104 protein-coding genes, 2 pseudogenes and 2 riboswitches (1 of these 108 running past the window's edge) are annotated in these 111,710 nt (G+C 66.9%); of the genes and pseudogenes, 67 read left to right on the top strand and 39 right to left on the bottom strand.

Translation table 11 applies throughout. The annotated features are described in order from the left end of the window. The 3 genes from FVQ98_RS09465 to FVQ98_RS09455 form a co-directional block, all read left to right on the top strand. On the top strand, window positions 1-92 hold the 3' end of the coding sequence (locus FVQ98_RS09465; protein WP_147913185.1) for a ParB/RepB/Spo0J family partition protein. The gene continues 901 nt to the left of window position 1, outside the view; only the last 92 of its 993 coding nucleotides appear in the window; the start codon falls outside the window, past its left edge; it ends in the stop codon at window positions 90-92. A 96-nt stretch (window positions 93-188) separates the two neighbouring features. Then, on the top strand, window positions 189-947 hold the full coding sequence (locus tag FVQ98_RS09460; RefSeq protein ID WP_255507716.1) for a class I SAM-dependent methyltransferase: 759 nt from the start codon (window positions 189-191) through the stop codon (window positions 945-947). Window positions 948-1,358: 411 nt separating this feature from the next. Continuing rightward, window positions 1,359-3,890: a peptidoglycan-binding domain-containing protein gene (locus FVQ98_RS09455; RefSeq protein WP_147913184.1), complete on the top strand. Its 2,532-nt coding sequence runs from the start codon at window positions 1,359-1,361 to the stop codon at window positions 3,888-3,890. 290 nt (window positions 3,891-4,180) lie between these two features. Here FVQ98_RS09455 and FVQ98_RS09450 read toward each other — a convergent pair whose 3' ends face one another. From FVQ98_RS09450 to FVQ98_RS09420, 7 genes are all read right to left on the bottom strand, one after another. Beyond that, window positions 4,181-5,128 (bottom strand): DMT family transporter, encoded by a 948-nt coding sequence (locus tag FVQ98_RS09450; protein ID WP_147913183.1) that lies wholly within the window; start codon window positions 5,126-5,128, stop codon window positions 4,181-4,183. An 11-nt stretch (window positions 5,129-5,139) separates the two neighbouring features. After that, window positions 5,140-5,661, bottom strand: a complete 522-nt coding sequence (locus tag FVQ98_RS09445; protein WP_147913182.1) for a methylated-DNA--[protein]-cysteine S-methyltransferase — start codon at window positions 5,659-5,661, stop codon at window positions 5,140-5,142. Further along, window positions 5,658-7,187, bottom strand: coding sequence for a DNA-3-methyladenine glycosylase 2 family protein (locus FVQ98_RS09440; protein WP_147913181.1), 1,530 nt, complete (start codon window positions 7,185-7,187; stop codon window positions 5,658-5,660). The genes FVQ98_RS09445 and FVQ98_RS09440 overlap by 4 nt, the downstream gene beginning before the upstream one ends. Before the next feature lie 303 nt (window positions 7,188-7,490). Beyond that, window positions 7,491-8,165 (bottom strand): 7-cyano-7-deazaguanine/7-aminomethyl-7-deazaguanine transporter, encoded by a 675-nt coding sequence (locus FVQ98_RS09435; protein ID WP_147913180.1) that lies wholly within the window; start codon window positions 8,163-8,165, stop codon window positions 7,491-7,493. A gap of 134 nt (window positions 8,166-8,299) precedes the next feature. Beyond that, on the bottom strand, window positions 8,300-8,725 hold the full coding sequence (locus FVQ98_RS09430) for a DUF1801 domain-containing protein (RefSeq protein ID WP_147913179.1): 426 nt from the start codon (window positions 8,723-8,725) through the stop codon (window positions 8,300-8,302). A 27-nt stretch (window positions 8,726-8,752) separates the two neighbouring features. Beyond that, on the bottom strand, window positions 8,753-9,955 hold the full coding sequence (locus FVQ98_RS09425) for a hypothetical protein (RefSeq protein WP_147913178.1): 1,203 nt from the start codon (window positions 9,953-9,955) through the stop codon (window positions 8,753-8,755). Between the two features lie 156 nt (window positions 9,956-10,111). After that, window positions 10,112-11,539: an FAD-binding oxidoreductase gene (locus FVQ98_RS09420; protein WP_147913177.1), complete on the bottom strand. Its 1,428-nt coding sequence runs from the start codon at window positions 11,537-11,539 to the stop codon at window positions 10,112-10,114. A gap of 288 nt (window positions 11,540-11,827) precedes the next feature. Between FVQ98_RS09420 and aroE the strand changes: the two genes are divergently transcribed. The 5 genes from aroE to FVQ98_RS19640 all read left to right on the top strand — a co-directional run bounded on the left by aroE (window position 11,828) and on the right by FVQ98_RS19640 (window position 14,372). Continuing rightward, window positions 11,828-12,667: a shikimate dehydrogenase gene (gene aroE / locus FVQ98_RS09415; protein ID WP_147913176.1), complete on the top strand. Its 840-nt coding sequence runs from the start codon at window positions 11,828-11,830 to the stop codon at window positions 12,665-12,667. Between the two features lie 102 nt (window positions 12,668-12,769). Next, the gene (locus FVQ98_RS09410; RefSeq protein WP_147913175.1) at window positions 12,770-13,042 is read left to right on the top strand and encodes a hypothetical protein; all 273 of its coding nucleotides are present in this window, start codon (window positions 12,770-12,772) and stop codon (window positions 13,040-13,042) included. 90 nt (window positions 13,043-13,132) lie between these two features. Continuing rightward, window positions 13,133-13,576 (top strand): type II 3-dehydroquinate dehydratase, encoded by a 444-nt coding sequence (gene aroQ / locus FVQ98_RS09405; protein ID WP_147913174.1) that lies wholly within the window; start codon window positions 13,133-13,135, stop codon window positions 13,574-13,576. A 15-nt stretch (window positions 13,577-13,591) separates the two neighbouring features. Then, window positions 13,592-14,179, top strand: a complete 588-nt coding sequence (locus FVQ98_RS09400) for a cob(I)yrinic acid a,c-diamide adenosyltransferase (protein WP_147913173.1) — start codon at window positions 13,592-13,594, stop codon at window positions 14,177-14,179. Between the two features lie 43 nt (window positions 14,180-14,222). After that, window positions 14,223-14,372, top strand: a complete 150-nt coding sequence (locus FVQ98_RS19640; protein WP_187265685.1) for a hypothetical protein — start codon at window positions 14,223-14,225, stop codon at window positions 14,370-14,372. A gap of 463 nt (window positions 14,373-14,835) precedes the next feature. Here the strand turns inward: FVQ98_RS19640 and metH are convergent, their stop codons facing one another. From metH to FVQ98_RS20090, 5 genes are all read right to left on the bottom strand, one after another. Next, the gene (metH, locus tag FVQ98_RS09395) at window positions 14,836-17,586 is read right to left on the bottom strand and encodes a methionine synthase (RefSeq protein WP_255507715.1); all 2,751 of its coding nucleotides are present in this window, start codon (window positions 17,584-17,586) and stop codon (window positions 14,836-14,838) included. A 23-nt stretch (window positions 17,587-17,609) separates the two neighbouring features. Beyond that, window positions 17,610-17,691: riboswitch (S-adenosyl-L-homocysteine riboswitch) on the bottom strand. Between the two features lie 83 nt (window positions 17,692-17,774). Beyond that, window positions 17,775-18,716 (bottom strand): metal ABC transporter solute-binding protein, Zn/Mn family, encoded by a 942-nt coding sequence (locus FVQ98_RS09390; RefSeq protein WP_147913172.1) that lies wholly within the window; start codon window positions 18,714-18,716, stop codon window positions 17,775-17,777. Window positions 18,717-18,782: 66 nt separating this feature from the next. Continuing rightward, the gene (locus FVQ98_RS09385) at window positions 18,783-19,679 is read right to left on the bottom strand and encodes a metal ABC transporter permease (protein ID WP_147913171.1); all 897 of its coding nucleotides are present in this window, start codon (window positions 19,677-19,679) and stop codon (window positions 18,783-18,785) included. Continuing rightward, window positions 19,676-20,521, bottom strand: a complete 846-nt coding sequence (gene aztA, locus FVQ98_RS09380) for a zinc ABC transporter ATP-binding protein AztA (protein ID WP_147913170.1) — start codon at window positions 20,519-20,521, stop codon at window positions 19,676-19,678. Before aztA ends, FVQ98_RS09385 begins: the two co-directional genes overlap by 4 nt. Window positions 20,522-20,523: 2 nt before the next feature. Then, window positions 20,524-20,658, bottom strand: coding sequence for a hypothetical protein (locus FVQ98_RS20090; protein WP_255507714.1), 135 nt, complete (start codon window positions 20,656-20,658; stop codon window positions 20,524-20,526). Window positions 20,659-20,776: 118 nt separating this feature from the next. Here FVQ98_RS20090 and FVQ98_RS09375 point away from each other — a divergent pair, with 118 nt between their 5' ends. Further along, a complete protein-coding gene (locus FVQ98_RS09375) occupies window positions 20,777-21,262 on the top strand; it encodes a Fur family transcriptional regulator (RefSeq protein ID WP_147913169.1) in 486 nt (161 codons plus the stop codon). A gap of 497 nt (window positions 21,263-21,759) precedes the next feature. Next, window positions 21,760-22,854 carry an ABC transporter substrate-binding protein gene (locus tag FVQ98_RS09370; protein ID WP_255507713.1) on the top strand — a complete coding sequence of 365 codons (1,095 nt, stop codon included), beginning with the start codon at window positions 21,760-21,762 and terminating at the stop codon, window positions 22,852-22,854. A gap of 10 nt (window positions 22,855-22,864) precedes the next feature. On the opposite strand, the gene FVQ98_RS09365 is transcribed toward FVQ98_RS09370, so the two are convergent. From FVQ98_RS09365 to FVQ98_RS09340, 6 genes are all read right to left on the bottom strand, one after another. Then, on the bottom strand, window positions 22,865-23,593 hold the full coding sequence (locus tag FVQ98_RS09365; protein ID WP_147913168.1) for a Crp/Fnr family transcriptional regulator: 729 nt from the start codon (window positions 23,591-23,593) through the stop codon (window positions 22,865-22,867). Window positions 23,594-23,615: 22 nt separating this feature from the next. Further along, the gene (locus FVQ98_RS09360) at window positions 23,616-25,148 is read right to left on the bottom strand and encodes a glycosyltransferase family 2 protein (RefSeq protein ID WP_147913167.1); all 1,533 of its coding nucleotides are present in this window, start codon (window positions 25,146-25,148) and stop codon (window positions 23,616-23,618) included. Beyond that, the gene (locus FVQ98_RS09355; RefSeq protein WP_187265684.1) at window positions 25,145-26,182 is read right to left on the bottom strand and encodes a HEAT repeat domain-containing protein; all 1,038 of its coding nucleotides are present in this window, start codon (window positions 26,180-26,182) and stop codon (window positions 25,145-25,147) included. Before FVQ98_RS09355 ends, FVQ98_RS09360 begins: the two co-directional genes overlap by 4 nt. A 10-nt stretch (window positions 26,183-26,192) precedes the next feature. Further along, entirely contained in the window at window positions 26,193-27,356 is a 1,164-nt protein-coding gene (locus FVQ98_RS09350; protein WP_147913165.1) for a YaiO family outer membrane beta-barrel protein, read from the bottom strand. Beyond that, the gene (locus FVQ98_RS09345) at window positions 27,353-27,742 is read right to left on the bottom strand and encodes a response regulator (protein ID WP_147913164.1); all 390 of its coding nucleotides are present in this window, start codon (window positions 27,740-27,742) and stop codon (window positions 27,353-27,355) included. The genes FVQ98_RS09350 and FVQ98_RS09345 overlap by 4 nt, the downstream gene beginning before the upstream one ends. 84 nt (window positions 27,743-27,826) lie before the next feature. Further along, a complete protein-coding gene (locus FVQ98_RS09340) occupies window positions 27,827-29,533 on the bottom strand; it encodes a hypothetical protein (RefSeq protein WP_147913163.1) in 1,707 nt (568 codons plus the stop codon). Window positions 29,534-29,800: 267 nt separating this feature from the next. Here FVQ98_RS09340 and FVQ98_RS09335 point away from each other — a divergent pair, with 267 nt between their 5' ends. The 9 genes from FVQ98_RS09335 (at window position 29,801) to FVQ98_RS09295 (ending at window position 40,346) form a co-directional block, all read left to right on the top strand. After that, a complete protein-coding gene (locus FVQ98_RS09335; protein ID WP_147913162.1) occupies window positions 29,801-31,735 on the top strand; it encodes an AMP-dependent synthetase/ligase in 1,935 nt (644 codons plus the stop codon). 17 nt (window positions 31,736-31,752) lie between these two features. Next, on the top strand, window positions 31,753-32,580 hold the full coding sequence (locus FVQ98_RS09330) for an ABC transporter ATP-binding protein (RefSeq protein WP_147913245.1): 828 nt from the start codon (window positions 31,753-31,755) through the stop codon (window positions 32,578-32,580). Window positions 32,581-32,794: 214 nt separating this feature from the next. Beyond that, a complete protein-coding gene (locus FVQ98_RS09325; protein ID WP_147913161.1) occupies window positions 32,795-33,724 on the top strand; it encodes a branched-chain amino acid ABC transporter permease in 930 nt (309 codons plus the stop codon). Between the two features lie 68 nt (window positions 33,725-33,792). Continuing rightward, window positions 33,793-34,857: a branched-chain amino acid ABC transporter permease gene (locus tag FVQ98_RS09320; protein WP_147913160.1), complete on the top strand. Its 1,065-nt coding sequence runs from the start codon at window positions 33,793-33,795 to the stop codon at window positions 34,855-34,857. A 97-nt stretch (window positions 34,858-34,954) separates the two neighbouring features. Next, a complete protein-coding gene (locus tag FVQ98_RS09315) occupies window positions 34,955-36,253 on the top strand; it encodes an ABC transporter substrate-binding protein (protein WP_147913159.1) in 1,299 nt (432 codons plus the stop codon). Between the two features lie 118 nt (window positions 36,254-36,371). Further along, entirely contained in the window at window positions 36,372-37,220 is an 849-nt protein-coding gene (locus FVQ98_RS09310) for an ABC transporter ATP-binding protein (RefSeq protein ID WP_147913158.1), read from the top strand. 231 nt (window positions 37,221-37,451) lie between these two features. Continuing rightward, a complete protein-coding gene (locus FVQ98_RS09305; protein ID WP_147913157.1) occupies window positions 37,452-38,705 on the top strand; it encodes a phenylacetate--CoA ligase family protein in 1,254 nt (417 codons plus the stop codon). A 181-nt stretch (window positions 38,706-38,886) separates the two neighbouring features. Beyond that, complete coding sequence (locus FVQ98_RS09300; protein WP_147913156.1) at window positions 38,887-39,876, top strand: tripartite tricarboxylate transporter substrate-binding protein; 990 nt, start codon at window positions 38,887-38,889, stop codon at window positions 39,874-39,876. 77 nt (window positions 39,877-39,953) lie between these two features. Beyond that, on the top strand, window positions 39,954-40,346 hold the full coding sequence (locus FVQ98_RS09295; RefSeq protein ID WP_187265683.1) for a hypothetical protein: 393 nt from the start codon (window positions 39,954-39,956) through the stop codon (window positions 40,344-40,346). A gap of 140 nt (window positions 40,347-40,486) precedes the next feature. Here the strand turns inward: FVQ98_RS09295 and FVQ98_RS09290 are convergent, their stop codons facing one another. Together FVQ98_RS09290 and FVQ98_RS09285 are read right to left on the bottom strand one after the other, a co-directional pair. Continuing rightward, window positions 40,487-40,828, bottom strand: a complete 342-nt coding sequence (locus FVQ98_RS09290) for a DUF1840 domain-containing protein (protein ID WP_147913155.1) — start codon at window positions 40,826-40,828, stop codon at window positions 40,487-40,489. A gap of 93 nt (window positions 40,829-40,921) precedes the next feature. Then, window positions 40,922-41,434: a MarR family winged helix-turn-helix transcriptional regulator gene (locus tag FVQ98_RS09285; protein WP_147913154.1), complete on the bottom strand. Its 513-nt coding sequence runs from the start codon at window positions 41,432-41,434 to the stop codon at window positions 40,922-40,924. Between the two features lie 309 nt (window positions 41,435-41,743). Between FVQ98_RS09285 and FVQ98_RS09280 the strand changes: the two genes are divergently transcribed. From FVQ98_RS09280 to FVQ98_RS09210, 15 genes are all read left to right on the top strand, one after another. Next, window positions 41,744-42,706 (top strand): PDR/VanB family oxidoreductase, encoded by a 963-nt coding sequence (locus FVQ98_RS09280; RefSeq protein WP_147913153.1) that lies wholly within the window; start codon window positions 41,744-41,746, stop codon window positions 42,704-42,706. Window positions 42,707-42,723: 17 nt separating this feature from the next. Further along, window positions 42,724-44,043, top strand: a complete 1,320-nt coding sequence (locus FVQ98_RS09275; RefSeq protein WP_147913152.1) for an aromatic ring-hydroxylating dioxygenase subunit alpha — start codon at window positions 42,724-42,726, stop codon at window positions 44,041-44,043. Next, a complete protein-coding gene (locus FVQ98_RS09270) occupies window positions 44,040-44,543 on the top strand; it encodes an aromatic-ring-hydroxylating dioxygenase subunit beta (RefSeq protein ID WP_147913151.1) in 504 nt (167 codons plus the stop codon). Before FVQ98_RS09275 ends, FVQ98_RS09270 begins: the two co-directional genes overlap by 4 nt. Before the next feature lie 3 nt (window positions 44,544-44,546). Next, window positions 44,547-46,169 (top strand): ATP-dependent acyl-CoA ligase, encoded by a 1,623-nt coding sequence (locus FVQ98_RS09265; RefSeq protein WP_147913150.1) that lies wholly within the window; start codon window positions 44,547-44,549, stop codon window positions 46,167-46,169. Between the two features lie 54 nt (window positions 46,170-46,223). After that, window positions 46,224-47,399, top strand: coding sequence for a thiolase family protein (locus FVQ98_RS09260; protein ID WP_147913149.1), 1,176 nt, complete (start codon window positions 46,224-46,226; stop codon window positions 47,397-47,399). After that, window positions 47,396-48,649 (top strand): SDR family NAD(P)-dependent oxidoreductase, encoded by a 1,254-nt coding sequence (locus FVQ98_RS09255; RefSeq protein ID WP_147913148.1) that lies wholly within the window; start codon window positions 47,396-47,398, stop codon window positions 48,647-48,649. The genes FVQ98_RS09260 and FVQ98_RS09255 overlap by 4 nt, the downstream gene beginning before the upstream one ends. A gap of 3 nt (window positions 48,650-48,652) precedes the next feature. Then, window positions 48,653-49,450: a cyclase family protein gene (locus tag FVQ98_RS09250; RefSeq protein WP_147913147.1), complete on the top strand. Its 798-nt coding sequence runs from the start codon at window positions 48,653-48,655 to the stop codon at window positions 49,448-49,450. A gap of 33 nt (window positions 49,451-49,483) precedes the next feature. Next, on the top strand, window positions 49,484-50,215 hold the full coding sequence (locus tag FVQ98_RS09245; protein ID WP_147913146.1) for an SDR family NAD(P)-dependent oxidoreductase: 732 nt from the start codon (window positions 49,484-49,486) through the stop codon (window positions 50,213-50,215). Window positions 50,216-50,290: 75 nt separating this feature from the next. Beyond that, a complete protein-coding gene (locus tag FVQ98_RS09240) occupies window positions 50,291-51,418 on the top strand; it encodes an ABC transporter substrate-binding protein (RefSeq protein WP_147913244.1) in 1,128 nt (375 codons plus the stop codon). Between the two features lie 175 nt (window positions 51,419-51,593). Continuing rightward, the gene (locus FVQ98_RS09235) at window positions 51,594-53,978 is read left to right on the top strand and encodes a bifunctional salicylyl-CoA 5-hydroxylase/oxidoreductase (RefSeq protein ID WP_147913145.1); all 2,385 of its coding nucleotides are present in this window, start codon (window positions 51,594-51,596) and stop codon (window positions 53,976-53,978) included. 1 nt (window position 53,979) lies between these two features. Continuing rightward, window positions 53,980-54,444, top strand: coding sequence for a MarR family winged helix-turn-helix transcriptional regulator (locus FVQ98_RS09230; RefSeq protein ID WP_147913144.1), 465 nt, complete (start codon window positions 53,980-53,982; stop codon window positions 54,442-54,444). Further along, a complete protein-coding gene (locus tag FVQ98_RS09225) occupies window positions 54,441-55,298 on the top strand; it encodes an enoyl-CoA hydratase family protein (RefSeq protein WP_147913143.1) in 858 nt (285 codons plus the stop codon). Before FVQ98_RS09230 ends, FVQ98_RS09225 begins: the two co-directional genes overlap by 4 nt. A 14-nt stretch (window positions 55,299-55,312) precedes the next feature. Beyond that, complete coding sequence (locus FVQ98_RS09220; protein WP_147913142.1) at window positions 55,313-56,524, top strand: acyl-CoA dehydrogenase family protein; 1,212 nt, start codon at window positions 55,313-55,315, stop codon at window positions 56,522-56,524. A 150-nt stretch (window positions 56,525-56,674) separates the two neighbouring features. Next, window positions 56,675-58,300 (top strand): AMP-binding protein, encoded by a 1,626-nt coding sequence (locus tag FVQ98_RS09215; RefSeq protein ID WP_147913141.1) that lies wholly within the window; start codon window positions 56,675-56,677, stop codon window positions 58,298-58,300. Further along, window positions 58,297-58,698 carry a RidA family protein gene (locus tag FVQ98_RS09210; protein ID WP_147913140.1) on the top strand — a complete coding sequence of 134 codons (402 nt, stop codon included), beginning with the start codon at window positions 58,297-58,299 and terminating at the stop codon, window positions 58,696-58,698. The genes FVQ98_RS09215 and FVQ98_RS09210 overlap by 4 nt, the downstream gene beginning before the upstream one ends. A gap of 29 nt (window positions 58,699-58,727) precedes the next feature. Here FVQ98_RS09210 and FVQ98_RS09205 read toward each other — a convergent pair whose 3' ends face one another. Beyond that, window positions 58,728-59,588, bottom strand: a complete 861-nt coding sequence (locus FVQ98_RS09205) for a DMT family transporter (RefSeq protein WP_147913139.1) — start codon at window positions 59,586-59,588, stop codon at window positions 58,728-58,730. After that, complete coding sequence (locus tag FVQ98_RS09200; RefSeq protein ID WP_147913243.1) at window positions 59,585-61,057, bottom strand: aminotransferase-like domain-containing protein; 1,473 nt, start codon at window positions 61,055-61,057, stop codon at window positions 59,585-59,587. The genes FVQ98_RS09205 and FVQ98_RS09200 overlap by 4 nt, the downstream gene beginning before the upstream one ends. Window positions 61,058-61,157: 100 nt before the next feature. Between FVQ98_RS09200 and FVQ98_RS09195 the strand changes: the two genes are divergently transcribed. From FVQ98_RS09195 to FVQ98_RS09150, 10 genes are all read left to right on the top strand, one after another. Then, window positions 61,158-61,766: a LysE family translocator gene (locus tag FVQ98_RS09195; RefSeq protein ID WP_147913138.1), complete on the top strand. Its 609-nt coding sequence runs from the start codon at window positions 61,158-61,160 to the stop codon at window positions 61,764-61,766. After that, window positions 61,763-62,680, top strand: coding sequence for a DMT family transporter (locus FVQ98_RS09190; protein ID WP_147913137.1), 918 nt, complete (start codon window positions 61,763-61,765; stop codon window positions 62,678-62,680). The genes FVQ98_RS09195 and FVQ98_RS09190 overlap by 4 nt, the downstream gene beginning before the upstream one ends. Before the next feature lie 15 nt (window positions 62,681-62,695). Continuing rightward, window positions 62,696-63,025, top strand: a complete 330-nt coding sequence (locus tag FVQ98_RS09185; protein WP_147913136.1) for a DHCW motif cupin fold protein — start codon at window positions 62,696-62,698, stop codon at window positions 63,023-63,025. Window positions 63,026-63,051: 26 nt separating this feature from the next. Beyond that, entirely contained in the window at window positions 63,052-64,266 is a 1,215-nt protein-coding gene (locus tag FVQ98_RS09180) for an aminotransferase-like domain-containing protein (RefSeq protein ID WP_147913135.1), read from the top strand. Between the two features lie 13 nt (window positions 64,267-64,279). Then, window positions 64,280-64,702 (top strand): VOC family protein, encoded by a 423-nt coding sequence (locus FVQ98_RS09175; protein WP_147913134.1) that lies wholly within the window; start codon window positions 64,280-64,282, stop codon window positions 64,700-64,702. 31 nt (window positions 64,703-64,733) lie between these two features. Continuing rightward, window positions 64,734-65,648, top strand: a complete 915-nt coding sequence (locus FVQ98_RS09170) for a PhzF family phenazine biosynthesis protein (RefSeq protein ID WP_147913133.1) — start codon at window positions 64,734-64,736, stop codon at window positions 65,646-65,648. Beyond that, complete coding sequence (locus FVQ98_RS09165; RefSeq protein ID WP_255507712.1) at window positions 65,645-66,409, top strand: VOC family protein; 765 nt, start codon at window positions 65,645-65,647, stop codon at window positions 66,407-66,409. The genes FVQ98_RS09170 and FVQ98_RS09165 overlap by 4 nt, the downstream gene beginning before the upstream one ends. Then, a complete protein-coding gene (locus FVQ98_RS09160) occupies window positions 66,406-67,047 on the top strand; it encodes a LysE family translocator (RefSeq protein ID WP_147913132.1) in 642 nt (213 codons plus the stop codon). Before FVQ98_RS09165 ends, FVQ98_RS09160 begins: the two co-directional genes overlap by 4 nt. Continuing rightward, window positions 67,044-68,045, top strand: coding sequence for a threonine dehydratase (locus FVQ98_RS09155; protein ID WP_147913131.1), 1,002 nt, complete (start codon window positions 67,044-67,046; stop codon window positions 68,043-68,045). The genes FVQ98_RS09160 and FVQ98_RS09155 overlap by 4 nt, the downstream gene beginning before the upstream one ends. Before the next feature lie 144 nt (window positions 68,046-68,189). Further along, a complete protein-coding gene (locus tag FVQ98_RS09150; RefSeq protein ID WP_147913130.1) occupies window positions 68,190-68,873 on the top strand; it encodes a histidine phosphatase family protein in 684 nt (227 codons plus the stop codon). A gap of 255 nt (window positions 68,874-69,128) precedes the next feature. Here the strand turns inward: FVQ98_RS09150 and FVQ98_RS09145 are convergent, their stop codons facing one another. Beyond that, window positions 69,129-70,115: a Bug family tripartite tricarboxylate transporter substrate binding protein gene (locus tag FVQ98_RS09145; protein WP_147913129.1), complete on the bottom strand. Its 987-nt coding sequence runs from the start codon at window positions 70,113-70,115 to the stop codon at window positions 69,129-69,131. A 137-nt stretch (window positions 70,116-70,252) separates the two neighbouring features. Beyond that, a complete protein-coding gene (locus tag FVQ98_RS09140) occupies window positions 70,253-71,098 on the bottom strand; it encodes a creatininase family protein (RefSeq protein WP_147913128.1) in 846 nt (281 codons plus the stop codon). A 47-nt stretch (window positions 71,099-71,145) separates the two neighbouring features. Here FVQ98_RS09140 and FVQ98_RS09135 point away from each other — a divergent pair, with 47 nt between their 5' ends. Further along, a complete protein-coding gene (locus FVQ98_RS09135) occupies window positions 71,146-71,901 on the top strand; it encodes an alanyl-tRNA editing protein (RefSeq protein ID WP_147913127.1) in 756 nt (251 codons plus the stop codon). A gap of 74 nt (window positions 71,902-71,975) precedes the next feature. Here FVQ98_RS09135 and FVQ98_RS09130 read toward each other — a convergent pair whose 3' ends face one another. Both FVQ98_RS09130 and FVQ98_RS09125 read right to left on the bottom strand, forming a co-directional pair. Next, complete coding sequence (locus FVQ98_RS09130) at window positions 71,976-73,403, bottom strand: heavy metal sensor histidine kinase (protein ID WP_147913126.1); 1,428 nt, start codon at window positions 73,401-73,403, stop codon at window positions 71,976-71,978. Next, window positions 73,400-74,101, bottom strand: a complete 702-nt coding sequence (locus FVQ98_RS09125; RefSeq protein WP_147913125.1) for a heavy metal response regulator transcription factor — start codon at window positions 74,099-74,101, stop codon at window positions 73,400-73,402. The genes FVQ98_RS09130 and FVQ98_RS09125 overlap by 4 nt, the downstream gene beginning before the upstream one ends. Before the next feature lie 102 nt (window positions 74,102-74,203). Here FVQ98_RS09125 and FVQ98_RS09120 point away from each other — a divergent pair, with 102 nt between their 5' ends. The 5 genes from FVQ98_RS09120 to FVQ98_RS09100 all read left to right on the top strand — a co-directional run bounded on the left by FVQ98_RS09120 (window position 74,204) and on the right by FVQ98_RS09100 (window position 81,094). Further along, the gene (locus tag FVQ98_RS09120) at window positions 74,204-76,048 is read left to right on the top strand and encodes a copper resistance system multicopper oxidase (RefSeq protein WP_147913124.1); all 1,845 of its coding nucleotides are present in this window, start codon (window positions 74,204-74,206) and stop codon (window positions 76,046-76,048) included. 287 nt (window positions 76,049-76,335) lie between these two features. Continuing rightward, the gene (locus FVQ98_RS09115) at window positions 76,336-77,358 is read left to right on the top strand and encodes a copper resistance protein B (protein WP_255507711.1); all 1,023 of its coding nucleotides are present in this window, start codon (window positions 76,336-76,338) and stop codon (window positions 77,356-77,358) included. Between the two features lie 109 nt (window positions 77,359-77,467). Continuing rightward, window positions 77,468-77,968 carry a DUF411 domain-containing protein gene (locus FVQ98_RS09110; protein ID WP_370512937.1) on the top strand — a complete coding sequence of 167 codons (501 nt, stop codon included), beginning with the start codon at window positions 77,468-77,470 and terminating at the stop codon, window positions 77,966-77,968. Between the two features lie 121 nt (window positions 77,969-78,089). After that, window positions 78,090-78,635 (top strand): c-type cytochrome, encoded by a 546-nt coding sequence (locus FVQ98_RS09105; protein WP_147913123.1) that lies wholly within the window; start codon window positions 78,090-78,092, stop codon window positions 78,633-78,635. 101 nt (window positions 78,636-78,736) lie between these two features. Beyond that, on the top strand, window positions 78,737-81,094 hold the full coding sequence (locus tag FVQ98_RS09100) for a cytochrome P450/oxidoreductase (RefSeq protein ID WP_147913122.1): 2,358 nt from the start codon (window positions 78,737-78,739) through the stop codon (window positions 81,092-81,094). A 906-nt stretch (window positions 81,095-82,000) separates the two neighbouring features. Here FVQ98_RS09100 and FVQ98_RS09095 read toward each other — a convergent pair. Continuing rightward, a complete protein-coding gene (locus FVQ98_RS09095; RefSeq protein ID WP_147913121.1) occupies window positions 82,001-82,813 on the bottom strand; it encodes an IclR family transcriptional regulator in 813 nt (270 codons plus the stop codon). Between the two features lie 87 nt (window positions 82,814-82,900). Between FVQ98_RS09095 and FVQ98_RS09090 the strand changes: the two genes are divergently transcribed. Further along, on the top strand, window positions 82,901-83,872 hold the full coding sequence (locus tag FVQ98_RS09090; RefSeq protein WP_147913120.1) for a Bug family tripartite tricarboxylate transporter substrate binding protein: 972 nt from the start codon (window positions 82,901-82,903) through the stop codon (window positions 83,870-83,872). Window positions 83,873-84,058: 186 nt separating this feature from the next. Here the strand turns inward: FVQ98_RS09090 and FVQ98_RS09085 are convergent, their stop codons facing one another. The 3 genes from FVQ98_RS09085 to FVQ98_RS09075 all read right to left on the bottom strand — a co-directional run bounded on the left by FVQ98_RS09085 (window position 84,059) and on the right by FVQ98_RS09075 (window position 87,617). After that, complete coding sequence (locus tag FVQ98_RS09085; RefSeq protein WP_147913119.1) at window positions 84,059-84,616, bottom strand: dihydrofolate reductase family protein; 558 nt, start codon at window positions 84,614-84,616, stop codon at window positions 84,059-84,061. Window positions 84,617-84,747: 131 nt separating this feature from the next. After that, complete coding sequence (locus tag FVQ98_RS09080) at window positions 84,748-86,013, bottom strand: D-amino acid dehydrogenase (protein WP_147913118.1); 1,266 nt, start codon at window positions 86,011-86,013, stop codon at window positions 84,748-84,750. A 155-nt stretch (window positions 86,014-86,168) separates the two neighbouring features. After that, window positions 86,169-86,264, bottom strand: a riboswitch (glycine riboswitch). Window positions 86,265-86,336: 72 nt separating this feature from the next. After that, window positions 86,337-87,617, bottom strand: coding sequence for a class I SAM-dependent methyltransferase (locus FVQ98_RS09075; RefSeq protein ID WP_147913117.1), 1,281 nt, complete (start codon window positions 87,615-87,617; stop codon window positions 86,337-86,339). A gap of 203 nt (window positions 87,618-87,820) precedes the next feature. Between FVQ98_RS09075 and FVQ98_RS09070 the strand changes: the two genes are divergently transcribed. Beyond that, the gene (locus FVQ98_RS09070) at window positions 87,821-90,091 is read left to right on the top strand and encodes a protein-disulfide reductase DsbD family protein (RefSeq protein ID WP_147913116.1); all 2,271 of its coding nucleotides are present in this window, start codon (window positions 87,821-87,823) and stop codon (window positions 90,089-90,091) included. 15 nt (window positions 90,092-90,106) lie between these two features. Here the strand turns inward: FVQ98_RS09070 and FVQ98_RS09065 are convergent, their stop codons facing one another. The 4 genes from FVQ98_RS09065 to FVQ98_RS09050 all read right to left on the bottom strand — a co-directional run bounded on the left by FVQ98_RS09065 (window position 90,107) and on the right by FVQ98_RS09050 (window position 93,040). Then, a complete protein-coding gene (locus FVQ98_RS09065) occupies window positions 90,107-90,526 on the bottom strand; it encodes an organic hydroperoxide resistance protein (RefSeq protein ID WP_147913115.1) in 420 nt (139 codons plus the stop codon). 153 nt (window positions 90,527-90,679) lie between these two features. Continuing rightward, complete coding sequence (locus FVQ98_RS09060; protein ID WP_147913114.1) at window positions 90,680-91,537, bottom strand: 3-hydroxybutyryl-CoA dehydrogenase; 858 nt, start codon at window positions 91,535-91,537, stop codon at window positions 90,680-90,682. A gap of 137 nt (window positions 91,538-91,674) precedes the next feature. Beyond that, a complete protein-coding gene (locus tag FVQ98_RS09055; RefSeq protein WP_255507710.1) occupies window positions 91,675-92,421 on the bottom strand; it encodes a hypothetical protein in 747 nt (248 codons plus the stop codon). A 55-nt stretch (window positions 92,422-92,476) separates the two neighbouring features. After that, window positions 92,477-93,040: a bactofilin family protein gene (locus FVQ98_RS09050; protein ID WP_147913239.1), complete on the bottom strand. Its 564-nt coding sequence runs from the start codon at window positions 93,038-93,040 to the stop codon at window positions 92,477-92,479. A 355-nt stretch (window positions 93,041-93,395) separates the two neighbouring features. On the opposite strand from FVQ98_RS09050, the gene FVQ98_RS09045 reads away from it, so the two are divergent. The 4 genes from FVQ98_RS09045 to FVQ98_RS09030 all read left to right on the top strand — a co-directional run bounded on the left by FVQ98_RS09045 (window position 93,396) and on the right by FVQ98_RS09030 (window position 97,062). Beyond that, window positions 93,396-94,517 (top strand): MlaE family ABC transporter permease, encoded by a 1,122-nt coding sequence (locus FVQ98_RS09045; protein WP_147913112.1) that lies wholly within the window; start codon window positions 93,396-93,398, stop codon window positions 94,515-94,517. A 12-nt stretch (window positions 94,518-94,529) separates the two neighbouring features. Continuing rightward, a complete protein-coding gene (locus FVQ98_RS09040; RefSeq protein ID WP_187265682.1) occupies window positions 94,530-95,423 on the top strand; it encodes an ABC transporter ATP-binding protein in 894 nt (297 codons plus the stop codon). A 6-nt stretch (window positions 95,424-95,429) separates the two neighbouring features. After that, window positions 95,430-96,398, top strand: coding sequence for an MlaD family protein (locus FVQ98_RS09035; RefSeq protein ID WP_147913111.1), 969 nt, complete (start codon window positions 95,430-95,432; stop codon window positions 96,396-96,398). 64 nt (window positions 96,399-96,462) lie between these two features. Continuing rightward, window positions 96,463-97,062: an ABC-type transport auxiliary lipoprotein family protein gene (locus FVQ98_RS09030; RefSeq protein WP_147913110.1), complete on the top strand. Its 600-nt coding sequence runs from the start codon at window positions 96,463-96,465 to the stop codon at window positions 97,060-97,062. 294 nt (window positions 97,063-97,356) lie between these two features. Here FVQ98_RS09030 and FVQ98_RS09025 read toward each other — a convergent pair whose 3' ends face one another. Further along, window positions 97,357-97,854, bottom strand: a complete 498-nt coding sequence (locus tag FVQ98_RS09025) for a MaoC family dehydratase (protein WP_147913109.1) — start codon at window positions 97,852-97,854, stop codon at window positions 97,357-97,359. Window positions 97,855-97,950: 96 nt separating this feature from the next. After that, window positions 97,951-98,700, bottom strand: coding sequence for an SDR family oxidoreductase (locus tag FVQ98_RS09020; RefSeq protein WP_147913108.1), 750 nt, complete (start codon window positions 98,698-98,700; stop codon window positions 97,951-97,953). Between the two features lie 74 nt (window positions 98,701-98,774). Here FVQ98_RS09020 and FVQ98_RS09015 point away from each other — a divergent pair, with 74 nt between their 5' ends. Beyond that, the gene (locus tag FVQ98_RS09015) at window positions 98,775-99,374 is read left to right on the top strand and encodes a 2-hydroxychromene-2-carboxylate isomerase (RefSeq protein WP_147913107.1); all 600 of its coding nucleotides are present in this window, start codon (window positions 98,775-98,777) and stop codon (window positions 99,372-99,374) included. A gap of 59 nt (window positions 99,375-99,433) precedes the next feature. Beyond that, window positions 99,434-100,123, top strand: a complete 690-nt coding sequence (locus FVQ98_RS09010; protein WP_147913106.1) for a dienelactone hydrolase family protein — start codon at window positions 99,434-99,436, stop codon at window positions 100,121-100,123. A 159-nt stretch (window positions 100,124-100,282) separates the two neighbouring features. Here FVQ98_RS09010 and FVQ98_RS09005 read toward each other — a convergent pair whose 3' ends face one another. Genes FVQ98_RS09005 through hemB form a run of 3 tightly spaced genes read right to left on the bottom strand, consistent with a single transcriptional unit; the run spans window position 100,283 to window position 103,525 of the window. After that, entirely contained in the window at window positions 100,283-101,248 is a 966-nt protein-coding gene (locus FVQ98_RS09005) for a LysR family transcriptional regulator (protein WP_147913105.1), read from the bottom strand. Window positions 101,249-101,284: 36 nt separating this feature from the next. Continuing rightward, window positions 101,285-102,457, bottom strand: coding sequence for a magnesium transporter CorA family protein (locus tag FVQ98_RS09000; protein ID WP_147913104.1), 1,173 nt, complete (start codon window positions 102,455-102,457; stop codon window positions 101,285-101,287). Window positions 102,458-102,517: 60 nt separating this feature from the next. Continuing rightward, window positions 102,518-103,525 (bottom strand): porphobilinogen synthase, encoded by a 1,008-nt coding sequence (gene hemB / locus FVQ98_RS08995; protein ID WP_147913103.1) that lies wholly within the window; start codon window positions 103,523-103,525, stop codon window positions 102,518-102,520. 305 nt (window positions 103,526-103,830) lie between these two features. Between hemB and FVQ98_RS08990 the strand changes: the two genes are divergently transcribed. The 9 genes and pseudogenes from FVQ98_RS08990 to FVQ98_RS20400 all read left to right on the top strand — a co-directional run. Next, window positions 103,831-104,259 (top strand): CopD family protein, encoded by a 429-nt coding sequence (locus FVQ98_RS08990; protein ID WP_147913102.1) that lies wholly within the window; start codon window positions 103,831-103,833, stop codon window positions 104,257-104,259. A gap of 19 nt (window positions 104,260-104,278) precedes the next feature. Beyond that, window positions 104,279-105,370: pseudogene (locus tag FVQ98_RS08985) on the top strand (VanZ family protein); the annotation flags it as partial. A gap of 323 nt (window positions 105,371-105,693) precedes the next feature. Further along, a complete protein-coding gene (locus FVQ98_RS08980) occupies window positions 105,694-106,035 on the top strand; it encodes a (2Fe-2S) ferredoxin domain-containing protein (RefSeq protein WP_147913100.1) in 342 nt (113 codons plus the stop codon). An 87-nt stretch (window positions 106,036-106,122) separates the two neighbouring features. Beyond that, window positions 106,123-106,764, top strand: coding sequence for an alpha/beta hydrolase (locus FVQ98_RS08975; RefSeq protein WP_147913099.1), 642 nt, complete (start codon window positions 106,123-106,125; stop codon window positions 106,762-106,764). A 75-nt stretch (window positions 106,765-106,839) separates the two neighbouring features. Then, entirely contained in the window at window positions 106,840-108,012 is a 1,173-nt protein-coding gene (locus FVQ98_RS08970; RefSeq protein WP_147913098.1) for a D-alanyl-D-alanine carboxypeptidase family protein, read from the top strand. 167 nt (window positions 108,013-108,179) lie between these two features. Then, entirely contained in the window at window positions 108,180-108,557 is a 378-nt protein-coding gene (rpsL, locus tag FVQ98_RS08965) for a 30S ribosomal protein S12 (protein WP_147913097.1), read from the top strand. Window positions 108,558-108,717: 160 nt separating this feature from the next. Beyond that, a complete protein-coding gene (rpsG, locus tag FVQ98_RS08960; RefSeq protein WP_147913096.1) occupies window positions 108,718-109,188 on the top strand; it encodes a 30S ribosomal protein S7 in 471 nt (156 codons plus the stop codon). 156 nt (window positions 109,189-109,344) lie between these two features. Continuing rightward, on the top strand, window positions 109,345-111,453 hold the full coding sequence (fusA, locus tag FVQ98_RS08955) for an elongation factor G (RefSeq protein ID WP_147913095.1): 2,109 nt from the start codon (window positions 109,345-109,347) through the stop codon (window positions 111,451-111,453). A 187-nt stretch (window positions 111,454-111,640) separates the two neighbouring features. Then, window positions 111,641-111,710: pseudogene (locus tag FVQ98_RS20400) on the top strand (GTP-binding protein); the annotation flags it as partial.

Here is a 111,710-nt window from a genome sequence, read left to right as displayed (position 1 = left end):
CGGGCGAGGTGGCGATCCATTTCGCGTCGCTGGACGAGCTGAACGGCCTGATCGAGCGCCTGCGCCGCAGCGGCGGGGGCGACGCGGCCTGAACGCGCGCGGCGGAAGCCGCGCGGTCGTTACATTTCGACCGGCACCCCGGGCCGGAAGCGTTTAAGCTGCACGACCTTCGCACTCCGAACCTTTTCATGCGTCTGCAAAGCAACCGTGTCGTCCGCGCCCCTGGCGTGCGTGCCCTGGCCCGTCTGGCCCGGCGTGACGGCACGGGCGCGGCGGGCACGGCGCTGGCCGCGCGCGCTGCACGGGTCGGCGTTGACCGCATGCGTCGCGCAGTCGATCTGGCCGTCGCGCGTTCGCCGCAATCGCTGTTCCTGCGCGAGTTGGTGGCCCAGCCCGGCACCGTCGGCGCCATTTGCGCCAGCTCGCCCCGCCTGGCCGCGCGCATGGCGGCGCTGGTCGACGCGCAACAGCCCGGCCTGGTGGTTGAACTGGGCGGCGGCACCGGCGTGATCACCGCCGCGCTGCTGGCGCACGGCATCGCGCCGGCGCGCCTGGTCGTCGTGGAACAGTCGGCTGCGCTGGCCGACCACCTGCGCCGCCGCTTTCCCGGCGTCTGCGTGCTGCAGGGCGACGCCGCCGACATCGGCCACTGGCACGCCAGCGGCCACATGCCGGCCGGCGCCGACGGCTTGCCGCTGCCGGTCGACACCATCGTCTCCGGCCTGCCGCTGCTCTCCATCCCGCAGCCGGCGCGCCAGCGCATTCTGCGCGCGGGTGCGCATGTGCTGGCCCCGCACGGGCGGCTGCTGCAGTTCACCTACGCGCTGCGCGGCGCTTCGCCCTGGCAGACGGCCGGCCTGCACCGCCAGCACAGCGAACGCGTGCTGGCCAACCTGCCGCCGGCGCGCATCGACCAGCTGGGGCACCCGGGCGCGGTTGCGCGCTGAACGGGGATAGCGGTTGGCGTGTGATGTCGCTGTTGCTTGCCAACGCAGCTGTTCGCTCCTGAATGGATAGCTGCTTGCGCAGGTGGATGTAGGCCTGGAGGCTGAATTGTTTAGCAATTCTGTTTCAAGACTTGGCGCTGCGCGATCAGATGGGCGCGATCAGCCGCCGCAATGCGTGCGGGTCTGCGTTGCCCAGTCGCCAGCGCACTGCGCCAACCGCGCCCGCCGAGTACCGGTCACCACAGCGGCACCCGCAATTCATGCAGTTTGTTGCGTTTGACGCGCAAGTGATTGCCAACTCAGACACATTTTGTCGCCCTGCGGTTACTATTTGACGCTGAATGGCTGCGCCCGTGGCGGGCGTCGCTTCACAGTGCACAAGACGAGTCAAGTCGCGCGAGGGAAGTCCACATGAAGTCTCCACGAACCACCTCCAAAGCCGCCATGTGGGCGGCATTGCGCCGGGGCGGCGTGCTGGGCGGCAGCGCCCTGGCGCTGGCCACCGCCGCGCAGGCAGGCATGGTGACCGACCAGCACGGCAACGTGGGCTACGACAGCGCGGCCGAATGCGACGCCGCCGTCCAGGCCGGCAATGCGCGCTATTACCGCCCCGTCACCAACCGCCCGCCGGCGCGCCAGAAGGGCGAAGCCGCGGTGCGGACCATCCGCCTGAGCGAGCTGGCCACGGCCACGGCACAGGCCGCCGGTTTGCGTTACAGCGCGGCCGACTACACGCGCGGGGCGTGCGACCTGGGCATCCGCCACGTCAAGGGCCGCCCGGACATCACGCCCGAATTGGTTGGCAAATGGGTGCCCTTCAGCCCCGACATGCCGCTCAACCTGTACAGCGACGCCCAAGGCCAGCCGGTGCGGGTGACCATGGCGCAGTGCGACAACGGTTTTTCCGGCAACCTGCCGCGCCCGGTGCCGCCGGTGCCCGCGCCCGTCGTGGCGCAGCAGGTGCCGCCGCGCATCGAATCGCTGCCCAACCAGTGTTTTGCCCAGATCCTGACGCCTGCGCGTTTTGAAACGCGCAGCGAACGGGTGCTGATCGCCCCCGCCACCAAGCGCGAAGAGGTCATCCCCGCCACCTACAAGACGGTGACCGAGCAGGTGCTGGTCCAGCCCGAAACGCGCCAGCAGGTGGCCGAGCCGGCCCAGCTGCGCACCGTGACCGAAAACGTGGTCGTGCGCCCCGCCGGCGTGCGCGACGAGCCGGTGGCGCCCACCTTCAAGACCACGACCGAGCAGGTCGAAACCCGCGCAGCGACCACGCGGTACGAGGTGACGCCGCCGGTCTACAAACACGCGTTTGAACGCGTAGTGGACGTGCCCGAGCACACCATCCAGCGCGTGATCCCCGCTAAATTCAAGGAAGTGGAAGAGCGCGTGCTGGTCAACGCCGCCACCACGCGCACTGAAACCGTGCCGACGCGCTACCGCAGCGAGGTCGAACGCATCCTGGTGCGCCCCGAAGTGCTGCAGTACGTGCCGGTGGTCCTGCCGACCAAGCAGGTGCCCGAGCAGCGCCTGCGCAGCGCCGCCACCACCAAGGTGATTCCGGTGCCGGCCGCCGTGGAAACGGCCGTGGTGCCGGTGGAAGTGCGTCCGGCCAGCGTGCGCCGCGAAGCGATTCCCGCCGCGTACGACGTCGTGACCGAGCAGGTCAAGGTCAGCGAACCTTACCGCGAATGGCGCCGCGGCCGGGCCTGGGTGGGCCAGGCGCATGAGGTGGTGCCAATGCGCGGCTTCGTGGTCGACCCCACGGGCCAGTTCAAGGGCTACCCGGTGGCCGGCCGCACGCTGGTGCCGGCCGCCACGGGCGGCGTGTCGCGCGGCGTGGTCGACGCGGGCATGACCCCCGCCGACAACGCGGACCTGGAAGACGATGTCTGGTGCCTGGTCGAAGTGCCGGCGCAGTACCAGACGGTGACGCGCCAGGTCTTGCGCGCGCCCGCTACCTTCACCGACGTGGCCGTGCCCGCCGAATACAAGAACGTGACGCGCCAGGCCATCGTGCGCGAAGCTACGGTGCGCACCGAACACGTGCCCGCCGTCTACCAGAGCGTGTACCGCACCGAGATCGACTACGACCGCGCCCGTGCGCTGGGCTACCAGTTCGACCCGAGCGGCGAGCTGGTTGCCACCGCCAACGGCCAGCGCGTGACCCGCGTGGCCAGCGTGCGCCAAGGCGCCGGTGTGCAGATCGACCGGGCCCTGGCGCCCGACAGCTGGGTGCGCGAAGTGCGCATCCCGGCCGAGTACCGCAACGTGACGCGCTACGTGCCGGTTGAAGCCGCGACCGTGCGCGTGACGGAGGTGCCCGAGGCCTACCGCACGATCAAGCGCCGCGTCGAAGTGGAGCCCGCCCGCACCGAAGCCGTGGTGGTGCCCGCCACCTACAAGAGCGTGCCCAAGCAGGTGCTGGTGCGCGCCGAAAGCACGCGCGAAGTGAACGTGCCGGCCGAAACCGCCGCCGTCACCCGCTACGAAGTGGACCAGCCCGCCAGCCTGCGCCAGGTCGCCGTGCCGGCGCTGGTGCAGCCAATGGACCGTATCGAAGTGGCCAAGGCCGCCAGCGTGCGCGACGAAGTCGTGCCCGCCGTCTACCGTACCGAAAGCCGCCAGGTCATCGACCAGCCGGCCAGCACCCGCACCGTCGACGTGCCCGCCGTGTACGAGACGATCAGCTGGCTGGTCAAGGTGGGCGAGGCGCACGAAGACAAGCGCGAAGTCATGTGCGAGACCAACACCGCGCCGCAGAAGATTCAGGAAGTGCAGCGCGCGCTGCAGTCGGCCGGCTTCAGCCCCGGCCCGGTCAACGGTGTGCTGGCCCCGGAAACGCTCGCCGCCGTCGGCCGCTACCAGCGGGCGCGCGGCTTGCCGGTGCACGGCTATTTGGACGTGGAGACCGTGCGCGCCTTGGGTGTGGCGCCGAACTGATCGCATCAGATACTTCTATTTTCATAGCTGGCCGCGCAAGTCCTTGTAGGGCTTGCGCGGTTTTTTCGTTGCCTATCTATGGCGTTGCCATGACTTTTGGCATCGGTCATTTGGTGGATAGGCAAGCGCTGGTTTTGCCCCTATCCTTTGGCTGACGACGCGGTGGTCGTGGCAGCGCACGGCGCCCGGTTCTGCGCTCTGGAGTGACGGCTGGAGGCGGACCGGGCGCAGGATGCGTTGGCGGTCACGGTCAGGGGCGGACGAACGGCTGATCCGTCTGTGCGGTCCCGTTACCCGTTCGCCTTGCTCCTGGCGACCCGTTCATCTTCACGCCGCCGCCGCGCACCCACCAAGCCCGTCGCCAGCGCCGTGCCCAGCACGATCACCGCGCCACATAGCAGCATGCGCGGCGTGATCGGTTCGCTGAGCAGCAGCGCGCCATAACCCACCGCAAACACCGGAGACAAGAAGGTGACGGCGATCGCCCGCGCCGGCCCCGCCCGCGCAATCAGCCGGAAGTACAGCACGTAGGCCAGCGCGGTGCACAGCACCGCCGCGCCGACCAGCGCGCCCCAGGCATGGGCGCTGAGCGGGTGCGACGGCCACAGCACGGCCGTGGGCACGGCCAGCAGCAGGGCTGCGGCAATCTGGCTGCTGGTGGCAATCGCCAGCGGGGGCACGCCGGGCAGCTTTTCGCGCGTGTAGCAGGCGGCCACGCCGTAGCTGAGCGACGCGCCCAGGCAGGCCAGCACGGCCCAGCCGGTGCCGCCGGGTTTGAATTCGGCCTGCCCACCGGCCAGCGCCACCACGCCCGCCATGCCCAGCGCCAGGCCGGCGATGCGCGTGGCCGTCAGCCGCTCACCCACCCACCAGCGCGCCACCATGGCGCCGAACAGGGGCGAGCTGGCATTCAAAATCGCCGCCAGCCCGGTGTTGATCGACTGCACCGCCCACGCGTACAGCGCGAACGGCAGCGCCGAATTCAGCAGGCCCACCACCAGCATGCCGCGCCAGTGCTGGCGCGACACGCCCCACAGCTTGCGCAGCCACATCAGCGGCAACAAGCTAAGCGCCGCCAGCGCCACGCGCGCCCCGGCCGTCGGGATGGCGCCCACCTCGGCACCGAGCACGCGCATGAACAAGAAGGACGCGCCCCACACCGCGGCCAACAGGACGAACTCGCCCAACCAGGGCGGCGTGGCCTCGGTGGCAGCAGCTGTGGCGGATGCGCCGGTCATGGCCATCGCGTTCAGAACAGTTTGGCCGTGGCAGCGGCCACGTCCGCGCCTTCCAGCGCCAGCAGGTGGCGCTTGCGGTCCAGCCCGCCGGCGTAGCCGGTCAGCGCGCCGCTGGCGCCCAGCACGCGGTGGCAGGGCACGATGACGCTGACCGGGTTGCGGCCCACGGCCGCGCCCACGGCGCGCATGGCGTCGGGCCGCTGCAGGTCGCGCGCGATGCGCCCATACGTCAGCGTTTGCCCGCGCGGGATGCGCAGCAGCGCCTGCCACACCGCTTGCTGAAACGGCGTGCCGCTGCCCAGGTCCAGCGGCACGTCAAACGTGTCGCGCGTGCCGGCAAAGTACGCCCCCAGCTGCGCCGCCGTGTCGCGCAGCAGCGGGTGGTCGTCTTGCACGGGCCAGGCCGACGCGTCGGGCAAATGGCGCTGGCCGTCGAACCAGGTGCCGACCAGGCCGGCCGGCGACGCGGCCAGGATCATCGGCCCCAGCGGGCTGGCCCAGCGCGTCTGCACGGTGGTGGTGGGGAATTTCATGGGGACGCTTTCTCGGGTGGGGTGAGCGCCGTGGTGCCCGCCGTCCAGGCGCGGATCATGGCGTAGGCGCGCCAGGGGCGCCAGGCTTGCGATGCGGCTTCGGCCGCGCGCGCGGGCTGGCGTTCGCCGCGCACGCCCAGCGCGTTGTGCAAGGCCACGTCGCCGGCCGGGAAGGCATCCGCCCAGCGCAGCGCGCGCAGGGCGATGTAGTGCGCCGTCCACGCGCCGATGCCCGGCAGCGCTTGCAGCGCGGCCAGGGTGCTGGGCACGTCGGCGCCGGGTTGCAGGTTCAGCTGGCCGGCCTCCACCGCCCGCGCCAGCGCGGTAATGGCGGCCTGCCGCTGGCGCACGATGCCCAAGGCCCCCAGCGCATCCCCGTCGGCCTGCGCCAGCGCGGCGGGCGTGGGGAAGGCGCGCGTCACCTCCGGCCACGGCGTGTCGACCGACGCGCCAAAGTGCGTCACCAGCCGCGTCGCAAAAGTGCGCGCCGCCGCCACGCTGACCTGCTGACCCAGCACGGCGCGCACCGCCAGTTCAAACCCGTCCAGCCCGCCCGGCACGCGCAGGCCGTCGCCGTCCGGGAAGTGCGCGTGCAGCACGGCGTTGATGGCGACCGGGTCTGCGTCCAGGTCCAGCCAGGCGCGCACGCGGTGGATCAGCGCTGGCAGCACGGCGCGCAGCGTGTCGCCCACCTGCAGGCTGACGCGGTGGCGCTCGGGCTCAAAGGCAAAGCTCAGCCAGCCGTGGCGCCACTGCCCGTCGGCGCCGCGCAGCGACAGGCTGCGGCCCACGCGCATCGCCGCCACGTCGACCCATTCCATGCCCGGCACCGCGCGCTGCGCCAGAAACCGCAGCATCGCCCCTTCGTCGTACGGCGGGCGGTAACCCAGGCGCGTGACGGGGCCGGTGGCGCTTGTCTGGCGGGTGCGGCGTTCGGCCCCGTCGCGCCGCAGCGCGCTGGGCGCCATGCCGTAGTGCTGCGCAAACGCCGCGTTGAAGCGGCGCAGGCTGGCAAAGCCGCTCATCAGGCCGACCTGCGTCACCGGCAAATCGGTGTCGGTCAGCAGCTGCTTGGCCGTCAGCAGGCGGCGCGTTTGCAAGTACTGCAGCGGCGTGACGCCAAAGCGCGCCTCAAAAATGCGGCGCAGGTGCCGGTCGCTCACGCCCAGGCGGTCGGCCAGCGTCTGCACGCTGACGGCGCCGGTAAATGCCTCGGGGTTGTCCAGCAGGCGAGCGGCCTGTTGCGCCAGCGTGGCGCTGGCGTCCTGGATCGACCAGGCCTGCGCCTGCGGCGCCAGCTCGGGCCGACAGCGCAGGCAGGGGCGAAAGCCGGCCGCCTCGGCCTGCGCGGCGAAGTCAAAAAAGCGGCAGTTCTGCCGCAGCGGTGTGCGCACGCGGCACACCGGGCGGCAGTACACGCCGGTCGACGTCACCCCGGTGAAAAAGCGCCCGTCAAAACGCGCGTCGTGCGTCTGCAGCGCGCGGTAGCAGGCGTCGGCTTGGGCGGCGGAAAGCGGCTGGTCCATGGCGCCATGGTAGTGGCGCGGCGGGCAGATACTCGCCGTTTTCGGACATGCCCTTTTGGGCAGATCAGGCGCCTGCGGGGGCGTTTGCAGGTGTAGTGCGGGACGCTGTGGGCGGCTGCTTGGCGCGGCCAACGCTTGCGCGGCAGCGCTGTGTTTAGAAGACGGGTTTCTTGGTCAAATCGGCCTCTGGCCCAAGAGCAGATTGCGCAGCAAGCTTCTGCTTTGATAGCAAATTCACTTGCCCCGCGCCGCGCCCGACCGGGCGCCTGGCCCGTCTGCTGCTGAACCCCAGCGCACAGCCGCCTACGCCGCCGTCCCCACCTGCGGCGCGCGCCCGTCCTTCATCACCCGGACAATCGCCGCCAGCGCCACGCCGTACGCGGGCACGAACAGCAGCAGGCTCACCAGCAGCTTGATCACGTAGTCCACCCAGGCAATTTCGACCCAATGGGCAGCCATGAAGGCGTCGCTGCTGCGCCAGAACGCGATGCTGAAAAACGCCACCGTGTCCAGCGCCTGCCCCACCACCGACGCCGCCGCCGGCGCCAGCCACCACGCGCGGCTGGCCTGCCGCATGCGGTCGAACACTTGGATGTCCAGCAGCTGCCCCAGCGCGTACGCCGCAAAGCTGGCAAACGCGATGCGGAACACGAAGTTGTTGAAATCGCCCAGAGCGCCCCAGCCGTTGAAATACCCGTCGTGAAACAGCACGCCCACGACGTACGACGCCACCAGCGCCGGCACCATCGCCCACGCAATCACCCGCCGCGCAGGCGTCTTGCCCACCAGCCGCACCGTCAGATCGGTCGCCAAAAAGATGAACGGAAAGCTGAACGCCCCCCACGTGCTGTGAAAGCCCAGCAGCGTGATCGGCAGTTGCACCAGGTAGTTGCTGGCAATGACGATGGCGATATGGAACGCCACCAGCAGCGAGAGAAAGAGCGGTACGCGCGACGGCGCCGCCAAAGGGGACGACATGAGGGAGACCTTTTTGATGAATGGGGGTGAGGGAACCCATGGGGCGCGGGGTGCGCAGGAGGGGGATTGTAGGCGGGCAGCAGCCCGACAGGTCATGTAGGTCACTGGAAACGAGGCCTGACGGCCGCCGCGAATCACCGCCCCAGCGCGCGCTTTTTCCTTGAGTGGTAGGTCAGCGCAGCCTGGATGCAAAACGCCAAGGCATCGGTGGGCACTTTGTCCGACAGGTCGAAAACCAGTGCGCGGTTCCCCTCGAACTTGAAGTCACGCGGGAACAAGGTCCTGAAGGTATCCACCAACCCGGTCTGGCAATGGAAGTACATGGCGTAGCGCTCAGGCGACTTGGCCTTCCAATCGATGCGCACGGTGCTGCCGCTCTTGGTCTGCGCGGTGACGTACGCCGGCTCTCCCCACTTCAGTGTTTCCTGCAGCGGACCCACTTCTTTCAACTGCTCGGCTGCGGTGAAGATGAGCTCTCGCAAGGCCAGCAACTTCTTGCGTACTGCAGGCGGGTACGCGTCGAAGTGCGCAGCCACTGCTGGGTCGGTGAAGGGTCTCATGAATGAATCTGTGTTGGAGTTGCACAATCACCAATCCATGTTGGCCGCCCTGTCAAACTGATGATGCATATGTTTCACGAGGTCATTCATTGTCTGCTCAGAGGCCATGGCACGCGAATATGTGCCGTCCATCGTATGCGTAAGAATCGATGGCAAGTGACTGAAAATATATATTTTTGCTGGCGTTCTCGAGCCTGACCAAAGATGAGCTAAAAACCTCTCAAGCAATTCCATGGCGCTAGACTCTTCGAATGCGGGCTTCCCCGTAAGGCTGAACCGGTTTCGCTGTCCGCGTGTCAAAAGAACAGGTACTGCACCGGCGCCAGAGTGAAATCTAAAGGCCTCGCCCTGTTTCCCAAAATCTCCATGAGCTATAAAATTTCTGACTTGCGCACGTAAATCGAGAAGGGCGTCGTAGTGATTCTTGGTTTCGTGATCTGCTAAATCGAGTGCTGACTTGAATTTGCTTTTCCAATCTGCTGCGGCCAGAGCACCAACATCTGCCCCGGTTTTTATGCGATCCTGAATTATCGCGAGGTGGATAAAGGCGTGCTCGGTCCAACCAAAAAATGCCTCGATTGCGGCTTGGGCGTACCATTTCGCTTGTTCACGAAGTTGACGGGATTGATTGCTCCATGTGGTAAATGAGGTACCGTCTGATAGGTCAGTCTTTTGGACGTACCATTCGGCTTTGCATTGCTCCGCCTCGACTGTTAGATCCAGATACTTGTCTCGAAAAAAGCAGTAGCGAGCAAAAAGGTTTTCGTTTTTATTTACAACGTTGAGACTTGACGTTAACGCTGCCTGTTCAGCGCGCCATTCAAAGTACGGTGCTGCGATAGAGATGGCATTGTTAATCGCGGTGGCGATCTCGCTAGCATCCGACTCGTCTTCTGGAGAGGGCGTCACGCTCCTGCTAGCTGCGGGGTCATGGTTTGGAGCGAAGATTCCGACGCCAAATTTTCGATGCTCTATCGAGTAAAGACGGCCCCGGTAGCGTACGGGAATTATCCAGGCAACCTTTTCCCATTGACCGATATTTTCATAGCCAAGAAGGTCGACTAGTAAAAAATAGACAAGATAGTACTCAGGCAAGCTTTGGCCGCCATTTGTTCGTGAGGAGAGCATGAGCGCCTTGCTCTCATTGGAGCGGGGCTTTCCTGCGGGTTGAACATCAATCAAGGCAATTCGGGCCTTCTCCCGGATCGGCTCGAGTGTAGATGGCAGCATTATCCTAGCGGATGCGACAACAATAAATCTGATGCGTTGAAGCTGAAAAAGTTGCGCGTTTCACAAAACTGAAGGGGCGTGAAAAGTGATTTTCACGATGCCTTCTGCAATCCTTCTTCAACTCGTGCAAACGTTTATTTGATCGAATTGGGAGCCTCACCCCGCAAACACCTTCCCCGGATTCATGATGTTGTCCGGGTCCAGCGCCTGCTTGATGCTGCGCATCATCGCGATGGCCCCCGCGCCGGTCTCTTCGACCAGAAAGCCCATCTTGTGCAGGCCGACGCCGTGTTCGCCTGAGCAGGTGCCGCCCAGCTTCAGGGCGCGTTGGACGACCTGGTGGTTCAGGGCTTCGGCGCGGTCGCGTTCGGCGGCGTCGTCGGGGTCGATCAAATAGCCCATGTGGAAGTTGCCGTCGCCGACGTGGCCGACCAGAAAGTAGGGGATGCCGCTGGCGTCGGCTTCGGCCACGGTGTCCAGCAGGGCGTCGGACAGGCGCGAGATGGGCACGCACACGTCGGTGGTGATGCAGCGGCAGCCGGGGCGGCTTTGCACGGCGGCGAAGTAGGCGTTGTGCCGCGCGGTCCACAGGCGCGTGCGCTCTTCGGGCGTGTCGGCCCATTCGAAGTCGGCGCCGTGGTGTTCGCTTGCGATGTCCTGCACGGTTTCGGCCTGCTCTTTCACGCTGGCGGGCGAGCCGTGGAATTCCATCAGCAGCATGTGCGCTTCACGCAGGCTCAGTTTGCTGTGCTGGTTGACCAGGCGCACGCTGCCGGCGTCCAGCAGCTCGACGCGGGCGATGGGCACGCCCAGCTGGATGATCTGGATGACGGTGTTGACCGCGTCGGCAATGGTGGGGAAGCTGCAGATGGCGGCGGACACGGCCTCGGGCAGCGGGTAGAGCTTGACGGTCACTTCGGTGATCACGCCCAGCGTGCCTTCGCTGCCGACGAACAGGCGCGTCAGGTCATAGCCGGCGCTGCTTTTCTTGGCGCGGGTGCCGGTGCGGATGACTTCGCCCTTCGGGGTAACGACTTCCAGCGCCAGCACGTTTTCACGCATGGTGCCGTAGCGCACGGCGTTGGTGCCACTGGCGCGGGTGGCGCTCATGCCGCCGATGGACGCGTCGGCACCCGGGTCGATGGGGAAGAACAGGCCAGTGCTTTTGACTTCTTCGTTCAGCTGCTTGCGGGTGACGCCGGGCTGCACGGTGACGGTGAGGTCTTCGGCGTTGACGCTCAGCACCTTGTTCATGCGGCTGACGTCCAGGCTGATGCCGCCTTGCACCGCCAGCAGGTGCCCTTCCAGCGACGAGCCGACGCCGTAGGGGATCACCGGCGCCTTGTACTGCGCGCACAGTTGGATGGCGTCTTGCACGTCGGCCGTGCTTTCGGCAAACACCACGGCGGCGGGCGGCGGCACGGTGGTAAAGGCGGATTCGTCACGCCCGTGCTGCACGCGCACGACCATGGCTTCGGAAAACTGGGCGCCAAAGCGGGCTTTGAGCGCGTCGGTCAGCGCAGCCGGCACCTCGCGCGGCTTGATCTCAGGGGCGACGTGGGCGAGTTCGGTCGGGGCGTTCATGGCGCAGATCCTGTGGGCGTGGGAGATGGCCTCAGTTTACGGCGTTGGGCGCGGCGGCGCGCTGGGTGGGTGGCGTCAGCAAGGTGGGCAAGAATGCTTCAAAAACAGGAGCTGGTTGCGCAGGTGGTTGTAGGGCTGAAGGCCAATTCCTCTTGAAATCAGTGCGTGGCGTGCTGGCCCGGTTCGCGCGAGGCCCCCAGAGCGAGCGCGTCCGCGGGCGCGCCTGCGGTGCCCTGCGCAGCGCCGTTCTACACTGCGCCAGCTTTCCCGCCAGAACCCCAACCGCCCATGCCCGACCGTTACGCCGTCATCGGCCACCCCATCGCCCACAGCAAATCGCCCCTGATCCACGGCCTGTTCGCCCAGGCGACGGGGCAGGACATGACCTATGGGCTGATCGATGGCGGTGCCGACGAAGGCGGCTTTGCGCGCGCGCTGGCCGACTTTCGCGCCAGCGGCGGGCGCGGGCTGAACGTGACGCTGCCCTTCAAGGTGCAGGCGTTGGCCGCGGCGGACGAGGCCAGCGAAGACGCGCGCCTGGCCGGTGCCGCCAACGCGCTGCGTTTTGACGGCGGCCGCATCGAAGCGCGCAACTTCGACGGCATCGGCCTGGTGCGCGACATCACACACAACCTGGGCGCGGCGCTGGCCGGGCGGCGCGTGCTGGTACTGGGCGCGGGCGGCGCCACCCGCGGCGCACTGCGCCCGCTGGCGCTGGCCGGCGCGGCCGAGATCCTGGTCGCCAACCGCACGGCCGACAAGGCGCGTGCGCTGGCCGAGGAACTGGCGCCGCACGCCGGGGCCTGCGTTCTGCGCGGCGGCGGCTTTGACGCGCTGCCCGGCGCCGCGCCGTTTGACGTGGTGATCAACGCCACCTCCGCCAGCCTCAGCGGCGACGCCCCGCCCGTGCCCGCCAGCGCCTTCGCGCCCGGCGCGCTGGCCTACGACATGGTCTACGGCAAGGGCCTGACGCCTTTCCTGCGCGCTGCCCAGGCCGCCGGTGTGACGCGCGTGGCCGATGGCGTGGGCATGCTGGTCGAACAGGCCGCCGAGGCCTTTGCGTGGTGGCGCGGCGTGCGGCCGGACACGCGCGAGGCGCTGGCGCGGCTGACGGTGCCGCTGGAATAGTTTGAGCCAGTCGCGCCTAAGTCCTGCATGTCGCTAGAGACTTGCGTCGGGTAAAAGTAACACGATAGCATTCAGTTTCTTCCAAATCAATCGGAGAACAGAATGCGTATTACCGGGCTAACAATCTTGTCTTTGATGGTGGTGGGGTGCGCAACCAACTCAGGAATCGTTGACTTGGGTGGCGGGCAATACGTGTACGCGAAGGAAGACGCCATGGCGTACAACGGCAACGCGACCAAGGTTGAGATCCTCAAAGAAGCGTCGGCTTTTTGTGCGAAGCAGGGGAAGCAGATGGTGGTGCAAAGTTCCGAGGCGAAACCGTACACACCGTTCTCGTCCTTTGCAGGGGCGGAAGTTCAATTCAGATGTAAATAGCGCGCTGCCGCAAGCAGCTGACGTGGGCGCAATCGCATTTTTAGATGATGTAATTGGCCTGCCCGTTCGCTACGGGTCAACGGAATAGCCATGAACATCCTCGTCCTGCACGGTATCAACCTCAACATGTTCGGCCAGCGCGACCCGGCCCAGTACGGCACGGCCACGCTGGCGGACATCGACGCGGCCTTGCAAAGCCTGGCGGCCGAGCTGGGCGTGCGCGCCGAGTCCTTCCAGACCAACCACGAAGGCGCGATGTGCGAGCGCATCCACCAGGCGCACCGCGATGCGGTGGATGCGGTGGTCATCAACGCCGGCGCGTGGACGCACACCAGCGTGGCGATCCGCGACGCGCTGGCGATCCTGAAGTGCCCCATCGTCGAGGTGCACATGAGCAACATCCACGCGCGCGAGGCCTTCCGCCACCAGTCCTTCATCAGCGACATCGCGCGCGGGCAGATCTGCGGCTTTGGCGTGGATTCTTACCTTTTGGGGCTGCGGGCCGCCGTCAATACTGCGCGGTCAGCTACTTAAAACGGAGCAAACACCATGGGCAAACGCCTCACCCAAATCGCCACCCGCACCGGCGACGACGGCACCACCGGCCTGGGCGACAACACGCGCGTGTCCAAGGCCAGCGGGCGCCCCCACGCCATGGGCGACGTGGACGAATTGAACAGCCACATCGGCCTGCTGCTGTGCGAAGACCTGCCGGCCAGCGTGCGCGAGCTGCTGATCGACATCCAGCACCAGCTGTTCAACCTGGGCGGCGAGCTGTCGATCCCCAGCTTTGAGTTGCTGAAGGACGATGCGCTGGCGCAGCTGGACGCGGCGCTGGCCGAGTACAACGCCACGCTGCCCAAGCTGCAAGAGTTCATCCTGCCCGCCGGTACCCGCGCCGCCGCGCAGGCCCACGTGTGCCGCACCGTGGCGCGCCGGGCCGAGCGCGCCGTGGTCGCGCTGGGCGAGCAGGACGCGGCCGTGCGCCCCGCGCCGCGCCGTTACCTGAACCGGCTGAGCGACCTGATGTTCGTGCTGGCGCGCGTGCTCAACCGCCACCGGCCCGACGGCAGCGTGGGCGACGACGTGTACTGGCTGAGCGAGCGTCTGGCGCGCGCGCAGAACGAGCCGGACTGACCCTGCGGCCGCGAGGAAAAAAGAACAGAGGGAGGGGAGCGACATGACCGTCGAGACCATGAACATCGTGGGTGGCGCCGTCTGGCTGCCGACCAGGCTGGGCACCGCCGATTTCGACCCGCAGCGCGGCTTCACCCTGAGCCGCACCAACGAAAACCCGCGCGGCTACCCCTTGGCCCTGGGCTGGACGTGAATTTGGGCTGACCACCTGGCGAACAGCCTGGCGCGTGGCCGGTTAGCCTGATGGGTATGCGGCGGTACAGATTTTCCCGATGCGCGCATCGCGTGCTGGCGCTTGGGATGGGCGCCCTGTGCTTTGCGGCGGCGTTGGCGCAGACCGCGCCACATGGCGAAGCGCCTGGTGCGGCGGACCTGTCCGCGGCGTGTCGGCATGATGCCGCGCCCAGTTGTTTGCACCGCGTGGCCCTGCCGGGCGCCGCCGGCACGCTGGCGTACTACGCGTCGGCCAGCCCTGGCGGAGCAACGGCGGCGCCGACCGAGGCGCTGGATGCGCTGGTGGCCGCGCCCGCGCGTTGAGGCGCGTCGCAGGGCACGTTGACGGCTTGATTTGGATCGCCGGCGTTTTGGCGGATTTCAAGCCAAATCCGCCTGCAGCCCTAGTGCCACCAGCGCGACCAGCTATCTAAAACAGAGCGTTAAAGATTCGGTGCCAGCGCGCGGCGCAGCACGTTCAGGTCCATGCCGCGGCGCTCGGCCATGTCTTCCAGCTGGTCTTCACCAATCTGGCCGACGTTGAAGTACGTGGCGTCGGGGTGGCCGAGGTAAAAGCCGCTGACGCTGGAGGCGGGGAACATGGCCAGGCTTTCGGTCAGGTGCATGCCGATCTCTTCGGCGTTCAGCACCTGGAACAGCGCGGTCTTGGCCGTGTGGTCGGGGCAGGCGGGGTAGCCCGGCGCGGGGCGGATGCCTTGGTACTGCTCTTTGATCAACTGCTCGTTGGTCAGCGCCTCGTCGGCCGCGTAGCCCCACAGGTCGGTGCGCACGCGCTGGTGCAGGCATTCGGCAAAGGCTTCGGCCAGGCGGTCGGCCAGGGCCTTGAACATGATGCCGCTGTAGTCGTCCAGCGCGGCTTCAAACTGCTTGTCCTTCTTGTCGGCGCCGATGCCGGCGGTGACGGCGAACAGGCCGGCGTAGTCGGCCACGCCGCTGTCCTTGGGCGCGACGAAGTCGGCCAGACAGCGGCTCGGCCGCATCACGTCCTGGGCGTCGGTCTGCTTTTCGGTCTGCTGGCGCATGCCGTACCAGGTCATCAGCACCTGGCTGCGCGTGTCGTCGGTGTAGAACTCGATGTCGTCGCCCACGCGGTTGGCGGGGAACAGGCCGACCACGCCGTTGGCCTGCAGCCAGCGGCCTTCGATGATCTGCTTGAGCATGTGCTGGGCATCGGCGAACACGCGCGTGGCCTCTGCGCCCACCACCTCGTCCTGCAGGATGGCGGGGTACGGGCCCGCCAGGTCCCAGGTCTGGAAGAACGGGCCCCAGTCGATGTAGCTGGCCAGCTCGCCCAGGTCGAAGTTGCGGAACACGCGCCGGCCCATGGCGCGCGGCGGCGCGGGCTTGAAGTGGTCGAAGTCGACCTGGGTCGCGTTGGCGCGCGCCTTGGCCAGCGGCCACAGCGGCGTCTTCTTGCGGTTGGCGTGCTGGGTGCGGACCTTGTCGTAGTCGGCCAGCACCTCGGCCACGTAGTTGTCCTTCTGCTCGCCCAGCAGGCTCTGCGCCACGCTCACGCTGCGCGAGGCGTCGGGCACGTAGACCACGGGGCCGTCGTAGTGGGGCGCGATCTTCACGGCCGTGTGCACGCGCGAGCAGGTGGCGCCACCGATCAAGAGCGGGATCTTCTTGATGCGGAAGTAGTCGTCCTTGTTCATCTCACCGGCGACGTACTGCATCTCTTCCAGGCTGGGCGTGATCAGGCCCGACAGGCCGACGATGTCCGCGCCTTCGACCTTGGCCTTGGCCAGGATCTCGTGGCAGGGCACCATCACACCCATGTTCACCACTTCAAAGTTGTTGCACTGCAGGACCACGGTGACGATGTTCTTGCCGATGTCGTGCACGTCGCCCTTCACCGTGGCGATGACGATCTTGCCCTTGCTCGACACGTCCAGCCCAGCGGCTTCCTGCGCCTTCTTCTCTTCTTCGATGTAGGGGATGAGGTGGGCCACGGCCTGCTTCATCACACGGGCCGACTTCACCACCTGCGGCAGGAACATCTTGCCGGCGCCAAACAGGTCGCCCACGATATTCATGCCGTCCATCAGCGGCCCTTCGATCACGTGCAGCGGGCGGCCACCGCCTTGCACCACGATCTGCTGGTACGCCTCTTCCGTGTCCTCGGTGATGAAGTCGGTGATTCCGTGCACCAGCGCGTGGCTCAGGCGTTCGTTCACGCTCCGGGGCGCGTCCGGGGTGCCGCGCCATTCGAGCTTCTTGCTGTCGTCCTTGGCCGCGCCCTTGGCGCTTTCGGCGATCTCCAGCAGGCGCTCGGCCGCGTCGGTGCGACGGTTGAGCACCACGTCTTCCACGCGCTCGCGCAGCTCGGGCTCGAGGTCGTCGTACACGCCGACCATGCCGGCGTTGACGATGCCCATGTCCATGCCCGCCCGGATGGCGTGGTAGAGGAACACTGTGTGGATCGCCTCGCGCACCGGGTCGTTGCCGCGGAAGCTGAACGACACGTTGGACACGCCGCCCGACACCTTGGCCCCCGGCAGGTTCTGCTTGATCCAGCGCGTGGCTTCGATGAACTCGACCGCGTAGTTGGCGTGCTCTTCGATGCCGGTCGCCACGGCGAAGATGTTGGGGTCGAAGATGATGTCTTCGGGCGGGAAGCCCACCTCGTCGACCAGCACGCGGTAGGCGCGTTCGCAGATTTCGATCTTGCGCGCGTACGTATCCGCCTGGCCTTGCTCGTCGAAGGCCATCACCACGGCCGCCGCGCCATAGCGCTTGACCAGCTTGGCGTGGTGCTTGAAGGGCTCGACGCCCTCCTTCATGCTGATCGAGTTGACGATGCCCTTGCCCTGCAGGCAGCGCAGGCCGGCTTCGATCACGCTCCATTTGGAGCTGTCGACCATCACCGGCACGCGCGCGATGTCGGGCTCGCTGGCCATCAGGTTCAGAAAGCGCACCATCGCCGCTTCCGAATCCAGCATGGCCTCGTCCATGTTGACGTCGACCACCTGTGCGCCGTTCTCGACCTGCTGGCGCGCCACGGCCAGGGCGTCTTCAAACTGGCCGTTCAGGATCATCCGCGCGAAGGCCTTCGAGCCGGTGACGTTGGTGCGCTCGCCCACGTTGACGAACAGCGTGTCGGCGTCGATCTGCACAGGCTCCAGGCCGGACAGGCGCATGGGCGGTGGGGGCGTGGAGGGGGGGGTGTTCATGGGCTCACCTGTGGGATGTGGTCATCAGGTGAGCGTCGTTGCACGGAAAGTCTGGACGCCAAGCCTGACGGGCGCCAATGGCCCGCTGCAACGCTCCTTGGCGCGGAACCCGTAATTTTAGTCCGCTCAAGCCTTTCCGTCCGGCGCGCAGGGCGAAGACCGGACGCGCTGCTCGCTCGTGCCGGCGGTCAGCGCGCCGTGCGCACCGCGCCCACCAGGCGCCGCGTGTTCTCGCGCATCATCGCGACGTAGGTGGTGGCGTCGCCGCCAGCCGGGGTCAGCGCGTCGGAGTACAGCGTGCCGGACGGGCGCAGGCCGGTTTCGCGCGCCAGCTGTTCGATCAGGCGCGGGTCGCTCACGTTTTCGACGAACAGGGCGCGAATGCCCTCGCTGCGGATCTGGCGCACCAGCTGGGCCACAACTTTCGCGGACGGCTCGCTGTCGGTGCTGAGGCCGCGCGCCGCGAAGAAGCGCACGCCGTAGGCGCGCCCGTAGTAGGCGTAGGCGGCGTGCGAGGTGATGACCTTGCGCTGCGCCGCGGGCACGGGCGCCCAGGCGGCGCGGATGTCGGCGTCCAGCTGGCTCAGCTCGGCCGTGTAGCGCTCGGCGCGCGTGCGGTAGCCGGCGCAGCCAGCGGCGTCGGCCGCGCACAGGCCGGTGACGATGTTCTGCACGTAGATCTTGGCGTTGGCCACGTCTTGCCAGGCGTGCGGGTCGGTCGGGCCGTGGTCATGGTCGTGATCGCCATGCCCGTGGTCGTGGTCATGGTTGGCGCTGGGCGCGGCGTCGAGGGTGCGCACGCCGCGTGCGGCTTCCACCTGCGGGCCCTTGTAGCCGGCGCTTTGCAGCAGGCGCGCCATCCAGCCTTCGTAGCCCAGGCCGTTGGTGACCAGCAGCTGCGCCTGGCCGACCTGGCGGGCGTGCGAGGGCGACGGCTGGAACACGTGCGCGTCCTCACCGGGGCCGACCAGGGCCTGCACGGCCACGCGGTCACCGCCGACCTGGCGGACCATGTCGGCCAGGATGCTGAAGCTGGCGACCACGCGCAGCGGCTCGGCAGCTTGGGCGGGCAGCGCCAACGCGCCGGCCAAAGCGCTGGTGATGGCGATCAGAAATGCTCGTTTTTTCATAGCTGTTAGCGCAGATGGTTGTACGGCCAGAGGCCAATTCTGTTTAAAAATCGGGCGTACCGAGCTTCAGCGTTGCAGATGCCGCCGCGCGGCGCGCGAACCGCCGCGCCACAGGCCCTGGCGCCCCAGCACCAGCGAGCCCAGGTAGGTCGCGCCCAGGCACAGCACGATGGCCGGGCTGGTCGGCCATTCGACGTGGTAGGACAGCAGCAGCCCCACCACCGAGGCCGCCAGCGCCAGCAGCGTGGCCAGCACCATCATGGCCGGCACGCTGCGCACCCACAGCCGCGCCGACGCGGCCGGCAGCACCATGATGCCCACCGCCATCAGCGTGCCCAGCGCGTGAAAGCCGGCCACCAGGTTGATCACCAGCAGGCACAGAAAGCCGTAGTGCGCCAGCGCGCTGAAGCGGCTGACGCTGCGCAGAAACTGCGGGTCCAGGCATTCCAGCACCAGCGGGCGGTACAGCAGCGCCAGCGCCAGCAGCGTGACGATGGACGTGCCCACCAGCAGCGCCAGCGCGGCGTCGTCCAGCGCGAGCACGGTGCCGAACAGCACGTGCAGCAGGTCGACGCTGCTGCCGCGCGTGGACACGATCAGCACGCCCAGCGCGAGGGAAATCAAATAAAACGCCGCCAGGCTGGCGTCTTCCCGCAGCACGGTGGAGCGCGCCACCAAGCCTGAGCCGACGGCCACCAGCAGCCCGGCGACTACGCCGCCCAGCGTCATGGCGGGCAGCGACAGGCCGGCGATCAGGTAGCCGATGGCCGCGCCCGGCAGCACGGCGTGGGCCATGGCGTCGCCGGTCAGGCTCATGCGCCGCAGCAGCAGGAATACGCCGACCGGCGCGCAGCTGAGCGACAGCGCAATGCAGCCCACCAGCGCGCGCCGCATGAAGCCGAATTCGACCAGCGGACCGATCAGCAGGCCCCACAGGCCGGCGTCCAGCGCGGGCGCGCTCATGGCTGGCGCCCTTCGGGGCTCATCGCGTGCGCGTGAACGTGATCGTGCGAATGGGCGTGGCCATGGGCGTGGTCGTGGTGGCCGTGCGCCACGTCGCCAGCGGACGGCGCCACCTCACACACCGGCGCGTGTTCGTCAAATGCTTCGGGCATGACGTGCATGCGGCGCAGGTTCTCCGGCGTCAGCACCTCGTCGGTGTCGCCCCAGGCCACCAGCTCGCGTGCCAGCATCAGCGTGCGCGGAAAGGCCGTGCGCACCTGCTGCAGGTCGTGCAGCACCGCCAGCACGGTCTTGCCCTGGCGGTTCCACTGGTGCAGCAGCGCCAGCAGATCGGCCGTGGTGCGCTGATCGATGGCGGAAAAAGGCTCATCCAGCAGCAAGATGTCGGCATCTTGGAGCATCAGGCGCGCAAACAGCGCGCGTTGCAGCTGGCCGCCCGACAGCGTGTCGATCGGCTGGCGGGCGTAGCCGTCCAGGCCCACGGCGGCCAGCGCGTCACGCACGCGCTGGCGCTGGGCGCCCCTGAAGCCACCGAACGCACCGGTTTCCTGCCACAAGCCCATGGCGGCGAATTCGCCCACGCGGATCGGAAAGCCGCGCTCCAGCGAAGCTTGTTGCGGCAAATACGCCACGCGCCGGCCGGCCAGGCCGTCGATGCGCCCGCCAATCGGTTGCAGCAACCCGGCCAGCGCCTTGACCAGCGTGGACTTGCCCGCGCCGTTGGGGCCGACCACCGCCATCAGCGTGCCGGGCGCGATGGCGCAGCTGAGGTGGTGCACGGCGGGGTGCCCGTCGTAGCCGAGCGTCACATCGTGCAAATCGATAGCAGGGGCGTGGGTCATGCTCAGGCCCCGCCGCCCTGCAGCGCCCAGTGCCACAGCATCACCAGCAGCGCCGACAGCGCGAGGGCCACACCCACGCGCCAAAGCGCCGAGCGCAAGAGCAGCGGCGTGCGGGGCAGCGGATCAGGGGCAGCCATGGGCGTGGGGCGAGAAAGCAGATGAAGGGCGGGCCAATCGACTTGCATAGGCGCCCGCGGCCGGGCATCATAACGCAAGTGAGTTGCGATAATGATGTTGCGCCTCACCCATGACAGCATGACCACCGATACCCCTCCCGAGCTCTTGCCCGAACGGGCCTTGCGCCTGCGCATGGCGGGTTTGCGCCGCACCCGCGCATTGCAGGCAGTGCTGGCGCTGTTCGATGGTGCGCCGGGCTGGTCGCCAACGCACGCGCAGTTGGCAGAGCGGCTGCAAGCCTTGGGTGAACCGGTCAACGCCGTCACGCTGTACCGCCTGCTCGAGCGGTTGGTCGGCGCGGGTCTGCTGGCGCGCCGCACGTCGGGGGCTGAGCGCGTCTGGCGTTTTTGCATGCCAGCGCTGGCTGAGGCGCAGTCTCCCCACGGGCCGCTGTTCGAGTGCGACGCCTGCCAACGCCAGATTCCGCTGCCCGAGGATGACCCCGCGGCGCGCGCCGTGGCAGAGGCGTTGCGCCAGACGCTGGCGCGTCAGGGCCATCAGGCCGCGCGGGTTGATCTGGCCGTGCACGGGACTTGCGCTGACTGCCGCGAGGCTGATGCTTGAGCTCAGCGCTGAATCGTGTGGACTATCAAAATAAGAGCTGGTGTCGCACAACGGGTCAAGCGCGCGGAAGATTTGACCTGAGACTGTGACTCGCTTGAAGCTCGCGCGATGAACACCCGCCAACCGGCAGGTGCGCGACTGGGCGCGGACGGCTTAGTTGAGGGCCGTTTGAACGAAACCCCGGGTTAACGCCGCGGCGGTTTCTGGTGCGCACGAGCGATCTCGTCGCAGCTAGGGAAAAACCTGAACAAATCGCGCGAAAACTGTCGTCATTAAGACAATTTCACGTCAATGCGTCATCGTAACATTTGCTCACTTGTCGGCGGTACTAGGTAGGTTATTGCCGGCGGGGCCACGACGCCAGGCTGGAGTTCCCCGGTCTGGCGGCAACCAACGACCATGACCCAGAGGTGATCCGCGTGCCAGCCCGATATTCGACCATTCCGTTCCGTCAGGACGCCCGGCGGCCCGGACGCCGTACTTTCGTGCTGGGCAGCATGGCATTGATCGCCTCGCCATTGGCGGTGCGGGCCCAGTCGTCTGAGCCGATTCGAATCGGGCAATCGACTGCGCTGAGCGGCGCACTGGGCGACTTGGGGCGCGCTACCCGCGATGGCGCTCAGGCTGCCTTCGAGGCCGTCAACGCCGCGGGTGGGATTCATGGGCGCCGTGTAGAACCAGTGGTAATGGACGACGGCTACGATGCCGGCAAGGCCGTGGCAAACATCGACACGCTGCTGGCCGACCGCAGCATCTTCCTGCTCAGCACCTGCTTCGGCACACCGGCCATCGAGGCCATGCTCCCCAAGGTGTTGAGCAGCGGCATTCCATTCTTCGCGCCCTACACCGGAGCCACCAGTGCGCGGGCGAAGGCGCGCAACGTGATCAACGTGCGCGCCAGCTACCCTGAGGAAGCCGAGCAGGTGGTGCGCCACCTGAGCACGATTGGCCTCAAGCGGGTGGCCATCGCCTGGCAGAACAACGCCTTTGGCAAGGAAGTAGAAGGCGGCGCCGCGCGCGCCATTCAGAAGCACGGTCTGACGCAGGTGGCGTCGGTCAGTGTGGAGGGCGACAGTAGCAACGTGGCGGAGGCGGTGGCCAAGCTGGTGGCCGCCGAGCCCCAGGCGGTGGTGCTGGGCCTGGCGGGCAAACCTGCGCTGGATACCGTAAAGGGATTGCGCGCACAGCGGCGCGGGCTGAGCCTGTACGGCCTGTCGGTGCTGGGCGCGGCGACCACGCTGAAGGCCATGGGCGCCGATGGCGTGGGTGTGACGATCTCCCAGGTCGTGCCGTCGCCCGTCAGCCAGTCGGTTCCGCTCAGCCGCGACTTTCAGCGCGACTGGAAGGCTGCTCGCATAGCCGAAGAACCATCGTACGTGGCCATGGAGGGTTACCTCAACGCCCGCCTGCTGGCTGAAATGCTCCGCCGCGCAGGGCCGGCGGCGACCCGGCAGACCTTTCTGGATACCGTGTGGGGCACGCGCCAGCTTGATCTGGGCGGATTCCCGGTCGGCTTCAGCGAGCCCGGACGGAGCGCCTCGACCCTGGTCGAGCTGACCATGATCGGGCGCGACGGTCGCTTTCTGCGTTGATGCGGCGCGCTCAGCGCTTCAGCGGGTGGGTTTCACCCAGCGAGCGGCGCCGCAGCGTCGGAAGATCGAGGATGCGCAAACCGCCGTACTCGATGCGAAGCACCCCTTCGGCGGACAGCTCCTGCAGCGCCTCGTTCACGCGCTGGCGTGACAGGCCAACCAGATAGGCCAGCTCCTGCTGCGTGATGCGCAGCACCTCGCCCACGCCGGGAAACAGCACCGGGTTGACCATGGACGCCAGATTGCGCGCGACCCGTGCCTCAGGACTCGGGGTGCGGTCGGCTTCGATGGTGCCGATGAACTGCGCGAGGCGCTCGTTGAACTGGTTCATCAGGAAGCGGTTGAAGCCGATCGAGTGGTCGACCAGCCAGTGGAAGGTGTCCACCGGCAAGCCCGCCACCAGGCTGTTGCGCAGGGCCTGGATGTTGTAGCGGTAGGGCTCCCGCTTGAGCACCGTGCCTTCGCCAAACCAGCCGCCGCGCGTGAGCCCGGAATAGGTGATGGTGTGGCCCTGCGCGGTGTCGGTGCTCATCTTGAGCAGGCCATCGACCACACCGAACCAGTAGGTGGCGGGCCCACCGATGCGGCACACCACATCTCCTGGCGCGGCATCGGAGATGCGCAACTCGTACACCGCCCGCTCACGGTCAGCGGCCGACACCTGTGCCAGCCAGGGAATACCCGCCAACTCTTCTTCCGTGGGCCGGCGGCGGCGTTGGTGGAGGCTCAGTTCGGTCATGGCGGAGTCGGGTGCTGCGGACTTAAATGCGCCGGGTCCGCGCGATGGCGGCCTGCACTCGCCGCAGGCTTTCAGCGTCGAACTCCTCCGGATCGTACAGCGCGTGCAGATCGGCGGGCCGCGTCACGTCGCCCAGGGCGGCCTGGCGTGTCATCGTGCCCCATTGATGCTGAGCACCGCGGGCCCAGTGCCACAGACCCTGAATGCGCCAGACAACCACCAACTGCCGGTAGCCGAGGTTCTCAAGCCAGCTATAGGCGGCCAGCAGGAGGATCTGCCGCGGGCGCGGGTAGAGCGCCGTGGCGGTGGTTTCCAGCAGCAGTGCCAGCGCCGTGATCATGGCACCAGCGCTCATGGCAAAGAACACGGTGGCAAAAAAAGCCGGCCAGTGCACCCAGCCGAGCACGGCGCCGATCAGCAGCAGCCCCGATCCGCCCAGCTCGATGACCGGCCCCACCAACTCGAACGCCACGTAGTGTGGCAGTGCGGCCCACCCCACCGCGCCAGAGCGCGGGGCCAGCACCAAAGAACGGTGCAGCGCCAGGCTTTCGGCCAGGCCGCGCTGCCAGCGCGTGCGCTGACTGCGCAGCACCGACAGGATCTCGGGCGCCTCGGTCCAACACAAGGGCTCGGGCACGCTGGCGATGCGGTAGGGCGTGCGGCCACGGCGAAAGTCGTGGTGAAGCCGCACGATGAGTTCCATGTCCTCGCCGATAGTGCGCGTTCGGTAGCCGCCGGCACGCACCACTACCTCCTTGTTGAACACCCCAAACGCGCCGGAAACGATGAGGATGGCGTTGAGTGGGGACCAGCCCATGCGCGCTAGCAAAAAGCCCCGCAGGTACTCCAACACCTGCATGCGTGCGAAGAAGCTGGTGCCGATGTCCACCGCCTCCAGTTGGCCGCCGCTGATGCGGCAACCGTTGGCGATGCCAATCGACGCGCCCGCAACGATGGTGCGTGAGTCTTCCAGGAACGGCTTAACGGCGCGCGTCAGTGCGTCGCGCCGCAGGATCGAGTCGCCATCGACCGCGCAGACGAGAGGGTAATTTGCGCAATTGATACCCGCGTTCAGCGCATCCGCCTTGCCGCCGTTGCGCTTGTCTATCACTCGCAGGTTGGGGTATCGGCGCGAGCGGTACACGGCGTGAATGGTGGCGCATGGGATGCGCAGGTGGTTGACCTCGGGGAATGGAACGAGGTCGAAATGTTCAATGAGTTCGGGTAGCGTGCCATCGGTCGAACCATCGTTGATCACCAGGATCTCGTAGCGTGGATACTCCAGCAACAGAAGCGAGCGGACGGAGGCCGCGATGCCGGCCACCTCGTTGAAGGCGGGCACCAGCAGGCTCACCGGCAGGTTGAACTCGCCGTGCGCTTGCGGCAGAAGGTTCCACTCGAGCGTGTCGCGATGACGCCGCACCGCGCGCCAGGCGAAGGCCGCCAGTGTCAGGTTGGCCAACAACAGGGCCATCACGTAGGCGATGAACAGCCACTGCACCACGTTGAAGAGGTGGTGCCATGCCGGGTGGGTCGCCCATTCCCACATGCTCATGTCGTCCGGAAGCGTCGCAGCGCGTCGCGTTCGGCCAGCGCCTGATTGATGATCGCGGTGGCTTGCGTGTTCACCAGGGCGGACAGAAGCAAGCGGAGGTGGCTGCGGGCCAGATTGGGCAAGCGCGTCAGGGCGACCGCCGCCTGGTAGCGCACAGCCCACGACTCATCGGACAGCATGAGTGCAAGGCGCAGCGCATCGTCGCGCGTGCCGATGCGCGCCAGCGCTATCGCAACGTGCGTGCGAACTTCCGCGTTCGGGTGCCCGATCAGGCCCCGTACCGCGCGCACCAGTTGGGGCGACCGGGTCGCCTTGAGTGCGGCCACCAGCACTTCGGCCGGCTGGATCAGCAAGAGAAAGCGCTCCAGGGTGGGTTTGTCCCCTTCAATCCGTGCGGTTTGCAGAAGTTGAAGCAGGCGCACTGAACCCTTGCTACGGTGGTCCTGCAAGGCCTTGCGAAACAGTGGATGAACCACTTCAGATGGCAGTTCGGCCAGCACCGCGGCCACCCGGATCAGCGGCCAGTCCTCACGCATCGCGATATCGGGCAAGCAGTGCCGCAGGTGTGCTGCGGCGTCGATCAACAGCAGGCTGCGCATGGCGAGCACGGACAGCACCGGGTCCGGGTCGCGCACCATCCGCGCCAGCGGCGCGATGCCTGCGTGGGAACGCATGAGGCCCAGCACCGCCACACCCAGCATGCGACGACGCAGGGCGCGGGATGAAAGCCAGCGCAGGGCCGCGTGCTCGAACCCGAGGTCGTGAGCGAACGCCGCCAGCCGTGCTTGCGCGGTACCACGGATCAGCTCCGCGAGCTGGAGCCAAAGCTGCACCACGACCACAGAGCGCTGCGCCTTGCCCCGGGGTAACTCGGACCGCTCGCCCTCGATGGCGTGCAGGAAGATCGGTCGCCACTGGGCATGGATTTCCGCGACGCGCAACATCTGGCGGCGTTTCCGGATCTGGACCAGCCCGCACAGCAGCAGCAGTACCAAGCTTGCCAGCGTGGTCACGATCGCGATCGTGAAGACCAACGATGTGCTGTCAGAAGGTATATCTAAGCCCCACATGCGCGCCACGGCGAAGGTAGCCGGGTTGGTATTGGAGCCAGCCGAGCGTCCAGGTGGCAGCCCACGCATCGGTCAGCCGATGGTGGCCGGAGAGAGAAGCGGACCGAACCTGGGTGCGCGACAGCCGCGCGCCTTCCGCTTCAATCTCATGTCCATGGCTCAGGGAAATGCCGATGCGGTCGTGGTCGCTCAGATGGTAGGTCCACATGAGTTTGTGTGACACCGCGTTGGCTCCGCGCGCGCTACCCAGATAGACCGTGTAGCCCCATTGGTGCGATCCCCAATACCTGTCGGCGCTCAGTTGCCAAAGGCGAGCGGTGGCAGTGTCGTACCGGGAAAGTCGCCAGCCGACACCGAGATCCCAACCGCTGCCAGGTTGGACCTGCCATTGCACGCCGAGCCGCTGCTTCGGCGCGATATGGTGGGTCGAACTGCCGCCTAGCTCCAGTTGCAAGGTGCTGCCGGGACCCCAAGGGAGAGTAGTACCAGCGTAGAAGTAACGGTCAAGTGTTCCCAATTGCTGGGTCCGGATGACGCCTCCAAAGACGTTGGTGCGAGGGCGCCACTGGTGCACAACGTGTAGCACCTGTTCGCGCCGGTCTCCACGGGCGCCCGACAGTCGAGCGAACTCGGTGTCCACCGAGACCGTCGTGGCCGGACGCATTGAGGTGGGTGGCGCAGCCGCCCAGGCGGCGTCTGGAAAGCGCTGGTGCGCCAGCTCTTTCAATTTGCGCGCCTGCTCAGGCTGGCCAGACGCCGAAAGGGCCTGAATCTCGCTCTGCCACACGTCCTGATAGTCGGGCGCCAGCGCTCGGGCGCGCCGAAGCAGTGGCAGCGCCCGATCCGGGTGCCCCCGGCCTTTCCAGATCTGCGCCAGCCCGAGCAGATGGTCGGCATCGTCGGGCGTCGCTCTCAGCAGCCGCTCGTACAGAGCCTGAGCCTCGTCCCAGCGCTCCTGCCAGGCGAGGGCGCGTGCCAGATCGGCCAAGGCCGCTGGATCGTCGGCCTGTCGCGCGAGCCGGGCGCGCGCCTGAAACTCCAGCTCCGTTGCAGTGCCCTCGGTCGATGGCGCCGCATAGCCATGGCTACCCAGCGCGAGCAGGCTGAAGGTCAAGACGGAAGTGGCCAGCGCTTTCATCGTCCGCGACGCAGTAGAAGCCGCACCCGTGCTTTCAGCACCTCAATCTGAAATGGCTTGACCACGAAGTCATCGGCGCCTTCGTCAAGCGCGCGGGCGATGTCGCGTTCAGAATTCTGGGACGAAATCATGAGGATCGGCAGGTGACGCCAAGCGGGCTGCACCCGGATCGCCTGGATCAACTCATAGCCATCGTGGTAAGGCAAGTCGATGTCGATCACAGCCAAGCGCGGTGGCACCTGGGTCTCGATCGCGCGGCGTGCGGCCCGACCGTCCGACACATGCGCTACCCGGTAGCCGTCGCGCTCCAGCACGAATTTCAGCAGATCCGCGGCCAAGGAGTCGTCTTCGACGATCAGAATGTCCGGAGCCACCAAATCAGTCATTGATTTTCAAAAAGAGAAGTACTGAAAATGAATTAATAAAAATTATGACATGGGCAGTAGCAATAGGGGGGGTTTGCGCTGAGTTCACTTTGGTGTCACGTCCAGACCATGAATGGCGATGCCCCGAAACCCCTCCCATGCCGCCCATGTGGGCAGCAGATGCTCGACACTTTGCTGCAGTTGAGCCGGTTTCCGTTCGAAAGTCACATGCGTTCCAGAGAAATTTCGGCTGTTCCGGTATTGCCACGCAGACCCCTTTAAGCCTTCCACAGGTCGGTTGAACAGGATCAGCGCAGTGTGTTGTCCCAAGGCCAATGCCCACAGCTCACCCTGGCCTTGACCGCGGGCAAACGCCCGTCGGGTTTCGTCGGGGATGGGGCCTAACTCCAACGCCATGGTCACCGGCCGGCGGTAACGCGTTCCCCAGTCCAGAAACGGGGCGGCACCCTTTATCAGGGCAGCCTCGTTGGTTCGATAGTTCATGACAGTGAGGCTGACGCCGGATGAAACCAAGGCGTCGAGCCAGCCAGGCCCCCAATGTCTGTCTGTCCCCCACCAGACGGGCACCACCATGTCCAAAGGGATCGCCGCGCCCAACTCCTCACGGGCAGCCTGAACGGTTCCCAGGTAAGCGTCGCGCCAGGCACGGGGATTCAGTCGGTAGCCTGGCAGAAGGTAAGGCTCGATGTCCAACTGCACGCCCGCGAGCCGGGCACTCGCGGCCGCTGTCTGGTTGTAGTCGCGGTACGCCGCCAAGCGTGCGCGCAATGCCACATGGCTGGATGGCAGGACATCACGCGGGTCGCCTGCCACTGCCCAGACTGCTACGTTCCGTCGTGTGGCCTCGATCAGGAAGCGCTGTAGTACATCTGCGTTGGCCACCCGTTCCTGCTGAACTGGCACCGTGATCATCACCGTGTTGAGGCGATGGGCCGTGACCCACGTCCAAATTTGGTCTGGCGAGCTTTGCCACAGTGCCGGTGACCACATCCACGCAGCCCGTTGCTGGCGACCGGCGTGCAGTGCCAGTGAGCGCACCTCCAGTTCCGCTTCGACGTTGGGGCAGGCGATGGAAACGGCGGTCCATTCCGCCTGGGGCGCCAGGGGCGTAAGTTCGTGCACGCGCCAATCCTTGTTCGCGGACAGCGTTCCCAGCGCGAGGGGTGATTCGCGCGCCAGCCGGTCAGGATCGGACATGCCTATCTGAAACTGACCACGTCCGCGAGCCACGACCTGCAAGACGGGCTGACCGCCTGGAGACGACGCAGGCGGCAGTCGGGCGAAAAAACCCGCCGGTGCCTGACCGGCAGCACACACCAGCCGGCCATCTGATTGGACGCGCGCACGCTCTTCGCGGCCGAAGGCTTGCCATGCCGGTACAGGCCCTGTTGATGGTGCTGAACTGCTGTCGGCTGGTTCAGGGGGCTCGTCGCCGCTGGTGAAAACCTCGCTGACGTCAAATGCTGCGCCTCTGGCGGTGCCCTGCAGGGTCAGTGTGTGAGCCGTGAGCAGGGGGTCGTCCGACGCGAGCAGGGTGCTCCACTGTACGGCGCTGGCATCCACAGGCAGTTGGAGGCTGGCGCAGGCGGTTTCACCAGGTTGTTGTGCACCATCGTGCAGGTTCAATGCCCAGTTTTGCATAGGCGATTCCGCCAGCAGTTGCGTCCGCCTGTTGGGCTCATCGGTGGCACCCTTCAGCGGGCAGACGGAAAGCACGGCGCTCCGAACCCCGAAGGGGACGACCAAGGCCAACATGACAGGAAGAGCGTGCAGGCGCAGCTGACGGAGCATGGAGGGTGGGCACCTGAATCTTGGCGTGCGGTGCATCGGGTGCACTGCATTTCAGCGTCAAAAGTTGCCGCATTCTAGGGGGGCGAACGCACAGGAATGTTCCATCTGAAACGCCGGACAGGGCGGACAGTGCGAGGGAAAACCCCCGTCAAACGGACCGCAAATTGTCGTTGAAATGACAACCTGACGTCAAAGTAGAGTCGTAACATCCGGTTCAATTCGTAGGTGCGGCTGTGCCAGCACCTCGCCACAGGAGACACATCGCCCATGGCGACCACCTTTCCCCGCCTGCTGCAAAAGCACGCCAGCGAACGGCCGAACGACCCGGCGCTGCGCGAAAAGGAATACGGCATCTGGCAGACCTGGAGCTGGCAGCGCGCGCTCGACGAAGTGCGCTGGATGGCTGGCGGCCTGCGCGCGCTGGGCTTCGCCGCCGGTGACAATCTGGCCATCGTGGGCGACAACCGTCCGCACCTGTATTTGATGTTCCCGGCCGTGCAGGCACTGCGCGGCGTGCCGGTGCCGATGTACCAGGACGCGGTCGCGACCGAGATGGCTTTCGTGCTGCAGGACGCGGAAGTGCACTTCGTGTTCGCCGAAAACCAGGAACAGGTCGACAAGATGCTGGAGCTGCGCGCCGAGGCGCCCGGCCTCACGCACATCGTCTATGACGACCCGCGCGGCCTGCGCAACTACACGCAGCCCGGCCTGATCAGCGTGCAGGAGCTGATGGACCTGGGCCAGGCGCACGAGAAGCAGCACCCGCAGTTCTTCGTCGAGGCGCTGGCCGCGGGCGAGCCGGACGACGTGTCCGTCATCCTCTACACCTCGGGCACCACTGGGCGCCCCAAGGGTGTCTGCCAGACGCACCGCAGCTTCATCGGCTCGGCCGAAGGCGGCGTGCAGACCGACGGGCTGAACAGCCGCGACGACGTGCTCTCCTACCTGCCGCCAGCCTGGGTGGGCGACCATCTGTTTTCGCTGGCGCAGTGGCTGGTGGCGGGCTTCACCATCAACTGCCCGGAGTCGAGCGAGACGATCAACATCGACATGCGCGAAATCGGGCCAACGTACTACTTCGCCCCGCCGCGCGTGTTTGAAGGCATGCTGACCTCGGTGTCGATCCGCATGGAAGACGCCGCCAAGAGCAAGCAGTGGCTGCACCGCAAGTTCATGGATGTGGCGCGCCGCGTGGGCTCCGACATCCTGGACGGCAAGTCGGTGGGCATTGGCGACCGGCTGATGTATGGCCTGGGCAACGTGCTGATCTACGGCCCGCTGAAGAACGCCATGGGCTTGTCGCGCATCCGCGTGGCCTACACGGCAGGCGCGGCCATCGGGCCGGATTTGTTCCGCTTCTTCCGCTCAATCGGCGTGAACCTGAAGCAGCTGTATGGCCAGACCGAAACCTGCGCCTACGTCTGCATCCAGCAGAACGGCCACGTCAAGCTCAACAGCGTTGGCCAGGCCGCGCCCGGCATCGAACTGAAGATCGCCGACAACGGCGAAGTTCTGGTCAAGGGCGTGTCGGTGCTCAAGGAGTACTACAAGCGCCCCGACGCCACGGCCGAGGTGATCGACGAGAACGGCTATTTCAAGACCGGTGACGCCGGCGTTCTGGACGCCGATGGCCACCTGCGCATCATCGACCGCGCCAAGGACGTGGGCAAGCTGGCCGGCGGCGCCATGTTCGCGCCCAACTACATCGAGAACAAGCTCAAGTTCTTCCCGCAGATCAAGGAAGCGGTGTGCTTCGGGCACGGCAAGGACAACGTCTGCGCCTTCCTCAACATCGATTTTGAAGCCGTCGGCAACTGGGCGGAACGCCAGGGCCTGCCCTACGCCGGTTACGTCGATCTGGCCGCCAAGCCCGAAGTGCTGAAGATGATGACCGAATGCGTCGAGCAGGTGAACGCCGACCTGGCCAGCGAAGACGGCATGGCCGACACGCAGATCAAGCGCTTTTTGGTGCTGCACAAGGAGCTGGACCCGGACGACGATGAACTGACCCGCACGCGCAAGGTGCGCCGCGGCTTCGTGGCCGAGAAATACGGCGTGCTGGTCGATGCGCTGTACGGCGGGCGGCCTGAGCAGTTCATCGAAACCGCGGTCAAGTTCGAAGACGGGCGCACCGGCAAGGTGAGCGCCACGCTGAAGATGCTGGACGCCAAGACCTACCCGGCGGTGAGGAGCGCGGCATGAATACGGTTGCTCCTGAAATGGTAGCTGATAGCGCTGATGGTTCTAGCGCCGAAGCCGAATCTGGCATCAAGAAAATCGGCGACGTGATTCTGGACATCCAGAACATCAGCCTGCGCTTCGGCGGCGTGAAGGCGCTGACCGACATCAGCTTCAACGTGCGCGAGCACGAGATCCGCGCCATCATCGGCCCCAACGGCGCGGGCAAGTCGTCGATGCTCAACTGCATCAACGGCGTGTATGTGCCCAGCGAAGGCAGCATCACGTTCCGCGGCCAAACCTTCAGCCACATGAACAGCCGCCAGGTGGCCGAAATGGGCGTGGCGCGCACCTTCCAGAACCTGGCCTTGTTCAAGGGCATGAGCGTGCTGGACAACATCATGTCCGGGCGCAACCTGAAGATCAAAAGCAACCTGCTGCTGCAGGCGCTGCGCATCGGCCCGGCCGAGCGCGAAGAGATCCGCCACCGCGAGTTTGTCGAACGCATCATCGACTTTCTCGAAATCCAGGCGCACCGCAAGACGCCCGTGGGCCAGCTGCCCTACGGCCTGCAAAAGCGCGTTGACCTGGGCCGCGCGCTGGCGATGGAGCCGCAGGTGCTGCTGCTCGACGAGCCGATGGCCGGCATGAACGTCGAGGAAAAGCAGGACATGAGCCGCTTCATCCTCGACGTGAACGACGAATTCGGCACCACCATCGTGCTGATCGAGCACGACATGGGCGTGGTCATGGACATCAGCGACCGCGTCGTGGTGCTGGACTACGGCAAGAAGATCGGTGACGGCACGCCGCACGAGGTGCGCAACAACGAAGACGTGATCCGGGCGTACCTGGGCACGGAGCACTGATGAACACCCCCCTGTGGCGCTGCGCGCCTTCTCCCCTCTCTCTGCGCGCTGCGCGCTTCGGGAGGGGGGACAACGCCGGTGTGCGGCGCAGGTCCGCACACGGCGTTCGCTGGGGTGGCCGGCTGGCGCGGCCACGGGTTGCGGGACATGCAGACGTGTGGGGGCTTTCACGGCGCTTCGCGCGCGCCTGGAACAACAAGAGCAGGTGATCTGAATGGGATTTTTTCTGGAAACCCTGCTGGGTGGGCTGATGACCGGGATGCTCTACGCGCTGGTGGCGCTGGGCTTCGTGCTGATCTTCAAGGCCTCGGGGGTGTTCAACTTTGCGCAGGGTGCGATGGTGCTGTTCGCGGCGCTGGCGATGGCGCGCTTTTCGGAATGGATTCCGGGCTGGCTGAATATGGAGCCCGGCGCGGTGACGGTGGCGCTGGCCATCGCCGTCAGCATCGCCATCATGGTCGGCGTGGCTTGGTTGATCGAGCGGCTGGCGTTGCGCCATCTGGTGAATCAGGAGCCGATCACGCTGCTGATGGCCACGCTGGGCATCGCGTATTTGCTGGACGGCTTTGGTCCGCTGGTGTTCGGCAGCGCGGTCTACAAGATCGACGTGGGCATGCCCAAGGACCCGATCTTCATCCTGAACAACCTGTTCGACGGCGGTGTGCTGGTCAGCCAGGAAGACCTGTACGCGGCCGGCATTGCGGCGGCGCTGGTCGCCGCGCTGACGGCGTTCTTCCAGTTCACCCGCACCGGCCGCGCGCTGCGCGCGGTGGCCGACGACCACCAGGCGGCGCAGTCGATCGGCATTCCGCTGTCGCGCATGTGGGTCATCGTGTGGTCGGTGGCCGGTGTGGTGGCGCTGGTGGTCGGCATCATCTGGGGCAGCAAGCTCGGCGTGCAGTTCTCGCTGTCGCTGGTCGCGCTCAAGGCGCTGCCGGTGGTGATTTTGGGCGGGCTGACATCGCTGCCCGGCGCCATCATCGGCGGCCTGATCATCGGCGTGGGCGAGAAGCTGTCCGAGGTCTACCTTGGCCCCTTGGTCGGTGGCGGCATCGAGACCTGGTTCGCCTACGGCCTGGCGCTGTGTCTGCTGCTGGTGCGTCCGCAGGGTTTGTTCGGTGAAAAGATCATCGACCGCGTTTGAGCTATTGATTTCATAGCTGCCTGCGATTGCCCAGCACCGACCAACCCTTGATTTTTAGCTGAAACGACATGTTCTACCGCGAAAACGGCCAGTTCAAGACGAGCTACCGCGCCGACCAGCAGATCTTCGCCATCGCGCAGGACCGGGTGGCCGTGCTGCTGATCATCGCGGCGGCGTTTCTGGTTGTGCCGCTGTTCGCCAGCGACTACACCTACCAGGCGGTGCTGATCCCGTTTCTGATCATGTCGCTGGGCGCGCTGGGGCTGAACATCCTGGTCGGCTACTGCGGCCAGATCTCGCTGGGCACGGGCGCCTTCATGGCCGTGGGCGCCTACGCCGCCTACAACCTGCAGGTGCGCTTTGAAGGCATGCCGCTGCTGGTGTCGCTGCTGGGCGGCGGTCTGGTGGCCATGGTGTTCGGCATGGTGTTCGGGCTGCCCAGCCTGCGCATCCGCGGCTTGTACCTGGCGGTGGCCACGCTGGCGGCGCAGTTCTTCATGGACTGGCTGACCAGCCGTGCCAAGTGGGTCACCAACGACTCGTCGTCCGGTTCGGTCAGCGCCGGCCCCCTGTCGATCGCCGGGTGGCAGATCGACACGCCGATGGAAAAGTACCTGCTGTGCCTGTCGATCCTGTGCGTGATCGGCCTGGGTGCGAAAAACCTGGTGCGCAGCGCCATCGGCCGCGAATGGATGGCCATCCGCGACATGGACGTGGCGGCCGCGGTCATCGGCATCCGCCCGATGTACGCCAAGCTCAGCGCCTTCGGGGTCAGCAGCTTCATCGTCGGCGTCGCTGGCGCGCTGTGGGCCTTCGTGCACCTGGGCGCGTGGGAGCCGGCGGCGTTCAGCATCGACCGCTCGTTCCAGCTGCTGTTCATGATCATCATCGGCGGCCTGGGCTCCATCGTCGGCAGCATCTTTGGTGCCGCCTTCTTCGTGCTGCTGCCACTGCTGCTGAACTACGTGCCGCACTGGCTGGGCCTGCCGCTGTCCACGGCGACGGCCACCTACCTGGAACACATGATCTTCGGTGCGCTGATCGTGTTCTTCCTGATCGTCGAGCCGCATGGCCTGGCGCGGCTGTGGTCCACCGCGCGCCAGAAGCTGCGCATGTGGCCTTTCCCGCACTGAACACCGCACTAACCCTGACGCCCGCGCCCTCGCTCGTCACGTTGAATCCTTTCCTTCCCTGTCATTCACCACCCGTCGAAACCCAAGGAGACAAACCATGAAACTCAAGTGCATTGCCCTGGCTACCGCGGCCTTCGCGGGTGCGTTCGCGCCGATGGCGCAGGCGCAGGAACAGTTTGTGCCGCTGCTGGTGTACCGCACCGGTCAATTTGCCCCGCTGGGCATCCCATGGGCCGACGGCAAGCAGGACTACCTGAAGCTGGTCAACGCCAAGGGCGGCGTCAACGGCGTGAAGATTTCGTACGAAGAATGCGAGACGGCGTACGACACCGCCAAGGGTGTCGAATGCTACGAGCGCTTGAAGGGCAAGGGCGGCGGTGCTGCCGGCTTTGACCCGCAATCGACCGGCATCACCTTCGCCGTGACCGACAAGGCGCCTGGCGACAAGATGCCGCTGGTGACCATGGGCTACGGCCTGTCGCAGTCGGCCGATGGCCGCGTGTTCGAGTGGAACTTCCCCATGCTGGGCAACTACTGGACCGCCGCCGATTCGATGATTCAGGACATCCTGAAGAAGGAAAAAGGCAACCTCAAGGGAAAGAAAATCGCGCTGGTCTACCACGACTCGCCCTACGGCAAGGAGCCCATCCCGCTGCTGGAAAAGCGCGCCGCCAAAGACGGTTTTGAGCTGATCAAGCTGCCCGTGACCGCGCCCGGCGTGGAACAAAAGTCCACCTGGCTGCAGATTCGCCAGAACCGCCCCGACTACGTGCTGCTGTGGTCGGCCGGCGTGATGACGCCCGCCGCCGTGCGCGAGGCGCAGGCCACCAACTACCCGCGCGAGAAGATCTACGCCGTGTGGTGGGCCGGCTCCGACCACGACGTCAAGGACATTGGCGCGGGTGCCAAGGGCTACAACACCGTCACCATCCACAACTCCGCCGACCGCGACAAGGTGCACGACGAAGTCAAGGCCCAGGTCTACGACAAGGGCCAGGGCACGGCCAAGGACGCCAAGGAGCTGGGCCAGATCGCGCACACGCGCGGCATGATGATCTCGATGCTGCAGGTCGAAGCCATCCGCACCGCGCAGGAGAAGTACGGCAAGGGCAAGGTCATGACGCCCGAGCAGGTGCGCTGGGGCCTGGAGAACCTGAACCTGACGCAGGAGCGCCTGAACGAGCTGGGCTTCGGCAAGATCATCCGCCCCATCAAGACCAGCTGCGACAACCACCTGGGCACCGATTGGGCGCGCATCGCGCAGTGGGACGGCAGCAAGTTCAAGGTGGTCTCCGACTGGTACCAGGCCGACAAGTCCATGGTCGACCCGCTGGTCAAGGAGTACGGTGACAAGTACGCCAAAGAGAAGAACGTGAAGGTGCGCACCTGCAACTGATGCAGGTGACCGGCGCGGGTGGCCTAGTGGTCCCCGCGCCGCACGACGTGGCGTCGCATTGGCGCCACGTCGCCCCCGCGCCAGATTCGAGATTTACGCCCGGCCCCACGGAGCCCGCATGACGACCGACGAACCCGCCCTCGCTGCCCCTTCAACGCCCGCCGCCGGTGCGCCGCTGCTCGTGGTCAACGGCATCGAGGTGATCTACAACCACGTCATCCTGGTGCTCAAGGGCGTCTCGCTTAGCGTGCCCGAAGGCGGCATCGTCGCCATCCTGGGCGGCAACGGCGCCGGCAAGACGACCACGCTGCGCGCGGTGTCTAACCTGCTCAAGGGCGAGCGCGGCGAAGTCACCAAAGGCACCATCGAGTACAAGGGCGAGCGCATCGAAAACCTGAGTCCCGCCGACCTGGTCAAACGCGGCGTGGTGCAGGTGATGGAGGGGCGCCACTGCTTTGCGCACCTGACCATCGAGGAAAACCTGATGACCGGCGCCTACACGCGCAGCGACCGCGGCGAGATCGCGGCGAACCTGGAAAAGGTCTACAACTATTTCCCCCGCCTGAAGACGCGCCGCACCAGCCAGGCGGCCTACACCTCGGGCGGCGAGCAGCAGATGTGCGCCATTGGCCGGGCGATCATGACCAACCCGAACATGGTGCTGCTGGACGAGCCCTCGATGGGCCTGGCGCCGCAGATCGTGGAAGAGGTGTTCAACATCGTCAAGGACCTGAACCAAAAGGAAAAGGTCACCTTCCTGCTGGCCGAGCAGAACACCAACATGGCGCTGAAGTACGCCGACTATGGCTACATCATGGAAAGCGGCCGCATCGTGATGGACGGGCGCGCCAGCGATCTGGCCAGCAACGAGGATGTCAAGGAGTTCTATCTGGGCGTAGGCGGCGGCGAGCGCAAGAGCTTCAAGGACGTCAAGAGCTACAAGCGCCGCAAGCGCTGGTTGGCGTGATTCGGTCCACCTCCCTGAGGCGCCTGCGGCGCCTTCCCTCCTCTCTCTTCGCGCTGCGCGCTTCGGGAGGAGGGACAGCGCCAGTGCGCGGCGCAGGTCCGCGCACGGCGTTTGCTGGCGGGGTGGGTGCGTCGGGCGGTAGCCTGATTTGAAGTCTTTTATTGTTCTGGCCCTAGTGCAATAAGCGCGGACAGCTATCAAATCAAGAGTAATCGACAAGGTGCATGTGTCATGAGTGCAGAGTTTTTTGACGCCCTTGAAACGCGCGCGCCCGCCGAACGCGACGCTGCGCTGCTGGCGGCGCTGCCCGCCCACATTGCGCGCGCCCAGCAGCACAGCCCGGCGTTCGCGCAGATCCTGCAGGGCGTGGATGCGGGCGCCGTGACCACGGGCGCCGCGCTGGCGCGGCTGCCGGTCACGCGCAAGAGCGAATTGCTGGCGCGCCAGCAGGCCAGCCGCGCCGCGGGCAAAGATGCGTTCGGCGGCTTCGCCACGACCACCTACGGCGCGCTGATGCAGCGCGTGTTCGCCAGCCCCGGCCCGATCTACGAACCCGAAGGCGTCGCCGCCGACTACTGGCGCACCGGGCGCGCGCTGTTTGCGGCCGGCTTTCGCGCGGGCGAGCTGGCGCACAACGCCTTCAGCTACCACATGACGCCCGGCGCCTTCATCATGGAAAGCGGCGCGCGCGCCGTCGGCTGCACCGTGTTCCCGGCCGGCACCGGCCAGACCGAACAGCAGTTGCAGGCCATCGCCGAACTGCGTCCCGCGGGCTACATGGGCACGCCCAGCTTCCTGCGCATCCTGCTGGAAAAAGCCGCTGAGGCCGGCGCCGATGTGCGCAGCCTGAGCAAGGCCATGGTGAGTGGTGAAGCCTGCCCGCCCTCGCTGCGCGACTGGTTCGCCGAGCGCGGCGTGGCCGCCTTCCAGAGCTACGCCACCGCCGACGTCGGCCTGATCGCCTACGAAACCGCTGCGCGCGAAGGCCTGGTGCTGGACGAAGGCGTGCTGGTCGAGATCGTGCGCCCCGGTACCGGCGACGTGCTGCCCGAGGGCGAGGTAGGCGAGGTGGTCGTCACCGTGTTCAACCCCGACTACCCGCTGATCCGCTTCGGCACCGGCGACCTGTCGGCCATTCTGCCGGGCGCCTGCCCCACGGGCCGCACCAATACCCGCATCAAGGGTTGGATGGGACGTGCCGACCAGACCACCAAGATCCGGGGCATGTTCGTGCACCCGGGCCAAGTGGCCGAAATCGTCAAGCGCTTCCCGGAGATCGCGCGTGCGCGCCTGGTGGTGAGCGGCGCCATGGCGGACGATAGGATGACCCTGCGCGTCGAATCGGCCGCGGCAGAGGGCCTGGCCCAGCGTGTGGGCGACGCCATTCGCGACGTCACCAAGCTGCGCGGCGATGTCGAAGTGGTCTCCCTCGGCAGCCTGCCGAACGACGGCAAGGTGATCGAGGACGCGCGCAGTTACGAATGACGGCGCCGCAATGCGGCGCGGTCGGTACCGGCGCAGACTTGTTTTGCGTCAACAAAGCCATTGAAGATGGCGAATCCGCCGAAAAATCGGTGTTTTCCCCGTAGATGCCCGGATGGTCAGCGCGTTGTGACTGGGTAGGATCGACCGTTTTTCCGATTTCAACGCTTCACAGGAGTATTCGATGTCCGCACTGTTCAAGCTATCCATGGCCGCCGGCGCCGCCGTTCTGGCGCTGGGCGCCCAGGCCCAGTCGTTCCCGGCAGCTGGCAAGACCATCACCATCATCGTGCCGTTCGCCGCTGGCGGCCCCACCGACAAGGTCGCGCGCGACCTGGCCGAGGCGCTGCGCAAGCCGCTGAATGGCGCGACCATCGTGGTCGACAACGCTGCCGGCGCCGGCAGCTCCATCGGCACCGCCAAGGCCTTCCGCGCCCAGCCCGACGGCTACACCCTGCTGGTGACGCACGTCGGCATGGCCACCACGCCGGCCCTGTACCGCAAGCTGCCTTACGTGGTGGACGAATTCGAGTTCGCTGGCCTGATCAACGAGGTGCCGATGGTGGTGGTGGGCAAGCCGACCCTGCCCGCCAACAACTACAAGGAACTGGCCGACTGGATCGCCCAGAACAAGGGCAAGATCAACCTGGCCAACGCGGGCCTGGGTTCGGCCTCGCACCTGTGCGGCCTGATGTTCCAGCAGGCGCTCAAGACCGAAATGACGACCGTGCCGTACAAGGGCACGGCGCCCGCCATGACCGACCTGATGGGCGGCCAGGTCGACATCATGTGCGACCAGACCACCAACACCACCAGCCAGGTCGAGGCCAAGAAGATCAAGGCTTACGCCGTCACCACGCCCAAGCGCCTGACGCAGCCCGCCGTCTACAAAGACCTGCCGACGCTGGACGAAGCCGGTCTGAAGGGCTTCAACGTGTCGATCTGGCACGGCCTGTACGCGCCCAAGGGCACGCCGGCCGCCGTGGTCAAGACGATCAACGACGCGCTGAAGGTCGCCCTGAAGGACCCGCAGTTCGTCAAGAGCGAGGAAAGCCTGGGCGCGATCGTGGTCAACGATGCGCGGGCCAACTCGGCAGAGCACAAGAAATTCGTGCTGTCGGAAGTGGCCAAGTGGGGCCCGGTGATCAAGTCCGCCGGCCAGTACGCCGACTGATCGACCGCGTCGCTCACCCGATCGCCGCGCGAGTGCGTCCGCCTCGCGCGGCTTTCTTTTTGCTATCGTCACGCGCCATGAGGCCCACCCTGCGCGTCGTCGATTCCATCACCGAGCTCCAGCCCGGCGCCGACGCGGGCTGTGTGGCGGTCAGCGGCTCGCATGGCGGCATCAGTTCGGCGCAGTACGCGCTGGCGGCCCGCCCGCTGCTGGCGATCTTCAACGATGCGGGCATCGGCCTGGATGCGGCCGGTCTGGCGGCGTTGCCGTTCCTGCAGGGCCACGGCATCGCTGCCTGCGCGGTGCTCCACACGAGCGCACGCATTGGCGAAGCGCGCAGCACCTTGGCCGATGGCGTGGTCGGTCACGCCAACGCCTTGGCCGAGGCCCTGGGTGTCCGCGAGGGAGAGGCCTGTCAGGCCGTCGTCGATCAGCTGATGGGTGGGCCGCCCTCGATAGGCAAAATTTAGAGAAAAAGTGCCTGCAGCCCTACAGTCGATTGCGCGAGCAGCTACTCAAAGCATAGCAGTTGCAGCGTTGAAAACGGTCGATGGGCGAGCAGGCGGCCCGCTCCGACCGGCCTCCCAGCCAGTCGGCCCTCAAGGGTCGATCAGACGCCCCAGACCACGTCTTTGCCGTCGGCGGCGCTGCGCTCCAGCATCTCGATGAAAGGCGCCGCGCGGCGGCGCAGCGAGATCGGCTCGTCAGACGCCTGTTCGGGCGCGTCGCCACTGACCTGCTGGGCCACATCGTCGGGCGCATGCTGGCCGGGCGCTGCGGTTTCGCGCCGCTGAATCTCGGCGCGCAAGGCGGCCACGGCGCCTGGGATCTGGGCCACGGTGATGATGCCGGTCGGGCCGGCGTCCTTGCCCACGATGCGCAGGATTTCTTCGGCGCTGTCGCGCAGCATGATTACGTCGGCGGTGGCCTGGGACTTGAATTTGTAGAGCACGGTGGTTCTCCTCGACTTCCGGGAAGCGCCCCTCGCCGGGTGGCGCGGCTTGCGCGGTGCCCTATCGTAACCAGAGTGCGTGGCGTGTGCGCGTCAGCGAAGCGCCCGTCGACCGCGCCCGGGGGGCGCTGCGCGCAGCGCGGACGACAAGGTCCCGGGGGCGTGTTCGGACACCAGCTGCCGCAGCGCGTCCTTCAGGTCGGCCGCGCGCTGCGGACCCATGGGGGCCAGCACCCGTGCCTCGTGTTCACGTGCCAAGGCAGCGAGGCGCTTGACGATGCGCGCACCCGCCGGGGTGATTTGCACCAACGTCAGCCGTCGGTCGCTGTCATCGTCGACGCGGCGCACTTCGCCGCGTGCCGCCAGCCGGTCGATCACCCGGGTGACGGTGGGCTGGGTGGTGAGCGAGACCCGCGCCAGCTCGCCAGTGGACATGAGATTGCCATCGGCCAGACAGGCCAGCACGCGCCATTCGTTCACCGTCAGGTCCTGCGCAAGCACGACACGGTGGAACTCGTCCGAAATGAAATGGCTGGCCAGCGCCAGCAGCGCAGGCAGGTAGTCGTCCACGAAGGACGAAACGGGAGATCTTTCGGAGCTTGGCATGTGCAAATGAACCGCCCAGACATGGGCCAACGGACTGGGGTAAGTCCTAGGGTTCCCGATGGAATCGAAGGAGCTTACACTGAGTCAACTCCATCCATTTGAATCAATTTAAACCTGATTGATTCGCTCAATGAAGAACTCGATGCTGACAGCGCGGTTTCTCGGATCAGGCGGTTTTTGGCCATCTCGGCGCTTGGCGTGGCGTGCCCGGGGGACCATGGATGGCGGTGGCTGGGGTGCATCCGCTGCTGGGTCGGCTTTCCATGGCGCCGCCAGCGATCAGCGCCCTCTTTCTGGCAAGAGGTTCTGATGGATACGTTGCGCGTCACCGTCTCGAATGTTCGGGTGCTGCACCCCGAAATCCGTGAGTTCACGTTGGTGCCTGCCGAAGGTCTGGCACTGCCTGCTTTTGAAGCGGGTGCACACGTGCGGGTGCGCGTGAAGGATCAGGACGAGTGGCGCGAGTATTCGCTGATCGACACGGACGACGGGGCCCCCAAGGCGCCTGTCTCCTACCGCATCGCCGTACGCCGCGACCCTGCCGGACGCGGGGGTTCGGCGTTCATGCACGAGCTGCGGCCAGGCGCCACGCTGGACATCCAGCCGCCACGCAACGACTTTGCGATCCACGCGCACGATGGCGCGGCTGTCCTGATCGCCGGAGGCATTGGTGTTACCCCGCTCGTCAGCATGGCGACGCGCTTGCACGCGCAGCGCCGCCCCGTGCGCATGCACTACGCCGTGCGATCGCGCGATCTGGCTGCGTTTGCAGACGAACTGCGGCAGATGCTGGGCGAGCATCTTCAATTGCACGTGGACGCCGAAGCGGGCGCGCCGCTCTCGGCCGTCACCGTCCTGGCGCAGGGTGGGCCGCACGACCATCTGTACGTCTGTGGCCCACAGCCCATGCTGGACGCGGTGCTGGCCGAAGCGGCTCAGCGCGGCTGGCCCCGCGAGCGCATTCATTTCGAACTGTTCTCGGCACCGGCCGCACCGTCGGGGGACCATGCCTTCGAATTGGTGCTGGCGCAGAGCGGACGCACGTTCACCGTGCCTGCCGACAAGAGCGTGCTGGACGTGCTGATCGCCAACGGACTTGACCCCATGTTCGATTGCCAGCGCGGCGAATGCGGCGTCTGCGCCGTCGCCGTGCTGGAAGGGGAGATCGATCACCGGGACTACGTGCTCACGGCGCGCGAGCGTGCCGAGGGCAACGTCATGCAGGCATGTGTGTCGCGCGCCAAGGGCGCGCGACTGGTGCTCGATCTGTAGAACGGAAGGAGCCGAGGATGAGCAAATATCGCGAGAATGCGGCGGCCATCAGGGCCTTGGTCAGACCCGGTGAGGTGCACAAGGATCTGTATATCGACGACGAGCTGTTTGAGCTTGAGATGGAACAGCTCTTCGTCAACGCCTGGATCTACGTGGGCCACGCCAGCCAGGTGCCGCAACCGGGCGACTACTTCACTACAACCGTAGGCACCGAGCCCGTGGTCATGGTGCGTCACAGCGACCAGAGCGTGCGTGTGCTGGTGAACCGCTGTCCTCACAAGGGCGTGAAAGTCGCGGGCGGCGCTTGTGGCAACACCGGCAAATTCTTCCGATGCCCCTACCACGCCTGGACCTTCAAGACGGACGGCGCGCTGCTCTCGCTGCCGCTGCGCAAGGGTTACGAAGACACCGGCTTTGAGGATTGCGAAGCCAAGAGCGGCATGGCTACGGCCGGCGCTGTGCACGTCTACCGCGACTTCGTGTTCTGTCGGCTCGCCACCGAGGGCATTTCGTTCGAGGACTACTTTGGCGGCTCACTGTCCACCATCGACAACATGGTGGACCGTTCGCCCGAAGGCCGCCTGGAGGTCGCTGGCGGGGTGCTGCGCTACATGCACCAGTGCAACTGGAAGATGCTGGTCGACAACCAGACCGACACCTGCCATCCCATGGTGGCGCACGAGTCATCGGCGGGCACGGCGGTCGCCGTCTGGAACCGCGCGCCTGAAGGCACGCCCAAGCCCATGGCGGTGGAGCAGTTCGCGCCCTTCATGAGCCCTTACGAGTTCTTCGAGAAGATGGGCATTCGCGTCTGGGACAACGGCCATGGGCACACCGGCGTCTCGGATTCCATCCATGCCGCCTATTCGCCCGTGCCCGGCTACTGGGAGCAGATGGTGGCCGCGTACGGCGAAGACCGGGCGCAGGCGATCATGGGTGATGTGCGCCACAACACGGTGTACTTCCCGAATATCATGGTGAAAGGGCCTATCCAGACCTTGCGGATCTTCAAGCCGATGGCTGCAGACCGGACCCTGGTCGAATCGTGGACCTTTCGGCTGGTCGGTGCGCCCGACGAACTGCTGGCGCGCACCTGCATGTACAACCGGCTGATCAACGCACCGACCTCCGTCGTAGGCCACGATGACCTCGAAATGTACGAACGCGCCCAGCAGGCCTTGCATGCCAAGGGTCGCGACTGGATCAACGTGGCGCGTCTCGCGGAAGCCAATGAGGCCGACACGCCGGAAGCCGTGGTCAACGGCACAAGCGAGCGCCAGATGCGCAACCAGTTTCGCGCCTGGGTTCGCTTCATGACGCCGGAGGTGCACGCATGACCGCCGCCGCCATGGCCGTTGCGCCGGTCAACGAACAGGTGCTGGCCAAGTTTGTGTACGCCGAAGCACGGCTGTTGGATGAAGCGCGCTTCGACGAGTGGCTTGACCTGTTTGCCGAGGATGGCGTGTACTGGATGCCACTCGTGCCCGGTCAGACAGACGCCAGGCTGCACACCTCCTTGATGCACGAGGACAAGCTGCTGCTGCGCATCCGGGTGGAGCGCCTCGCCGGCGCGCGTACCTACTCGCAACAGCCGCCGAGCCGCTGTCATCACCTGTTGCAGCAACCCGACGTGGTGGAAATGTCGCCCGACTCCGGTCGCTACCAGGTGCGCACCGCGTTCCACTACGTTGAAACGAGGCAGGACGCTCAGACGTTGTTGGCAGGATGGGCCACGCACGAGCTGGTGAGCACGCCGGATGGGCTGCGCATCGCGATGAAGCGAGTCGACCTGGTCAACAGCGATGCGGCCTTCGGCAACATCTGCCTTTTTCCCTGAGCCATGCATCAGACGTCCCCCTCTCACGCGGCGCCGGACGGCGACCTCGTCGCACTTTTTTCAGCCGCCGACCGCACGCTGCCCACGATGTTGCAGCGTCAGGCAGAGCGCCATGGCGATCGCGCGCTGCTGGTGCTTGGTGATCAGCGCTGGAGCTACCGCGACGCGGTGCGCATGGCGGCTGCGTATGGCGAGAAATTGCGCGCAGCCGGAATTGCCGCAGGAGATCGTGTTGCACTGATCTGCACCAACCGGGCGGAATTCATGCAGACCCTGCTGGGTTGCGCTTGGATCGGCGCCGTCACAGTGCCGATCAATGTCGCGGCGCGCGGCGTACAGCTGCGTCACGTCCTCACCAACTCTGGGGCGCGGCTGCTGGTGTCTGAGCCGGAGGGTTGGGCGGCGGTCAACCAGTTGGAAGGTGAGCCGTTGCCCCTGGAGCGCGTCTGGCTGATTGGCGCAAGCTCTGAACCAGCGCGAAGCCACGTACAACCCTTTCCTCACGCGGACGGTGTCGGCGCGGACGCCGCGCCGGTGCGACCTGGCGACATGCTCGCCATCCTGTATACGTCGGGCACCACCGGTTTGTCCAAGGGCGTCTGCTGTCCGCATGCGCAGTACTTCTGGTGGGGCGTGCACAGTGCGCGCCTGCTTGGACTGGGCGAAAAGGAAGTTCTGCACACCACGCTGCCGCTCTTTCACACCAACGCACTCAACGCATTTTTCCAGGCGTTGCTGACCGGCTCGACGCTGGTGGTGGAAAAGCGCTTCTCGGCTTCGGCTTTTTGGGAGGCGCTGGCGAATCACCACGCAACGGTGACGTACGTATTGGGCGCCATGGTGCCGATTCTTCTGGCGCGGCAGCCCGGACCCCAGGATCGCGCGCACGGCGTACGCATCGCGCTGGCACCCGGTGTGCCCGAGCAATTCCAGGCCGAGTTTGTGGCCCGCTTCGGTTTGCATCTTCTTGAGGGCTACGGATCAACCGAGACCAACTTCGTGATCGGTGCCACGCTTGACGAGCAGGTGTTGGGCACGATGGGAAAGGTCCGCGACGGGTTCGAGGCCCGCGTCGTGGACGATCAGGACAATGAAGTGCCTGCTGGCGAGCAGGGCGAGTTGATCCTGCGCGCCAAGGAACCCTTCTCTTTCGCAACCGGCTATTTCGGCATGGCCGACAAGACAGTGGAAGCGTGGCGCAACCTTTGGTTCCACACCGGCGACCGCGTCAGTTGTGACGAGCGCGGCTATTTCCGCTTCATCGACCGGCTGAAGGACGCCATACGGCGACGAGGCGAGAACATTTCGTCTTACGAGGTGGAGCAGGTGCTGTTGAGTCACCCGCAGATCGAAGTAGCTGCGGTGTTTCCAGTGCGCAGCGAACTGGCCGAGGACGAGGTCATGGCCGCGATCGTCCTGCGCGAGGGCGTGGCATTGGACGAGATCGAGCTGATGCGCTTTTGCGAGACGCGGATGGCGTACTTCGCGGTGCCGCGCTATGTTGAATACATGGTGCGCCTGCCTGCCACTGAGAGCGGCAAGATCCAGAAGTTCAAGTTGCGCGAACGCGGTATCTCTCCCGACACCTGGGACCGCGAAGCGGTGGGCTACAAGGTGGCGCGATGAGATCTTGGGCTTGCATTGCATGCCTGATCTCAGCGGGCTGAGAGGCGCAATTCCATGGCAGCATTCCGACGCCAGGGCTACGAAGGTGTGGCTGTTGCGGTGCCAGTGACGGTGCCTTACCGCCGCTATGCCACAGAAGGGGCGCATTGGTTCCTGGGTCAAGCCTTGCGTCAGCTGGTCGAAGCCAGCGGTATCGACCAGCGTCAGATCGACGGGCTAACAGTGAGCAGCTTTTCGCTGGGGCCCGACACCGCGGTGGGTGTGACACAGCACCTCGGCCTGAGCACGCGGTGGCTGGATCACATTCCTACAGGCGGAGCTTCTGGTGTGATGGCCTTGCGCCGTGCGGCACGCGCTGTGCAGGCTGGGGACGCGAATGTCGTGGCCTGCGTGGCAGCCGACACCAATCACGTGGACTCCTTTCGACAGACGCTCGGGGGCTTCAGCCACTTCGCGCGCGATGCGACGTACCCGTATGGGGCGGGTGGCCCCAACTCGGTGTTCGCAATGATCACGGCGAACTACATGCGGACCTACGGGGCCGTGCGCGAGGACTTTGGGCGCATCGCTGTCAGTCAGCGGACCAACGCTTTGCGCAACCCCAATGCACTGTTCAAGAAGGCGCTGACACTGGACGAGTACATGGGGGCCAAGGCAGTCTCCGATCCTCTCCATCTTTTTGACTGCGTCATGCCCTGCGCGGGCGCTGACGCGTTCCTGGTGATGAGTGAATCGCGCGCACGCGACTTGGGTTTGCGCTTCGTTCAGGTGCGCGGCGCCATCGAGCGACACAACGCCTATGCCGATGACCCGATCATGGTCCGTGGCGGCTGGCGCATGGACCGGGACGACCTGTACGCCATGGCGGCCGCCCAACCCGGCGACGTGGATTTCATCCAGACCTACGACGACTATCCGGTCGTCGTGATGATGCACTTCGAAGACCTGGGGTTCTGTGAAAAAGGCGAAGGACCGGCATTCGTGCGTGAACGTACCCTGACCTGGGACGGCGACTTTCCCAACAACACCAGTGGTGGACAGCTTTCGGTCGGACAGGCCGGCGCTGCGGGCGGCTTCATCGGCATGGTCGAGGCCATCCGTCAGCTGACGGGAGAAGCCGGGGCGCGCAGCGTGCCGGATGCCCGCCTCGGCATGGTCTGCGGCTTCGGCATGGTGACTTACGACCGTTGCTTGTGCACGGGCGCGGCCATTCTGGAGGCAGCCGAATGACCATGCCCTTGATGCGTCCGCCGCGCAAGAACCCGGTGCTGCGTACGCCCCAGATCAACCTACCACCAAGCGCCCGTGGTCGTGTCGCCCTGGCGCTGACCGCGGCGGCGGCCGAAGGGCGCTTCGTGCTGCAAACCTGCGCAGACTGTAGTGCGGTGCAGTACCCGCCGCGCGAGGCTTGTTATCGGTGCCTGTCGTCGCGACTGCCTTGGCGCGAACAGGCTGGTCGAGGTCGCCTGTTGGCCGATACCACGCTGCACCACAGCAACGACCTGTACTTCCGCGAGCGACTCCCGTGGCGCCTTGGCATGGTTCAGCTTGAAGCCGGGCCGAGTCTGATGGTGCATTTGCATGCCGCGGTTGGCCATGCGCCGTGCGCGGTTCGCCTGGGGGCGCGTCTGGACCGATCGGGCCAGGCGGTTCTGATCGCATTTCCTGAACATGACGAGGCACACATGGCAGACGACCGCATGCTGCGCGAGATGACATCCGACCCCCATCACCGCAAGGTGCTCGTGACCGATGGAAAGACGCCGGTTGGCCAGGCGCTGGTGCGCGCGCTTGTCAAGGCGGGGGCCGAACTGGTATGGGTCGGCCGCGCCGAAGCCTGGAAGAAGATGCCGAGCAGCGACGAGTTGACGGCATTGCCTCAGGTCAGCTGGGTACCGCTGGATGTGACCGACGGTCGCTCGGTAGCGGAGCTTGCGGGCGAGATCGGTGGCAAGGTGGATATCGTCATCAATAACGCCGAAGTGCATCGGAGCTTTGGCATCTCGGCGCGGCGTGGCACCGATGTGGCCAGGGCCGAGATGGAGGTGAACTACCTGGGGCTGCTGCGCCTGGCTCAAGAGTTCGGCCCGGCGCTGAAAGGACGCTCCGCGGACGGAGCCGCCCATGCGACGGCCTGGGTCAACCTGCTGTCCATCTACGCACTGTCCAACTTTCCGGCACATGGGACGTTCTCGGCGTCGAAGGCAGCGGCCTTCTCATTGGCGCAGTGTCTGCGCGCGGAGATGCGACCGGCAGGCATCCGTGTCGTCAACGTTTTTCCTGGTCCTGTTGACGACGAGTGGAATCAGCAGATGCCACCGCCCAAACTGGCGCCCGAGGCGCTGGCCAAGGCGGTCGTCTCGGCGCTGCGTGACGGGGTGGAGGACGTGTACCCCGGCGACGTGGCGCAAGAGTGGTTGGAGCGTTGGCGGAGCAATCCCAAGGTGCTCGAGCGCGAGCTCTCTTTGAGCGGAGGTTGAACGATGGAAGCTTTGACGACGTGTCCGTTGACCGCATTGGTTGGTGCACTGGCCGCGGGCCAATTGCGTGTGGTCGACCTTACCCAAGCGCTCACGCCCGAGTTTCCGCAAATCGCACTCCCGCCGGAAATGGGTCAATGCTGGCCGTTTCGGATCGAGGAGGTTTCACGCTATGACGATCGCGGCCCGGGCTGGTACTGGAACAATTTCTCTTGCGGAGAGCACACGGGAACGCATTTCGACGCGCCGATCCACTGGATTTCCGGGCGCGATCTGCCCAACAATTCGGTCGACACCATTCCGCCGGAGCATTTCGTGGCGCCGGCTTGCGTCATCGACTGCAGCCAGCAGGCAAATGAGGATCCGGACTATCTCCTCAGCGTGCAAGACATTCTTGACTTCGAGGCGCTGCACGGGCGCATTCCCCGGGGTGCGTGGGTGCTGATGCGCACCGATTGGTCACAGCGAAGTGATCCCGTCGCTTACCAGAACTTCGATGAAACGGGTCAACACACGCCAGGCCCCAGCACCGAAGCGGTGCGGTTTCTGGTGGAAGAGCGTGATGTGCTGGGCTTCGGTTCAGAGGCCATCGGCACCGACGCGGGCCAAGGCTATCACCTGCGGCCACCGTATCCCTGCCACTACTACATGCACGGTGCGGGCAAGTATGGCCTGCAGTGCCTGACCAATCTTCACCTTCTGCCGCCGGTCGGTGCCGTGCTGATCTGTCCTCCGCTCAAGATTCGCCATGGCAGCGGCAGTCCCTTGCGCGTGCTGGCCATGGTCATGGCTTCGTCCTGAGCTTGCCGCAGACTGGAGCAAAGGAACAACCCTATGGACGAACCTTCCAAGGTTGCAGTGGTCACGGGTGGCAGCGCAGGCATTGGCAGAACGATCTGCGAACACCTGCTGCGGGACGGCTATGAGGTCATCTCGATGGCGCGGCGTGCAGGCGAGCTGGTGCATCCGCGCTTGATCCACATGCAGGTCGACCTGAGCGATCGCGCGGCCACCACCGCAGCGGCCAGCGCCATCGCCCAACGGGGTGATGTCACCACCGTTGTTCACAACGCCGGTGTGATCCGCGCCGCATTGCTGCCGGAAGTCCAGTTGGCGGACGTCGATGCACTGGTCAATTTGCACCTGGCGTGCGCGATCCAACTCGTGCAGGCGGCGTTGCCCGCCATGCGAGCACAGCGGTTCGGGCGAATCGTGTTGCTGTCGTCAAGGGCCGCCCAGGGCTTGGCGACACGCACCGCGTATTCGGCGACCAAGTCCGGCATGCTGGGCATGGCCCGCACCTGGGCGCTGGAGCTGGCGCCGGAAGGCATCACGGTCAACGTGGTCGCACCGGGCCCAATCCGCACCGACATGTTCTACGACGTGGTTGAAGCCGGCAGCGAGCGCGAACGTGCGCTCGCTGCGGCGCTGCCGGTCAAGCGCCTGGGCGAACCGGCGGACGTCGCGCGCGCAGTGGACTTTTTCATCGATCCTGACAACGGATTCATTACCGGCCAGACCTTGTTCGTTTGCGGCGGCTCCAGTGTGGGTTCGCTCACGATCTGAAGGCCAACGGATTTCCCCAACCCCTGACTTGCACCGAAGGAGCATCCCATGAAGTTAGCGCATCGAATTCGTTCCATGGCCACCGTGGCCATGGCTCTTGGCCTGGCTTCAGTCGCGTCGGCCCAGGTCAAGGTGGGCGTCGTATCGTCTGCCACCGGTCCGACGGCCCTCGTGGGCATTCCGCAGAAGAACACCGTTCCGTTGCTGCCCAAGCAGATCGATGGCTTGAGCGTCGAATACATCGCGCTCGACGATGCCAGTGATCCAACCACGTCCGTGACTTCGGTGCGCAAGTTGATCGCCGAAAACAACGTGGACGCGATCATCGGCCCATCGGGTTCGCCGAATGCCATGGGCGTCATCCAGTTCATTGCCGATGCCGGTGTGCCGCTGCTGGCGCCGGTGGGCACCGCTGCCGTTGTGCTGCCCATGGACGACAAGAAGAAGTGGGTCTTCAAGACCACGCAGAACGACGACATCATTGCCGAGGCGCTGGTGGACCACATGGTCAAGACTGGCGTCAAGACGTTGGGCTTCATCGGCTTGTCAGACCCCTACGGCGAGAACTGGTACAAGGTCGTCAGCGGCCTCGTCGCCAAGCACAACATTCGGATCGTGGCGAACGAGCGCTTCCAGCGCTCGGACACGTCGGTGACCGGGCAAGGTTTGAAGCTGGTAGGTGCCAAGCCAGACGCCGTCTTGATTGCAGCACCCGGCGGACCATCGGTGCTGCCGCAGATCACCATGGCTGATCAAGGCTACGCCGGCAAGGTGTACCAGACCCATGGTGCTGCGCTACCGGATTTCCTGAAGCTGGGTGGCAAGAAGGTCGAGGGCACGATCCTCGCAGCCAGCTTGATGCTGGTGCTGCCAGAAATCGCCGACAGCAACCCGTCTAAGAAAATGGCGTCCGACTACATTGCGGCCTATGAGAAGCTGAACGGCAATAAGCCTGCCACGTTTGGCGCCAACGTGTACGACGCGGGCTTGTTGCTGCAGCGCGCCATTCCGCTCGCCGCCAAAGCTGGCAAGCCCGGGACGAAAGAGTTTCGATCGGCACTGCGAGACGCGCTTGAGCAGACTAGGGAGCTGGTGGCCACGCAGGGCGTCTACAACATGACGCCGCAGGACCACAGCGGTTTTGACCAGCGTGGTCGCGAACTGATCACTGTCAAGAACGGCAAGTTCGTCCTGCTGAAGTAGGCAGGCCATCATGGACGGCGCGCCCCCGCGCTGTCCAATCCGTCGAGCCGCGCTCGCTGCGCTTGCCTAGGAGGCATGAAGCGGGCCAGCGGCTTCTTTTCGCTGGAAACGGCGCTTGCGGCGCCTCGTAAAAACACGGTTGACAGCGAATCGTTCATATCTAAAATATCCAATCATGAACATTGTCTGCATCGGCGGTGGGCCCGCCGGCCTGTACTTCGCACTGCTGATGAAGCAGCACAACCCCGCGCACGACATCACCGTCGTCGAGCGCAACAAGCCCTACGACACGTTCGGCTGGGGGGTGGTCTTTTCGGACGCCACCATGGACAACATGCGCGCCTGGGATCCGGTGACCGCGGCCGAGATCGAGCAGGCGTTCAACCACTGGGACGACATCGAGCTGCACTTCAAGGGCGAAGTGATCCGCTCAGGTGGCCACGGCTTTGTCGGCATCGGCCGCAAGAAGCTGCTCAATATCTTGCAGGCGCGTTGCGAGCAGTTGGGCGTCAAGCTGGTGTTCGAGACCGACGCGGATTCGGACGCGCAGTACCCCGATGCCGACCTGATCATTGCCAGCGACGGCATCAACTCCAAGATCCGGACCCTGCACCAGGACGTGTTCAAGCCCGAGTTGGTGGTTCGCCCCAACCGTTACATCTGGCTGGGCACGCACAAGCTGTACGACGCCTTCACCTTCCTGTTCGAGCAGACCGAGCACGGCTGGTTTCAGGCCCACATCTACAAGTTCGACGAGAACACCACCACCTTCATCGTCGAATGCCCGGAGCATGTCTGGCTGGCCCACGGTCTGGACAAGGCCACGCAGGACGAATCCATCGCCTTCTGCGAAAAGCTTTTCGCCAACAACCTGCAGGGCGCCCAGCTGATGACCAACGCGCGCCACCTGCGCGGCTCGGCCTGGCTCAACTTCACGCGCGTCAAGTGCGACCAATGGTGGCTGCGCAACGACCACGGCAGCCACGTCGTGCTGATGGGCGACGCGGTGCACACAGCGCACTTCGCCATCGGCTCGGGCACCAAGCTGGCGATCGAAGACGCCATCGAACTCACCCGCCTTTTCAAGGAAATGGGCGACGCGCCGGCACACATCGGCGAAGTGCTCACGCGCTACCAGGCGCTGCGCAGCGTCGAGGCGCTGAAGCTGCAAAACGCCGCCTGGAACGCCATGGAATGGTTTGAAGTGTGTGGCGAACGCTACTGCAACACCATGGAGCCGCCGCAATTCATGTACAGCATGCTGACACGCAGCCAGCGCATCAGCCACGAGAACCTGCGCCTGCGCGATGCCGGGTGGCTGGAAGGCTACGAACGCTGGATTGCCGAGCGCGATGGCTTGACGGTAGACGCCGTTAGCCACCCGCCGCCGCCGATGCTCACGCCGTTCACGGTGCGCGGCCTCACGCTCAAGAACCGCATCGTCGTCTCGCCCATGGCCCAGTACAAGTCGGTCGACGGCGTCGTGGGCGACTGGCACATGGTGCACCTGGGCGCGCGCGCCGTCGGCGGCGCGGCCATGGTGATGGTGGAGATGACTTCGCCCACCATGGCGCTGGGCTACGACGGCCGCATCACCCCCGGCTGCCCGGCGCTCGAGAACGACGCGCAACAAGCCGCGTTCAAGCGCATCGTCGACTTCGTGCACGCGCAGAGCGACGCCAAGATCGGCCTGCAGCTGGGCCACAGCGGGCCCAAGGGCTCGACCCAATTGGGCTGGCAAGAAATGGACGAGCCCCTGCCCAGCGGCAACTGGCCGCTGGCCGCTGCCAGCGCGGTGCCGTACGGTGAGCAGAACCAGGTGCCGGCCGAACTTTCCCGCGCCGAAATGGATGCGCTGCGCGACGCCTTCGTGGCCGCCACGCGCCGTGCGGATGCGGCCGGCTTCGACTGGCTCGAACTGCACTGCGCGCACGGCTACCTGCTGGCGTCTTTCATCAGTCCGTTGACCAACCAGCGCACCGACGAGTACGGTGGCTCGCTGGAGAACCGCTGCCGCTACCCGCTGGAAGTCTTCCGCGCCATGCGCGCCGCGTGGCCCGCCGACAAGCCGATGAGCGTGCGCATCTCCGCGCACGATTGGGCGCCCGGCGGCAACACGCCGGCCGACGCGCTGGAAATCGCGCGCCTGTTCAAAGCCGCCGGCTGCGACGTCATCGACGTGTCATCGGGTCAGACCACGCGCGATGCGCGCCCGGTCTATGGCCGCATGTACCAGACGCCGTTTGCCGACCGGATCCGCAACGAAGCCGGCATCGCCACCATGGCTGTAGGGGCGATTTCCGAGGCCGACCACGCCAACAGCATCATCGCCGCCGGCCGTGCCGACCTGTGCGCCGTCGGCCGCCCGCACCTGGCGGACCCGGCCTGGACGCTGCATGAAACCGCCAAGCTGCAGTCGCAGGCCATCCACTGGCCGCAGCCCTACCTGAGCGGGCGCGACCAGATGTACCGCGAGCTGGCCCGCCACAAGGCGATCGCCGACGCGGCCGACAAGGAGCTGAACGACTTCAAGGCCGAAGCGCGGCGTGTGGTGGCCTGACATGGACCTGGAAGCCCGCGCCCATTCAGAACACCCGGAGGAGCTGCGCCTCTGGCTGCGCCTGCTGACCTGCACCCAGCTGATCGAAAAGCAGATCCGCAGCGATCTGCGCGACCAGTTCGATACCTCGCTGCCGCGCTTCGACCTGATGGCCCAACTGGAGCGTGCACCCGAGGGGCTGCGCATGAACGAGCTGTCGCGCCGCATGATGGTGACGGGCGGCAACGTGACCGGGATCACCGACCAGCTGGAAGGCGAAGGCCTGGTGGAGCGCCTGGTGGTCGAAGGCGACCGGCGCGCCTACCGCGTGCGCCTGACACCCAAGGGTCGGCGCCAGTTCAGCGCCATGGCGCAGGCGCACGAAGAGTGGATCGTCCACGCCTTCGCCGCGCTGTCACCGCAGGACATCGATGCCATGCACCAGCTGCTCGGCAAGGTCAAGGAACACTTTCAGGAAACCGCATGAAACACTACATCGGCAGCAGCAACCCCATGCGCCCGCAGTTCGACGCGCGCGCACCGTACAAGGCCCAGCACTTCAGCTGGTCGTGCAGCGAAGATGGCGTCGGCACCGTCATGCTCAACCGGCCGGAGCGCAAGAACCCGCTGACCTTCGACAGCTACGGCGAGATGCGCGACCTGTTCAACGGCCTGCGCTACGCCACCGACGTCAAGACCATCGTGGTCACCGGCGCGGGCGGCAATTTCTCGTCCGGCGGTGACGTGCACGACATCATTGGCCCACTGACCAAGATGACCATGCCCGAGCTGCTGGAGTTCACCCGCATGACGGGCGACCTGGTCAAGGCCATGCGCAACTGCCCGCAGCCCATCATTGGCGCCATCGACGGGATCTGCGCCGGCGCCGGCGCCATGATGGCGCTGGCTTGCGACATCCGCTACGGCACCGAAGGCACGAAGACCGCCTTCCTGTTCACCCGCGTGGGCCTGGCCGGCGCCGACATGGGCGCCTGCGCGCTGCTGCCGCGGGTGATCGGCCAGGGCCGCGCCAGCGAGCTGCTGTTCACGGGACGCGCCATGACGGCCAGCGAAGGCCTGGCTTGGGGCTTCTTTAATGCGCTGCACGCGCCCGGCGAGCTGGTCGAAAAAGCCCAGGCCATGGCGCGCGAGCTGGCCGCCGGCCCGACCTTTGCGCACGGCATGACCAAGACCATGCTGAGCCAGGAATGGGCGATGACCATCGACCAGGCGATCGAGGCCGAAGCGCAGGCTCAGGCCATCTGCATGCAGACGCAGGATTTCCGCCGCGCCTACGAAGCCTTCGTGGCCAAGCAAAAGCCGGTGTTCGGGGGCGATTGATGAGCGCCGGCGTCATGCAAGCCACGGCCCTGGTGCCGTCCAGCGCGCATCTTGCGTTGCCGTTTTTTGACGCGGCCCACCGCGACATCGCCGCGCGCCTGCCCGACTGGGCCAATGCGCAGCGCGTGGATGAAGCCGACGACCGCGCCGCCTGCCGCGACTGGGTCAAGCGCCTGGGCGACGGCGGTTGGTTGCGCTATGGCGTGGCGGCGGCGCACGGCGGGGCGCTTGCGCAGCTTGATTCGCGCGCGCTGGTGGTGCTGCGCGAGACGTTGGCCTTCTATTCGCCCTTGGCCGATTTCGCCTTCGCCATGCAGGGCCTGGGCAGCGGCGCCATCTCGCTCGGCGGCACGCCGGCGCAGCAGGCCGCGTACCTGCCGGCGGTGGCCAGCGGGCAGAAGATCGCGGCCTTTGCGTTGTCGGAGCCGGACGCAGGGTCCGATGTGGCTGCTATGCAAACGGTAGCTGCTTGCGCAGATGACAGTAGGCCTGCAGGCCAGAATCATTCAAATTCTTCGCTCTGGCGCCTGAACGGCACCAAGACCTGGATCAGCAACGGCGGCATCGCCGATTTCTACTGCGTGTTCGCCAAGACCGACCCGCAGGCCGGCGCGCGCGGTATCACCGCCTTCATCGTCGACAAGGGCGCGCCGGGCCTGGACGACAGCGCCCACATCCACGTGATGGCGCCGCACCCGCTGGCCACGCTGCGCCTGACGGACTGCCAGGTGTCGGGCGACGCGCCACTGGGCGAGGTCAACGGCGGCTTCAAGCTGGCGATGCAGACGCTGGACATCTTCCGCGCCAGCGTCGCCGGCGCCGCGCTGGGCATGGCGCGCCGCGCGCTGGCCGAGGCGATCGACCACGCGCGCCAACGCAAGATGTTCGGCCAGACGCTGGCCGACTTTCAGTTGACGCAGGCCAAGCTGGGCGAGATGGCCGCGCTGATCGACGCCGGCGCGCTGCTGACCTACCGCGCCGCCTGGATGCGCGACACCGGCCACGGCACCATGAAGGAGCGCAGCGTGGCCGCCGCCATGGCCAAGATGACCGCCACCGAAAACGCGCAGCGCGTGATCGACATGGCGCTGCAGATGCACGGTGGCCTGGGTGTGCAGGTGGGCACCAAGGTCGAATCGCTGTACCGCGACATCCGCTCGCTGCGCATTTACGAAGGCGCGACCGAAGTGCAGCAGCTGATCATCGGCAAAGCGAGTCTGACATGACCCCCCTGAGCCGCTGCGCGTCTTCCCCCCAAGGGGGGACAGCGCCAGACGCCGGCGCGGGTCCGGCGTCGGCGCTTGCTGAACCCGGCCGCGTACCGCTCGCCCATTGCACCGCCACGCGTCCACGCGATTGACCGCTTCGGAGTTGACATGACCACGCCCAGCGCCCAGACCGACCGCTTCGTGCACGACCGCCTGCCGCCGCGAGCGCAGTGGCCTGAGTTTCGCTACGACCTGCCCGAGCTGCAGATTCCCGACCAGGTCAACCTGGTGCAGCGCCTGCTGGATGACGCGGCAGACAAGGGCTGGGCCGACCGGCCGATGCTGCGTTCGCCCCAGGTCACTTTCACCTACGCCCAGGCGCGCGAGCGGGTCGACCGCATCGCGCACTACCTCGTGAACGAATTGAAGCTGGTGCCGGGCAACCGCGTGCTGCTGCGCGGGGGCAACTCGATCGGCATGGCGCTGGCGTGGCTGGCCGTGGTCAAGGCCGGCCTGATCGCCGTGGCCACCATGCCGCTGCTGCGCGCGCCAGAACTGGCCAAGGTCATCGCTAAGGGCGAGCCGGTGGCGGCGATCTGCGACGCCAAGCTGTTGGACGAACTGCTGGCCGCGCAAAAGCAGCACCCGGACACCCTGCGCCACGTGCTGAAGTTCAACGCGCCGGGCGACGACCAGGACCTGGGCGCGCTGGTCGCCAGCCAGCCGGCCGAATTCAGCGCTTGCCCCACCGCCGCGGACGACATCGCGTTGCTGGCCTTCACCAGCGGCACCACCGGCAGCCCCAAGGCGGCGGTACACAGCCACCGCGATGTGCTGGCCGCGTGTGAGGCGTGGCCGCGCCATGTGCTCAAGGCCACGCCGGACGACATCGTCACCGGCTCGCCGCCCCTGGCCTTCACCTTTGGCTTGGGAGGGCTGCTGCTGTTCCCGATGTGGGCGGGCGCCAGCATCTACTACCCCGACGTGCCGTACAACCCCGAAACCATGGTGCGCCAGATGGGCGAGCACGGCGTCACCATCTGCTACACCTCGCCCACCTTCTACCGCCAGCTGGCGCCGCACGCCAAGGCCATCGGCATCCCCAGCCTGCGCATCTGCGCCAGCGCGGGTGAAGCCCTGCCCGACGCCACGCGCCAGCTGTGGAAGGAAGCCAGCGGCATCGAGATGCTGGACGGCATCGGCGCCACCGAGATGTTCCACATCTTCATCTCGTCTGCCGGTGCCGAGGTCAGGCGCGGCGCCATCGGAAAGGTGGTGCCCGGCTATCTGGCCAAGGTGGTGGGCGAGGACGGCGCCGAGCTGCCGCGCGGGCAGATCGGCAAGCTGGCCGTGATCGGCCCGACCGGTTGCCGCTACATGCAGGACGAGCGCCAGACCACCTATGTGCAGCATGGCTGGAACCGCCCGGGCGACGCCTTCACGCAGGACGAGGATGGCTATTTCCATTACCAGGCGCGCGACGACGACATGATCATCACGTCGGGCTACAACGTTGGCGGCCCCGAGGTCGAGGATTGCCTGATGGCGCACCCAGCCGTGGCCGAGTGCGGCGTGGTCGGCAAACCCGACGACGAGCGCGGCATGATCATCAAGGCGGTGGTCGTGCTCAAACCCGGCCACCACGGCGACGCCGCCATGGCCAAGGCGCTGCAGGACTACGTCAAGCAGACCATCGCCCCATACAAGTACCCACGTGAAGTGGAGTTCGTCACCGCGCTGCCGCGCACCGAAACCGGCAAGCTGCAGCGCTTCAAGCTGAGGCAGAACGCATGAACCAATCCCTCCAACCCGAAGGCTGGACCGCGCCGAAGGGCTACGCCAACGGCGTTGCCGCGCGCGGCACGCAGATCTACGTCGGTGGCCAGATCGGCTGGAACGCCCAGCAACAGTTCGAGACCGACGACTTCATCGAGCAGTGCCGTCAGACGCTGCAGAACGTGGTGGCCGTGCTCAAGGCCGGTGGCGCCGGGCCCGAGCACATGGTTCGCATGACCTGGTACGTGATCGACCGCGTGGAATACAACGCCCGCCTGAAGGAGCTGGGCCCGGTCTACCGCGACGTCATCGGCCGCCACTTCCCCGCCATGACGTGCGTGCAGGTCGCGGCGCTGATGGAAGATCGGGCCAAGGTGGAGATCGAAGTGACGGCGGTGGTGCCCGACGCGGCCTGACTTACCGTGCGACGGGCTGCGGCCAGCGCTCAGTGCGCCAAGCGCAGCAGCCCCAGGCCCAGCAGCACGCACACCGCCGCGAGCCAAGTCCGCGGGCCGATCGGTTCGCGTAGGAACCAGCCGCCGATCAGCACGGCGAACAGGACCGATGTTTCGCGCGCGGCCGCCACCAGCGGGACAGGCGCTTGGGTCATCGCCCACAGCGCAATGCCGTAGCTCGCCAGTGAGGCCGCCGCGCCGCCGAGCGCCCACGGCCAGCGCTGCCGGGCCATGGCGCGCAAGTCCGGACCCTGGCCGCGGCGCCGCCACAGCACCCACAGCGAAAACGGCAGCGCTTCCAGCAGCGCCAGGCTCATCACGTAGGCGAGCGCGTTGCCGCTGGCGCGCACGCCTTGCGCGTCGGCCAGCGTGTAGGCGGCGATGACGCCAGCGTTCAACAGCGCCCAGCCGACACCGCTCCCGTGCGTGCCGGACGAAGCCGGTGCGCGCCCGATCAGACCCAGCCACAGCACGCCGCCGGCCACGGCCGCCACGCCGGCTGCGGCCCAGGGTGAAAACGCTTCACCCAGCCAGGTCCAGCCCAGCAGCGCCACCAGCACCGGCGCCACGCCGCGCATCACGGGATAGACCACGCTCAGGTGACCGCGTTCGTACGCCGTGGCCAGCAGCCAGTAGTACGCGAAGTGAATCGTGCCCGACAACAAAAGCCATGGCCAGGCAGCTGAGTTGGGCCAACCGGTCCAGGCCAGCACCGGCAGGGCCAGCACCAGCCCGGCCACCCGCATCAGCGCCATCTCGACGGCCTTGTCGGCGCCGGCCTTGATGGCCGAATTCCAGCCCGCGTGCAGCAGGGCGCCGAGCAGCACCAGCGCCAGGACGGAGCCGCTCATGCGCTTTTCGCCATCGCGTCACGTGCTTGCTGAAACTGGCGCCAGAACTCGCCGTCCTGCGCCGACGCGAAGTTGATGCGCATCAGCGTGCTGGGGGCGCGCGTGGCGTGGAACAGCGCGCCCGGCGCCAGCAGGTAACCGACGTCCAGCAGGCGCAGCGCCAACGCGTCCGTGTCCACGCCGGTGTCGACCCAGCCGAACAGACCGGCCGGGTCGGTGACGAAGCGGCAGCCGGCGGCGCGCGCGTGGTGCACACTGCGCGCGCGCGCCAGCGCCAGGCGCGTGCGCACCCGCTCGGCGTGGTGCTGCAGCTGCTCGCTTTCGATGCACTGGGCCAGCGCACGCTCCAGCAGCGCGGGCGTGGTCAGTGTGGTCAGCAGCTTGGTGTCCAGCAGCGGCTCCACCAGGGCCGGCGGGGCCGCCAAAAAGCCGATGCGCCACGCCGGCGCCAGGATCTTGGCGAAGCCGCTGACATAAATGGTGCGCTGCAGTCCGTCCAGCTGCGACACGCGCGTGGCGTGGTCGGGCACCAGGTGGTGGTAGGTGTCGTCTTCCACCACGTAAAAGTCGTGCCGCTGCGCCAGCTTCAGCAGCTGGTGCGCGCTGGCCGGGCTCAGGCTGTAGCCGGTCGGGTTGTGCAGCACGCTGACGCTGACGAACAGGCGCGGCGCGTCGCGCGTGCCGGCGTGGGCTTCGCAATAGCGGGCCATCACCGCCAGGTCGGGCCCGTCGGGGCCGCGTGGGACCGGCAGCAGGCGCATGCCCAAGGCCGAGAGGCGGGCGAACTCCACCGACCAACCAGGCTCTTCCACCATCACCGTGTCGCCAGGCTTGAGCAGCGTGCGGCTGACAATGTCCAGCGCCTGCGTGGCACCCACGGTGGTGACGATCTGCGCCGGCACGGCGGCGATGCCTTGCTCGGCCAGGCGGTCGGCCAGCGCGCGGCGCAGCGCCGGGTCGCCCTGCGGGTCGCCGTAGCGCACGGTGGCGTCGCGCAAGCCGTGGCCGCTGCTGACGCGCTGCAGCGCCGCGGCCATGAAGTCGTTGTCCAGCCATTCGGGCGGCAACACGCCCATGCCGGGCTGCGGCCGGTCGCTGCCGCCGCTGTGGAACATGCCGCGCATCAGCGTGGCCGCGCTGATGGGCGCGTTCAACCGGCGCGCTTCCGCCGGGTCGGTGGATGCTATGGAAAGAGAATCTGCTTGCGCAGATCCAGCGCCGGCTGGATGCAGTTTCTTTGCCCAGTCGCGCACGTAGAAGCCGCGGTTGCGCCGCGCTTCGACCAGGCCTTGCGCCAGCAGGTGGTCGTAAGCGGCCACCACGGTGGACGGGCTGACCGCGTGCAGCGCGGCGCACTGGCGCACGCTGGGCAGGCGGCTGCCGGGCGCCATCAGCCGGTCGCGGATGCGCATGGCAAAGCGCGCTGCCAGCTGCTCCGTCAGCGTTTGCGTGGCGGCGCGCTGCAGCATGGGCGCCGGGTCGATCGGGTGCTCCGAAACCATACAGTTCTTGATCTGATTCGGTTAACTGTATTGGTAGTGTATGGCTGTTCGGCGCTAGAGTGCCACCATGCCCCTGACGGAATTCACCGCCCTGCTGCTGATGGCCACCGCCGCCAGCTTCACGCCCGGGCCGAACACCACCTTGTCCACCGCCATCGCCGCCAACCGGGGCCTGCGCGGCGCGATGCGCTTCGTCTGCGCGGTGCCGGTGGGTTGGGGGCTGCTGTTCTTGGCCTGTGCGCTGGGCGTGGGCGCGCTGATCGTCGCTGTGCCGGCGCTGCGTTGGGCCGTGCTGACGGTGGGCCTGGGCTACATGCTGTGGCTGGCCTCCAAGCTGGCGCGCAGCGGCACGCTGTCGCAAGCGGATGAACGCAAGCTCGACGTCACCTTCTGGCAGGGCGTGCTGCTGCAGTTTCTGAACATCAAGGCCTGGATGCTGGCCCTGTCGGTGGTGGCCGGGTGGATCGCTGGTCGCCCCGATGCAGGGGGCCGCCTCTTGCTGGTCGTGCCCGTGATGGTCGTCTTCGGCTTTGCCAGCAACTTCACCTACGCCATGGTCGGCTCGCTGCTGCGCGACTGGCTGGCGCAGGGCAGCCGCTTGCTCTGGTTCAACCGACTGATGGCCCTGGCCCTGGTCATAACGGCAGGCTGGATGGCCTGGACGGCGCTGCGATGAGCACCGCCACCGTTTCTCCCCACGACGACGCGCGCCGCCTGGCCGGCTTCTGGCTGGGCGTGCTGGGCACGGCCTGCTTTGCCGTCACCCTGCCTGCGACGCGCCTGGCCACCGGCACGGTGGACGACCCCCAACTGGCGCCCGCCTTCGTCACCTTCGGCCGCGCCGCCATGGCGGGCCTGCTGTCGGCGTTATTCCTGCTGGTGGTGCGCTCACCTTGGCCGACGGCGCGGCAATGGCGCATGCTGTCGATGTCGATGCTGGGCAACGCGGTGGGCTTTCCCTTGCTGTTGGCCTGGGCGCTGCGCAGCGTGACGGCCACGCACGCCGCCGTGATCACTGCGCTGCTCCCGTTGACGACGGCGATGGTCGCCGCGTGGGTGCTGCACCAGCGCGCGCGCCCGGCCTTCTGGGTCTGCGCCGTGCTGGGCAGCGGTCTGGTCGTGCTGTTCGCGTGGCTGCGCGCGGGTGGGCACGGCGGCTTTGGCTTCGAGCCGGCCGACCTGCTGCTGGTCGGCGCCATGGTGGCGGCATCGGTCGGCTACGTTTACGGCGCCAAGGTCACGCCCGAGCTGGGCGCCGAGCAGGTCATCTGCTGGGTCTGCCTGGGCGCGCTGCCGGTCACACTGCCGCTGGCGTGGTGGCTGTGGCCGGCCAACGCGGCCGACATCCGGCCGTCCGCCTGGGCAGGCTTCGTCTACGTCGGCTCGGTGTCGATGTGGGCCGGCTTTTTCGCTTGGTACCGCGGTCTGGATTGGGGCGGCGCGCTGCGCGTCAGCCAGACGCAGCTGCTGCAGCCGTTCCTTGCCATGCTGTTCGCCTGGCCGCTGCTGGGCGAGCGGCCCGATCTTCTGTCGATCGCCTTCGCGCTGGCGGTGGTCGCCACGGTGTTCTTGAGCCGCAAGCTGCGCTGAACCCGAGCCGAACGCATGAAAATGACCGACATTCCCTTCAACGTCACCGACTGGCCGACCGTCGAGCGCGTCGAACATTCGGCCGAAGCCGGGCAGGCCTTCTGGCGCACCCAGCAGCAGGGCGACGTGCGCGTGCGCATGGTCGAATACACGCCCGGCTACGTGTCCGACCACTGGTGCGAAAAGGGCCACATCCTGTACTGTCTGGCGGGCGAGCTGCACACCGAATTGAAGGATGGGCGCCAGTTCGTGCTGCGCCCCCGCAGGAGCTACCAGGTGGCCGACGGTGCCGAGCCGCACCGCTCGCGCGCGCCCCAGGGCGCCCTGTTGTTTGTGGTTGACTGACCGAGAGATTGACAAGGAACTTCCAGATGAACACCCGCGAAACGCTTTCCCCCTGGCAACTGGCCGAGCGCGCCCACGCCATGAACCCCTCCGCCATCCGCGAAATCCTGAAGGTGACTGAGCGCCCCGGCATCCTCAACTTCGCCGGTGGCCTGCCTTCGCCCGAGACCTTTCCCGTCGAGGCCATGCACGCCGCCTGCGCCGCCGTGCTGGGCGAAGACCTGAACGTCGCGCGCGCCTCGCTGCAGTACGCGTCCAGCGAAGGCCTGCCAGAGCTGCGCCAATGGGTCGCCGCCCAAATGGCCAAGCAGGGCGCGCACATTTCGCCCGACCAGGTGCTGATCACCACCGGCAGCCAGCAGGGCCTGGATCTGATCGCCAAGGTGCTGCTCGACAAAGGCAGCCGCATGCTGGTCGAGTCGCCCACCTACCTGGGCGCGCTGCAGGCCTTCACGCCCATGCAGCCGAGCATCGAAAGCGTTGAAAGCGATTTTGGCGGTGTGTCCGCGCCCGCTCTGCGCAAGGCGCTAGAAAAAGGTGAGCGCCCGCGCTTCATCTACCTGCTGCCCAACTTCCAGAACCCCACCGGCCGGACCATGGACGAAGCGCGCCGCAACGACGTGATCGCCGTCTGCCGCGAATTCGGCCTGCCCATCGTCGAAGACAACCCGTACGGCGAACTGTGGTTTGAGTCGCAGCCGCCCGCGCCCCTGCTGGCGCGCTGGCCCGAAGGCGTGCTGTACCTGGGCTCGTTCAGCAAGATCCTGGCGCCCGGCCTGCGCCTGGGCTACGTCATCGCCCCGCCCGAGCTGTACCCCAAGCTGCTGCAGGCCAAGCAGGCGGCCGACCTGCACACCCCCGGCTTCAACCAGCGCGTGGTCGCCGAGGTCATCAAGGATGGCTTCCTGGACCGCCATGTGCCCACCATCCGCGACCGCTACCACCAGCAGCGCGACGCCATGCTGGCCGCGCTGCAGCGCGAGCTGGGCGACACCGGCGCTGAATGGACGCGCCCGGTGGGCGGCATGTTCATCTGGGTGCGTCTGCCCGAAGGCCTGATCGCCAAGGACCTGCTCCCCGCCGCGGTGGACGCCGGCATGGCCTTCGTCCCCGGTGCGCCCTTCTACGCTGAAAACGCCGACCCGCGCACGCTGCGCCTGTCCTTCGTCACTTCCACGCCCGAGCAGATCGACCGCGGCATGGCGGCGCTGGCGAAGGTGGTGCGTGGTGCGGGGCGCTGACCCGGCGCATGCCATGTTCAGTCATGTGAGCGTCGGCACCCGCGACCTCGAGCGCGCCGCCGCGTTCTACGACGCGGTGCTGGCACCGATCGGCCTGTGTCGTCGCGCCGTGGCGCCCGACGGCGGCCCAGCGGCGGCCTGCTGGGTTCAGCCCGGCAGCGCGCTGCCGCGCTTTTACGTTTACGAGCCCTTCGACGGCCAGCTTGCCAGCGCAGGCAACGGGAGCATGGTGGCTTTTCTGGCCCCGTCGGCTGCTGCAGTGCACCGCGCGTACGACAACGGTCTGCGCGCTGGCGGCCAAGACGAGGGGGCGCCCGGCGAACGCGCACGCTACGGCGCCGGCTACTACGGCGCCTACCTGCGCGATCCGGACGGCAACAAGCTGCATTTCGTCTACCGGGGCGACCAGGACGGCTTTGCGTCGCCCACGCCCTGATCCTGATCCTCTTGTCATTCCTTGACCTGCCATGCGCAACCGCCCCTTCCAGCAAATCGACGTCTTCACCGCCGCGCCCGGCTACGGCAACCCGGTCGCCGTGGTGCTGGACGGCACCGGCCTGGATGACGCGGCCATGCAGCACTTTGCGCGCTGGACCAACCTGTCCGAAACCACCTTCGTACTGCCGCCGACCGACGCGCAGGCCGACTACCAGCTGCGCATCTTCACGCCGGGGGGCGAGCTGCCGTTCGCCGGTCACCCCACGCTGGGTTCGTGCCACGCCTGGCTGGCGGCGGGCGGGCAGCCGAAGCGCGCCGACGTCATCGTGCAGCAGTGCGCCAAAGGCCTGGTGCCGATCCGGCGCGAGGCTGTGGGCGGGGGTGAACGCCTGGCCTTCGCCGCGCCGCCCGTTGCCATGAGCGCACCCAGCCCCGCCGTGCTGGCGCAGGTGGCTGCCGCGCTGGGGCTGAAGGCGGCGCAGATCGCCAAGGCGCAGCTGCTGGACAACGGGCCGGTGTGGCTCGGCTTGCTGCTGCACGACGCCGATGCCGTGCTGGCGCTGGAGCCCCAGCACTCGGTGCTCGCCGATTTAGGGCAAAAAGTGGGTGTAGCGGGCGTCCATCAAGCGCAAGGCGCTACACAATTGATATCGCGTTCAAACCGCGAGGCGCGTGCCTTCGGCGCCGCGGCAGACGCGCCCGCGATCGAGGTGCGGGCCTTTGCCGCCCCGATCGGGGTGAACGAAGACCCCGTCACCGGCAGCCTGAACGCCAGCCTGGCGCAGTGGCTGATCGGCACCGGCGACCTGCCCGCGCAGTACGTCGCGGCGCAAGGCACGGCGCTGGGCCGCGCCGGGCGGGTGCACATCGCGCAGGCCGGCGACGGCCAGGTCTGGGTCGGTGGCGACTGCGTCGGCGTGGTCCGCGGCGAGGTCACGCTGTGAGCACCGCGCCGTCCGAAGGCGACGGCTTCGACCACGCCGCCGTCGACCATCTGGTGATCCTGGCCGACACGCTGGACCAGGGCGTGGCCTGGGCCGAAGCCACGCTGGGCGTCACGCCCGGCCCGGGTGGCGAGCACCCGATGTTCGGCACGCACAACCGCTTGTTGGCCTTGAGCGGGCCGGGCTTTGCCTGCTGCTACCTGGAGATCATTGCTATCAGTCCAGAAGCTGCCCGCGCTGATAGCTCTAGGGCTGGAGGCACAAAACGCTGGTTTGACATGGACGATGCGGCGCTGCAGGCGCAGGTGCGCCAGAGCGGCCCACGGCTGATCCACTGGGTTGCGCGCGTGCCCGGCGTGGCCGCCGCCAGCGCGCAACTGGCCGCGCTCGGCCTGGACCGTGGGCCAGTGCGCGCCGCCACCCGCATGACGCCCGCAGGCGAGTTGCGCTGGCAGATCACCGTGCGGGACGACGGCCAGCGCCTGCTGGATGGTTGCCTGCCCACGCTGATCGAATGGGGCGCGGCGCACCCTGCTGCCACGATGCCCGACAGTGGCGTGCAATTGCAGCAACTGGCGCTCGCCCACCCGCAAGCACCGGCACTTGAAGCCGCGCTGCGCGCCGCCGGCCTGGCCGCGCCGTTGAAGGACGCACGCCTGCGGGTCGACGCCGCGCCGGTGGCCGAGTTGCGCGCCACGCTGCGCACGCCGCGCGGGCTGGTCACGCTGTCTTCCTCCTCCTTGTCGCCGTCGCCGCCATGACGGTGTTCTCGCCGCAGGAACTGCTGCTGTTCGCGCTGGCCGCGCTGGTGCTGGTGCTGACGCCCGGCCCCAACATGATTTACTGCGTGTCGCGCAGCCTGACGCAGGGGCCGCGCGCGGGGCTGACCTCGCTGGCCGGCGTGGTGCTGGCGTTCGTCGTGCATCTGCTGGCGGCGTCGCTCGGCCTCACGGCCTTGCTGCTGGCCGTGCCGATGGCGTTTGACGCGATCCGCATCGCCGGTGCGCTGTACCTGTTGTGGATGGCCTGGCAGGCCGTCCGCCCCGGCGGCAGCGCCCCGTTCCAGACCCGCGCGCTGCCGCACGACGGCCCGCGCAAGCTGTTCGCCATGGGCTTCATGACCAACCTGCTGAACCCCAAGGTGGCCATGTTCTACCTGTCCTTCTTCCCGCAGTTTCTGCACCCCGAGCGCGGCCACTGGCTGCTGCAATGCCTGGTGTTGGGCGCGCTGCAGATCGGCATCAGCGGCGGCGTCAACGCCCTGCTGGTGCTGGGCGCGGGCGGTGTGTCGCGCTTTCTGAACCGCAGCCCGCGCTGGATCGCCGCGCAGCGCTGGTTCATGGGCACCGTGCTCGCCGCGCTGGCCCTGCGCTTGTTGACCGAAAAACGTCCCTCATGAACACCGCCACCGCCTCCCACACCGCGACACCGGCCGTGCACCTGCCCACGCTGGCCGAGATCGAAGCCGCCGCCGACGTCGTCTACCGCGACTTCCCGGCCACGCCGCAGTACCGCTGGGCCCTGCTGTCCGAACGCCTGGGCACCGACTGCTGGGTCAAGCACGAGAACCACACGCCGGTTGGCGCCTTCAAGATCCGCGGCGGCCTGACCTACTTCGCGCAGATGGCGGCGCAGGGCGCGCTGCCGCGCGCCGTGGTCAGCGCCACGCGTGGCAACCACGGCCAAAGCATCGGCTGGGCGGCGCGCGCCCACGGCGTGGCCTGCACCATCGTCGTGCCGCGCGGCAACTCGGTCGAAAAGAACGCCGCCATGCGCGCGCTCGGGGTCGAACTGATCGAGCACGGCGACGACTTCACCGCCAGCGCCGAATTCGCGCGCCAGCTCGCGGCCGAGCGCGGCGCCCAAATGGTGCCCAGCTTCCACGCCGACCTGCTGCGCGGCGTGGCCACGTACTGGTGGGAATTCCTGCGCGCCGTGCCGCAGCTGGATGTTGTTTACGTGCCGATCGGCCTGGGCTCCGGCGCGGTGTCGGCCATCGCCGCGCGTAACGCGCTCGGGCACCGCGCACGCATCGTCGGCGTGGTCAGCGCGCACGCCACCACCTACGCCGATTCGCTGGCCGCGGGCGAGGTGGTCGAAGCCGCCGTCACCACCCGCCTGGCCGACGGCATGGCCGTGCGCCGCGCCGACGCTGGCGCGCTTCAGGCGCTGGCCGAAGGGCTGGACCACGTGGTGCAAGTCACCGACGACGAAGTTGCCCAGGCCGTGCACGCCATTTACGTCGACACCCACAACGTGGCCGAAGGCGCGGGCGCCGCCGCCTTCGCCGCGGCGTGGCAGGAGCGCGACGCGCTGCGCGGCCTGAACGTGGGCGTGGCCCTGACCGGCGGCAACGTGGACGCACCACTGATGGTCGAAATGCTTCAGAAAGAATAGCTGCCTGCGCAGCTGTGGTGTAGCTTTTGGCTAGTTTTTGCTTGAAGCGCGGCGAATAAAGAGACGTCTCCAGCTGCGTGCGGAACCCCACCCGGTGTCGCCCACGCGGCGCCTGCGCCGCGACCGCACCCACACAATGCGCGCATGGGAACCCTCTACCTCGTGCGCCACGGGCAGGCCAGCTTTGGCGCCGCCGACTACGACCAGCTGAGCGATCTGGGGCAGCGCCAGAGCGTGCGGCTGGGCGAGTACCTGCGCGCGCGGCACGGTGACGGGTTGCGGCTGAACGCGGTGCTCACCGGCACACTGCGCCGCCAGCGCCAGACCTGGGATGGCATCGCCGCCGGCGCCGGGCTGGATACGGCGCGCACCGAATGGCCGGGGCTGAACGAGTACGACAGCCACGCCGTCATCGCCGCCATCCATCCCGAGCCCTTGCCCAAGCCCGACACGCCCGAGCGGTACCGCCAGCATTTCCGCCTGTTGCGCGAAGGCCTGCAGGCCTGGATGGACGGGCGCATCCAACCCGTCGGCATGCCGAGCTACGCCGACTTTCTGGCCGGCGTGGTCGGCGCGCTGGACCATGTGCGCGGCCTGCACGGCGGTGACGGCCAGGTGCTGATCGTCAGCAGCGGCGGCCCCATCGCCACCGCCGTCGGCCACGTCCTGGGCGCGCCCACAATCGCCAGCATCGAGCTGAACCTGCGCATCCGCAACACGGCCATCACCGAATTCCTGTTCAACCCCAAGCGCCATCAGCTGCTGACCTACAACACGCTGCCGCACCTGAATGGGCCCGAGTATGAGGATTGGGTGACGTACGCGTGACCGTTTGACAGTGCGGTGCGCGCACCGCATGAAGTCCGCGGTTCAACGCGCACCATCTTGCGAAAACGTCGCGGAGTGCAGTATCCAGCGGTGGCTGGTTCAGCCCGATCCGTCCTGCGCCACCCGAGATCGCACGGCCGCGGAGCAGGCCAACCCAGCGAACGCCGTCGCCGCACCTGCGGCGGCGACCGGCGTTGTCCCCCCTCCCGAAGAGAGAGGGGGGAAGCCGCGTCAGCGGCTCAGGGGGGTGCCCTTCTACTGCGGCTTGAACCCGCTGTCCCGGATGATCTTCGACCACACCTGCGTGTACGCGCGCTCGCGCGTATCGAGCTGCCGCGGCGTCATGTAGCCCACAGTCAGCCCCAGCTCGGTCAGCTGCTTGTGCACGTCGGGCAGGGCCACGACCTTGTCCAGCGCGTGCGTGAAGGCGTTAATGAAATCCGCCGGCGTGCCCTTGGGCGCCCAGATGCCGTAGAACGGCGTGTCTTCCAGCCCCTTGAAGCCCAGCTCGCTCAGCGTGGGCACGTCCGGTATGGCGGCCTGGCGCTTGGCACCCAGCACCGCGATGGTGCGCAGCCGCCCGGTGCGCTGGTATTCGATGAAGTCCTGCACCGAGCCGATGCCGGCCGGAATCTGGTTGCCCAGCATGTCGCCGATCATCGGGGCGCTGCCCTTGTAGGGCACCGGCACCAGGTCCAGCCCGTATTTCCTGGCCAGCAGCTGCACCAGAAACTCAGGCGTCGAGGCCGGCGCGGGAATGCCCACGGAACTCTTGCCGCCTTGGCCCTTGACCCACGCCACGTACTCGGGGATCGACTTGACCGGCGTGCCGGGCGACACCGCCAGGCCATTGACGAAGGTGGCAAAGCCGCCCAGCGCGACGAAGTCGGTGTGCGGCTGAAAGCCCGGGCGCGCCACCACCTGCGGCAGGATCGAGATGGTGTGGTCGTGCGACAGGAACACCGTTGTGCCGTCGGCGGGCGCGGCCTTCAGCAGCTGGGCCGCCAGCTGGCCACCGGCGCCGGGACGGTTGTCCACCAGCACCGGGCGCTTCAGCTCGTCCTTGAGCTTTTCAGCAAGCAGACGCGCAATCGCGTCCGAGCCGCCGCCCGGCGGAAAGCCCACGATGATGCGGATCGCCCGCTCGTCCGGCGCGGCCCAGGCGGCGCCCATGCCGGCAGGTGCGGCGAGGGTGGCGGCAAGGCGGGCGGTGAACTGGCGGCGCGACAGGAGCTGGAGCATGGCGGTGAATCGGTGCAAGTGCTGGGGAAACCTCGGATTCTAAGTCTTGGAAAAGAAATGCAGCTGCAGCGCTTGCCAGACAAGCGCAAGCAGCTAGCAAATTGAAAGCGCGGGGCGTGCCGAGGCGCAGCTTCGAATCAAGCCATCCCGCGCAGCGTGTCGGGCGGCAAACGGTCGATTTCTTCCAGCAGCTGGGCCAGAGAGCGCCCTGCCGCCTCAATCAGGGCCAGACCGTCATCCACCTTGGCGGCCGCGGCGTTGCCGGTGGCGCCTTCTGCGTTGAGGTCCTGCGCGGCCCAGGCCAGTTTGGCGCTGCGGCCGTTGCCCAGGATCGCGAAATTCTGCGCGCGCGTCTGCGAGCTGGACGCGAACGCCTGCGCCTTCGACGTGCGCACCAGGCGCGGCTTGAGCGCCAGCATCATCGCCGTCTCGACCTCGCCGCCGTGCACGCCAAAGCGCTGCTCCTCGGCGGAAAAGCGCGCCATCACGTCGACGCCGTCGCCATCCATCAGCGGCAGGTTGAACCAGCTCACCCCGTACACCAGCATGCCCAGGCGCATGCGCAGGTCGCGCGCCACCACGTCGAGCAGGCCGACGTTGCCGCCGTGCGTATTGAACAGCACCAGCTTGTTCACGCCACTGGCCGCCACGCTTTCGGCGATGTCGGTCCATAGGCGGATCACCGTCTCGGCCTTCAGGCTCAGGGTGCCGGGAAAAGCCGTGTGTTCGGGGCTGTAGCCGATGCGCTGCACCGGCAGGAACAGCACCGGCAGGCTGGGCGGCAGGTGGTGCGTGGCCGCCTGCACCATGCTGTGCGCCAGGTTGGCATCCACCGACAGCGGCAGGTGCGGGCCGTGCTGCTCGGTCGCGCCCAGCGGCAGCACCGCGATGGCGCGCGCCTGATCGAGCGTGGCGAAGTCGGTCGTCACCAGATCGGACCACTGGCGTGACCGCGGCGGCAGCGGGGGCAGTTTGTCGGGCATGGCGCGATGTTAATGCGCACTTGCGCTCGCCCACTATCATGGTTTGCATGACCGAAGAATTGTTTCGCGCCGACGCAACCCTCAACGAATGCAGCGCCCGCGTGCTGGCCGTCGATGAAGCGCAGGGCGTGGTCGTGCTGGACCGCACGGTGTTCTACCCGCTGGGCGGGGGTCAGGCTGGCGACGCCGGGTGGCTGGTGCTGGCAGGCGGCACGCAGATCGCCATCGCCGACACGCGCAAGGAGAAGGACGCCGACGGCCAGGTGACAGGTCGAATCACCCACCAGGCCGCACCCGGTCAGCGCGAGCAGCTATCCCAATTGAAGCAGGGTGACACCGTTACCGCGCGCATCGATGCCGCGCGGCGCCAGCGGCTGATGCGCTTTCACACCGCGTCGCACCTGCTGTGCCACTTGGTCGGCGTGCCGGTCAACGGCTGCTCCATCACGCCAGACTACGCGCGCATCGACTTCCACATGACCGAGCCGCTGGACAAGCAGCAGCTGACCGACGGCCTGGCGCGGCTGGTGGCCGACGCGCTGCCGGTCGTCGTCGGCAGCATCACCGACGCCGAGCTGGACGCCCAGCCCGAACTGATCAAGAGCATGAGCGTGCAACCGCCGCGCGGCAGCGGCGTGGTGCGCACCATCCGTATCGGCTTGCACGGCGGCGCGCTGATCGACCTGCAACCCTGCGGCGGCACGCACGTGGCCAACACCGCCGACATCGGCGCCATGGCCGTGACCAAGATCGAGAAGAAAAGCGCGAACTCGCGGCGGGTGGTGTTGGGGTTTTTGGAATAAGAGTTAAATCGGCCGTTGGCCCTACAGCCATCTGCGCAGGCAGCTACCTATTCAATAGCGATTGAGGCACCGCGCTAGGTGCCCGCCGCCGGCAACACCACCTCAAACACGTTCCCCGCGCCGTCCGCATGGGCGGCGATCTGACCGCCGTGGCTGTGAACGATGGCCTGGGTAATCGCCAGTCCGAGCCCCGCGCCGTCGCCTTCCCCGCTGGCGTGGCTGCGGTCTTTTTCGGCGCGGTAAAAGCGCTCAAACAGGCGCGGCAGCTCCTCGGGCGCGATCGGCGTGCCGTCGTTGCGCACCTGCAAGACAACATCTTTCCCGCGCCGTGCGATGTGCACGTCGATGGCGCCACCGGCGGGCGTGTAGCGCAGCGCGTTGGACAGCAGGTTGCCGATGGCGCGGCGCAGCATCAGCGCGTCGCCCAGCGCCGTGCCTTCGCCGGTCAGGCGCAAGGCGATCTGGCGGTCGTCGGCCAGGGCTTCATAGAAGTCGAACAGCGCGCGCACTTCATCGCCCAAGGCCACGGGCTGGCGCGTGGGCAGCAGCTCGCCGTGCTCGGCCTGCGCAAGAAACAGCATGTCGGCCACGGTGCGCGACAGGCGCTCCAGCTCCTCGGCGTTGCTGGCCAGCACTTCGCGGTAGGCGGCGCCGTCGCGCGGCTGGCTCAGGGCGACGTGGGTCTGTGTCATCAGGTTGGACAGCGGTGTGCGCAGCTCGTGTGCGATGTCGGACGAGTAGGTCGACAGGCGCGCAAACGCGCTTTCCAGCCGCGCCAGCATGGCGTTCAGCGTGGCGGCCAGCTCGGCCAGTTCGACCGGCGCTTCGTCCACCGGCATGCGCGCGTCCAGCTGGCCGGCACCGATGCGTTCGGCCTGCGCGCGCATGCGCGCCAACGGCCGCAGCCCGCGCCGCACCACCCAGCCGCCCAACAGCGCGCAGGCCGCGGAAGCCAGCAGCACGAAGCCGATCAGCGCGCGCCGAAAGCTGATGACAAAGGCCTCGTGGTGGTGAATGTCCAGCGCCATCGCCACCGTGAGTGGCGCGGCGCCGGGCATGGGCAGCGGCATCACCATGGCGCTGCCGCGCCATACGTCATGGCCTTCGTGCCAGGTGACCAGCGGCACGGGCGGTGCGGTGGCCGGACGGGCCAGCAGGCCGGCGGGCATCTGGGCCTCGGCGCGCTGCTCGAACAGCGGCTGGCCGTAGGCGCCTTGCACGCGCACGGCCAAGTCCTTCTGGGTGGCGAAGGCGGCGTTCAATTCATACGGCAGCGTGGCCAGCGCGCCGGTGTTGTCGACCCGCGCCAGCAGGCTGCGCGCCTGCTGCAGGTGGGCGTGGAGGATGGCGCGGTCCTGCGCCTCGAAGTGCAGGTTCAGCGCCAGCAGCGTCACGCCGCCCAGCAGCGCCAACGCCACGCTGGCCACCAGCGCGAACAGCAGTGTCAGCCGCGTGGTGAGCGAAGCGCCGCGCGGCGCCGGAGCAGAGCGGCGGCGCGTCATGGCTGGCGTGGCGCCTCGTCCAGCACGTAGCCCATGCCGCGCACGGTCTGGATCAGCTTGGGCTCGAACGCATCGTCGACCTTGGCGCGCAGGCGGCGCACGGCAACTTCAACCACGTTGGTGTCGCTGTCGAAATTCATGTCCCACACCTGCGACGCGATCAGCGAACGCGGCAGCACCTCGCCGCGCCGGCGCAGCAGCAATTCGAGCAGGGCGAATTCCTTGGCCGTCAGGTCGATGCGCTGGCCGGCGCGCGTGGCGCGGCGGCGCAGCAGGTCCAGCGACAGGTCGGCGGCGTCCAGCACCGTCGGCTCGGCCGCGCCCGGCCCGGCGCCGCTGCGCCCGCGCCGCAGAAGGGTGCGCACGCGCGCCAGCAGTTCGGCAAACGCAAAGGGTTTGACCAGATAGTCGTCGGCGCCCAGCTCCAGTCCCTTGACGCGGTCGTCGACCGTGTCCTTGGCGGTGAGGAAGAGCACCGGCAGCTCGCGCCCCGCCTGGCGCAGCGCGCTCAGCACCTGCCAGCCGTCCAGGCCGGGCAGCATCACGTCCAGCACGATCAGATCGGGCGACTCGGTCAGCGCCAGGTGCAGGCCGTCCGGGCCGTTGCGCGCCAGCAGCACGGTGTAGCCGGCCTCCTGCAGGCCCTGGCGCAGGTAGTCGCCGGTCTTGGGCTCGTCCTCGACGATCAGCAGCTTCATGCCCCGCAGTGTGCCCTGCGCCCGCCCGCCGCGCCGCCAGATGACGGAAAAGTAATCTTCGGGTCACCCGCCCGTCGGGGCCCGCGCGGCAGACTGCGCCGCATGGACCCTTTCCCTTTTCATGGCTTGGCGGCCGCCCCGCGCCGGCGCTTTCTGCAGTCGCTGGCGGCGCTGGGCGCGACCGGCGCCTTGGGCGCAGGCCTGCCGGCCTGGGCGCAGCAGTTGCCCGCCGCCCGCACCGGCACGCCGCCCGAGCTGCGCGGGACCGAGTTCGACCTGGTAATCGACACTACACGCGTCGACTTCGACGGCCGCGCCGGCATCGCCACCACCGTCAACGGCAGCTTGCCCGCGCCCACGCTGCGCATGCGCGAAGGCGACACGGTGACGATCCGCGTGACCAACCGCCTGCGCGAAACCACGTCGATCCACTGGCACGGGATCCTCCTGCCGTTCCAGATGGACGGCGTGCCGGGCGTCAGCTTTGCCGGCATCGCGCCGGGCGAAACCTTCACCTACCAGTTCACCCTGCGCCAGAGCGGCACCTACTGGTACCACTCGCACTCGGGCATGCAGGAGCTGACGGGCCTGTACGGCACGCTTATCGTCGAGCCGCGCGGCGGCGAAACCATCCGCGCCGACCGCGAGCACGTGCTGATGCTGTCCGACTGGACCGGCGACGACCCGATGCGCGTGCTGACCAAGCTCAAGGCCGAGGCGCACCAGTACAACCAGCACAAGCCCACCGTCGCCCAGTTCCTGCACGACGCACGCCAAAACGGCACCGCCGCCGCGCTGGCCGACCGCCAGATGTGGAACGCGATGCGCATGAGCTCGACCGATCTGGCGGACTTGTCGTCCAGCGTGCTCAGCTACCTGGTCAACGGCCGAGGCCCGGGCCAGAACTGGACCGGCCTGTTCCGCGCCGGCGAACGCGTGCGCCTGCGCTGCGTCAACGGCTCGGGCAACACCTTCTACGACGTGCGCATCCCGGGCCACCAACTCACCGTGGTGCAGACGGATGGGCAGAACGTCGAGCCCGTCACCGTCGACGAATTCCGCTTCGGCCCCGGCCAGACCTGCGACTTGCTGGTGACCCCGCAAGCCGACGCCTGCACTCTCTACGCCCAGTCGATGGACCGCACCGGCTACGCCCGCGGCACGCTGGCCGTGCGCGAAGGCCTGGCCGCGCCCGTGCCGCCGCTGGACCCGGTGCAGCGCCTGTCCATGGCCGACATGATGGGCGCGATGGACCACGATGCGATGGGGCATGGCGCGGCGGCAGCCGCCGCCGGGAGCATGGACCACAGCGCGATGGGTCAGGGCAGCATGAACCACGGCGGGATGAACCACGCCGCCATGGGCCACGGCAACCCAGACGCGTCGCCCGCCGCTGCGCCATCTGGCCCCCTCGCACGCCCCAGCCAGCAGGTGCGCCACGCCCGCACCGAGTGGTCGTACACCACCGACATGCGCGTCGACATGCCGCGCACCAATCTGGACGACCCCGGCGTCGGCCTGCGCGGCAACGGCCGGCGCGTGCTGACCCTGGCCGATCTGCATACGATCGGCGGCCCGCTGGACCCCCGCGGCCCTGGCCGCGAGGTCGAATTGCACCTGACCGGCAACATGGCGCGTTACGACTGGTCGATGGACGGCCAGCCGTTTGCCGACAGCCAACCCGTGCACTTCCGCCACGGCGAGCGCCTGCGCGTCATCCTGCACAACGACACCATGATGACCCACCCGATGCACCTGCACGGCCTGTGGTCCGAGCTGGAAACGCCCAGCGGCGCCTTCCAGGCCCGCCTGCACACCATCCCCGTGCAGCCCGCGCAGCGCATCAGCTTCCTGGTCACGGCCGACGCGCTCGGTCGCTGGGTCTGGCACTGCCATCTGATGTTCCACATGGACATGGGCATGTTCCGGGAGGTGCTGGTGTCATGAACGCGCGTTTCAAGAAAAATCGCCTTCTGGCCATACAACCATCTGCGCAAGTAGCTATGTTTGTTGTAGCGATTACGGCTCTCACGCTGCCTGCCGCTGTGACGGCGCAAGGCATGAACCACAGCCAGATGGACCATGGCCAGATGCGCCACGGTCCATCACCCGCGCCGTCCTCACCCTCGGCGCCCCAGGCGGCGCCTGCCGGACCCGCTGGCGCAGCCCAGGGCGCCGCGCCCGGTGGGATGAATCATTCGGGCATGGACCCTGGGTCAATGAGCCACGGGCAAATGAACCACGGTGCCCCGCCGTCGCCCAAGTCGGCACCGGCCGCGCCCGCCAGCGCCCCCCAAAGCGCCAAGCCCGGCGGCATGAACCACGAGGGCATGGACCACAGCCCAATGAACCATGGCGCGACGCCCGCTGTCGCGCCCAAGGCGGATGCGTCCCCTGCAGACCACGGCGCAGCACCCGCGCCGACGTCCGCCGCGACCGACCACTCGGCCCACCCCGCGCCACCCGCTGGGGCATCCGCTGCCCCTGCGCCGATGGACCACGGCCGCATGCAGGGTGGCCGACCGCCCGCCGACGCGCGCGACCCCGATGCGTACGCCGATGGCGCACAACGCGGCAGCGGCCCCTACAGCCTGCCGGGTGTGCCGCCGCTGCACCTACACGACCAGCACAGCTTCGCCAGCCTGCACGTCGAGCGGTTGGAGCACGCCTCGCCGCGCCACGGCCGCAGCTTCACCACCTTCGAAGGCGAACTGCGCGTCGGTCACGGCGCGCACCAGGCCGTGCTGAAGGCCGAAGGAGAGGTCGCCCGCGGGCGCCTGCACGAAGCGCACACCGAGTTGCTGTGGGGCTACGCCGTCGCGCCGTTCTGGAATACGCAGCTCGGCTTGCGCGTCGACGGCGGCGACGGCCCCAACCGCAGCTGGCTGTCGTTCGGGGTCGAAGGCACGGCGCCCTACAACATCGAAACGCGCGCCACCGCCTACCTGGGCAGCAGCGGCCGCGCGGCGCTGCGGCTGGAGCTGGCCTACGACGCCTACCTGACGCAAAAGCTGGTGCTGCAGCCGCGCACCGAATGGCAGCTGTACGCCAAGGACGACGTGGAACGCGGCATCGGCAAGGGCCTGACCAGCGTCAGCGCCGGGCTGCGCCTGCGCTACGAGGTCACGCCGCAGATCGCGCCGTACGTCGGCGTGGAATGGCAGCGCGGCTTCGGCCGCACCGCCGAGCTGCTGCGCGCCGGGGGCGAACGCGCCAGCCACACGCGCTGGGTGGCGGGGCTGAGCTTCTGGTTCTGAACTTGCCACGCCGCCGGGCCTCTACCATGGGCCGATCGAGCCATTGGGGGCCAGAGTGTCGTCGCCGCACGCACCGCCCCGCCCTACAGAACACGCAAGGAGTTTCGCGATGATCACCACCCCCTCTCAACTTCCCCAACGCCGCCACGCCATGCGCTGGCTGGCCGCGGGCGCTGCCGCCGGCATCGGCGCGCCGTTGTGGGCGCAGAAACAACCCGGCGCCATTGACCCGATGGCCGTCGAGGTGTGGAAGGACCCGAGTTGCGGCTGCTGCGGCGACTGGATCGACCACATGCAGGAGAACGGCTTCAAGGTCACCACGCACGACGTCGGCAACAACGCCGTGCGTAAGCGCCTGGGCCTGCCGGAAAAGTACGGCTCCTGCCACACCGCGCTGGTCGGCGGCTACCTGGTCGAAGGCCACGTGCCGGCCGCTGACGTCAAGCGCCTGCTGAAGGAAAAGCCGCCAGCCCTGGGCGTGGCCGTGCCCGGCATGCCCGTCGGCTCACCCGGCATGGACGGTCCGGTCTACGGCGGACGGCGCGATGCGTACGACACCGTGCTGGTGCTGCGCGACGGCAGCAGCCGGGTGTTCCAGAGCCACCGTTGAACACAGCAATTTCAAGCCAAATCGGCCTGTGGCGCTACAACCGTCTGCGCAAACAGCTATTGAAAGAAGAGCGTATAACGGCGCTGCGTGTGCGGCGCTTCCCCATGCGGGTGGGCGCCGCATGAGCGGGCCAACGCCCGCCGCACCCGCTGGCCCGGCGACCCGTCACGCCGCCAGCCCCTGGGCGCGCTGGGCGGCGCGGGCGCTCGTGCTGCTCGGCTTGGCGGGCGGTGTGGTCTGGTTCTTCCGCGGCGCGGCGCAACCCGCATCGGCGCCGTCGCCCCACGCGCTGCGGCCGGACGACCCGCAGCTGGTCGCGCGTGGCGCCGCCGTCTACGCCCAGCAATGCGCCGCCTGCCACGGTGCGCACGGCGAAGGCCAGCCCGACTGGCGCGAACGCGGCCCTACCGGCCTGCTGCCCGCGCCGCCGCACGACGCCAGTGGCCACACCTGGCACCACCCGGACGAGCAGCTGTTCGACATCACGAAGCGCGGCTTGGCCGCCGTCATCGGCCAGCCCGACTACCAAACCGCCATGCCGGCCTACGCAGGCGTGCTGAGCGACACCGACATCGTCGCCGTGCTCTCGTACATCAAGGCGCAGTGGCCAGCCGAGGTGCGGGCGCAGCATGACCAGATCAACGCGCAGGCGCGGGCGGCGCGCTGAGGGGCGAGGGGCTGCGGCGGGCAGAAACGGGTTCTTGATCTTGCGCAATTGCGCTTTGCGTAGTTAAATTACGCATAACGCAATTGCTGCTATCGCCCACCATGACCACGCCCCAAGCCGACACCGCTTCCGCGGACAGCGCCCGCTGTCCGTTTGACCCCACCGCGCTGACCGCGGCCAAAGGGCCGACCGGCTGCCCGGTGACGGCGGGTGCGGCCGCGTTTGACCCGTTCGAAGACGGCTACCAGCAAGACCCGCCCGACTACGTGCGCTGGGCGCGCGATCAGGAGCCGGTGTTCTACAGCCCCAAGCTGGGCTACTGGGTGGTGACGCGCTACGACGACATCAAGGCGATCTTCCGCGACAACATCACCTTCAGCCCCGCCATCGCGCTGGAGAAGATCACGCCCACCGGGCCGGAGGCCAACGCGGTGCTCGAGCAATACGGCTTCGCGCTGAACCGCACGCTGGTCAACGAAGACGAGCCCGCCCACATGCCGCGCCGCCGCGTGCTGATGGAGCCTTTCACGCCCGAACACCTGAAGGCGCACGAGCCGCTGGTGCGCCAGCTGGCGCGCGAGTACGTGGACCGCTTCGTGAACGACGGCCGCGCCGACCTGGTCGACCAGATGCTGTGGGAAGTGCCGCTGACGGTGGCGCTGCACTTTCTGGGCGTGCCGGAAGAAGACATGGACAAGCTGCGCGAATACAGCATCGCGCACACCGTTAACACTTGGGGCCGGCCCAAGCCGGAAGAGCAGGTGGCCGTGGCGCACGCGGTCGGCAACTTCTGGCAGCTGGCCGGGCAAATCCTGGACAAGATGCGCCTGAACCCCGAGGCCGCGGGCTGGATGCAGTACGGCATCCGCAAGCAGCGCGAGCACCCCGAGGTGGTGACCGATTCGTACCTGCATTCGATGATGATGGCCGGCATCGTTGCCGCGCACGAGACCACGGCCAACGCCACCGCCAACGCCATGAAGCTGCTGCTGCAGCACCCGGCCGTGTGGCAGGAAATCTGCGACGACCCCAGCCTGATCCCCAACGCGGTGGAAGAGTGCCTGCGCCACAACGGCTCGGTCGCGGCTTGGCGGCGTCTGGTCACGGCCGACGCTCAGGTCGGCGGCATCGCCATCCCGGCGGGCAGCAAGCTGCTGATCGTCACCTCGTCGGCCAACCACGACGAACGCCACTTTGCCGACGCCGACCTGTTCGACATCCGCCGCGACAACGCCAGCGACCACCTGACCTTCGGCTACGGCTCGCACCAGTGCATGGGCAAGAACCTGGCGCGCATGGAGATGCAGATCTTTCTGGAGGAATTCACGCGCCGCCTGCCGCACATGCGGCTGGCCGAGCAGACCTTCAGCTACGTGCCCAACACGTCCTTCCGCGGGCCGGAGCACCTGTGGGTCGAATGGGACCCGGCGCGCAACCCCGAGCGCACCCAGCCCGAGGTCCTGACGCGCGAGCAGCCGGTGCGCATCGGCGAACCCTCGCGCCACACGCTGTCGCGCCCCATGGTGGTCGAGCGCATCACGCGCCTGACCGACGACGTGGTGCAGCTGCGCCTGGTCAGCCCGCACGGCCAGCCCCTGCCGCGCTGGCAGCCCGGCGCGCACATCGACATCGAATGCGGCGACACCGGGCTGTCGCGCCAGTACTCGCTGTGCGGCGACCCGGCCGACACCCACGCGTTTGAAATCGCCGTGCTGCGTGACGAAGACAGCCGCGGCGGTTCGGCCTGGGTGCACCAGCATTTGGCGCAAGGCCAGACCCTGCGCGTGCGCGGCCCGCGCAACCATTTCCGTTTTGACGAAGGCGCGCGCCGTCTGGTCTTTATCGCCGGCGGCATCGGCATCACCCCCATCGCTGCCATGGCGCAGCGCGCGCAGGCGCTTGGCCTGCCCTACACGCTGCACTACAGCGGCCGCAGCCGCCGCACCATGCCGCTGCTGCAAGCCCTGGCCGCGCGCCACGGCGAGCACCTGGTCGTCCACGCCAAGGACGAAGGCCAGCGCGCCGACCTGGCCGCGCTGCTGGCCACACCCGAAGACGGCACCCGCATTTACGCCTGCGGCCCGATCCGCATGCTGGACGCGCTGGACGCCGCCACCGTCCACTGGCCCGACGACAGCCTGCGCACCGAGCGCTTCCAGACCGACGCGCCCACGCTGGACCCCAGCAAGGAGCACGCGTTTGAAGTCGAGCTGAAAGATTCCGGCATCACCCTGCAAGTCCCGGCCGACCAGACGGTGCTGGCCGCGCTGAAAGCCGCCAACATCGACGTGCAAAGCGACTGCTGCGAAGGCCTGTGCGGTTCCTGCGAAGTGCGCGTGCTGGACGGGACCGTGGACCACCGCGACGTGGTGCTGACACGCACCGAGCGGGATGCGCAGGATCGGATGATGGTGTGCTGTTCGCGGGCGAAGAGTGGGAAGTTGGTGTTGGAGTTGTGAGGTTGTGGATTTGAGGGTTTTGGGGCGTTGGCGCTAGATAGGATTGCGCGAGCAGCTATTGAATTTGTAGTGATCCGTTCGCTCCGTGCTCGTTGATTTTCGGAGCTTGAACTACGGTGGGAGGCCGGGTCTCGGCCCGGCGGCCGAGGCACTTTTCTTTGCTTCGCCAAAGAAAAGTCCCCAAAAGAAAGGCGACCCCACGTCTGCGACCCCGCTGCTGCGCAGCGGGGCAGACCTGCGTCGCGGCTCTGGCGGGGTGGGCCGCAGAACTCACTTCGCGCTGATAGCGCTTCGTTCAAACAGCTGCGACCAGTCAGTGCACGAAGCGCGTGCATGCTGCGCTGCACGCGCCACCCCGCCAGAACCACGCCGCAGGCGCAGCCTCAAGGGGCTGGAATACCCGAGTCGGGCCATCGCTGCGCTCGGCCGCGAATCCAGGGCCGAGCGCAGCGATGGCCCGACTCGTCTTCACTCCCCTGTGGACGTGCCGAGAAGCGCAGAGCGGGCGGTGGGCGCGGGCACCGAAGGATGCCCGCGCTGCGTGCTCTGACTCGCTGCAGCTGTCTGAGCGGCGCTGCGCAGCAGCAAAGCGAGTTCTGCAGCGCCACCGCCCGATCGAGCATCGCAGGTTGCCCCGCAGCATCGCTGCGGGGACACGGCCAGTGGGGTCGCCTTCTTTTGCCTTCTTTTCTTGGCGAGTCAAGAAAAGAAGGTGCGCCGCCGGGCGCATGTCCCGGCCTCTCAACGTCGTTCAGTCACTGAAGCAAAACGTGTGCGCAGAGAACAATCAACTACAAAGTCAATAGCTGCTTGCGCAAATCCAGCTTGGGTTAGAGGCCGATTTGATCTCAATAACCATGTATCACCAAACGCAGCGCCTGCGGCGTGCGGCCGCCCACCCGACCTCTATCCAACCCACCCCAACGCCCGACTGATCTCCCCTGCCTCTCGCACCACGCGCACCGCAATGCGCCCGTCCGGCGCTGGGTCAAACCCACCCGATGCCCCCAACGCCGTCAGCACCGCCACCACGTGCCCGTCGTGCTGCAGGATCGGCGCGGCCACGGCGCTGATGCCGGCGGTGAGCAGGTCGCGCACGGTGGCGCACCCCTGAGCCCGCACGCGCGCGCGCAGGACGTCGATGGGTGACGCGGTAGTGGCGTCGAGGTCGGTCAGCAGCATGCGCTGCGCCGCGCTGGCGGCATCCCAGTCGGACTGCGCCTGCTGATCGATCGCCTCGCCTTCCATCCAGCCCAGAAACGCTTGCCCGGTGGCCGACCACAGCAGGGGCAGCACCGAGCCCGCGCGCACGTTCACCACCACGGGCAGTGGCGGTTCTTCAATGCGCAGGATGGTCGGGCCGCGGTTGCCCATCACGGCGATGAAGCAGGTCACGCCCAGCTCGGCTTGCAGGCGCAGCAGGGCCGGTTCGCCCGCGCGGATGGGGTCGCACTGGCGCAGCGCGGCCAGGCCGATGTGAATGGCTTCAGGCCCGAGCACGTAGCGCTGGCTGGTCACGTCCTGCACCACCAGACCTTCTTCGACCATGCTGGCCAGGTAGCGGTGGACCTTGGCCGTGCTTTCTTCCACCGCCTGTGCCAGCGCCGTCAGGCTGGCAGCGCCGCCCAGCCGGGCCAGCGCCTTCAGGATGGCCATGCCGGTCTCGGCCGACTGGACGCGGCGGCGGCGGGCGGAAGGTTCAGGGGCAGCAGTGGGCATGTGGAATCGACGGGTGCATGGGTGGAAATCCGGAGAGAGTATTGCGCAATGGGAAGTACGATTACGCGCCTTAACGGAATCAAGATCATGAAACCATTTGTGTCTGCCCTCGTTCTGGGTCTGTCCTTCACGGTGGCCAGCGGTGCTGCGTTGGCGCAGTCGTACCCGTCCAAACCGATCCGCTGGCTGGTACCCTACCCGGCGGGCGGCGGCTCCGACTTTCTGGCGCGCACCATCGGCCAGGCGCTGTCCACGCAGGTGGGGCAGCCGGTGCTGGTCGACAACAAGCCAGGGGCCAACACCGCCATCGCGGCGGCCGAGGTCGCGCGTTCGGCGCCCGATGGCTACACCGTCATGTCGGCCGACAACGGCACCATGGTCTTCAACTCGGCGCTGTACAGCAAGCTCAGCTACAACCCCGAAAAAGACCTGACGCCCATCACGCTGATGGGGCGCTTTCCGATGATTCTGGTGGTCGGCCCGCAGGTCGATGCCAAGGACGCCAAGGACTTTCTCGCCAAGGCCAAGGCGCAGCCCGGCAAGATCAGCTATGGCTCGGCTGGCGCAGGCAGCCCGCACCACCTGGCCATGGAAATGCTGAAAAACCGCATGGGCCTGCACCTGGTGCACATTCCCTACCGGGGTGCTGCGCCCGCGCTGGGCGACCTGGTGGGTGGGCAGATTCCCGCGATGATGGTCGATATGGCCGCCGGCGCGGGCTTCATCAAGTCCGGCAAGGTGCGTCCGCTGGCCGTCGCCAACGACAAGCGCCTGCCGCAGTTGCCGGACGTGCCCACGTTTGCCGAGCTGGGCATCCAGGGCGTGGAAGCCGCCGCCCAGGTTGGCCTGGTTGGCCCCGCCAACCTGCCCGCCGACGTGAAAGCCGCGCTGCAAAAGCAGGTGTCGGCGGTCATCCAGCAGCCGGCGATTAAGCAGAAGCTGATCGAATTCGGCATTGAGCCGGTGGGCAGCAGCTCGGCGGCCTACGCCGCCCTGATCAAGTCCGAAACCGCGCGCTGGCACCGGTTGATCAAGGACCTGAAGATCACGTTGGACTGACTGGGGCAGCGCCAAGGGCGCTCGACGGACGAAACGGCGCTTCGTTTGAAGCGCCGTTTTTTTTCATGGTCGACGGCACAGCAGTACTTGCCTTGAGTCCGCCGACCACCGGCATGGCCGATCCAGCCGACGAGCAGAGACGGGACAAAGCCCTTGCCGAGTCGCTGGAACACCAGATGACTGATCTCAGCGCGCGCGCCGATAGTGGAGGGCGAGCACGCCGTTGCGCAGCGGACTCGCGGAAATCAGCGTCAACTGCCGCGTGCAGGGCAGCCCGCCCTCATACAGCGCTGGGCCATGGCCGGCGATTCTGGGGTGGACGAGCAAGCGGTACTCGTCGATCAGATTTTGTCTGTCCAGTTCGGCCGCGAGCTTGCCGCTGCCCAGGAGCACGCCTTCCGGGGTGGCGTCTTTCAGCGCCTGTACGCCGGCGCACAGATCGCCGGCGACAAGGTGGCTGTGCGACCAGGGGAAATCCTTTCTGGTCGAAGACACCACGTGCTTCGGTTTGGCGTCCAGCTTGATCGCCCACTCGCGCAGGGCCGTCGGTGCCTCTGCGTCACCGCGGGCGACCGCCGGCCAGTAGCTCTCCATCAGTTCGTAGGTAACGCGGCCCCAGAGCATCGCGCCGTGCTCGTCCATCAGCCGGGTGAAGTAGTCGTGCGTCTCGTCATCGGCAATGCCTTCGCGGTGGTCGACACAACCATCCAAGGTGACGTTGATGCTGAAGGTCAGAAGTCCCATGGCGTTCCCCTGTCAAACCCGGCCAGCCCATCCGCCATGTCGAACCACCGCCTGCACAAGGGGTGGCTGCGCGCACAGCCACAACTATAGAGTCAGAGGAGCGGCGTCGAGCAGCCGAATGATTTGCAGCTTCAGACCGCAAGCTGTTGCGGAACGCGGACGGGCCGCGCGCCATTGCCAGCCGCCTCGGCCGAGACCACTTCGGCAATCTGCTCTGCCGTGGCGGCCGACAGCGTCCAGCCCAGGTGGCCGTGTCCGGTGTTGTAGAAGACATTGGGCTTCTTGCCTCGGCCCACGCGCGGCATCATGTCCGGCATCATCGGTCGCAAACCGGCCCAGGGCACCACCTGGCGCGTGCTGACGCCGGGGAAGCAGCGCTCCACCCAGTTGACGAGCGGCCGGATGCGGTCCGATCGGATGTCCTTGTTGTCGCCATTGAACTCGGCCGTGCCCGCCACGCGGAAGCGGTCGGGTCCCAGGCGGCTGGTGACGATCTTGGTCGCATCATCGAGCAGACTGACGGTGGGCGCTGCGTTCTGGCTGGCCTCGTCCGTCAGGCTCACCGTGATCGAATAGCCCTTGACGGGGTAGATGTTGACGCGGTCGCCCAATTGGGCCGCCAGCTTGCGGCTGGCCACCCCGGCGGCGACCACAACCGCATCGAAGAAGTGCACGCTGCGCTCACCGTCGCGCTCGAAAGCAACCGTGGCTTCACCACCGCTGCTCGCCACCTCCCGCACGTTCGCGCCATACACGGTGGTCACGCCGTGCCGTTCGATGGCCGCCGCCATGCCGAGGGTGAACTTGTGGATGTCCCCGGTCGAGTCGCTTTCGGTGAAGTAGCCGCCGTAGTAGCTGCCGGACAGCGTGGGTTCCAGGGCGCGGATTTCTTCGGGTGTGACCGCACGTCGCTCCAGACCGCCAGCGGCCAGCAGTCCGGAGACACGCCCTGCGTGCTCGAAGCTCTCGCGGTCGCGGTAGATGTGCAGGATGCCGCGCCGCACCAGATCGAAATTAATGCCTTCGGCCTCGCCCCACTGGAACAGGTGCTCACGCGCGGCGATGGCCATGCGTGTGGTCTGCGTGGTGTTGTGCTCGTAGCGCGGGATGTTCGCCACGAACTGCGCAAACCACGACAGCTTGTGCCAGCTGGGTTTTGGGTTGACCAGCAGCGGAGCATCGGGCTTGAGCATCCACTTCAGACCCTTGACCAGCGTGGACGGGTGCGTCCACACCTCCGCGTTCGAGGCCGACAGCTGTCCGCCATTGGCGAACGAGGTTTCCATGGCCGCATAACGGTGCTTTTCGAAAAGGGTGACGGCAAAGCCGCGCACGGCCAGGGCGTAGGCGGTGGTCACGCCCGTGATGCCGCCGCCGATGACAGCGATCGATTTCATGATGAAGCTCCAAAACGTCGAGGGATGGGTATGCCGGCGCGGGTGCGCCACATGCCCCCTCTGTTTGGAACCTGAGAGATTCACGTCGTGTCGCCGGGACAGACGCTTGCTCCTGCGGTGGGATGCTGACGAAGCGATCCGCTCTTCAGAGTGCGATGGTCGGTTCGGTCCTTTGGCCTGAGAGTTTCCGGGGCGGTTGCTCCTTCGGCGCCGGCGCTCGTGCAAGCGTCGGTCTCTCCCGAACTGACTGGTGCATCATAGGCAGGCGCAGAGTTTTGGCAATACCTGTGGGGGCATCATTGGCGTGGGCGCGTTGCATGCCCTCAATTGTTGGTGCGCCCGGGCTCGCCCACGTACATCCATCGGCGCGACCAAGGCAGCCCCGTGGCATCTTGTCCCGCGCGGTGGCACAACACCTGGAACAGCGCAATGTCGTCGTTTTCAAACGCCCATTGGCTGCCGACTAGGTACATGCGCCAGATGCGCCATGTTTTGTTGTCGACCAGGGTCTTCAGGTGCGCGGCCTTGGCTTCGAAGGCGTCGCTCCAGCAGCGCAGGGTGCGGGCGTAGTGGCGGCGTAGGTTTTCTGCGTCGATGGCTTCCAGGCCGCCTTCCTGCATGGTGGTCAGCACGGTGCCGATGTGGGGCAATTCACCGTTGGGGAAGACGTAGCGGTCGATAAAGCGGCCGCCGCCATGGCGGGTTTCGCCGTTCTGCGGGTCGCTGGAGGTAATGCCGTGGTTGAGCGCCCAGCCGCCGGGCACCAGCAGGTCGTGGAGGATGCGGAAGTAGCCCGCCAGGTTCTTCAGCCCCACGTGCTCGAACATGCCGACGCTGCTGATGCGGTCGAACGTTTCCTTCACGTCGCGGTAGTCCTGCAGGCGAATCTCGATCCGGTCTTGCAGGCCGGCGGCGCGCACCCGTTCGTTGGCCAGGTCGGCCTGGTTCTGCGACAGCGTGATGCCCACGCAGCGCGCGCCGAAGCGCTCGGCCGCACGCAGCACCAGCGCGCCCCAGCCGCAGCCGACGTCGAGCAGGCGCTGGCCGGGCTCGATGCGCAGCTTGGTGAGGATGTGGTCGATCTTCCTGGTCTGCGCCTCGGCCAGGGTTTCGTCACCGTGCTCGAAGTAGGCGCAGGAATAGACCATGGCCGGGTCCAGCCACTCGGCGTAGAAGGCGTTGGAGACGTCGTAGTGGTAGTGGATCGACTCGCGGTCCACCTTCTTGCTGTGGCTGCTCGCGTCGGCCAACTGGTGCACGATGCGGCGCACCCAGCGCCCGCTGGTGTCCATCTGCGAGCCCGCTTCAGCCAAGCGGTGGGCCACGTCCATGACGTCCTGCACCGTCCCGGTAACGTCGATGTGGCCTTCCACATAAGCCTGGCCCAGGTTGTCGAGCGATGGCGAGAGCAGCGCCGCGGCGCCTGCGGCGTCGCGCACGTCAACGGTGACGCGGGGCTGCTCGAACTCGCCCAGGCGCAGGCTTTTGCCGCCGTTCCAGCGCACCAGCAGCGGCAGGTTGAAGCGTTGGCGCAGACGCAGCGCCCAAGGGCTCAGCAGGGATCCATCGGGGTCGCTGGAGGCAGACGAAAAGGACAGACGCATGGCAGCCGGGCTCCTGAGCTCGTGAACCTGACGGACCGGCATTGCACCGGGCGCGCAAGGGCATGACACGGGATGTCCTTAAAAATTACCACGTTTGTGCGACATTTGCCGGTGTCGCGTGCCATTCCCGCGACACCGTCTGGCCTGGCGGAACCATTGGGGTGCGTCGGGCTCCTACGTCGTTTGGTGTTCCGGCTGCTCCCATGTCCCGTCTGCGTGCGTCCCCGTTCTTTCTGGTGGCTATTGTTTTTATAGCTGCCTGCGCTTTTCTGACGGGCGCCAGAGCCAATATTCTTCCCAAAAACGAAGTCCGCACCGACCAGGTGCAGGCCACGCTGTTGGCGCACGCGCCGCAGGGCGTTCCCCTCGGGTTGACGCCGGAAGCCGCGGCCGGCCAGCCGGTGTGGGTCGGCCTGCAGATCACGCATGCGCCGGACTGGCACACCTACTGGAAGAACGCCGGCGACTCCGGCATGCCGACCGAGCTGGAATGGACGCTGCCGCCTGGCGTGATGGCCGGCGACATCGCCTGGCCGCTGCCCAGCAAATTCCCGATCGGCGAGCTGGCCAACTACGGTTATGGCGACACGGTGCTGCTGCCGGTGCCGCTGATCATCACCCCCGAATACAAGCCCGGCGTGCTGGACGAGGCGATGGACATCCGCCTGAAGGCCACCTGGCTGGTCTGCCGGCAGGAATGCATTCCGCAGGACGGCGAATTTGCCCTCAAGCTGCCGCTGCGCAGCTCGACCGGCTTGCACGGCGCGGCGTTCGATGCGGCGCTGAAGCATCAGCCCCAGGCGCTGGCCGGCAGCCAGCAGGTCAGCCTCAAGGATGGCGGCCAGCGCATCGCGGTGCGCATCAGCGGCCTGCCGGCCAGCGTCAGGAACCAGACGCTGGAGTTGTTCCCTGAAACGCCCAACGTGCTGCTGACCGCTGCCAAGCTGGCGGCACAGGGCGAGCCGACGGGCCCGCGCACCTGGAGCCAGCGCTGGGACGGCGAGGTCTGGACGGCCGACTTTCCGGTCTCGCCCGAGCGGGCCGAGTCGCCCCAAACGATGCCCCTGGTGCTGGTGGCGGGGGAGCAGGGCTGGCGGGCAGAAGCGCCGGTCGAAGGCGCCTGGCCAGCGCTGGCGCAGGCCGCGGTCGTTTCGCCTGCGCTGGAGGCGGCGCTACGCGCCAACGCCGAAAGCGCCGCCGCGGGTGGGGGCGCGGCCAAGGCGCCGGCCACGCCGGTCACGGCGGTCACGGCGGTGCCCGCCAGCACGTTCGCGCTGGCGCTGCTCGGCGCCCTGCTGGGCGGCCTGGTGCTGAACCTGATGCCCTGCGTGTTCCCGGTGCTGGCGATCAAGGTGCTGGGCTTCACGCAGCACGCCGACGACCGGCGCGCCCACCGCATCAGCGGCGTGGCCTACAGCGCGGGCGTGGTGCTGTCCTTTCTGGCGCTGGGCGCGCTGGTGCTGGCGCTACGCGCGGCCGGCCAGCAGCTGGGCTGGGGTTTTCAGCTGCAGTCACCGGGTGTGGTCGCGGCACTGGCGGTGTTGTTCACCGTGATCGGGCTGAACCTGGCGGGCGTGTTCGAGTTTGGCCACTTCTTGCCGAGCAGCGTGGCTTCGATGGAGGCGCGCCACCCGGTGGTCAACTCCCTGCTGTCGGGCGTGCTCGCGGTGGCGGTGGCGTCGCCTTGCACGGCGCCGTTCATGGGCGCATCGCTGGGGCTGGCGATGGGCCTACCCGCGTGGCAGGCGCTGGCCATCTTCGCCGCGTTGGGCGTTGGCATGGCGCTGCCCTACCTGCTGGCCAGTTGGGTGCCGGCCTTCGCGCGCATGCTGCCGCGTCCGGGCGCGTGGATGGACGTGTTGCGCAAGTTCATGGCTTTCCCGATGTTCGGCACGGTGGTCTGGCTGCTGTGGGTGCTGGGACAGCAAAGCGGTATCGACGGCGCGGGGGCGCTGCTCGCGTTGTTGGTTGCGCTCGCGCTTCTGCTCTGGGCACTTGGCCTGGGCGGCCGCGCGCGCTGGGTGGTGGGCACGCTGTCGTTGGCGTTTGGGGCTTTCCTGCTCTGGAACGTGGGGCCCAACGTGACGCGCATGCCTGCCGCAACGGAGATGGCGTCGGCGGCACAGGACGCTGGCGCGCGCTGGCAGCCTTGGACTGCGCAGGCGGTGCAGTCCACGCTGGCATCGGGCAAGCCCGTGTTCGTGGATTTCACGGCCGCCTGGTGCGTGACATGCCAATACAACAAGAAGACCACGTTGGCCAATGCCGAAGTACTGCAGGCGCTGGACGACGCCCAGGTGCAAACCTTCCGCGCCGACTGGACGCGGCGCGACCCGACCATCAGCGCCGAGCTGCAGAAGCTCGGCCGCGCGGGTGTGCCGGTCTATGTGCTGCAGGCGCCTGGGAAGGCGCCCGTCGTGCTGAGCGAAGTGCTCAGCGTGTCCGATGTGACCCAGGCGCTCGCCGCACTGTGAACGCCCTGGCCGGCCTCAGGCCAGCGTCAACGTGACCGGGATGTTGCCGCGCGTGGCGTTGGAGTAGGGGCAGACTTGGTGCGCGGCGTCGATCAGCGCCTGTGCCTTGTCGCGCTCAAGGCCCGGCAGGCTGATCTTCATGCGCACGGCGACGCCGTAGCCGTGTGAAGTAGGGCCGAGGTCGACTTCGGCGTCGATCGCGGCGTCCGCTGGCACCGCGACCTGCAATCTGCCGGCCACCGCTTTCATGGCGCCCATGAAGCAGGCGGAATAGCCGGAGGCAAACAGTTGCTCGGGGTTGGTGCCGTTGCCGGCCTGACCGGGAGGCGTGAGCTGGATGTCCAGGCGCCCATCGTCGCTGCGCGAGGCGCCATCGCGGCCGCCGGTGGTGTGGGCGTGCGCGGTATAGAGGACTTTGTCGAGCGATGTGGTCATGCGAATTCCTGATGAGGAGACGATCACGCCGCCGCAACAGGCGACAGCGCCCTGAGCCGCGACCCGCCGTCTGCACGGCGTTGCCGCAACCCTTGCGCATGCTAGCCCCTCACGCAAGCCCTTGCGCAGGCAGGGGCGCTGGCCCGTGAACGCTTATTTGCCGGCGTAGTCGTATACGCCGCGGCCGGTCTTGCGGCCCAGGCGGCCGGCAGCCACGTACTCGCGCAGCAGGTGGCAGGGGCGGTACTTGCTGTCGCCGAACTCGTCCAGATACACCTCCATCACCGCCAGGCAGACGTCCAGGCCGATCATGTCGGCCAGCGCCAGCGGGCCGATGGGGTGGTTGCAACCCAGGCGCATGCCCGCGTCGATGTCTTCCGGCGTGGCCAGGCCTTCGGCCAGCACGAAGAAGGCTTCGTTGATCATCGGCACCAGGATGCGGTTGACGACGAAGCCGGGCGCGTTCTTGACTGTGATGGGCGACTTGCCCAGCGTCTTGGCCAGTGCGTGAACGGCGTCGTGCGTGGCGTCGCTGGTCTGCAGACCGCGGATGATCTCGACCAGCGCCATCATCGGCACCGGGTTGAAGAAATGCATGCCGACGAACTTCTCAGGGCGCTTGGTCGCCGCAGCCAACTGCGTGATCGAGATGGACGAGGTGTTGGTGGCGATGATCACCTCGGGCGGCAGCAGCTCGTCCAGCTGCTTCAGGATCTTGTTCTTCAGTTCGTGGTTCTCGGTCGCGGCTTCGATCACCAGCTGGGCGCCCTTCAGGTCGTCGTAGCTGGTCGAGCCGTTGATGCGGCGCAGCGCGGCGGCCTTGTCGGCTTCGGTGATTTTTTCCTTCTGCAGCAGGCGATCCAGGCTCTTGCCGATGGTGGCCAGGCCCTTGTCGACGGCAGCCTGGTTGATGTCGACCATCACGACGTTGATGTCCGAGACGGCACAAGCCTGGGCAATGCCATTGCCCATGGTGCCGGCGCCGACGATGCCTACGGTGCTGATGCTCATTGGTATGTTCTCCGGGATCAAAAAAGAGGGAAGAGGTGGTCACCGTCAGGTGCCCTTGCGGCCGATGGTAGCGGGTTGGACAGCCAGGCCAGCCCGTGGGCAGCAGCCTTGGGCTGCCCAGCGAATGACCGGCGCGGTCACTTCACCGGCAGGAAGGCCAGAATGGGCGCCGCGATCACGCCTTGCGCATAGCTGATGGCGGCGCGGCGGTAGCGCTCGGTCATGTAGCTGGCCAGCAGGTCGAGCCGGCCGATGATCTTGCCGAACTCCCGTTCGAAGCTCAGGTTGCGCTGATCGCCGCCGATCTCGTTGGACAGCAGCAGTGGCTGGCCACTGGCGCCGCGCCGCGTGTTCAACACCCACAGCGCGGTTTCCATGTTGCGGGCGGCGTTGTAGATGTGCTGCGGGTCCACGCCGTCGAGGTAGTAGAACTCGCGCTTGCCGCCGTGCGCGGTCACGATCGTGTCCTGGCACCCCAAAATGAAGGCGGCGACGCGGTCGCCGGCGAACTCGGGCGACAGCGCCAGCGACAGCGCCGCCACATCGCGCCGCCCGGCCAGGGGTGGCCAGGCTTCGCCCGATTGCATGGCCGCCTCGATCCGGGCCAGGGCGGCCTCACGGCTCGGTGCGCTCTTGCGCCATTCGGTCGGGTTGCGGCGGTAAAGCTTGTCGGCCAGCAGTACCAGGCTCAGTTGGTTGGCGTGCATGCCCGCTTGGGTCACCCGGTTGCCTTCGCTCTGCAGAAACTCCCCAGGATGGAAATCGGCGCCCTGGACAGTGCCGCGCGTGATCGAAGCATCGCTGATGCACCCGACTTGCAGCATCAGGCACAGCGCCGCGAATGCATACCCGATGGGCATGAAAAAGACCGTCGAAACGGCCATGGGGCGCGACGCCGGGGCGCCGCGAAATGAAAAGCTCTCTGTAGCCGGCTCGCGCTCAGGCCGCGACGGCCATCTGCTCGCCCTTGGCGCCGCTGGTTTTGGTGGATGAGGCGTTGTCGCCGGAAGTGCCGAACGTGATTTCACCGGAGAGTTGTCCCCCTTCTTCGATCACGATCTTGCCATAGCGGATCTTGCCGGTCACCTTGCCGGTGGAAAAGATCACGAGCTTCTGGCGCACTGTCAGGTTGCCGTCAAATACCCCGCGCACTTCTGCGATGTCGATCTCGGCCGACCCCTTGAAGGCGCCTTGTTCGGCGATCTGGATCACGCGCGAATTCATGGTGGCTTCCACTGTGCCCTCGACAACCAGCGTGTCGCAATCGGTGATCTCGACGCCCTTCAACTTGATGTTGGGACCGACGGTCAGCTTGGCGCCGCTTTCCGCTGCACCGGCTGGTACTGCGGTGGCGGCTGCGGGCGCAGGTGCGTTGAACGGCTGTGCGCTGGAAGACGATCCCGCCGAACCGAGTGAACTGGTGCCGCCCAGTGAAGAGCTGCCAGGTGCACGCGCGGGAGTGGGTTCGTCGCGCTTGCCAAAAAACGGTCCTTGCAGTGCCATGCTTTCTCCTTGTGACAATCTGTTGATCCTAACGGCGGCCGTGACATTTTCCACATACAAGAGGAAAAATTCGTAACCAATGAGGCCTGCCTGATGCAGCCATCAGCTTGGTCCAGGCCCCGCCGCGCGCGCTTGCCGCGTCGGTGCGTCAGGCGCGCGCCTACAGCCGCTCGCGTCAAAGCGGTGGACAGTAGCACGTCTGGCGGGCGCTACCATCGCGGTTTGCGCCCGGATGGACATCGGGCTGGAGCCCGGCCAGATGCTGAGGCTCCGGCACCTTGAACCCTGCGCCAACAAACGCCTGCCCTTGCTTTCGAGTCTTTCAGCCCCGTAGCCATCGCCGTCTGCGCAACGCATGCCCGACACATCGCCGACCATCGCCACCGACCAGACGCCCGAGGGGCGGATTGCCGTGCTGCGCGGCCAGTGGAACGCGCTGCAGTTGACCACGCCTGCGCAACTGCGCCGGGCTGAAGGTGCGCTGACCGGGTTGAAGGACGTCGCGGCCTGGGATCTCCGGCCTGTCCAGTTGCTCGATCACCTGGGCGCGTTGATGCTGTGGGACCACTGGGGGCGCCGCTGGCCCACACGGCTGGAGGTCGACGAAGACCAGCGCGCCGTGCTCGAGCGGGTAGCCCAATACGGCGAAAACCCGCCGCCAGCGCATCCACGCACCACGCTCAGCGACCGCGTTGGTGCGCTGGGCTTGGGTGTGGTGCAGGCCATGGGCCAGGTGCGCGATTTCGTGGCCTTGATGGGGCAGTTGCTGCTGGACCTGCTGCGCCTGCTGGCGCGTCCCCACAAGGGGCCGTGGCGTGATTTCTCGGGCCACCTGTTCCACATCGGCGCGCAGGCGCTGCCAATCACGGCGCTGGTGGGTTTCCTGATCGGGGTGGTGCTGGCCTACCTGATGAGCCAAGTGCTGCGCCAGTTCGGCGCCGAGACTTTCATCGTCAACATCCTGGGGCTGGCGCTGATCCGCGAACTCGGGCCGCTGCTGGCCGCGGTCCTGATTGCCGGCCGCTCCGGTTCGGCCATCACGGCGCAGATTGGCGTGATGCGCGTCACCGAAGAGCTGGACGCCATGCGCGTGCTGGGCATTCCCGCCGGGTTCCGCCTGGTCATGCCGCGTGCCATGGCGCTGGCCATCGTCATGCCGCTGATTTCGGCCTGGACCACGCTGGCCGCGCTGATCGGCGGCATGCTGGCGGCGGACATCACCCTCGGCATCACGCCGAGCTATTTCATGGAAGCCATGCCCAAGGCCGTGCCGGTGGCCAACCTGACGCTGGCCATGGCCAAGTCGGTGGTGTTCGGCCTGTCGATCGCGCTGATCGGCTGCCACTATGGCCTGCGCGTGAAGCCCAACACCGAAAGCCTTGGCCAGGGCACGACCTCATCCGTGGTCGCCTCGATCACGGCGGTGATCCTGATCGACGCGCTGTTCGCGGTGATGTTCAAGAGCGTGGGTATCTAGACCATGAACCTGATGCGTGAACCCCGCACCGGCCTGGCAGACGACACGCTGCCGGCCCTGCCGGCGCCGGGGCAGCCGCTGATCGAGGTGCGCGGCCTGTGGAGCGTCTTTCCCGTCGTGGGCGCCGGCGAGGTGGTGGTCCACAAGGACCTGAACCTGACCGTGCTGCGCGGCGAGGTGCTTACGCTGGTGGGCGGCTCCGGCACCGGCAAGACCGTGCTGCTGCGCCAGATGCTGGGCTTGAACACCCCGGCCAAAGGCACCATCGAGGTGCTTGGCCGGCCGGTCAGCGAACTGTCGCGCGAAGGTGCGGCTGCGCGCGTGGGCATGCTGTTCCAGCAGGGCGCGCTGTTCTCGGCCTTCAGCGTGCTGGACAACATCGCCTTTCCGCTGCGCGAAACCGGTGTGCTGCCCGAGGAGCTGGTGCGCGAAGCGGCCATGCTCAAGCTGGAGATGGTTGGCCTGAAAGCCGGGGACGCCACCAAGATGCCATCCGACCTGTCGGGCGGCATGATCAAGCGCGTGGCGCTGGCGCGCGCGCTGATCATGGACCCGCCCCTGCTCATGCTCGACGAGCCCACGGCCGGCTTGGACCCGGACAGCTCCGACGCCTTCGTCACCCTGCTGCGTTCGCTGCATCAGCAACTGGGCCTGACCGTGGTGATGGTCACGCACGATCTCGACACGCTGTTCGAGCTGTCCTCGCGGGTGGCGGTGCTGGCCGACCAGCACGTTATCGTCAACGCGCCGGTGCAGGAGGTGCTGGCCTTCGATCACCCCTTCATCAAGCACTTTTTTCTGGGGGAGCGCGGCCTGCGCGCGATGGAACTGCTCAAGGCCCGGCGCGGCGACGATGCGCCTGCTCTCCCTGTTGCCGGCGCGCCCACGCCACAGAAAGGACAATAAGCCGCCATGGAAAACAAAGCCCACGCTTTCGCGGCCGGCATTTTCGTGCTGGTCGTCACTGCGCTGCTGGTCGGCATGGTCAGTTGGCTGATGCGCGATACCGTCAGCACCACGCGCTACGAGATGACCACCAGCGACGCCGTCACCGGCCTGCAGCCGCAGGCGGCCGTGCGCTTCAAGGGCGTGGCCGTCGGCAAGGTGCTCGACATCGACTTTGACCCCGCCAAGCCCGGCAACGTGCTGGTCGAGATTGCCGTCGACCGCAACGCCCCCGTCACCCAGTCGACCTTCGCCACGCTCGCCTTCCAGGGCGTCACCGGCCTGTCGTTCGTGCAGCTTGACGACGATGGCAGTTCCACTGCGCCGCCGCCCGCCGGGCCCAACGGGCCGCCGCGCATCCCGCTCAAGCCCAACGCGCTTGGCCAGCTGCAGGACATGGCGAGCGAGCTGGTCGAAAAAGTCGGTAAGGCGACCGACCGAATTAACCAGATGCTGGGCGCCGACAACCAGGCCGCGCTGACCACCGCGCTGACCGAAATCGGCTCTGCCGCCAAGAGCATCAACCAGCTGGCCGCCAACACTGACAAGACGATCCAGAGCGTCAAACTGGACAGCCTGGTCAAGCAGACCAGCGGCACGCTCGCTACCATCGACAAGGCGGCCTCGCAGGTGCGTGTCACCGCCGCCAACCTTGACGGCACCGTGGGCGAGCTCGACAAGGGCCTCAAGCGCGTCACCGGCCCGGGTGGCGTGGTCGACCGGCTTGGCGAGAGCGCCAACACCGTCACCACCAATACCCTGCCGCGCATCCAGAACCTGACCGAGGACGCCAGCCGCACCATCCGCCGGCTCGACCGCATCGCCAACTCGCTCAGCGAGAACCCGCAGGCCTTCATCTACGGCTCTGGCGCTGTGCCGCCGGGGCCGGGCGAGCCTGGCTACCATGAGCCCGCCACAGCGCCCGGTGGCCCCTGAGGAAACTATGAAATCAATAGCTGCTTGCGCACGTCTGACAAGGGATGGCGCCGTATTTTGCTCGATGGCAGTGCTGGTGTTTTTGAGCGCCTGCTCGCTGCCCCTGCCCGACAAACCCACGCGCCCCGAGCCGTACGACCTGGGCCCCCCGCTGGCGCTGGCGTCCAGCACCACGGCGAGCGGCCCGGCCCTGGCGCTGGACGCGATTGAGGCCACGCAGGCCATCGACGGTACCGCCGTGGTCTACCGCCTGATGTACAGCGGCGACGGCCAGCAACCCCGCCCCTACGCCCAGGCGCGTTGGACCATGTCGCCGCCTCAGCTGGTGACCCAGCGCCTGCGCGAAGGTCTGGCCGCCACGCGCCCGGTCGTTGACGTCGGCATGGGCCTGGCCCCAGTCGAGCTGCGCGCGCGCCTGGACGAATTTGCGCAGATCTTCAGCGCGCCCGGCGTCAGCGAAGGTGTGGTGCGCCTGCGCCTGACCCTGATCGCGCCCGCTGCACAATCCACGCGCCTGCTGGGTCAGCACACCATCGTGGTGCGCAAGCCGGCGCCCAGTGCCGATGCGGCCGGCGGCGTCAGCGCCCTGCGCGCGGCCACCGACGAGGCCGTCAAGCAGGCCGTGGCCTGGGTACAAAGTGTGCCGGCGCCTGCGCCGCGGTAACCCGCCGTTGATCGAACGCTCGGCGGCAATGGCCGTCTCTGCCCTGCTCAAGGCGCCTGCCTGGCGGCACGGAAGCTCATCATTTCGCAGCCGGCTGCGCGCACCAGCCATGGGCTGGCAGGCAACTGGATGATGTGATCGTTGGCGTGGACGATCACCTGCGGGCCGGCTGCCGTGCGTTGCCTCTGACGGCTGCCAGCGCGCCAACCAGGGCGACGCACAGATCAGCAATAACTGCTGCCAAAAACAGAGCTGCTTGCGCAGAGGTGGCAAGGGCTGGCGCCCCAAAACGCATCAAACCGGTGCTTCGGGCGCTGCGGCGCCCGGCGTGCGGCGCCGGAACATGCCGTAGCCGTCCATCATCAGCACCTGCTCGCCGTGCTGGTTGAACGCCTCCCACAGCGTGCGCACCAGGCCCACATCGGGCCGCGAATTCATCGGGCGCGATTCAATGATCCGCTGGCGCAGCGTGATCGTGTCGTCGGGGTACACCGGCTTCAGCCACTTCAGCTTTTCCAGCCCCGGCGATCCGAGGCTCGACGACTGCTGCAGAAAGTTGCGCGCCATCAGCCCCATCACCATCGCGCAGGTGTGCCAGCCGGACGCCGCCAGCCGCCCGAACATCGACCGGGCGGCGGCTTCGTCGTCCAGATGAAACGGCTGCGGGTCGTACTTGCTGGCGAAATCGATCACCTCGGCGCGGTCCACGGTCAGGCTGCCCAGCTCGATGGTGGTGCCCACGGGCAGGTCTTCCCAGTAGTACTTGATGGTGGGTGAAGCGGTGTCGGTCACGGCAGGTCCAGGTGGCAAAAAGGGGTCAAGGGAGGATAGCCAAGTCGGCGGGCGTGGCCGGCAACGCGTGTCGCCAAGGTTTCATGCTGCAGGTGCTCAGCGCGCCCCCGACACCTCCACCAGCGACATCGTCGTGTAGCTGGCCGCATCCGACAGCAGCCACAGGATGGTTTGTGCGACTTCGTCGGCGGTGCCGCCGCGCTGCATGGGGACCTGGTGCTTCAGGGCTTCCACGCGGTCGGGGCGGCCGCCGGAGGCGTGGATTTCGGTGTCGATCAGGCCGGGGCGCACGGCGTTCACGCGGATGCCGTCGCCGGCCACTTCCTTGGCCAGGCCGATGGTGAAGGCGTCGATGGCGCTTTTGGCGGCGGCGTAGTCGACGTATTCGTTGGGGGCCCCCAGGCGCGCGGCCGCGCTGCTGAGGTTGACGATGGCGCCGCCGCTGCCGCCGTGCTTCGTCGACATGCGGCGCACCGCCTCGCGCGCGCACAGGAAGGCGCCGATCACGTTGATATCGAACATGCGGCGCCAGCGTGCCACGCTCATGTCTTCCACGCGCTGGGCGCGGTCGACCACGCCGGCGTTGTTGACCAGGCCGGTGAGGCGCCCCAGCTTGGCGTCGATGTGCTCGTACATCTTCAGCACCTGCGCCTCGTCGGCGACGTCTGCCTGCACCGCAATGGCACGCCCGCCGCCGGCGCGGATGGCGCGCACCACTTCGTCGGCGGCCAGCGAATTGGCGGTGTAGTTCACCGCCACGGCCCAGCCGGCGCGGGCGGCCAGGCGCGCGGTGGCGGCGCCGATACCTCGGCTGCCACCGGTAACCAGAAGCACTTTGTCGCTCATAACCTGTCTCCTGCAAGAATGGGGGGAACGGGGTAAAAAAGTCTCAACGCATTATCAGGATCAGGAAAGCCGCCATGAACCGTGCCATCGACTACTACTTCTCTGCGCCCAGCCCCTGGACCTACCTGGGTCACGACCGGCTGTTGGCGCTGCTGGCGGCGCACCGGCGCGAGGTGCGCGTGTTGCCGGTCGACTTCAACCGCGTGTTCGCCGCGTCGGGCGGCCTGCCGCTGCCCAAGCGCGCGCCGCAGCGCCAGGCCTACCGCCTGCTGGAGCTGCGCCGCTTTGCCGAGCACCTGGGCATGGCGCTCAACCCCGAGCCCAAGTACTTTCCGGCGGACGCCGCGCCGTCGTCGCTGCTGATCACGCTGGTGGCGCACGCCGACGGCATGGACGCGGCCATGCGCCTGTCGGGCGCGGTGTTCGCGGCCTGCTGGCGCGAAGAGCGCGATATTGCCAGCGACGGCACACTGGCCGAGCTGCTGGACGAGACCGACCTGCCGACCGAGCGGCTGGCGCAATCGCGCGGCGCCGAGACGCAGGCGCGTTACGACGCGCACACGCAGGCGGCGATCGACGCCGGCGTGTTCGGCGCGCCCACCTACATCGTCGAAGGCGAGATGTTCTGGGGCCAGGACCGGCTCGACTTCCTGCAACGCAGGCTGAGTGTCTGATTGGCATTTAGCCCTACAACCATCAGCGCAAACAGCTATTGAATAAGGAGCAAATTCCCGTGGGACAGTTCGTAGACCTCACTTCGGCCGATGGCCAGAAGATCCCCGCCTATGTGGCACGCCCCGAAGGCCCGCCGCGCGGCGGCATCGTGGTGCTGCAGGAAATCTTTGGCGTCAACTCACACATCCGCAGCGTCGCCGACGGCTACGCCAAGGCAGGCTACGTGGCCGTGGCTCCGGCCACCTTCCAGCGCGTGCAGCCCGGCGTGGACATGGGCTATACCGACGCCGACATGAAGGCCGGCTTCGAGCTGAAGGGCAAGGCCGAGGCCCTGCCAGCGCCCGGCCTGCTGCCCGACATCCAGGCCGCGATCGACTACGCGGCCAAGGAAAGCGGCGGCAAGGTCGGCATCGTCGGCTACTGCTGGGGCGGCTTGCTCAGCTGGCGCGCGGCGGCGCTGGCCAAGGGTTTGTCGGCGGCCGTCACCTACTACGGCGGCGGCATGACCACGGCCGAGGAATCGGCGCGTCAGCCCCAGGTGCCGGTGCTGGCGCACTTCGGCGAGAAGGACCACTGGATCACGGTCGATTCGGTCAAGGCGTTTGAAAAGGCGCACCCGGACGTCGAAGTGCACCTGTACGAGGCCGACCACGGCTTCAACTGCGACCAGCGCGGCAGCTACAGCGCTGCGGCGGCCGAGGCGGCGCTGGCGCGCAGCCTGGCTTTCTTCACCAAGCACGTCGGCTGAACCAGCGGTGTTGCCGACCAAAAAACGGGGCTCAGGCCCCGTTTTTTCATGGCGCGGCCACCAAGCGTGGTCCGCGCGGCGTCCAGTGCACGCGCGCCCGCTCCGTGTGTCGCCGTCCTGCAGATCCGGAGGGCAGGGCGTCTTGCCGGGCGCCGCGGACTAGGTGCTGGCGGCCTTGCGCTTGGCGCTGCGCGGAGCGGGAGGCCCTGGCAGGGCGAGCGTCTGCGTGGTTTCGTCGTCGCGCCCGCGCAGTTTGACTTCCAGGTATTCGAGCAGGGCGCGCAGCGCAGCGCTGTTGTGGCGGCGCTGCGCGTAGGCGGCGTAGACCCAGACGCCCTGGACCGAGTACTTTTGCAGCGCCGGCTCCAGCGCGCCGCTGTCGATGTGGGGGCGCAGCGCCAGCCGCGGCATCCAGACCACGCCCAGCCCCATGGCCGCCAGCGAGGGCAGGGGCGCCGGGTCGGTGGCGCAGAAGATCGGCTGCAGCGGAATGTCCTTGGTCTTGCCGTCGACGTGAAAGTACCAGCGCGGCGCCTCGCCCGCCAGCGCATAGGCCAGCTGCCGGTGCGCGAGCAGGTCGTCCGGGTGCTGGGGCAAGCCGTGCTCGGCCCAGTAGCCGGGCGATGCCGCGACCGCGTACTCGATCGGCACCAGGCGGCGCACGATCAGGTTGGCGTCTTCGATCGGCCCGATGCGCAGCGCCAGGTCCACCCCTTCTTCCGCCAGGGCCACGACGTGGTTGGTCACGTGCAGGTTGACGGTGACGGCCGGGTGGTCCTTCATGAAGTTGCCGATGAGGATGGGCAGTTGCGAGTGCATCAGCCCGTGCGGCGCGGTGATGGACAGCCTGCCGCTGGGCTTGGTGGCGCGCTCGTGCAGCTCGCCCTCGGTCATGTCGATCAGCTCCAGCAGCGCGGCGCTGCGCTCGAACAGCAGCTCGCCCGCGTCGGTCAGCGACACCTTGCGCGTGGTGCGGTGGAACAGCCGCACGCCAAAGCGCTCTTCCAGCTGCGCCACGTACTTGCTGGCGTTGGCAGGCGACATGTCCAGCGCGCGCGCGGCGGCCGAGAAGCTGCCGCGCTGCGCCACCTCGCGGAAGGTCTGGATCAGATCGAGTGAGTCCATGTCGGCCCCGGGATGCGGTGGGTGAAAGCGCGCGCTTCAGTGGTCTTCGGGCGTGATGTAGCGGCGCCGGCGGAACAGCGCCCACACGCCGATGGCCAGAGCCGCCAGCAGCCCGAGCGCCAGCCACATGCCTTCCTTGCTGTGAATCAGCGGCAGGCTCTCGAAGTTCATGCCGAAGAAGCCGGTGAACAGGTTCAGCGGCAGGAAGATGGCCGTCACCGCGGTCAGCGTGCGCATGATGTCGTTGGTGCGCTGGCCCTGCGAAGCAAAGTGGATCTGCACCGCCGTTTCCGCCGTTTGTTCAAGCCGGCGGGCGTGGTGCAGCACCCGGTCGATGTGTTCCATCACGTCGCGGGCGCGGGCCACCAGCTGGTCGCGCCGCGCCTGCGCCTGGGCGCTGTCGGTGTGGTAGGTCGACAAAGGCAGCTCGCGCAGCGTGTCCAGCCATTCCTGCATGGCGTCCTGCTGCTCTTCGCACAGGTCCTCCAGCACGTGCAGGCGCTTGCGCGCGAACATGAGTTCGCTCCAGGTGTCCGGCGGCGTGGTGGGCTTGAGCAGCTCGCTTTGTGTGTGTTCCAGCGCGGCCGTCAGGCCCTTGCGCAGATCCAGGTAGCCGTCGACCATGGTGTTGACCATGCGCAGCACCAGATCGGCCGGGCTTTGCGGCGCGCGGCTGCGCGCGCCCAGCGCGTCGACGCTGAGCTTGGCGTCGTCCAGAAAGCGCTGCACGAAGGTTCTGGCGGTGAAGCAGCCGCCCGGGTGCACGCTGATCAGCAGGCGGTCGAACACGGCAAAGCCGACCGGGTGTGAATCGATGCGGGCGAAGGCCGAACCCGTCGACGGCAGGTCATCGGCCGACGCGACGGCGGCCGCGGCGCGTGCTTCGGCCGCCACCGCCGCCTTAGCGTCGGCCGGGTTGGCTGCGCCGGCGCTGACTTCCTGCGGCGTGACCAGGCGGCGGAAGATGATCAGGTCGTAGACCGAGGTGGCGTCGTAGCCCGAAGGGTGGGCGTCGCTGGCCAGGTCCTTGACGTGCACGTCCAGCAGGGCCGATCCGCCCAGGCGCTGCGCCGCGGTTTGCAGCGCCGGCGCGTTGGCGAGGTAGTCCGCGCGGTCGAGGTAGATCCAGACAAAGCCGTCGGCCGGCGCCTGGTCGGGCACTTCCTCGACGAAGCGCAGGCTCCCGGCGGTGAACTCGACGATGTACACGGTGCGGCGGCTGTTTTAGATGAAATGTGCCTCTGGCCCTACGGAAATCTGCGCTAGCAGCTATCGATTAAGGAGCGTACGCGCGGCGTCGCGGGCAAAATAGGTCAGCACGCCGTCGGCGCCTGCACGCTTGAAGGCGAGCAGCGACTCCATCATCACCAGGTCGTGGTCCAGCCAGCCGTTCTGCGCGGCGGCTTTCAGCATGGCGTATTCGCCGCTGACCTGATAGGCGAAGGTCGGCACGCGGAATTCGTCCTTCACGCGGCGCACGATGTCGAGGTAAGGCATGCCGGGCTTGACCATCACCATGTCGGCGCCCTCGGCCAGGTCGATCGCCACTTCGCGCAGGGCTTCGTCGCTGTTGCCCGGGTCCATCTGGTAGACCTTCTTGTTGCTCTTACCCAGGTTGGCCGACGAGCCCACGGCGTCGCGGAATGGGCCGTAGAAGGCGCTGGCGTACTTGGCGCTGTAGGCCATGATGCGCGTGTGGATGTGGCCCTTGGCCTCCAGCGCCTGGCGGATCGCGCCGATGCGCCCGTCCATCATGTCGCTGGGCGCGACGATGTCCACGCCCGCGGCGGCCTGGGTCAGCGCCTGCTTGACCAGCTGGGCCACGGTTTCGTCGTTGAGGATGTAGCCGGTCTTGTCCAGCCAGCCGTCCTGGCCGTGACTGGTGTAGGGGTCGAGCGCGACGTCGGTCATGATGCCGAGTTCGGGAAAGCGCTTCTTCAACTCTTTCACCACACGCGGGATCAGGCCCTTGGCATTGGCCGCCTCGCTGCCCTTGTCGTCCTTCAGCTTGGCGTCGATCACCGGGAACAGCGCCATCACCGGAATGCCCAGCGCCACGCATTCCTCGGCCACCGGCAACAGCAGGTCGAGCGACACGCGCTCCACGCCCGGCATCGACGCCACCGCCTCGCGCCGGTTCTTGCCGTCCAGCACGAAGACGGGATAGATCAGGTCGTTGGGCGACAGCGCGTGCTCACGCACCAGGCGGCGCGTGAAATCGTCGCGGCGCAGGCGGCGCGGGCGGTTGGCGGGAAAGGGGGCGATCGGAGAGGTCATGGGGAAAATTGTGCCCCAAGGGCGCACCTCGCCTCTTGCTGCTGGGGTAAACCCGCGTCCGATCGATGCTAAGTACACACATATTTGGGCCGTTTTATTTGTCCTTAGTAACTACTTTTGCTATATTTCCCCTCGGACGGCTTGCCGTCCCCCGCTTTTCCTCCCTGAGCGGGAGCCTTGACGTGTGACAGCAGACAGGCTTTTTGACCCCGGCCTCGTGCCGGGGTTTTTTATGCCGGTTGCGCTGTGCGATTTGACAGCTTTCGGACTAATGCCGGATGCCAGGTGCTCGCTACACTCGGTGCATGCTCTGGGTGAAGGCACTGCACATCGTTTTCGTGGCCAGCTGGTTCGCTGGCTTGTTCTACCTGCCGCGCATCTACGTCAATCTGGCGATGGTGCCCCCCGGCTCTGTGGCCGAACGTGAGCGCTTGCTTTTGATGGCGCGCAAGCTCTACCGTTTCATGACCCTGTTGGCTGTGCCGGCGGTGGCGCTGGGCTTGTGGCTGTGGCTGGGGTTCGGCATCGGCCGGGGGCCCGGCAACGGCTGGCTGCACGCGAAGCTGCTGGTCGTGCTGCTGCTGATCGCCTACCACGCGTGGTGCGGACGTCTGCTGGTGCAGTTCCTGCGCGGCGAGCCGGGGCGCAGCCACGTGTGGTTTCGCTGGTTCAACGAGGCGCCGGTGCTGATGCTGCTCGCATCGGTCGTGCTGGTGGTGGTCAAGCCCTTCTGACTGGGGCTCACCCACAGGCATGAACCGCTACAAATCGGCCGCTTTGCCTTTGGCGCTGGTGTACGCCGCGCTGATTGTCTACGCCAGCCTGTTTCCTTTTTCGGGTTGGCGTGACCAGGGGATCGCGCCGTGGGCGTACCTCGAGGCTCCCTGGCCGCAGTACTGGACGCGGTTCGACCTGATCTCCAACCTGATCGGCTACATGCCGCTGGGCTTTCTGCTGACGTTGGCGATGCTGCGCATGGCGCGGCAGCCGTGGCTGGCGCTGACACTGGCAACGCTGGCGGCGGCGGCGCTGTCCTTTGCCATGGAGTGCCTGCAGTCCTACCTGCCCGCGCGGGTGGCCTCTAACGTCGATCTGGGCTTCAACGCCGCGGGCGGCCTGATTGGTGCGCTCAGCGCCGCGGTGCTGGAGCGGCTGGGCGCGATCGACCGCTGGCGGCGCTTCCGGGCGCGCTGGTTTGTGCGCGACTCGCGCGGGGCGTTGGTGCTGCTGGCGCTGTGGCCGGTGGGGTTGCTGTTTCCGGCCCCGGTGGCCTTCGGCCTGGGTCAGGTGTACGAGCGACTCGAGGAAGGGCTGGCCGAGTGGCTCGACGGCACCCCGTTTCTTGAATGGCTGCCGCTGCGCGAGCTCGATCTGCAGCCGCTGTTGCCGGGCGTGGAGCTGGTGTGTGTGGCACTGGGGGCGCTGGTGCCCTGCCTGTTGGGCTACACGGTGATCCGCCACCGCGGACGTCGGCTGCTGTTTGCAGCCATGTCCTTCGTGTGCGGGGTGCTGGTGACGGCCTTGTCGGCGGGCCTGAGTTACGGGCCGATCCACGCCTGGGCCTGGATCAGCCGGCCGGTGGAACTGGGCCTGCTGGCCGCGGTGTTCGCCGCCGCGTTGCTGGCGCTGGTGCCCGGCCGCGTGTGCGTGGTGCTGCTGCTGGGCGTGCTGGTCGCGCAGGTGGTGCTGCTCAACGCCGCGCCAGAGAGCGCTTATTTCGCGCTCACGCTGCAGAGCTGGGAGCAGGGCCGCTTCATCCACTTCCATGGGCTGGCGCAGTGGGTTGGTTGGCTGTGGCCTTACGTGACCTTCGTCTATCTGCTCAGCCGCATCGGCCGCACCGACGGCGGACAGCCTGAGCCGCTGCCGGCGCACGGCCAACGCCAGCCGCCATCGCCCGCCAGCCCGGCGTCGGGAGCGCCATCGCCCTCCACGCCAGTCGCGCCAGCGGCGGGCCCCGCCATCGACGAGGCAGCAGTCGCGCCTGCGCCAGTGCCCGACCAACCGCCTGCCGAAGTGCCGGGCACCGAGACCGCCCCGTCGTCCCCGGCCACGCCGCAGGCGTCGCCGTTGCCGGGCGCAGCGGAAGGTGCCTCCCCGCTGACCGCAGGGCCGACCGAAGAGCCCCCACTGCCCGACGGGCACGGAGCGCCGCCTAGAATGAATTCATGAGCGACACGCCCAAGTCCTATTACCAGCGCCACATCTTTTTCTGCCTGAACAAGCGCGACAACGGCGAGGCCTGCTGCGCCGACCACGACGCGCAGGGCGCGTTCGACCACTGCAAATCGCGCGTCAAGAAAGAGGGTCTCATGGGCCCCGGCAAGGTGCGGGTGAACAAGGCCGGCTGCCTGGACCGCTGCGCTGGCGGGCCGATCTGCGTGGTCTATCCTGAAGCGGTCTGGTACACCTACGTCGACAAGGACGACATCGACGAAATCGTCGATTCGCACCTCAAGAACGGTCAGGTGGTCGAGCGCCTGCTGACGCCGCCCGACGTCGGTCGCTGAACGCCGCACGGCGATGCCGTGTTACAGGGTTTTTCAGCCGCTGGCGCTACAACTGTCTGCGCAGATAGCTATAATTTAAGTAGCGAAATGAATGCCCAGACGCAATCCCTGACCCTCGACGGCCCGGTCGGCCCGATCGAAGCCATGCTCGATCTGCCCGATCCGGAGCAGTTTGGCGCGCCGCGCGGCACCGCCGTCATCGCCCATCCGCACCCGCTGTTCGGCGGCACCATGACCAACAAGGTGGTGCAGACGCTGGCGCGCGCGGTGGTGCAGGAGGGCTGGCGTGCGCTGCGCTTCAACTTCCGCGGCATTGGCGCCAGCGCCGGCACCTACGACGAAGGCCGTGGCGAAATCGACGACATGCGCGCCGTCGTCGCCGCCCAGGCCGCACCAGATGCGCCCTTGTTGATCGCTGGTTTTTCGTTCGGCGCCTACGTGGCCAGTCAGGTCGTGGCTCGCCTGCACGCCGAGCAGCGCGCGATCGACAGCGTGGTGCTTGTTGGCACCGCGACCTCGCGTTTCAACGTGGCGCCGGTGCCCACCGAACTGCACCCGCGGACGCTCGTGATCCATGGCGAGGCCGACGACACGGTGCCGCTGGCTTCCGTGATGGACTGGGCGCGTGCCCAGCACCTGCCGGTGACGGTGGTGCCGGGCGGCGAACATTTCTTTCACGGACAATTGCCGCTGCTCAAGGGGCTGGTGGCGCGCCATGTGCGTCCGTGAAGTGAATCATCGAAAAATCGGGCGTCAGCCCTTTCCCAGTCTGCGCAAATAGCTCCTGTTTTTGTAGTGAAATTCATGTTCTTCAAGATCTCCCGCTTCCTGGGCACAGCGCTGCTCGCCGTGGTCGCCACTGCCGCTCCCGTGGCCCATGCTCAGGCACCGCAGCCGCCCGAAGTGGCCGCCAAGGCCTATCTGCTGATGGACGTCAGCGCCAACCAGATCCTGGCTTACAAGGACATCGACTCGCCGGTCGAGCCGGCGTCGCTCACCAAGCTGATGACTCAGTACCTGGTTTTCGATGCGCTGAAAGCCAAGAAAATCACCCTGACCCAGACGCTGCCGGTCAGCCAGCGCGCCTGGAAGATGCCGGGCTCGCGCATGTTCATCGACCCGAAGATGCAGGTGCCGGTGGAAGATCTCATCAAGGGCATGATCGTGCAGTCCGGCAACGACGCCACCATGGCGCTGGCCGAAGGCGTGGGCGGCACGGCGGAGCACTTCGTGCAGCTGATGAACGACCAGGCCAAGGCCCTGGGCATGAAGAACACGTCGTACAAGAACCCGGAAGGACTGACCGAAGCCGGCCACGCCACCACGGCACGCGATCTGGCCACGCTGTCGACGCGCCTGATGACCGATTTTCCGGAGTACATGCACTACTACAGCATCAAAAAGTACCGCTATCCCGGCACGCCCGCGAGCAACGACACCAACCGCAACACGCTGCTGTTCCATGACCCCACGGTCGACGGCCTGAAAACCGGCCACACCAACGCCGCCGGCTACTGCCTGGTGGCCACCGCCAAGCGCGACTTTCCCAACATGCAGGGCCGGCGTCTGCTGTCGGTGGTGCTCGGCGCGGCCAGCGAAAACGCCCGCGCCAACGAGTCGCAGAAGCTGCTGAACTGGGGCTACACGGCCTACGAGGGCGTGAAACTGTTCGACGCCGGCAAGCCGGTGGCCACGCCCAAGGTCTGGAAGGGCAAGACGGCCGAGCTGAAGCTGGGACGCAGCAGCGGCCCCATCATCGTGGCGGTGCCAACCGGCTCGGCCGCGCAGGTCAAGACCGAGGTGGCCCGCCCCGAGCCGCTGATCGCCCCATTCAAGCAGGGGCAGGCTGTGGCCACGCTGAAGGTCAAGCTGGGTGAGCAGCAACTGGCCGAAGTGCCCCTGGTGGCGCTGGAGCCGGTCGAGGAAGCCGGCTTCATGGGCCGCGCCTGGGACGCGATGCGTCTCTGGATCCAGTAAGCGCGCGGTCATTACTGGCCCGCAGGCCCGGCACACATTGCGGGACGAGGGCGAGCGGGCTATAATTGAAAGCTTTTCCGCATTTGGGGCGGGAATTTCTTGCCGTGCGCGTGGGCCACAACGGTCACACGCGCCGGTTTGTTTTTGACGTTTAGGGACGTTTTTCAATGCCAACCATCAGTCAACTGGTGCGTCAGGGGCGGAAGGTCGAAACGACCAAATCCAAGAGCCCTGCGATGCAGAATTCGCCGCAGCGTCGTGGCGTGTGCACCCGCGTGTACACCACGACGCCGAAGAAGCCGAACTCGGCGCTTCGTAAGGTCGCCAAAGTGCGTCTGACCAACGGTTTCGAGGTCATCTCGTACATCGGCGGTGAGGGCCACAACCTGCAGGAGCACAGCGTCGTGCTCGTGCGCGGTGGCCGTGTCAAGGACTTGCCCGGTGTGCGTTACCACATCGTACGCGGTTCGCTCGACCTGCAAGGCGTGAAAGACCGCAAGCAGTCGCGCTCCAAGTACGGCGCCAAGCGCCCCAAGAAGGCCTAAACGCCTTTGTCATTTTTCGGTGCTCGAATCGGATTGGCTTCGATTCCAGCGTAGTGACCTTGAACAAAGGTCGAGTAAGTGCAGGCTCCCGATGGGTCTGTGCGGCAGTCGGAAAACCAGGACGTTTCCGCCGGCCAACTGAAGCAAATTGAGGTGAAACATGCCACGTCGTCGCGAAGTCCCTAAACGTGAAATCCTGCCGGATCCCAAGTACGGCAACGTCGAGCTGTCCAAATTCATGAACGTGATCATGGAAGGCGGCAAGAAAGCGGTCGCTGAACGCATCATCTACGGTGCGTTCGAGCAGATGGAGAAGAAGAGCGGCAAGGATCCGCTCGAGCTCTTCGTCACCGCCATCAACAACGTCAAGCCGATGGTCGAGGTGAAATCCCGCCGCGTCGGTGGCGCCAACTACCAGGTGCCCGTTGAAGTGCGTCCCGTGCGCCGTCTGGCGCTGTCGATGCGCTGGATCAAGGAAGCCGCCCGCAAGCGTGGCGAGAAGTCCATGGCCATGCGCCTGGCCAACGAGCTGCTCGAGGCCAACGAAGGCCGCGGCGGCGCCATGAAGAAGCGCGACGAAGTGCACCGCATGGCCGAAGCCAACAAGGCGTTCAGCCACTTCCGTTTCTGATCTGACGGTCAGACCCCCGGAGTCGACGTCCGCGCTTCTAAGGCCGCCTGCGTGTTCTGAACACGCCGCGGCCTTGTGCTGATTCAGGGCTCCACATTTCTGCCACGCTTGCAAGGCGTGGCCAGCTTCACAAGAGCGAACAACCAAGGATTGATCATGGCTCGCAAGACCCCCATCGAGCGCTATCGCAACATCGGCATTTCGGCGCACATCGACGCCGGCAAGACCACCACGTCCGAGCGCATCCTGTTCTACACCGGCGTGACCCACAAGCTGGGCGAGGTGCACGATGGCGCAGCCACGACCGACTGGATGGAGCAGGAGCAAGAGCGCGGCATCACGATCACGTCTTCGGCCGTGACCTGCTTCTGGAAGGGCATGGACCTGTCGCGCCCTGACCACCGCATCAACATCATCGACACCCCGGGACACGTGGACTTCACCATCGAGGTGGAGCGTTCCATGCGCGTGCTGGACGGTGCCGTCATGGTGTACTGCGCCGTGGGTGGCGTGCAGCCGCAGTCGGAAACCGTCTGGCGTCAGGCCAACAAGCACAAGGTGCCCCGTCTGGCCTTCGTGAACAAGATGGACCGCACCGGAGCCAACTTCTTCAAGGTCGTTGAGCAAATCAAGACGCGTCTGAACGGCAACCCCGTGCCCGTGGTGATCCCCATCGGCGCGGAAGACGGCTTTGCCGGCGTGGTCGACCTGATCAAGATGAAGGCCATCTACTGGGACGAAGCGTCCCAGGGCATGAAGTTCGAATACAAGGACATCCCTGCCGAGCTGGTCGACACCGCCAAAGAGTGGCGCGAGAAGATGGTCGAATCGGCCGCCGAAGCGTCGGAAGAGTTGATGAACAAGTACCTGGAAGAGGGTGACTTGTCCGAGAAGGACATCCAGGCCGGTATCCGCGCGCGCACGATCGCCGTGGAAATCCAGCCCATGCTGTGCGGCTCGGCCTTCAAGAACAAGGGCGTGCAGCGCATGCTGGACGCCGTGCTCGACTTCCTGCCTTCGCCGGTGGACATCCCGGACGTCGGCGGTACCGACCCGGACGACGAAGAGAAGCACCTGACCCGCAAGGCCGACGACGGCGAGAAGTTCTCGGCGCTGGCGTTCAAACTGATGACGGACCCGTTCGTCGGTCAGCTGACCTTCGTGCGCGTGTACTCGGGCGTGCTGACCAAGGGCGACACCGTGTTCAACGCCACCAAGGGCAAGAAGGAACGCATCGGCCGTATCGTCCAGATGCGTGCCAACGAGCGCGAAGAGATCGAAGAGATCCGTGCGGGCGACATCGCCGCTTGCGTGGGCCTGAAGGACGTCACCACGGGTGAAACCCTGTGCGACCCGTCCGCGCCGATCGTGCTGGAAAAGATGGTGTTCCCCGAGCCCGTGATTGCACAGGCCGTGGAACCCAAGACCAAGGCCGACCAGGAAAAGATGGGCATCGCCCTGTCGCGCCTGGCCGCAGAAGATCCTTCGTTCCGTGTCCGCACCGACGAAGAATCGGGTCAGACCATCATCGCCGGCATGGGCGAGTTGCACCTCGAGATCATCGTGGACCGCATGAAGCGCGAGTTCAACGTGGAAGCCAACGTGGGCAAGCCCCAGGTGGCCTACCGCGAAACCGTGCGCAAGACGGTCAGCGACGTCGAAGGCAAGTTCGTGCGCCAGTCCGGTGGTAAGGGCCAGTACGGTCACGTCGTGTTCACGCTCGAGCCGCAAGAACCCGGCAAAGGCTTCGAGTTCGTCGACGCCATCAAGGGCGGCGTGGTGCCTCGCGAATACATCCCTGCGGTACAGAAGGGTGTGGAAGAGGCGCTGACGGCCGGCGTGCTGGCGGGTTACCCCGTGGTCGACGTCAAGGTCACGCTGACCTTCGGTTCGTACCACGACGTGGACTCGTCGGAGCAGGCCTTCAAGATGGCCGCCATCTTTGGTTTCAAGGAAGCGGCACGCAAGGCGACGCCCGTCATCCTCGAGCCCATGATGGCCGTGGAAGTCGAGACGCCGGAAGACTACGCTGGTACCGTGATGGGCGACCTGTCGTCCCGCCGCGGCATGGTGCAGGGCATGGACGACATGGTCGGCGGTGGCAAGGCCATCAAGGCCGAAGTGCCGCTGTCGGAAATGTTCGGCTACGCGACGACCCTGCGTTCGATGACGCAAGGCCGCGCCACGTACACGATGGAGTTCAAGCACTACGCTGAAGCGCCGAAGAACGTGGCCGAGGCCATCGTCGCCGCCCGCGCCAAGTAAGTGAAGAAAGTGGCTCCCGCGCAAGCCAGACTTGCGCGGGCAGCTACTGAATAGATAGCTGGTGGGGCTCGCCCGCCGGTCTGCGATCCGGAGTCCGCGCCGTGCCCGTGCAGCGCGATCCAAGATATCCGGGTGCAGACCTAAAACCAGGACACGGGCGTTTGTTCTTTTTCGGAGTTTTTTTGAAATGGCAAAAGAGAAATTTGAGCGTAAGAAGCCGCACGTGAACGTGGGCACCATTGGTCACGTGGACCATG

This window comes from Ottowia flava, assembly GCF_008017535.1.
Taxonomy (GTDB): Bacteria; Pseudomonadota; Gammaproteobacteria; order Burkholderiales; family Burkholderiaceae_C; genus Ottowia; species Ottowia flava.
The sequence above is the reverse complement of the archived record's forward strand: the minus strand, read 5'-3'. Positions and strand labels throughout refer to the sequence as shown.

Excerpts from the sequence above, each read along its gene's own strand:
- FVQ98_RS09220 (WP_147913142.1), top strand. The coding sequence starts at position 55,313 with ATGCAAGCCACGGCCCTGGTGCCGTCCAGCGCGCATCTTGCGTTGCCG.
- FVQ98_RS09390 (WP_147913172.1), bottom strand. The coding sequence starts at position 18,716 with ATGAAAAAACGAGCATTTCTGATCGCCATCACCAGCGCTTTGGCCGGC.
- FVQ98_RS09225 (WP_147913143.1), top strand. The coding sequence starts at position 54,441 with ATGAAACACTACATCGGCAGCAGCAACCCCATGCGCCCGCAGTTCGAC.
- FVQ98_RS09050 (WP_147913239.1), bottom strand. The coding sequence starts at position 93,040 with ATGGCACTGCAAGGACCGTTTTTTGGCAAGCGCGACGAACCCACTCCC.
- FVQ98_RS09450 (WP_147913183.1), bottom strand. The coding sequence starts at position 5,128 with ATGACCGGCGCATCCGCCACAGCTGCTGCCACCGAGGCCACGCCGCCC.
- FVQ98_RS09040 (WP_187265682.1), top strand. The coding sequence starts at position 94,530 with ATGCGTGAACCCCGCACCGGCCTGGCAGACGACACGCTGCCGGCCCTG.
- FVQ98_RS09015 (WP_147913107.1), top strand. The coding sequence starts at position 98,775 with ATGAACCGTGCCATCGACTACTACTTCTCTGCGCCCAGCCCCTGGACC.
- FVQ98_RS09150 (WP_147913130.1), top strand. The coding sequence starts at position 68,190 with ATGGGAACCCTCTACCTCGTGCGCCACGGGCAGGCCAGCTTTGGCGCC.
- aztA (WP_147913170.1), bottom strand. The coding sequence starts at position 20,521 with ATGACCCACGCCCCTGCTATCGATTTGCACGATGTGACGCTCGGCTAC.
- FVQ98_RS09330 (WP_147913245.1), top strand. The coding sequence starts at position 31,753 with ATGGTAGCTGATAGCGCTGATGGTTCTAGCGCCGAAGCCGAATCTGGC.
- FVQ98_RS09315 (WP_147913159.1), top strand. The coding sequence starts at position 34,955 with ATGAAACTCAAGTGCATTGCCCTGGCTACCGCGGCCTTCGCGGGTGCG.
- FVQ98_RS09200 (WP_147913243.1), bottom strand. The coding sequence starts at position 61,057 with ATGCTGCAGCGCGCCGCCACGCAAACGCTGACGGAGCAGCTGGCAGCG.
- FVQ98_RS09095 (WP_147913121.1), bottom strand. The coding sequence starts at position 82,813 with ATGCCCACTGCTGCCCCTGAACCTTCCGCCCGCCGCCGCCGCGTCCAG.
- FVQ98_RS09260 (WP_147913149.1), top strand. The coding sequence starts at position 46,224 with ATGGCAGCATTCCGACGCCAGGGCTACGAAGGTGTGGCTGTTGCGGTG.
- FVQ98_RS09145 (WP_147913129.1), bottom strand. The coding sequence starts at position 70,115 with ATGCTCCAGCTCCTGTCGCGCCGCCAGTTCACCGCCCGCCTTGCCGCC.
- FVQ98_RS09410 (WP_147913175.1), top strand. The coding sequence starts at position 12,770 with ATGCGTATTACCGGGCTAACAATCTTGTCTTTGATGGTGGTGGGGTGC.
- FVQ98_RS09320 (WP_147913160.1), top strand. The coding sequence starts at position 33,793 with ATGTTCTACCGCGAAAACGGCCAGTTCAAGACGAGCTACCGCGCCGAC.
- FVQ98_RS09385 (WP_147913171.1), bottom strand. The coding sequence starts at position 19,679 with ATGAGCGCGCCCGCGCTGGACGCCGGCCTGTGGGGCCTGCTGATCGGT.
- FVQ98_RS09005 (WP_147913105.1), bottom strand. The coding sequence starts at position 101,248 with ATGGACTCACTCGATCTGATCCAGACCTTCCGCGAGGTGGCGCAGCGC.
- FVQ98_RS09335 (WP_147913162.1), top strand. The coding sequence starts at position 29,801 with ATGGCGACCACCTTTCCCCGCCTGCTGCAAAAGCACGCCAGCGAACGG.
- aroQ (WP_147913174.1), top strand. The coding sequence starts at position 13,133 with ATGAACATCCTCGTCCTGCACGGTATCAACCTCAACATGTTCGGCCAG.
- FVQ98_RS09115 (WP_255507711.1), top strand. The coding sequence starts at position 76,336 with ATGAACCACGGTGCCCCGCCGTCGCCCAAGTCGGCACCGGCCGCGCCC.
- FVQ98_RS09360 (WP_147913167.1), bottom strand. The coding sequence starts at position 25,148 with ATGAGCATGTGGGAATGGGCGACCCACCCGGCATGGCACCACCTCTTC.
- FVQ98_RS09135 (WP_147913127.1), top strand. The coding sequence starts at position 71,146 with ATGACCGAAGAATTGTTTCGCGCCGACGCAACCCTCAACGAATGCAGC.
- rpsG (WP_147913096.1), top strand. The coding sequence starts at position 108,718 with ATGCCACGTCGTCGCGAAGTCCCTAAACGTGAAATCCTGCCGGATCCC.
- FVQ98_RS09120 (WP_147913124.1), top strand. The coding sequence starts at position 74,204 with ATGGACCCTTTCCCTTTTCATGGCTTGGCGGCCGCCCCGCGCCGGCGC.
- FVQ98_RS09060 (WP_147913114.1), bottom strand. The coding sequence starts at position 91,537 with ATGAGCATCAGCACCGTAGGCATCGTCGGCGCCGGCACCATGGGCAAT.
- FVQ98_RS09100 (WP_147913122.1), top strand. The coding sequence starts at position 78,737 with ATGACCACGCCCCAAGCCGACACCGCTTCCGCGGACAGCGCCCGCTGT.
- FVQ98_RS09065 (WP_147913115.1), bottom strand. The coding sequence starts at position 90,526 with ATGACCACATCGCTCGACAAAGTCCTCTATACCGCGCACGCCCACACC.
- FVQ98_RS09435 (WP_147913180.1), bottom strand. The coding sequence starts at position 8,165 with ATGTCGTCCCCTTTGGCGGCGCCGTCGCGCGTACCGCTCTTTCTCTCG.
- FVQ98_RS09080 (WP_147913118.1), bottom strand. The coding sequence starts at position 86,013 with ATGAAATCGATCGCTGTCATCGGCGGCGGCATCACGGGCGTGACCACC.
- FVQ98_RS09250 (WP_147913147.1), top strand. The coding sequence starts at position 48,653 with ATGGAAGCTTTGACGACGTGTCCGTTGACCGCATTGGTTGGTGCACTG.
- FVQ98_RS19640 (WP_187265685.1), top strand. The coding sequence starts at position 14,223 with ATGACCGTCGAGACCATGAACATCGTGGGTGGCGCCGTCTGGCTGCCG.
- FVQ98_RS09155 (WP_147913131.1), top strand. The coding sequence starts at position 67,044 with ATGAACACCGCCACCGCCTCCCACACCGCGACACCGGCCGTGCACCTG.
- FVQ98_RS09020 (WP_147913108.1), bottom strand. The coding sequence starts at position 98,700 with ATGAGCGACAAAGTGCTTCTGGTTACCGGTGGCAGCCGAGGTATCGGC.
- FVQ98_RS09070 (WP_147913116.1), top strand. The coding sequence starts at position 87,821 with ATGTCCCGTCTGCGTGCGTCCCCGTTCTTTCTGGTGGCTATTGTTTTT.
- FVQ98_RS09345 (WP_147913164.1), bottom strand. The coding sequence starts at position 27,742 with ATGACTGATTTGGTGGCTCCGGACATTCTGATCGTCGAAGACGACTCC.
- FVQ98_RS09140 (WP_147913128.1), bottom strand. The coding sequence starts at position 71,098 with ATGCCCGACAAACTGCCCCCGCTGCCGCCGCGGTCACGCCAGTGGTCC.
- FVQ98_RS09030 (WP_147913110.1), top strand. The coding sequence starts at position 96,463 with ATGGCAGTGCTGGTGTTTTTGAGCGCCTGCTCGCTGCCCCTGCCCGAC.
- FVQ98_RS09375 (WP_147913169.1), top strand. The coding sequence starts at position 20,777 with ATGACCACCGATACCCCTCCCGAGCTCTTGCCCGAACGGGCCTTGCGC.
- FVQ98_RS09075 (WP_147913117.1), bottom strand. The coding sequence starts at position 87,617 with ATGCGTCTGTCCTTTTCGTCTGCCTCCAGCGACCCCGATGGATCCCTG.
- FVQ98_RS09245 (WP_147913146.1), top strand. The coding sequence starts at position 49,484 with ATGGACGAACCTTCCAAGGTTGCAGTGGTCACGGGTGGCAGCGCAGGC.
- FVQ98_RS09300 (WP_147913156.1), top strand. The coding sequence starts at position 38,887 with ATGTCCGCACTGTTCAAGCTATCCATGGCCGCCGGCGCCGCCGTTCTG.
- FVQ98_RS09210 (WP_147913140.1), top strand. The coding sequence starts at position 58,297 with ATGAACCAATCCCTCCAACCCGAAGGCTGGACCGCGCCGAAGGGCTAC.
- FVQ98_RS09090 (WP_147913120.1), top strand. The coding sequence starts at position 82,901 with ATGAAACCATTTGTGTCTGCCCTCGTTCTGGGTCTGTCCTTCACGGTG.
- FVQ98_RS09310 (WP_147913158.1), top strand. The coding sequence starts at position 36,372 with ATGACGACCGACGAACCCGCCCTCGCTGCCCCTTCAACGCCCGCCGCC.
- FVQ98_RS09305 (WP_147913157.1), top strand. The coding sequence starts at position 37,452 with ATGAGTGCAGAGTTTTTTGACGCCCTTGAAACGCGCGCGCCCGCCGAA.
- FVQ98_RS09350 (WP_147913165.1), bottom strand. The coding sequence starts at position 27,356 with ATGAAAGCGCTGGCCACTTCCGTCTTGACCTTCAGCCTGCTCGCGCTG.
- FVQ98_RS09055 (WP_255507710.1), bottom strand. The coding sequence starts at position 92,421 with ATGGCCGTTTCGACGGTCTTTTTCATGCCCATCGGGTATGCATTCGCG.
- FVQ98_RS09035 (WP_147913111.1), top strand. The coding sequence starts at position 95,430 with ATGGAAAACAAAGCCCACGCTTTCGCGGCCGGCATTTTCGTGCTGGTC.
- FVQ98_RS09400 (WP_147913173.1), top strand. The coding sequence starts at position 13,592 with ATGGGCAAACGCCTCACCCAAATCGCCACCCGCACCGGCGACGACGGC.
- FVQ98_RS08980 (WP_147913100.1), top strand. The coding sequence starts at position 105,694 with ATGAGCGACACGCCCAAGTCCTATTACCAGCGCCACATCTTTTTCTGC.
- FVQ98_RS09445 (WP_147913182.1), bottom strand. The coding sequence starts at position 5,661 with ATGAAATTCCCCACCACCACCGTGCAGACGCGCTGGGCCAGCCCGCTG.
- metH (WP_255507715.1), bottom strand. The coding sequence starts at position 17,586 with ATGAACACCCCCCCCTCCACGCCCCCACCGCCCATGCGCCTGTCCGGC.
- FVQ98_RS09110 (WP_370512937.1), top strand. The coding sequence starts at position 77,468 with ATGATCACCACCCCCTCTCAACTTCCCCAACGCCGCCACGCCATGCGC.
- FVQ98_RS09370 (WP_255507713.1), top strand. The coding sequence starts at position 21,760 with ATGGCATTGATCGCCTCGCCATTGGCGGTGCGGGCCCAGTCGTCTGAG.
- FVQ98_RS09430 (WP_147913179.1), bottom strand. The coding sequence starts at position 8,725 with ATGAGACCCTTCACCGACCCAGCAGTGGCTGCGCACTTCGACGCGTAC.
- FVQ98_RS09205 (WP_147913139.1), bottom strand. The coding sequence starts at position 59,588 with ATGAGCGGCTCCGTCCTGGCGCTGGTGCTGCTCGGCGCCCTGCTGCAC.
- FVQ98_RS09190 (WP_147913137.1), top strand. The coding sequence starts at position 61,763 with ATGAGCACCGCCACCGTTTCTCCCCACGACGACGCGCGCCGCCTGGCC.
- FVQ98_RS09175 (WP_147913134.1), top strand. The coding sequence starts at position 64,280 with ATGTTCAGTCATGTGAGCGTCGGCACCCGCGACCTCGAGCGCGCCGCC.
- FVQ98_RS09170 (WP_147913133.1), top strand. The coding sequence starts at position 64,734 with ATGCGCAACCGCCCCTTCCAGCAAATCGACGTCTTCACCGCCGCGCCC.
- FVQ98_RS09265 (WP_147913150.1), top strand. The coding sequence starts at position 44,547 with ATGCATCAGACGTCCCCCTCTCACGCGGCGCCGGACGGCGACCTCGTC.
- FVQ98_RS09365 (WP_147913168.1), bottom strand. The coding sequence starts at position 23,593 with ATGACCGAACTGAGCCTCCACCAACGCCGCCGCCGGCCCACGGAAGAA.
- FVQ98_RS08970 (WP_147913098.1), top strand. The coding sequence starts at position 106,840 with ATGTTCTTCAAGATCTCCCGCTTCCTGGGCACAGCGCTGCTCGCCGTG.
- FVQ98_RS09275 (WP_147913152.1), top strand. The coding sequence starts at position 42,724 with ATGAGCAAATATCGCGAGAATGCGGCGGCCATCAGGGCCTTGGTCAGA.
- FVQ98_RS09240 (WP_147913244.1), top strand. The coding sequence starts at position 50,291 with ATGGCCACCGTGGCCATGGCTCTTGGCCTGGCTTCAGTCGCGTCGGCC.
- FVQ98_RS09105 (WP_147913123.1), top strand. The coding sequence starts at position 78,090 with ATGAGCGGGCCAACGCCCGCCGCACCCGCTGGCCCGGCGACCCGTCAC.
- FVQ98_RS09440 (WP_147913181.1), bottom strand. The coding sequence starts at position 7,187 with ATGGACCAGCCGCTTTCCGCCGCCCAAGCCGACGCCTGCTACCGCGCG.
- FVQ98_RS09230 (WP_147913144.1), top strand. The coding sequence starts at position 53,980 with ATGGACCTGGAAGCCCGCGCCCATTCAGAACACCCGGAGGAGCTGCGC.
- hemB (WP_147913103.1), bottom strand. The coding sequence starts at position 103,525 with ATGACCTCTCCGATCGCCCCCTTTCCCGCCAACCGCCCGCGCCGCCTG.
- FVQ98_RS09295 (WP_187265683.1), top strand. The coding sequence starts at position 39,954 with ATGAGGCCCACCCTGCGCGTCGTCGATTCCATCACCGAGCTCCAGCCC.
- aroE (WP_147913176.1), top strand. The coding sequence starts at position 11,828 with ATGCCCGACCGTTACGCCGTCATCGGCCACCCCATCGCCCACAGCAAA.
- FVQ98_RS09045 (WP_147913112.1), top strand. The coding sequence starts at position 93,396 with ATGCCCGACACATCGCCGACCATCGCCACCGACCAGACGCCCGAGGGG.
- FVQ98_RS09185 (WP_147913136.1), top strand. The coding sequence starts at position 62,696 with ATGAAAATGACCGACATTCCCTTCAACGTCACCGACTGGCCGACCGTC.
- FVQ98_RS08975 (WP_147913099.1), top strand. The coding sequence starts at position 106,123 with ATGAATGCCCAGACGCAATCCCTGACCCTCGACGGCCCGGTCGGCCCG.
- fusA (WP_147913095.1), top strand. The coding sequence starts at position 109,345 with ATGGCTCGCAAGACCCCCATCGAGCGCTATCGCAACATCGGCATTTCG.
- FVQ98_RS09340 (WP_147913163.1), bottom strand. The coding sequence starts at position 29,533 with ATGCTCCGTCAGCTGCGCCTGCACGCTCTTCCTGTCATGTTGGCCTTG.
- FVQ98_RS09235 (WP_147913145.1), top strand. The coding sequence starts at position 51,594 with ATGAACATTGTCTGCATCGGCGGTGGGCCCGCCGGCCTGTACTTCGCA.
- FVQ98_RS09460 (WP_255507716.1), top strand. The coding sequence starts at position 189 with ATGCGTCTGCAAAGCAACCGTGTCGTCCGCGCCCCTGGCGTGCGTGCC.
- FVQ98_RS09280 (WP_147913153.1), top strand. The coding sequence starts at position 41,744 with ATGGATACGTTGCGCGTCACCGTCTCGAATGTTCGGGTGCTGCACCCC.
- FVQ98_RS20090 (WP_255507714.1), bottom strand. The coding sequence starts at position 20,658 with ATGGCTGCCCCTGATCCGCTGCCCCGCACGCCGCTGCTCTTGCGCTCG.
- FVQ98_RS09425 (WP_147913178.1), bottom strand. The coding sequence starts at position 9,955 with ATGCTGCCATCTACACTCGAGCCGATCCGGGAGAAGGCCCGAATTGCC.
- FVQ98_RS09270 (WP_147913151.1), top strand. The coding sequence starts at position 44,040 with ATGACCGCCGCCGCCATGGCCGTTGCGCCGGTCAACGAACAGGTGCTG.
- FVQ98_RS09160 (WP_147913132.1), top strand. The coding sequence starts at position 66,406 with ATGACGGTGTTCTCGCCGCAGGAACTGCTGCTGTTCGCGCTGGCCGCG.
- FVQ98_RS08990 (WP_147913102.1), top strand. The coding sequence starts at position 103,831 with ATGCTCTGGGTGAAGGCACTGCACATCGTTTTCGTGGCCAGCTGGTTC.
- FVQ98_RS09285 (WP_147913154.1), bottom strand. The coding sequence starts at position 41,434 with ATGCCAAGCTCCGAAAGATCTCCCGTTTCGTCCTTCGTGGACGACTAC.
- FVQ98_RS09420 (WP_147913177.1), bottom strand. The coding sequence starts at position 11,539 with ATGAACGCCCCGACCGAACTCGCCCACGTCGCCCCTGAGATCAAGCCG.
- FVQ98_RS09180 (WP_147913135.1), top strand. The coding sequence starts at position 63,052 with ATGAACACCCGCGAAACGCTTTCCCCCTGGCAACTGGCCGAGCGCGCC.
- FVQ98_RS09130 (WP_147913126.1), bottom strand. The coding sequence starts at position 73,403 with ATGACGCGCCGCCGCTCTGCTCCGGCGCCGCGCGGCGCTTCGCTCACC.
- FVQ98_RS09455 (WP_147913184.1), top strand. The coding sequence starts at position 1,359 with ATGAAGTCTCCACGAACCACCTCCAAAGCCGCCATGTGGGCGGCATTG.
- FVQ98_RS09125 (WP_147913125.1), bottom strand. The coding sequence starts at position 74,101 with ATGAAGCTGCTGATCGTCGAGGACGAGCCCAAGACCGGCGACTACCTG.
- FVQ98_RS09085 (WP_147913119.1), bottom strand. The coding sequence starts at position 84,616 with ATGGGACTTCTGACCTTCAGCATCAACGTCACCTTGGATGGTTGTGTC.
- FVQ98_RS09325 (WP_147913161.1), top strand. The coding sequence starts at position 32,795 with ATGGGATTTTTTCTGGAAACCCTGCTGGGTGGGCTGATGACCGGGATG.
- FVQ98_RS09195 (WP_147913138.1), top strand. The coding sequence starts at position 61,158 with ATGCCCCTGACGGAATTCACCGCCCTGCTGCTGATGGCCACCGCCGCC.
- FVQ98_RS09255 (WP_147913148.1), top strand. The coding sequence starts at position 47,396 with ATGACCATGCCCTTGATGCGTCCGCCGCGCAAGAACCCGGTGCTGCGT.
- FVQ98_RS09215 (WP_147913141.1), top strand. The coding sequence starts at position 56,675 with ATGACCACGCCCAGCGCCCAGACCGACCGCTTCGTGCACGACCGCCTG.
- rpsL (WP_147913097.1), top strand. The coding sequence starts at position 108,180 with ATGCCAACCATCAGTCAACTGGTGCGTCAGGGGCGGAAGGTCGAAACG.